This window comes from Roseivivax sp. CAU 1753 (assembly GCF_054482575.1).
Genome location: NZ_JBTLRF010000010.1, coordinates 1 through 92,648, shown reverse-complemented (window position 1 = coordinate 92,648; position 92,648 = coordinate 1). Strand labels below are relative to the sequence as shown.

General features: G+C 64.0%; 102 protein-coding genes, 3 tRNA genes, 1 pseudogene and 1 riboswitch. Of the genes and pseudogenes, 32 read left to right on the top strand and 74 right to left on the bottom strand.

Annotated elements, in window-relative coordinates:
* Positions 1-364, top strand: a 364-nt coding sequence (locus ACXYMN_RS17310) for an integrase core domain-containing protein (protein ID WP_459015001.1), incomplete at its 5' end; no start/stop codon positions are given.
* A gap of 98 nt (positions 365-462) precedes the next feature.
* A complete protein-coding gene (locus ACXYMN_RS17305; RefSeq protein ID WP_459015000.1) occupies positions 463-798 on the top strand; it encodes a hypothetical protein in 336 nt (111 codons plus the stop codon).
* A 470-nt stretch (positions 799-1,268) separates the two neighbouring features.
* Here the strand turns inward: ACXYMN_RS17305 and ACXYMN_RS17300 are convergent, their stop codons facing one another.
* The 7 genes and pseudogenes from ACXYMN_RS17300 to ACXYMN_RS17270 all read right to left on the bottom strand — a co-directional run bounded on the left by ACXYMN_RS17300 (position 1,269) and on the right by ACXYMN_RS17270 (position 6,310).
* Complete coding sequence (locus ACXYMN_RS17300; RefSeq protein ID WP_459015003.1) at positions 1,269-3,140, bottom strand: site-specific integrase; 1,872 nt, start codon at positions 3,138-3,140, stop codon at positions 1,269-1,271.
* Positions 3,141-3,167: 27 nt separating this feature from the next.
* Positions 3,168-3,446, bottom strand: a pseudogene (locus tag ACXYMN_RS17295) (DUF6538 domain-containing protein); the annotation flags it as partial.
* 86 nt (positions 3,447-3,532) lie between these two features.
* Positions 3,533-3,607 (bottom strand) — tRNA-Gln (locus ACXYMN_RS17290).
* Between the two features lie 35 nt (positions 3,608-3,642).
* Positions 3,643-4,662, bottom strand: a complete 1,020-nt coding sequence (locus ACXYMN_RS17285) for a GGDEF domain-containing protein (RefSeq protein ID WP_459014998.1) — start codon at positions 4,660-4,662, stop codon at positions 3,643-3,645.
* Positions 4,659-5,252 carry a heme NO-binding domain-containing protein gene (locus ACXYMN_RS17280; RefSeq protein WP_459014996.1) on the bottom strand — a complete coding sequence of 198 codons (594 nt, stop codon included), beginning with the start codon at positions 5,250-5,252 and terminating at the stop codon, positions 4,659-4,661. The genes ACXYMN_RS17285 and ACXYMN_RS17280 overlap by 4 nt, the downstream gene beginning before the upstream one ends.
* Before the next feature lie 69 nt (positions 5,253-5,321).
* Complete coding sequence (locus ACXYMN_RS17275) at positions 5,322-6,023, bottom strand: HAD family hydrolase (RefSeq protein WP_459014995.1); 702 nt, start codon at positions 6,021-6,023, stop codon at positions 5,322-5,324.
* A 2-nt stretch (positions 6,024-6,025) separates the two neighbouring features.
* On the bottom strand, positions 6,026-6,310 hold the full coding sequence (locus ACXYMN_RS17270; RefSeq protein WP_459014993.1) for a DUF3572 domain-containing protein: 285 nt from the start codon (positions 6,308-6,310) through the stop codon (positions 6,026-6,028).
* Between the two features lie 105 nt (positions 6,311-6,415).
* Between ACXYMN_RS17270 and ACXYMN_RS17265 the strand changes: the two genes are divergently transcribed.
* Positions 6,416-7,915, top strand: coding sequence for a diguanylate cyclase (locus ACXYMN_RS17265; RefSeq protein ID WP_459014991.1), 1,500 nt, complete (start codon positions 6,416-6,418; stop codon positions 7,913-7,915).
* Here the strand turns inward: ACXYMN_RS17265 and ACXYMN_RS17260 are convergent.
* The 4 genes from ACXYMN_RS17260 to ACXYMN_RS17245 all read right to left on the bottom strand — a co-directional run bounded on the left by ACXYMN_RS17260 (position 7,867) and on the right by ACXYMN_RS17245 (position 9,826).
* On the bottom strand, positions 7,867-8,331 hold the full coding sequence (locus tag ACXYMN_RS17260) for a periplasmic heavy metal sensor (RefSeq protein ID WP_459014989.1): 465 nt from the start codon (positions 8,329-8,331) through the stop codon (positions 7,867-7,869). The genes ACXYMN_RS17265 and ACXYMN_RS17260 overlap by 49 nt on opposite strands.
* Before the next feature lie 3 nt (positions 8,332-8,334).
* Entirely contained in the window at positions 8,335-8,721 is a 387-nt protein-coding gene (locus ACXYMN_RS17255; protein ID WP_459014987.1) for a hypothetical protein, read from the bottom strand.
* Positions 8,708-9,271 (bottom strand): sigma-70 family RNA polymerase sigma factor, encoded by a 564-nt coding sequence (locus tag ACXYMN_RS17250; RefSeq protein WP_459014985.1) that lies wholly within the window; start codon positions 9,269-9,271, stop codon positions 8,708-8,710. Before ACXYMN_RS17250 ends, ACXYMN_RS17255 begins: the two co-directional genes overlap by 14 nt.
* An 81-nt stretch (positions 9,272-9,352) precedes the next feature.
* Positions 9,353-9,826 carry an EF-hand domain-containing protein gene (locus ACXYMN_RS17245; RefSeq protein WP_459014983.1) on the bottom strand — a complete coding sequence of 158 codons (474 nt, stop codon included), beginning with the start codon at positions 9,824-9,826 and terminating at the stop codon, positions 9,353-9,355.
* 253 nt (positions 9,827-10,079) lie between these two features.
* On the opposite strand from ACXYMN_RS17245, the gene ACXYMN_RS17240 reads away from it, so the two are divergent.
* Both ACXYMN_RS17240 and ACXYMN_RS17235 read left to right on the top strand, forming a co-directional pair.
* Positions 10,080-10,493, top strand: a complete 414-nt coding sequence (locus ACXYMN_RS17240) for a DUF983 domain-containing protein (RefSeq protein WP_459014982.1) — start codon at positions 10,080-10,082, stop codon at positions 10,491-10,493.
* Positions 10,494-10,507: 14 nt separating this feature from the next.
* The gene (locus ACXYMN_RS17235) at positions 10,508-11,221 is read left to right on the top strand and encodes an NUDIX hydrolase (protein ID WP_459014980.1); all 714 of its coding nucleotides are present in this window, start codon (positions 10,508-10,510) and stop codon (positions 11,219-11,221) included.
* A gap of 119 nt (positions 11,222-11,340) precedes the next feature.
* Here the strand turns inward: ACXYMN_RS17235 and ACXYMN_RS17230 are convergent, their stop codons facing one another.
* From ACXYMN_RS17230 to ACXYMN_RS17190, 9 genes are read right to left on the bottom strand one after another with little or no spacing between them, the layout of a single operon-like run.
* The gene (locus ACXYMN_RS17230; protein WP_459014978.1) at positions 11,341-11,736 is read right to left on the bottom strand and encodes a CBS domain-containing protein; all 396 of its coding nucleotides are present in this window, start codon (positions 11,734-11,736) and stop codon (positions 11,341-11,343) included.
* Entirely contained in the window at positions 11,733-11,909 is a 177-nt protein-coding gene (locus ACXYMN_RS17225) for a hypothetical protein (RefSeq protein ID WP_459014976.1), read from the bottom strand. Before ACXYMN_RS17225 ends, ACXYMN_RS17230 begins: the two co-directional genes overlap by 4 nt.
* A 22-nt stretch (positions 11,910-11,931) precedes the next feature.
* Complete coding sequence (locus tag ACXYMN_RS17220; RefSeq protein ID WP_459014974.1) at positions 11,932-12,915, bottom strand: FAD:protein FMN transferase; 984 nt, start codon at positions 12,913-12,915, stop codon at positions 11,932-11,934.
* Between the two features lie 3 nt (positions 12,916-12,918).
* A complete protein-coding gene (gene nqrF / locus ACXYMN_RS17215) occupies positions 12,919-14,136 on the bottom strand; it encodes an NADH:ubiquinone reductase (Na(+)-transporting) subunit F (RefSeq protein ID WP_459014972.1) in 1,218 nt (405 codons plus the stop codon).
* A complete protein-coding gene (gene nqrE, locus ACXYMN_RS17210) occupies positions 14,133-14,744 on the bottom strand; it encodes an NADH:ubiquinone reductase (Na(+)-transporting) subunit E (protein ID WP_459014970.1) in 612 nt (203 codons plus the stop codon). The genes nqrF and nqrE overlap by 4 nt, the downstream gene beginning before the upstream one ends.
* Positions 14,741-15,406 carry an NADH:ubiquinone reductase (Na(+)-transporting) subunit D gene (locus ACXYMN_RS17205; RefSeq protein ID WP_459014969.1) on the bottom strand — a complete coding sequence of 222 codons (666 nt, stop codon included), beginning with the start codon at positions 15,404-15,406 and terminating at the stop codon, positions 14,741-14,743. The genes nqrE and ACXYMN_RS17205 overlap by 4 nt, the downstream gene beginning before the upstream one ends.
* A 3-nt stretch (positions 15,407-15,409) precedes the next feature.
* Positions 15,410-16,219 (bottom strand): FMN-binding protein, encoded by an 810-nt coding sequence (locus tag ACXYMN_RS17200; RefSeq protein WP_459014968.1) that lies wholly within the window; start codon positions 16,217-16,219, stop codon positions 15,410-15,412.
* A complete protein-coding gene (locus ACXYMN_RS17195; protein ID WP_459014966.1) occupies positions 16,206-16,988 on the bottom strand; it encodes an RnfABCDGE type electron transport complex subunit D in 783 nt (260 codons plus the stop codon). Before ACXYMN_RS17195 ends, ACXYMN_RS17200 begins: the two co-directional genes overlap by 14 nt.
* Positions 16,985-18,160: a Na(+)-translocating NADH-quinone reductase subunit A gene (locus ACXYMN_RS17190; RefSeq protein WP_459014964.1), complete on the bottom strand. Its 1,176-nt coding sequence runs from the start codon at positions 18,158-18,160 to the stop codon at positions 16,985-16,987. The genes ACXYMN_RS17195 and ACXYMN_RS17190 overlap by 4 nt, the downstream gene beginning before the upstream one ends.
* Before the next feature lie 212 nt (positions 18,161-18,372).
* On the opposite strand from ACXYMN_RS17190, the gene ACXYMN_RS17185 reads away from it, so the two are divergent.
* Together ACXYMN_RS17185 and ACXYMN_RS17180 are read left to right on the top strand one after the other, a co-directional pair.
* A complete protein-coding gene (locus ACXYMN_RS17185; RefSeq protein WP_459014962.1) occupies positions 18,373-19,572 on the top strand; it encodes a cytochrome C in 1,200 nt (399 codons plus the stop codon).
* Positions 19,573-19,724: 152 nt separating this feature from the next.
* Positions 19,725-20,048, top strand: coding sequence for a DUF3775 domain-containing protein (locus ACXYMN_RS17180; protein ID WP_459014960.1), 324 nt, complete (start codon positions 19,725-19,727; stop codon positions 20,046-20,048).
* A 107-nt stretch (positions 20,049-20,155) separates the two neighbouring features.
* On the opposite strand, the gene ACXYMN_RS17175 is transcribed toward ACXYMN_RS17180, so the two are convergent.
* From ACXYMN_RS17175 to ACXYMN_RS17165, 3 genes are read right to left on the bottom strand one after another with little or no spacing between them, the layout of a single operon-like run.
* A complete protein-coding gene (locus ACXYMN_RS17175) occupies positions 20,156-21,274 on the bottom strand; it encodes an ABC-2 transporter permease (protein ID WP_459014958.1) in 1,119 nt (372 codons plus the stop codon).
* Positions 21,271-22,206, bottom strand: a complete 936-nt coding sequence (locus ACXYMN_RS17170) for an ABC transporter ATP-binding protein (protein WP_459014956.1) — start codon at positions 22,204-22,206, stop codon at positions 21,271-21,273. Before ACXYMN_RS17170 ends, ACXYMN_RS17175 begins: the two co-directional genes overlap by 4 nt.
* Positions 22,193-23,164 (bottom strand): HlyD family secretion protein, encoded by a 972-nt coding sequence (locus tag ACXYMN_RS17165; protein WP_459014954.1) that lies wholly within the window; start codon positions 23,162-23,164, stop codon positions 22,193-22,195. Before ACXYMN_RS17165 ends, ACXYMN_RS17170 begins: the two co-directional genes overlap by 14 nt.
* 316 nt (positions 23,165-23,480) lie before the next feature.
* On the opposite strand from ACXYMN_RS17165, the gene ACXYMN_RS17160 reads away from it, so the two are divergent.
* Positions 23,481-24,341, top strand: a complete 861-nt coding sequence (locus ACXYMN_RS17160; RefSeq protein ID WP_459014953.1) for a 2-oxo acid dehydrogenase subunit E2 — start codon at positions 23,481-23,483, stop codon at positions 24,339-24,341.
* A 123-nt stretch (positions 24,342-24,464) separates the two neighbouring features.
* On the opposite strand, the gene metK is transcribed toward ACXYMN_RS17160, so the two are convergent.
* From metK to miaB, 8 genes are all read right to left on the bottom strand, one after another.
* Entirely contained in the window at positions 24,465-25,643 is a 1,179-nt protein-coding gene (gene metK, locus ACXYMN_RS17155; protein ID WP_459014951.1) for a methionine adenosyltransferase, read from the bottom strand.
* A gap of 6 nt (positions 25,644-25,649) precedes the next feature.
* A riboswitch (SAM-SAH riboswitch) is annotated at positions 25,650-25,697 on the bottom strand.
* A gap of 12 nt (positions 25,698-25,709) precedes the next feature.
* A complete protein-coding gene (gene lnt, locus ACXYMN_RS17150) occupies positions 25,710-27,227 on the bottom strand; it encodes an apolipoprotein N-acyltransferase (RefSeq protein WP_459014949.1) in 1,518 nt (505 codons plus the stop codon).
* A gap of 5 nt (positions 27,228-27,232) precedes the next feature.
* The gene (locus tag ACXYMN_RS17145; protein ID WP_459014948.1) at positions 27,233-28,177 is read right to left on the bottom strand and encodes a transporter associated domain-containing protein; all 945 of its coding nucleotides are present in this window, start codon (positions 28,175-28,177) and stop codon (positions 27,233-27,235) included.
* Positions 28,178-28,201: 24 nt separating this feature from the next.
* On the bottom strand, positions 28,202-28,714 hold the full coding sequence (gene ybeY / locus ACXYMN_RS17140) for an rRNA maturation RNase YbeY (RefSeq protein WP_459014946.1): 513 nt from the start codon (positions 28,712-28,714) through the stop codon (positions 28,202-28,204).
* Positions 28,715-28,730: 16 nt separating this feature from the next.
* Entirely contained in the window at positions 28,731-29,705 is a 975-nt protein-coding gene (locus ACXYMN_RS17135) for a PhoH family protein (protein WP_459014944.1), read from the bottom strand.
* A gap of 155 nt (positions 29,706-29,860) precedes the next feature.
* A complete protein-coding gene (locus tag ACXYMN_RS17130) occupies positions 29,861-30,172 on the bottom strand; it encodes a hypothetical protein (RefSeq protein WP_459014942.1) in 312 nt (103 codons plus the stop codon).
* Between the two features lie 13 nt (positions 30,173-30,185).
* Entirely contained in the window at positions 30,186-30,794 is a 609-nt protein-coding gene (locus tag ACXYMN_RS17125; RefSeq protein WP_459014940.1) for an OmpA family protein, read from the bottom strand.
* A 233-nt stretch (positions 30,795-31,027) separates the two neighbouring features.
* Complete coding sequence (gene miaB / locus ACXYMN_RS17120) at positions 31,028-32,350, bottom strand: tRNA (N6-isopentenyl adenosine(37)-C2)-methylthiotransferase MiaB (protein ID WP_459014939.1); 1,323 nt, start codon at positions 32,348-32,350, stop codon at positions 31,028-31,030.
* A gap of 108 nt (positions 32,351-32,458) precedes the next feature.
* On the opposite strand from miaB, the gene ACXYMN_RS17115 reads away from it, so the two are divergent.
* On the top strand, positions 32,459-33,328 hold the full coding sequence (locus tag ACXYMN_RS17115; RefSeq protein ID WP_459014937.1) for a hypothetical protein: 870 nt from the start codon (positions 32,459-32,461) through the stop codon (positions 33,326-33,328).
* A gap of 57 nt (positions 33,329-33,385) precedes the next feature.
* On the opposite strand, the gene ACXYMN_RS17110 is transcribed toward ACXYMN_RS17115, so the two are convergent.
* The 6 genes from ACXYMN_RS17110 to fabA form a co-directional block, all read right to left on the bottom strand.
* A complete protein-coding gene (locus ACXYMN_RS17110) occupies positions 33,386-34,060 on the bottom strand; it encodes an FAD-binding oxidoreductase (protein ID WP_459014936.1) in 675 nt (224 codons plus the stop codon).
* A gap of 59 nt (positions 34,061-34,119) precedes the next feature.
* Positions 34,120-34,515, bottom strand: coding sequence for a thermonuclease family protein (locus tag ACXYMN_RS17105; RefSeq protein WP_459014934.1), 396 nt, complete (start codon positions 34,513-34,515; stop codon positions 34,120-34,122).
* Positions 34,516-34,814: 299 nt separating this feature from the next.
* The gene (locus ACXYMN_RS17100; protein ID WP_459014932.1) at positions 34,815-35,606 is read right to left on the bottom strand and encodes an enoyl-ACP reductase FabI; all 792 of its coding nucleotides are present in this window, start codon (positions 35,604-35,606) and stop codon (positions 34,815-34,817) included.
* Positions 35,607-35,639: 33 nt separating this feature from the next.
* The gene (gene fabB, locus ACXYMN_RS17095; RefSeq protein WP_459014930.1) at positions 35,640-36,869 is read right to left on the bottom strand and encodes a beta-ketoacyl-ACP synthase I; all 1,230 of its coding nucleotides are present in this window, start codon (positions 36,867-36,869) and stop codon (positions 35,640-35,642) included.
* 110 nt (positions 36,870-36,979) lie between these two features.
* Positions 36,980-37,462: a GNAT family N-acetyltransferase gene (locus ACXYMN_RS17090; RefSeq protein WP_459014928.1), complete on the bottom strand. Its 483-nt coding sequence runs from the start codon at positions 37,460-37,462 to the stop codon at positions 36,980-36,982.
* Positions 37,463-37,491: 29 nt separating this feature from the next.
* Positions 37,492-38,001: a bifunctional 3-hydroxydecanoyl-ACP dehydratase/trans-2-decenoyl-ACP isomerase gene (fabA, locus tag ACXYMN_RS17085; protein ID WP_459014926.1), complete on the bottom strand. Its 510-nt coding sequence runs from the start codon at positions 37,999-38,001 to the stop codon at positions 37,492-37,494.
* Between the two features lie 179 nt (positions 38,002-38,180).
* On the opposite strand from fabA, the gene irrA reads away from it, so the two are divergent.
* From irrA to ACXYMN_RS17045, 8 genes are all read left to right on the top strand, one after another.
* Positions 38,181-38,603 carry an iron response transcriptional regulator IrrA gene (gene irrA, locus ACXYMN_RS17080; protein WP_459014924.1) on the top strand — a complete coding sequence of 141 codons (423 nt, stop codon included), beginning with the start codon at positions 38,181-38,183 and terminating at the stop codon, positions 38,601-38,603.
* A gap of 302 nt (positions 38,604-38,905) precedes the next feature.
* Positions 38,906-39,880 (top strand): phosphate/phosphite/phosphonate ABC transporter substrate-binding protein, encoded by a 975-nt coding sequence (gene phnD / locus ACXYMN_RS17075; protein ID WP_459014923.1) that lies wholly within the window; start codon positions 38,906-38,908, stop codon positions 39,878-39,880.
* A gap of 87 nt (positions 39,881-39,967) precedes the next feature.
* Positions 39,968-40,765 (top strand): phosphonate ABC transporter ATP-binding protein, encoded by a 798-nt coding sequence (gene phnC / locus ACXYMN_RS17070; protein ID WP_459014921.1) that lies wholly within the window; start codon positions 39,968-39,970, stop codon positions 40,763-40,765.
* Positions 40,765-41,583: a phosphonate ABC transporter, permease protein PhnE gene (gene phnE / locus ACXYMN_RS17065; RefSeq protein ID WP_459014919.1), complete on the top strand. Its 819-nt coding sequence runs from the start codon at positions 40,765-40,767 to the stop codon at positions 41,581-41,583. Before phnC ends, phnE (ACXYMN_RS17065) begins: the two co-directional genes overlap by 1 nt.
* Entirely contained in the window at positions 41,583-42,398 is an 816-nt protein-coding gene (gene phnE / locus ACXYMN_RS17060) for a phosphonate ABC transporter, permease protein PhnE (protein ID WP_459014918.1), read from the top strand. The genes phnE (ACXYMN_RS17065) and phnE (ACXYMN_RS17060) overlap by 1 nt, the downstream gene beginning before the upstream one ends.
* Positions 42,399-42,400: 2 nt before the next feature.
* Positions 42,401-43,288, top strand: coding sequence for an HAD-IIA family hydrolase (locus ACXYMN_RS17055; RefSeq protein ID WP_459014916.1), 888 nt, complete (start codon positions 42,401-42,403; stop codon positions 43,286-43,288).
* A gap of 204 nt (positions 43,289-43,492) precedes the next feature.
* Positions 43,493-44,683, top strand: coding sequence for a tyrosine-type recombinase/integrase (locus ACXYMN_RS17050; RefSeq protein WP_459014914.1), 1,191 nt, complete (start codon positions 43,493-43,495; stop codon positions 44,681-44,683).
* A 57-nt stretch (positions 44,684-44,740) separates the two neighbouring features.
* Positions 44,741-45,127, top strand: coding sequence for a hypothetical protein (locus ACXYMN_RS17045; RefSeq protein ID WP_459014912.1), 387 nt, complete (start codon positions 44,741-44,743; stop codon positions 45,125-45,127).
* A gap of 460 nt (positions 45,128-45,587) precedes the next feature.
* Here ACXYMN_RS17045 and ACXYMN_RS17040 read toward each other — a convergent pair whose 3' ends face one another.
* Positions 45,588-46,238 (bottom strand): hypothetical protein, encoded by a 651-nt coding sequence (locus ACXYMN_RS17040; RefSeq protein WP_459014911.1) that lies wholly within the window; start codon positions 46,236-46,238, stop codon positions 45,588-45,590.
* Between the two features lie 1,143 nt (positions 46,239-47,381).
* On the opposite strand from ACXYMN_RS17040, the gene ACXYMN_RS17035 reads away from it, so the two are divergent.
* On the top strand, positions 47,382-47,960 hold the full coding sequence (locus ACXYMN_RS17035) for a recombinase family protein (protein ID WP_459014909.1): 579 nt from the start codon (positions 47,382-47,384) through the stop codon (positions 47,958-47,960).
* 117 nt (positions 47,961-48,077) lie between these two features.
* Here the strand turns inward: ACXYMN_RS17035 and ACXYMN_RS17030 are convergent, their stop codons facing one another.
* From ACXYMN_RS17030 to ACXYMN_RS16995, 8 genes are all read right to left on the bottom strand, one after another.
* On the bottom strand, positions 48,078-48,863 hold the full coding sequence (locus ACXYMN_RS17030) for a VRR-NUC domain-containing protein (RefSeq protein ID WP_459014907.1): 786 nt from the start codon (positions 48,861-48,863) through the stop codon (positions 48,078-48,080).
* A 134-nt stretch (positions 48,864-48,997) separates the two neighbouring features.
* Positions 48,998-49,243, bottom strand: a complete 246-nt coding sequence (locus ACXYMN_RS17025; RefSeq protein WP_459014905.1) for a hypothetical protein — start codon at positions 49,241-49,243, stop codon at positions 48,998-49,000.
* A gap of 92 nt (positions 49,244-49,335) precedes the next feature.
* Positions 49,336-49,791, bottom strand: coding sequence for a YbjQ family protein (locus ACXYMN_RS17020; RefSeq protein ID WP_459014903.1), 456 nt, complete (start codon positions 49,789-49,791; stop codon positions 49,336-49,338).
* An 81-nt stretch (positions 49,792-49,872) separates the two neighbouring features.
* A complete protein-coding gene (locus ACXYMN_RS17015; RefSeq protein WP_459014901.1) occupies positions 49,873-50,241 on the bottom strand; it encodes a hypothetical protein in 369 nt (122 codons plus the stop codon).
* Entirely contained in the window at positions 50,219-50,458 is a 240-nt protein-coding gene (locus ACXYMN_RS17010) for a hypothetical protein (protein WP_459014899.1), read from the bottom strand. Before ACXYMN_RS17010 ends, ACXYMN_RS17015 begins: the two co-directional genes overlap by 23 nt.
* A 153-nt stretch (positions 50,459-50,611) precedes the next feature.
* Positions 50,612-50,697, bottom strand: a tRNA-Leu gene (locus ACXYMN_RS17005).
* Between the two features lie 42 nt (positions 50,698-50,739).
* On the bottom strand, positions 50,740-51,291 hold the full coding sequence (locus ACXYMN_RS17000) for a tetratricopeptide repeat protein (RefSeq protein ID WP_459014897.1): 552 nt from the start codon (positions 51,289-51,291) through the stop codon (positions 50,740-50,742).
* 31 nt (positions 51,292-51,322) lie between these two features.
* Entirely contained in the window at positions 51,323-51,799 is a 477-nt protein-coding gene (locus ACXYMN_RS16995) for an Lrp/AsnC family transcriptional regulator (protein WP_459014896.1), read from the bottom strand.
* A 242-nt stretch (positions 51,800-52,041) separates the two neighbouring features.
* Here ACXYMN_RS16995 and ACXYMN_RS16990 point away from each other — a divergent pair, with 242 nt between their 5' ends.
* On the top strand, positions 52,042-52,788 hold the full coding sequence (locus ACXYMN_RS16990) for a rhomboid family intramembrane serine protease (RefSeq protein WP_459014894.1): 747 nt from the start codon (positions 52,042-52,044) through the stop codon (positions 52,786-52,788).
* A gap of 51 nt (positions 52,789-52,839) precedes the next feature.
* Here the strand turns inward: ACXYMN_RS16990 and ACXYMN_RS16985 are convergent, their stop codons facing one another.
* The 5 genes from ACXYMN_RS16985 to thyX form a co-directional block, all read right to left on the bottom strand.
* Positions 52,840-53,631, bottom strand: a complete 792-nt coding sequence (locus ACXYMN_RS16985) for an inositol monophosphatase family protein (protein ID WP_459014893.1) — start codon at positions 53,629-53,631, stop codon at positions 52,840-52,842.
* A gap of 72 nt (positions 53,632-53,703) precedes the next feature.
* A complete protein-coding gene (locus ACXYMN_RS16980; protein ID WP_459014891.1) occupies positions 53,704-54,051 on the bottom strand; it encodes a hypothetical protein in 348 nt (115 codons plus the stop codon).
* 184 nt (positions 54,052-54,235) lie between these two features.
* Positions 54,236-54,838: an outer membrane protein gene (locus ACXYMN_RS16975; protein WP_459014889.1), complete on the bottom strand. Its 603-nt coding sequence runs from the start codon at positions 54,836-54,838 to the stop codon at positions 54,236-54,238.
* Positions 54,839-55,056: 218 nt separating this feature from the next.
* Positions 55,057-55,449 carry a DUF2177 family protein gene (locus ACXYMN_RS16970; protein ID WP_459014888.1) on the bottom strand — a complete coding sequence of 131 codons (393 nt, stop codon included), beginning with the start codon at positions 55,447-55,449 and terminating at the stop codon, positions 55,057-55,059.
* Between the two features lie 153 nt (positions 55,450-55,602).
* Positions 55,603-56,508 (bottom strand): FAD-dependent thymidylate synthase, encoded by a 906-nt coding sequence (gene thyX / locus ACXYMN_RS16965; protein WP_459014886.1) that lies wholly within the window; start codon positions 56,506-56,508, stop codon positions 55,603-55,605.
* Positions 56,509-56,708: 200 nt separating this feature from the next.
* Between thyX and ACXYMN_RS16960 the strand changes: the two genes are divergently transcribed.
* The 4 genes from ACXYMN_RS16960 to ACXYMN_RS16945 all read left to right on the top strand — a co-directional run bounded on the left by ACXYMN_RS16960 (position 56,709) and on the right by ACXYMN_RS16945 (position 60,343).
* Positions 56,709-57,707, top strand: coding sequence for a thymidylate synthase (locus ACXYMN_RS16960; protein ID WP_459014884.1), 999 nt, complete (start codon positions 56,709-56,711; stop codon positions 57,705-57,707).
* A gap of 100 nt (positions 57,708-57,807) precedes the next feature.
* Positions 57,808-59,106 carry a tetratricopeptide repeat protein gene (locus ACXYMN_RS16955; protein WP_459014882.1) on the top strand — a complete coding sequence of 433 codons (1,299 nt, stop codon included), beginning with the start codon at positions 57,808-57,810 and terminating at the stop codon, positions 59,104-59,106.
* Positions 59,107-59,192: 86 nt separating this feature from the next.
* Positions 59,193-59,627 (top strand): VOC family protein, encoded by a 435-nt coding sequence (locus ACXYMN_RS16950; protein ID WP_459014880.1) that lies wholly within the window; start codon positions 59,193-59,195, stop codon positions 59,625-59,627.
* A gap of 26 nt (positions 59,628-59,653) precedes the next feature.
* Positions 59,654-60,343: a DUF1194 domain-containing protein gene (locus tag ACXYMN_RS16945; protein WP_459014878.1), complete on the top strand. Its 690-nt coding sequence runs from the start codon at positions 59,654-59,656 to the stop codon at positions 60,341-60,343.
* Positions 60,344-60,430: 87 nt separating this feature from the next.
* Here ACXYMN_RS16945 and ACXYMN_RS16940 read toward each other — a convergent pair whose 3' ends face one another.
* The 3 genes from ACXYMN_RS16940 to ACXYMN_RS16930 form a co-directional block, all read right to left on the bottom strand.
* A complete protein-coding gene (locus tag ACXYMN_RS16940; protein WP_459014876.1) occupies positions 60,431-60,928 on the bottom strand; it encodes a MarR family winged helix-turn-helix transcriptional regulator in 498 nt (165 codons plus the stop codon).
* A 79-nt stretch (positions 60,929-61,007) separates the two neighbouring features.
* Positions 61,008-61,304 (bottom strand): succinate dehydrogenase assembly factor 2, encoded by a 297-nt coding sequence (locus tag ACXYMN_RS16935; protein ID WP_459014874.1) that lies wholly within the window; start codon positions 61,302-61,304, stop codon positions 61,008-61,010.
* A complete protein-coding gene (locus ACXYMN_RS16930; RefSeq protein ID WP_459014873.1) occupies positions 61,301-61,693 on the bottom strand; it encodes a helix-turn-helix domain-containing protein in 393 nt (130 codons plus the stop codon). Before ACXYMN_RS16930 ends, ACXYMN_RS16935 begins: the two co-directional genes overlap by 4 nt.
* Positions 61,694-61,799: 106 nt before the next feature.
* Between ACXYMN_RS16930 and ACXYMN_RS16925 the strand changes: the two genes are divergently transcribed.
* Both ACXYMN_RS16925 and ACXYMN_RS16920 read left to right on the top strand, forming a co-directional pair.
* Positions 61,800-63,002 carry a pyridoxal phosphate-dependent aminotransferase gene (locus ACXYMN_RS16925; protein ID WP_459014871.1) on the top strand — a complete coding sequence of 401 codons (1,203 nt, stop codon included), beginning with the start codon at positions 61,800-61,802 and terminating at the stop codon, positions 63,000-63,002.
* A gap of 11 nt (positions 63,003-63,013) precedes the next feature.
* Positions 63,014-63,415: a hypothetical protein gene (locus ACXYMN_RS16920; RefSeq protein WP_459014869.1), complete on the top strand. Its 402-nt coding sequence runs from the start codon at positions 63,014-63,016 to the stop codon at positions 63,413-63,415.
* 55 nt (positions 63,416-63,470) lie between these two features.
* On the opposite strand, the gene ACXYMN_RS16915 is transcribed toward ACXYMN_RS16920, so the two are convergent.
* The 12 genes from ACXYMN_RS16915 to secE form a co-directional block, all read right to left on the bottom strand.
* Entirely contained in the window at positions 63,471-63,704 is a 234-nt protein-coding gene (locus ACXYMN_RS16915) for a hypothetical protein (protein WP_459014867.1), read from the bottom strand.
* 277 nt (positions 63,705-63,981) lie between these two features.
* The gene (locus ACXYMN_RS16910) at positions 63,982-64,293 is read right to left on the bottom strand and encodes a hypothetical protein (protein ID WP_459014866.1); all 312 of its coding nucleotides are present in this window, start codon (positions 64,291-64,293) and stop codon (positions 63,982-63,984) included.
* Positions 64,294-64,418: 125 nt separating this feature from the next.
* Entirely contained in the window at positions 64,419-65,003 is a 585-nt protein-coding gene (locus tag ACXYMN_RS16905) for a YdeI/OmpD-associated family protein (protein ID WP_459014865.1), read from the bottom strand.
* A gap of 215 nt (positions 65,004-65,218) precedes the next feature.
* Positions 65,219-69,469, bottom strand: a complete 4,251-nt coding sequence (gene rpoC / locus ACXYMN_RS16900) for a DNA-directed RNA polymerase subunit beta' (protein ID WP_459014863.1) — start codon at positions 69,467-69,469, stop codon at positions 65,219-65,221.
* A gap of 101 nt (positions 69,470-69,570) precedes the next feature.
* Positions 69,571-73,710 carry a DNA-directed RNA polymerase subunit beta gene (rpoB, locus tag ACXYMN_RS16895; RefSeq protein ID WP_459014861.1) on the bottom strand — a complete coding sequence of 1,380 codons (4,140 nt, stop codon included), beginning with the start codon at positions 73,708-73,710 and terminating at the stop codon, positions 69,571-69,573.
* A 397-nt stretch (positions 73,711-74,107) separates the two neighbouring features.
* Positions 74,108-74,488: a 50S ribosomal protein L7/L12 gene (gene rplL / locus ACXYMN_RS16890; RefSeq protein ID WP_459014860.1), complete on the bottom strand. Its 381-nt coding sequence runs from the start codon at positions 74,486-74,488 to the stop codon at positions 74,108-74,110.
* 73 nt (positions 74,489-74,561) lie between these two features.
* Entirely contained in the window at positions 74,562-75,080 is a 519-nt protein-coding gene (gene rplJ / locus ACXYMN_RS16885; RefSeq protein ID WP_459014858.1) for a 50S ribosomal protein L10, read from the bottom strand.
* 587 nt (positions 75,081-75,667) lie between these two features.
* Positions 75,668-76,582 carry a glycosyltransferase family 2 protein gene (locus ACXYMN_RS16880; RefSeq protein WP_459014856.1) on the bottom strand — a complete coding sequence of 305 codons (915 nt, stop codon included), beginning with the start codon at positions 76,580-76,582 and terminating at the stop codon, positions 75,668-75,670.
* A 198-nt stretch (positions 76,583-76,780) separates the two neighbouring features.
* Complete coding sequence (gene rplA, locus ACXYMN_RS16875) at positions 76,781-77,479, bottom strand: 50S ribosomal protein L1 (protein WP_459014854.1); 699 nt, start codon at positions 77,477-77,479, stop codon at positions 76,781-76,783.
* Between the two features lies 1 nt (position 77,480).
* Positions 77,481-77,930, bottom strand: a complete 450-nt coding sequence (rplK, locus tag ACXYMN_RS16870) for a 50S ribosomal protein L11 (RefSeq protein ID WP_459014853.1) — start codon at positions 77,928-77,930, stop codon at positions 77,481-77,483.
* Between the two features lie 197 nt (positions 77,931-78,127).
* Entirely contained in the window at positions 78,128-78,661 is a 534-nt protein-coding gene (nusG, locus tag ACXYMN_RS16865; RefSeq protein WP_459014851.1) for a transcription termination/antitermination protein NusG, read from the bottom strand.
* 157 nt (positions 78,662-78,818) lie between these two features.
* Positions 78,819-79,019: a preprotein translocase subunit SecE gene (gene secE, locus ACXYMN_RS16860; protein ID WP_459014849.1), complete on the bottom strand. Its 201-nt coding sequence runs from the start codon at positions 79,017-79,019 to the stop codon at positions 78,819-78,821.
* 537 nt (positions 79,020-79,556) lie between these two features.
* Here secE and ACXYMN_RS16855 point away from each other — a divergent pair.
* A complete protein-coding gene (locus tag ACXYMN_RS16855) occupies positions 79,557-80,141 on the top strand; it encodes a hypothetical protein (protein ID WP_459014847.1) in 585 nt (194 codons plus the stop codon).
* Between the two features lie 186 nt (positions 80,142-80,327).
* Here the strand turns inward: ACXYMN_RS16855 and ACXYMN_RS16850 are convergent.
* A tRNA-Trp gene (locus ACXYMN_RS16850) sits at positions 80,328-80,403 on the bottom strand.
* A gap of 504 nt (positions 80,404-80,907) precedes the next feature.
* Between ACXYMN_RS16850 and ACXYMN_RS16845 the strand changes: the two genes are divergently transcribed.
* Complete coding sequence (locus ACXYMN_RS16845) at positions 80,908-81,135, top strand: hypothetical protein (protein ID WP_459014845.1); 228 nt, start codon at positions 80,908-80,910, stop codon at positions 81,133-81,135.
* Between the two features lie 92 nt (positions 81,136-81,227).
* Entirely contained in the window at positions 81,228-81,455 is a 228-nt protein-coding gene (locus ACXYMN_RS16840) for a hypothetical protein (RefSeq protein ID WP_459014843.1), read from the top strand.
* A 95-nt stretch (positions 81,456-81,550) separates the two neighbouring features.
* Here ACXYMN_RS16840 and ACXYMN_RS16835 read toward each other — a convergent pair whose 3' ends face one another.
* The 7 genes from ACXYMN_RS16835 to ACXYMN_RS16805 form a co-directional block, all read right to left on the bottom strand.
* A complete protein-coding gene (locus ACXYMN_RS16835; protein WP_459014841.1) occupies positions 81,551-82,438 on the bottom strand; it encodes an HTD2 family dehydratase in 888 nt (295 codons plus the stop codon).
* 286 nt (positions 82,439-82,724) lie between these two features.
* Positions 82,725-83,900 (bottom strand): elongation factor Tu, encoded by a 1,176-nt coding sequence (gene tuf / locus ACXYMN_RS16830; RefSeq protein WP_459013080.1) that lies wholly within the window; start codon positions 83,898-83,900, stop codon positions 82,725-82,727.
* A gap of 123 nt (positions 83,901-84,023) precedes the next feature.
* Positions 84,024-84,722 carry a hypothetical protein gene (locus tag ACXYMN_RS16825; RefSeq protein ID WP_459014839.1) on the bottom strand — a complete coding sequence of 233 codons (699 nt, stop codon included), beginning with the start codon at positions 84,720-84,722 and terminating at the stop codon, positions 84,024-84,026.
* Between the two features lie 355 nt (positions 84,723-85,077).
* Positions 85,078-85,650 (bottom strand): cob(I)yrinic acid a,c-diamide adenosyltransferase, encoded by a 573-nt coding sequence (locus ACXYMN_RS16820; RefSeq protein ID WP_459014837.1) that lies wholly within the window; start codon positions 85,648-85,650, stop codon positions 85,078-85,080.
* 4 nt (positions 85,651-85,654) lie between these two features.
* Positions 85,655-85,858, bottom strand: coding sequence for a twin transmembrane helix small protein (locus ACXYMN_RS16815; RefSeq protein ID WP_459014835.1), 204 nt, complete (start codon positions 85,856-85,858; stop codon positions 85,655-85,657).
* A 100-nt stretch (positions 85,859-85,958) separates the two neighbouring features.
* Positions 85,959-86,786 carry an SDR family NAD(P)-dependent oxidoreductase gene (locus ACXYMN_RS16810; RefSeq protein WP_459014833.1) on the bottom strand — a complete coding sequence of 276 codons (828 nt, stop codon included), beginning with the start codon at positions 86,784-86,786 and terminating at the stop codon, positions 85,959-85,961.
* A 35-nt stretch (positions 86,787-86,821) separates the two neighbouring features.
* On the bottom strand, positions 86,822-87,442 hold the full coding sequence (locus tag ACXYMN_RS16805; protein ID WP_459014831.1) for an SH3 domain-containing protein: 621 nt from the start codon (positions 87,440-87,442) through the stop codon (positions 86,822-86,824).
* 157 nt (positions 87,443-87,599) lie between these two features.
* On the opposite strand from ACXYMN_RS16805, the gene ACXYMN_RS16800 reads away from it, so the two are divergent.
* From ACXYMN_RS16800 to ACXYMN_RS16785, 4 genes are all read left to right on the top strand, one after another.
* Positions 87,600-89,921 (top strand): DNA topoisomerase IV subunit A, encoded by a 2,322-nt coding sequence (locus ACXYMN_RS16800; RefSeq protein WP_459014829.1) that lies wholly within the window; start codon positions 87,600-87,602, stop codon positions 89,919-89,921.
* Positions 89,922-89,976: 55 nt separating this feature from the next.
* Positions 89,977-91,104, top strand: coding sequence for a DUF898 family protein (locus ACXYMN_RS16795; protein ID WP_459014827.1), 1,128 nt, complete (start codon positions 89,977-89,979; stop codon positions 91,102-91,104).
* On the top strand, positions 91,101-92,225 hold the full coding sequence (locus ACXYMN_RS16790; RefSeq protein WP_459014825.1) for a M48 family metallopeptidase: 1,125 nt from the start codon (positions 91,101-91,103) through the stop codon (positions 92,223-92,225). The genes ACXYMN_RS16795 and ACXYMN_RS16790 overlap by 4 nt, the downstream gene beginning before the upstream one ends.
* A gap of 171 nt (positions 92,226-92,396) precedes the next feature.
* Positions 92,397-92,648, top strand: a 252-nt coding sequence (locus ACXYMN_RS16785; RefSeq protein WP_459012364.1) for an electron transfer flavoprotein subunit beta/FixA family protein, incomplete at its 3' end; no start/stop codon positions are given.

The following is a 92,648-nucleotide window of genomic DNA, read 5'->3' as shown; positions in this document are numbered from 1 at the left end:
CGAACAGGCCGTTCATCAGCGACAGCCAGGCTCTGGGCTGGTGCATCACTCGGATCGCGGGTCGCAATATCTGTCGATCAAATACAGCGAACGCCTCGCCGAGGCGGGCATTGAACCGTCGGTCGGCAGCGTCGGTGATAGCTACGACAATGCTTTGGCCGAGACGATCAACGGTCTGTTCAAGGCTGAGGTCATTCATCGCCGTGGGCCATGGCGCAGCTTCGACGCCGTGGAATATGCCACACTCGAATGGGTCGATTGGTTCAACAACCGCCGCCTGCTGGAACCCATTGGTAACATCCCGCCAGCAGAGGCCGAGGCAAACTTCTACGCAGCTCTGGAAACATCAGACATGGCCGCGTAGCTTAAACAATTCAGCCTCCGGCAAACCCGGCGCGGTTCAAGGAGACTGCGCTGACCGCGTATTTTGCAAGCCGCGGCAACGCATGCGCCGAACTGCCGATGGTCCTGGATCACTTCAAGGACAGTCCGGAGCTCTGTAAAAGCGCTTATCGCCTGCATGGCGCACTGCATTCCTGTTCGATGATGTCACGGCGCGAGGAGGTCGATCTATCCCGCCTCCTCCGGACCCTGGAGAGGGATATCGCCTCGGGAACGTCGCAGCGATACGTCGACGACGAATACTGTATGTCTGGTGGCGGCTATGAGACCTGCCTCACCGAGGAGGCGCGGCACCTGTCCAACATCTCATGCCCGCTCCGGGAGCTTCAAAGCGCCTGGGCCCGGGTGCAGCAAGCGATCGCCGTCGATCGGGAGCTGCTCCGTCTGCGCGGATAAAAAAGCAAGATCGCGCCGCTCATCCTGCGGTGCGATCTCGCAGATCCGGGTCCGCCGGACATAGGTAGAACGTCAGGAAAAGACAGGACACCGGCCGTACACAAATGAGTTGCCACGGCGAACACAGCCGTGGCACACACACTTACACACCAGAGTCAGTCTCGGTGTCAGAGCCGTTTTTTCTTTTGAATCCGTGTGTTGGGGGCGTTGAGTCCTGCCCCTACCGCCGGAGCCAACTACCCAGAAAGCCGCTGATTTCAAAAGCACAGCGGCCTTTCAGGGCTATTTTCTCGTCTCGGGTACCGGCACTGGCATACTCAGTCTGACACTCCCTAAACAGAGGAGACAGACATGGATCAGACCCAGTGCCGAAGCACCGCTAAACCGCCATGGCCATAGCGAATGCTGCGAACGACGAGACGGATTGAACATGGTCGACCGAAGGGCCAACTCAGTAAGCTTGGTGGATTTCATGCTGACGCAAGAAAACTCTCAAACGCGCGGCGCTTCATCGGGCTCTTGGGTAGCCGCACCTCATACTGCGCCACAATACGACGCGCCGTGCGCACGAGATCGCGATAGACCGCCTTTCTTTCTTTTTTGCCGTCCGGAAGCGTTTTCAGATCGACCAAAAGCATGGGAGACGTCTGGGTATCGGGCCGAAACGTCACGCGCTCGACGGCCTCGTCCGCACCGAGAACCACTTCGACCCCGACCTGCACGGCACCACCCAAACGGCAGTCGCGAATGATCGGGAAGCCATGACGCGGACTATGCGCAATCTCCAGCCCGAAATCCGCACGGTCCACGGCCTCTTTCATCTCGACCGTCCGGTGCGCGGTGTAGTGCTTGTTGATGATCGTGTGGCGATGGTGCCCGGCAATGGCCTGGCGCAGGCCGTCTTCGACGCCATGCTGGCTCAGCATGCTGAGGAAGGTCTTCCGGAGCGCATAGAAGTCCTCATCGAAGTCCTTCAAGCCGAGACGCGACAGGATACGCCCCAGGGACCGCGAGAAGTTTTCCGCGGCTTTGCCATTGACCGATCGTTTCGCCGCATCCGGGAAGAGCAAGGGCCCGTGGTCATCTGGCAGAGCGTGCACCCAGTCGATGAAGCCGAGGTCCAGAAGCACTTGGGGAATAGGCAGGAAACGGTCCCCGTCGTCCGTCTTGCTGTGCAGCAGGAGGCCGAAGACCCCGTTGCGCAACACCAGGGCCTTCCGCGGCGCAAGCACCAGCTCTTCGTGCCGGGTCCCAAGCGCCAGCCAGAAGAGCGGGATCCAGTAGGTACCGTCACGGGTGATGACCTGACCGCGTTTCCACCGGCGATGCGGAGAGGCCTGCCCTGTGAAAATCGGGCTTTTCAGAAAGGCCGAGAGCCGCTCCGCGCTCCAAGGCAGGCGGATCTTCGGCTGGGTAACCCGCATGTGCAGCGCGTCATCTGACACGCTGGCAGCCTTCACGATCCGATCGATGTCCTTGTACCCGACGACGGCCGGAACCTCGGCCCCCAGCTTCACGGCCGCCTTGAAGATCCGGGACAACCCGTCTCGGTTGCGCTGGATGGTCCTCTGTGTGAGACGCGGCGTCAGACGCTCTGCCAGGAGCGCGCGTTTTTCTGCGACCGAAAGGTCGAGGGCGCGGATCTCTGCAGTGATCTGGGCATCGGCGGCATCAGCCTCCGTGATCTGCGCATTCTTGTCGAGCACCTTACCGGTTTTCTCGAAGCGGTTTCGGCCGTGGGACCGGCCGTGCAGTTTCGGCAGTCGGGTCATCCAGGAGAAGAAGGCCTCTTGCTGCGCCTCGGTGATCGACGCCATGGCGCAATTGCCGAAATGGTACCGTGCCAGCTTCGCGATGGCGTCGATGTTCCCCTTCATGTCTTTGGACGGATATAGGCGATAGGTCTCGGCGATCGCGTCCTCGAGCAGGATCGAGGGGGCCACGAATCTGTCGACGGGCTTGTCCGAGAACCGTGCTACGACATCGCGGGCAAGGTGCCTCGGGTCCTCGAGCTCCAGCGACGCGGTCTCGATATCGAGAAGCTGGCGCTTCAGCGTCGCGCCCTGCAAGGCCAGACCGGTCGGCAGATCATCGGGGAGATCCAAGCCTGCCGCGCGTGCGGCGTCCTTGAGTCGCGGCGCGAGCGCGCTGAAATCCCGTGCTCGCGCGTTGGCTTTCAAGGCCTCCCGAGCCTCCTCAATGCGGCAGGCGTCGGTCTCCGCGAATAGAGCGCCCGAATCGTAGCGCTGCAGCAGGTCTGCCAGCTCGGAGCGCAGCAATTCCATCAGAACGCTGTTGGCCTGAGTGGGCGTGAGTGTCGTGATTTCGGCGAGTTGAGTCATCTGGGTCTCCGCGATTTCAAGGGCGGCGAGGACCCGTCCAACACGGATCATCGCCTCGGAGACCAAGTGGGTTCGCAAGGAAAAACAGATGAACGCGCGTTTGACTCGTTTTGCCAGGCGGTCCGGAAGGCGCTTTCGGAAATAGTAGATGCGGCCCCGGCGCTGCAGGTACGGGCCCGCGCTTTTCGCAGATCCCGGTGACTTGGGCCGGCGCGCAGATTGAACCACAGGTGCCCTCTGTGGCTCTGTCGGTACAACGTCGCGCGACGGGGCCTGTGTCACACCCTGTGTCAGGGTTTGTGTCATACCCCGGGGATTTCGAGCGGTACCGGTTTTGGAAACCGGCTCTGGGACCCTATTTTCTTGGGTCGTTTCGGTCTGGGACTGGAACATGGCTGGGGTGGTAGGATTCGAACCTACGATACACGGTACCAAAAACCGATGCCTTACCGCTTGGCTACACCCCAACTGCGCGGCTATCTACGGCTTCCCCGCGCGGGGATCAAGACCCGCTGGCCAAAATTCCCGCGCCGGTCACGGCATCGGTTTGCGCCACGGTCGTGGCGGCGTCGGAAACGCTGACACAGCCGCGACCGGCGCGCTTCGAGGCGTAGAGCGCCTGGTCCGCAAGATCGACCATCTGCGCGGGATCCGCACCCGGACCGCCGGGCCATATGGCAATGCCCGCACTGGCGGAAACATGGGCCCCCTCGGGCTTGCCGCGACCGGGCTGTTCGATCCGGGCGATGAGGCGTTCGCAGAGCGCGGCAATCTGCCCGGCGTCCGACAGGCTCGGAAAGATCAGCAGGAATTCGTCGCCGCCGATACGCGCGGCGATATCGTGCGGACGCACGGTGCCTGTCAGCGCCTCGGCCACATCGCAGAGCACCGCGTCCCCCGCGGCATGGCCCCATCGGTCGTTCACCTGCTTGAAGAAATCGAGGTCGAGATGCACGATGCCGAACGGCACTTCATCGGCTGCCAGCGCATCGAGCGTCAGTTCGACCGCCCGGCGATTGCCAAGGCCGGTCAGGGTGTCGGTCGCCGCCTCGGCCTCTGCCACGATGCGGGCCGAATGCAGACGCAGGTTGAGCATGCGGGACGCGTTCATCGCCGCTGACTGCGCCTCGATCAGGAACAGCATTTCCATCGTGAGGTCGGTGGGCGCGAATTCAGACCCGGTAAGCCCGTGCCGCCGCACCGCCTCCGCGACGCCGATACCGAACCCCAAGTTCAGAACCGCACCGCCATCGGGGGTGTCGATGGCGTGGCCGACCATCGGGGTATCGGGCGCACCCTTGGTGCGGATATGAAGTTTGCGCCCGGTCCGCGCCAACAGCGCCTGCATCGCCGCGATGCCGCGCGGCCGCTCGATCTGAAGGATGTCGAACAGCTTTTGACCGGACACCGGGCCGATGACCTTGGACAGCGTCGGGCCGACCCGCTGGACCGTCCCGGTGCGATCCACGGTCAGGTGCATGGGACACAGCCGGTCGACCAGATGCGGCGCCGCGCAGGTCATGTGGCCTGCCCCTGCGCCACCAGATCGAAGTCGCGTCCGGGGGTGAATGCCTCTTGCACCAGGGTCACGTCGAAGCGGTCGCAGCCATCGACCCCGGGATGGTGTTCAAGCGTGACGAGCGCGCCGTAATCGTCGGCCATCGCACGCAAGACCCCCATCAGGACGCAGCCCGCGCCGGGAAACGGGCTGCGGCAGGTGATGGTAAAGCAATCATCGCCCAAATCGGTGCAGGCGATGGCGGGCAGGGTCAGGTCGGGAACGGCCAGCCGCACCCGGTCGGGCAGATCGTCGAGCGCATACAGGAAGTCGCGGAAATCGCGCCCCGAGAAGCGCAACAATCGACGCAGCGCCTGCCGCTTGGGATGCGCCATGAGATAGTTGCCCACATCTTCGAGCACCGATTCAGGGGACCGCCCGAACGCGTTCGAGATGGCGGCCACGATGTCGACCGTCATGGCGTCGTCGTAACTGAGCATGGTTTCGAAAATCGCGGTCTTGAGACCCGCCGCGCGGACCACGGCCGCCCAGCGGTCGGTGCCGTAATTGTCTTCGACGAAGAACTGCAACGTCGCGTTTATCAAGCCATGCATCCGGACCCCCGGGAATAATCCCGTCCGACCTTAGCGCCCGTCCGTTAATTTTTTCGCAACGCCCATCGGTCAGGATGACAGCCACGCATCTAGGTGCCCGATATCGGGCAGCACGACGGCCGCATGGGCCGCAAGCGTGGCGCGGTCGGCAAGACCGGTCAGAACGCCCACGCCGGTCATGCCTGCGGCTTTGGCGGCAATCAGGTCATGGGTGCTGTCACCGACCATGACCACTTGGTCCGGGGCAAGGGACAGGTGGCGCGCGAAGGCCAACAGGGGGGCGGGGTCCGGTTTCGCCCCGTAACCGGAATCGAACCCGGCAACGAAGGAGAAATACTGTGTGATATCAGCAGACCGAAGGTGGCTCAGCGCCACGTCCTCGGCATCGTTTGTCATCACTCCTAGACGCAATCCGCGCCGGTTCAGGCCGGACAGGTACGCCGCCAGCGGCACTGCGGGCACCAAGGGCGCGCGCTGCGCTTCGCGGATCAGAAACGGCGCGATATCGGACGCCGCGAGTCCTGGCAATGCATCTGCAATCCGGGCCGCGACCTCGTCATTGGTGCCTGCGATCACCGGGCTGTCGGGGTGGAAATGGCCGGTGCCGAGATCGAACCGCACCGCGTCGCACAGCGCCGATTCGAGCCCGGGACAGCCGTCGGCCAGCGCCCTGATCACGGCGCTGGCCCAGCCCTCCCAGGTGGCGCGGAAATCGAACAGGGTGCCGTCCTTGTCAAACAGGATCGCCTTGATACCGACAGGTCCGCCCATGGTCACGTCCAGTGCACCTGGCTGCCCCCCGGAAGCACCGCGCGGGCCTCCATCGGGGCGGTGTAGGGCAGGTTTTCGGCGTCACAGAAGGCGGTGATCCAGGCATCGTCCATCAACAGGAAATCGAGGACCGACGCCTGAAATTCGGCATCCCCCAGACCGGCGCGGAACTGCGCCTCGTCGGCACCGGTCGCCCCGAGGAAGACCGGCAGCAAATCCTCGTTGCCGGCCAGCCAGCCGACCGCCTTCAGTCCGATGACGTCGGCATTTATGTGTGAAACGCCCATTTGCCCCCGATTGGAAAGAGTTTCTTAACCATCCTTCCTTAAACCTCTGTGTAACGTACGGACAAGACAGCCGTGCCGGTAAAGCCAACGGCGGAGTAGAAAAACATGCCGGGACGGATCATGATCGTCGACAGCCAGCCCACCACGCGGGCGCTGCTGCGCGTCAAGCTGACAGTGGCCTATTACGAGACCGAACAGGCGTCGAGCCTTGAGGAAGCCTTGCGCCTGGCGCGGGTTTTCCGCCCCGATATCGTGATCTTCGGCGACACCCTGCCCGGCGACGACCCGGCGCGATTCGCGGCGCGGATGACGACGCTGCTGCCGGGCGAGGAAATCCGGACCATCTATCTGCAATCGCGCGACGACGACGCCGCGCGCCGATTGGCGATCAGTTCCGGGGTCGAGGATGTGATCGGCCTGCCGCTTGATCACGCGTATCTTCTGGCCCGTCTGCGCAGCATCTTTCGCAAGCTCGACACCGATCGCGACGCGCGCTGGCGCGAGGATGCGGACCGCGCCCTGGGGCTGAACGAAGCCGCGCGGCCCTATGTTTCGCCCTGCGGTCTGACCCTGGTGCATCCCGACCCGTCGCGTCTGCCCGCCCCGATGGTTGCCGCGTTGCACAAGGCAGGACAGGGTCGTCTTTCGGTGATCACGCCCGAAGCGATCCTGCGCGACAATTCGACACCTGCGGATCTCTACCTGCTGTTCGACGACAGCGACACGCCCGGCCAGTCGCTGTCGTTGCTGAGCGAGTTGCGCGCGCACCGCCGCACCCGGCATGCGGCCATTCTTTACGGTGCGCCGCCCGATCAGGCCGCGTCGGCGGCAAGCGCGCTCGACCTCGGGGCTGACGACGTGATGCTGGGATGGTGCGGCGCGGAAGAACTGATTGCGCGGTGCGAACGGCTGATTGCCCGCCGCCGCGCCGTCGATGCGCACCGGTTGCGCATGCAGACCGGGCTGCGCGCCGCGCTGATCGATTCCCTGACCGGGCTCTGGAACCGCCGCTACGCCTTGCCCAACCTTGAACAGATGCTCGAGATGGCCTCTGCCACGGGGCGGCAATGCGCGGTGATGATCGCCGATCTCGACCACTTCAAGGCGGTCAACGACCGGTATGGCCACATGACCGGCGACGCGGTGCTGCGTGCCGTCGCAAAACGGCTGCAGGCGCAGATGCGGTCGGTCGATGTGATCGCGCGCCTTGGGGGCGAGGAATTCCTCATCGTGCTGCCCGACAGCGACCGCCAGACCGCGCAGGCCACGGCACAACGGCTGGTGAATGCCATCGCCGATGCGCCCGTCCTGCTGCCCAATCACACCGGCGAGATCGCCATTTCGGTCAGTATCGGCATCGCCGTCGGGCCGGGCTCGGCGGGCACCGCCCCAACAGGATCCACCGGATCCACCGGCGCAGACCTACTGGCCGCCGCCGATCGCGCGCTTTACCGGGCCAAGGAGGACGGCCGCGCGCGGGTCAGCTTCGATGACGGCAAGGCGCGGTCGAAACACCCCGACGCCGGGCGTTTGCGGGGTGTCGAGGCGCTGATCGATCAGCGCCGCTTCGACTTCCCGAAGACCGCCTCCAAGCGGTCCGCATAGGCCGCCCGCGCCGCTGCATCCATCCCGGCGATGCGCGCCACCAGCGCGCCTTGACCGACCTCGCGCACTGCTTGCCCGCGCTGCGCCTGCCTGGTCAGGAACGCGTCGAACCCGGCGGCATCGAAGGGATCGGTCCGCAACAGCCGCAGCGCCTGATGCGCCTCTCCGGTTCCCGCCCCGCGCGGTCGCCGATCCCGCATCTGCGCGCCGATCGCCTGCCGGTCGCCCGCATCGAGCGCACGGATATAGGCAAATCCCGCAGGCCCCGGATCGCGGCGCGGCGGGCCTTCGCTGATCCAAGTGCCCGCGATCAGCCCGACGATCAGCAGGTTCAGCGCCAACGAGGCAAACAGCGTCAGCTTGACCGCGCGCGGCGTCCCGGTCGACGGTGTCGCGTCAGGTGCGGGGTCGTGCATGGCTCAGCCCTCCGCCAGAAGCGTCTCGAACCCCGCCGACGGGTCCGGATAGGCGCTGAGCGCGGTATCGCCCGACCACAGCGTCGCAACCGAGGCCGCAATCCCGTCCGGTGGCGCGATCCCGATCCAGACCCCGGCACAGGCCGCAAACCCAAGCCCCGCAAGCGCGGGCCAGCCTCCGATCGCATCGCGCAGCACCGCCAGCGGCCCGCGCCCGGCAGACCGTCGCGCGGCGTGGCGGGCATCTCCATGCGCGCGCGCTTCCGCCTCGGCCTGTGCGCTGACGCGTGCGAGAAAACCCGGACCGGGTTCCGGCGGTTGCGCGCGGGCGGCGACGAAAAACGCCTCGAGACCCGCGTCATCGCTGCCGTTTCGATCAGTTTTCACCATATCCCAACTCCTCGCGTCGTCCCAGAAGCCGCGCCTCGAGGGCACGTTTGCCACGGGCGATCAGACTTTCGGCCGCCCGCGGCCCGATGTCCATGATGCGCGCCACATCGACGGTCGCGCATCCCTCCAGATGTCTCAGAACCACCGCTTGCCGTTGTCGCGCGGGCAGATCGCCAAGCGCCTCCTGCAGGGCTGCGGCGCGGTCCCGCGCGGTTATCGCCTCGACAACCGATGGCGAACGATCCGCCAGTTCCGGCGCCGCCTCGAGCCCGGTGGTGCGCCGTTTGCGCAAGCGGTCGATGCACAGGTTGGCGGTCACCCGATAGAGCCATGTCGTGATCTCGGCGCGGCCATTTTCCCAATCGGGGGCGATGCGCCAGAGCTTCAAAAGCGCGTCCTGCGTGACATCCTCCGCTTCGGCGCGATCGCCGAGCATCCGAAAGGCATGGGCAAACACGCGCGGGGCAAGCCGCGTCGTCAGCGCCCGGGCCGCGTCGGCCTCGCCCGCCGCCACACGCGCCAGAAGGCGCCCGTCGCTTTCGTTGTTCATCACATCCAGCGCCAAAGATGCCCACCATCGCCCTCTCGCCTAGCGCGCCCCTGCTGCCTGGACAAGGGCGCGCGCACAGGCTCAGTTGTTGCGGTGCTGGCCGCGCTGACCGTCCTGCCGTCCGCCCCGCAGCGTCTTCAACTGCGCGAACTCCTCTTCGGACAGCGCGCCATCCGAATTTGCATCGAGCCGCTCGAACATCTGCGCCGGGCCGCGGCCGGCGGACATCTCGGCATAGGAAAGCGCGCCGTCCTTGTTCGAATCCAGGCGGTCGATCATCCGGGCGGCCCCATCGGCGCGCCGACCGTCAGCCGCCGCCTTCATCTCGTTCGCCGTCAGCTTGCCGTCGCCGTTGCTGTCGGTGGCCTTGAACCGGGCCTCGCCCAGCGCCGCGAGTTCGGCGCGCGAAATCGTGCCGCTGCCATCCGCATCAAGCACCGAGAAGGCGGGCATCCGACCTTCGCCGCGCGGGCCCTGGCCCTGCGCCTGCGCGCTGGCAGCGCCAAGGACAAGCAGGCTGGTCAGGGCGGCGGAAATCATATGTGTCTTGGTCATCTTGGGTCTCCTGAGGTTGGTCTGTCGTTTGGTCTGTGGGTTGGTCTGGCTGGCAGAGTACTCGGTCATGCACGGCCGTTTCCGGCCTGGCGCACATCCCTTTCACGCACGTGCCACTCAAACCCGTCGAAATTATTTCCGGAAAGGCGAAAAACGCCGGTATTCTTGCGCGACATCCAGCCGCACGGGACCCTGGCACCTTTATCGGGCAGGCGAAGCAGGCCATATACCGCGCAACCACCAAGGAGAGACCATGCCGTCCGCCGAAGATACCGCCGCCCCCCGAGAGACCATGCCCGCCCTGATCAAGGGCTGGCGTCGGCGCTGTCCTAACTGCGGCACAGGACCGCTGCTGTCAGGCTATCTCAAGGTGCGCGACCGGTGCCAGGTCTGCCGCGAGGACCTGCATCATCACCGCGCCGATGACGGTCCGGCCTATCTCACGATCCTGATCGTCGGGCACCTGATGGCACCGCTCCTGCTGATCGTCTTCGAAACCTGGCGGCCCGAGCCGCTGACGCTGTTCACCATCTTCGCGGTTGGATGCATCGGCCTTTCGCTTTACCTTCTGCCGCGATTCAAGGGCGCGATCGTCGCGTTCCAATGGGCGCGCGGGATGCACGGGTTCGGTGGCGGAGCCGCCGACACCACCGATCCGCGGGCCTGACACAAAGGGACCACATGACCGCACGCACTCCCACGGGCGCACCTGCCGACAAGACCGCGTTGCGCGATGCCGCGACGGTGATCGTGCTGCGCGACCGGGCGACGCGTCCGCGCGTGCTGATGGGTCAGCGTGGCGCCAAGGCGGCCTTCATGCCGTCGAAATTCGTCTTTCCCGGCGGCGCGCGCGATACCGGCGATGCCGACGTGCCTCTGGCCCGCGCGTTGCCGGGGGTGTGCCGCGATCGCCTGCTCGAGGATGCGGCACACGCCGCCGCCCGCGCGTTGCCGCTCACCGCGATCCGCGAATTGTTCGAAGAGACCGGCCAGGTGCTCGGCACGCCGGGCCAGTGGCCCGATGCCCCCGCGGACTGGCGCGATTTTGCCGCCACGGGCCACCTGCCCTCGGCCGAGGCGCTGCAATTCGTGTTCCGCGCGATCACCCCTCCGGGCCGCCCCCGCCGGTTCGATGCGCGGTTCTTTCTGGCCGATGCCGATGCGCTGGCCTCGGACCCGGACGATTTCTCCGCCGCGTCGGACGAGCTGTCGCATCTGCGCTGGGTCGCTCTGGACGAGGTCCGCGCCCTCGACATGCCCTTCATAACCGAAGTCGTCCTGGCCGAGGTCGCCGCGCGCGCGTCGGATCCGACACCGCCCGTGTCGGTCCCGTTCTTCCGCAACGATGACGAAGAAAGCCTGTTCCTCAGGCTCAACGGCACGCGCCCCTTCTGACAGCCGCCGCGTCACCGAAACCGGGCTGCTGTCACGAACGGACCAGAAATACTCCGGGGGTGAATTCGGGCCTTCAGGCCCGAAGAGGGGGCAGCGCCCCCTGCCCGCACGGCCCCGTGTCAGCTACGCTGCAGAAGGGCGGCCATGACGGTCGACCGTTCCAGCATCCCCATCAGCTTGCCGCCCTCCAGAACGGGCAGCACGCGGTGCGGCAGCGACAGGAATGTCTCGGCGGCGCGCACCATGTCCTCGGCGGACTCGATGGTGACGACATCGGGCGAAAGATGCTCGGAAACCGTGCCGCGCCATTCCTGATAATAGCTGGCGTGAAGGACCGACCGGAAGCAGTCCTTTTCCGTCAGGATCCCGCAAAGCGCGCCATCCGCCTCGACGACCGGGGCGGCATGGGAGCCGCTTTTCACCAGCGCGGCGACGGCCTGCCGGATCGGGTCGCCCGGCGCAAGACGCAGGAAGTCGGTGACCATCCCGTCGCGGACCTGCAGGCTCCGGGTCATCCGTCTTTCCCTGTGTCGCGCCGGGCCTTTCTCGGGCAGGCACCGCAGGCGTCACCCGCGAGGCAGGACGGGCCACCGCAGCTGCCCCGTACCGGCCCGCGCCCAAGCGCGAGGCCCAGCCCGAGCCCCGCGGCGGCCAGCAGAAAGACGATGGGTGCGAAGATCAGTTCCACAGGCGCCCCCCTTTCAGACCCATCATAGCAGGATCTCCGTCATCGCGCCCGTCATCTCCTGGACGAGTTTGCCGTCCCGCTCGATCAGGAACAGGGCGGACAGCGCGCGCGACCGCGCGAGGGTCGGTCCCGCCTCTGCCCCCGCGGCGAAAAGCGCCGTGGCCCAGGCGTCGGCGGTCATCGCCTGCGCATGCGCCACCGAAACCGAACGCAACGCACCCGCCGCGGGCCGTGCCGTCGCCGGATCGACGATATGGCCGTAGGCGCGGCCTCCTATCGCGTAGGACTGCCAGGCAAGGCCCGATGTGGCGACGGCGACATCGCGCAGCGCGAGTGCGGCGATCATGTTGCCCGGCGCGCGGGGATCCTCGACACCGACCTGCCAGGATCGGCTGGACGACGCCGCCCCGATTCCCAGGATTTCGCCCCCGATATCGAGCAGCGCGTGCCGGTGCCCGGCCGCGGTCACGATGTCGGCCATCCGGTCCAGCGCCCATCCCTTCGCGATGCCGCAAAGATCGACGGTAAGCCCGTCGCTGGCCTTGTCGACCGCCTGGCCCGCGACCGAGAGGCCCCGCCACCCGCCGTCCGCATCGCCCTCGATCGGGCCGAAGCCCCATTGCGACACGAGCGGGCCGACGGTGGGGTCGAAGCATCCGCCGCTGGCCCCGGCGACCTCAAGCGCCGCCCGGCAGACCGTGGCGGTGGCCGCGGAAACCGCGTGGCGCCCGGCCCGCCCACGGTTCACGCCGGTGATCTCGCTGTCCGGGCGCCAGGGCGACATCTGGCGATCGACCAACGCCAGGAGGCGCAGGATCCGGGGGCGCAGCCGCGCCAGCCCGGTGCCAATGGGGGCCGTGATCGACCAGGTCGTCGCAAAGGCGCGGCCCCCGATCCGTTCCGTCGCGGGCGTCCCGGCCCGGGCGATGCCGGGCGGCACGAGCGCCGCGGCGGCTGTCATGCGCAGAAAGCCGCGCCTTTCGATCCCGTGTCGCGTCGCTGTCATGGATCAAACCCCAAAATCGTCGTTGAAGATGTTGCCCGGCTCGACCCCGAGGCGGGCAAGTGTCGCAAGCACGGCCGAGATCATCACCGGCGGCCCGCACAGGTAATAGTCGCAATCCTCCGGGGCCGGATGCTGCTGCATCTCCTGCCGCAGCGTTTCGTGGATAAAGCCGGTGGCGCCCCGCCAGCGGTCGCCCGGTGCCGGATCGGACAGCGCTTGCGTGAAGGTGAAGTTGGCGTGCCGGCTGACCAGTGCGTCGAATTCCCCGGTATAGAACAGGTCGACCGCCGAGCGCGCGCCATAGAAGTAGCGGATTCTGCGCCGCGAGCCCCGACCGAGTTCCTGGTGGATCATCGCCCGGAGCGGGGCCATCCCGACGCCGCCCCCCACAAAGACCATCTCGCGCCCGGTATCGCTGACGTGGAAATCGCCAAAGGGGCCCGACACCTCCACCGGGTCGCCCTCGGAGACGGAGAAAAGCCAGCTTGACACAACCCCGGGCGGGATCTCGGCCTCGCCGCCCGCCGGTGGCACCGCGAGACGGATGTTGAAGACGGCGACGCCGACATCCTCGGGCCGGTTGGCGAGCGAATAGGCCCGGGTCACGACGCTGTCCGAGGCGACGCGAAGCCGGTCCCAGCCCGACCGCGCCCAGACGTCGCGATACGCGTCCGGCAGTGTCAGCGCCGAAAACGCAAGCCGGTAGGGCGGTGCCGAGATCTGCAGGAAATCACCGGCGCGGAAGTCGAAGGACTGGTCGGCGGGAAGCTCCAGCACGATTTCGCGGATGAGGGGCGCAAGCATCCGGGCCGAACGCACGCGCGTCGTGAACCCGCCGCCCGCGGCCAGCACATCCTGCGGGATCGTCACCGCGCAGTCGTTGCGCAGGCTTGTCTGGCAGGCAAGCCGCACGTGATCGCGCCGTTCCCGCGCCGACAGGATGCCGCGCTCGGTCGCCTGCGGATCGCCCGCGCCGATCACCGTGACCCGGCAAAGCCCGCAGGTGCCCGACCCGCCGCAGGCCGCGGGAATGCCGATGCCGCCCCGGTGCAGTACGCCCAGCAACTTTTCGCCGCGCTCGGCCTTCAGGTGGGTCGTGCCGTTCACCGTCACGTCGATCACGCCGCCGGGCACCAGCCGCCGCTTCGCCATCAGAAGTCCGACCGTCAGGCCGGTGACGATCAGGGTCAGAAGCGCGCTGCCGACGAGGATTTCGGTCATTGCGCGGCCATCAGCGCGAATGAGGCAAAGCCGAGCGACATCAGCCCCGACAGGATGAAGGTGATGCCCAGCCCGCGCAGGCCATCGGGCAGGTCGGCATAGGCCAGGCGTGTGCGGATCGCGCTCAGCATCACCACCGCGACGGCAAACCCCACCCCAGAGCCGAGACCGAAGACCACCGATTGCGGCAGCGTGTAGCTGCGTTCGACCATGAAGAGACTGCCGCCAAGGATCGCGCATTGCACCGTCAGCAGGGGCAGGAACACACCGAAGGCGGCGTGGATCGCCGGGAAGAACCGGTCAAGCACCATCTCAAGAAGCTGCACCATTGCCGCGATCACGCCGATGAAGGCGATCAGCGACAGATAGGAGAGGTCGAGCTCGGGCATCCCTGCCCAGGTCCATGCGCCCGGTGACAGCACCGCGTCGTAGATGATCTGGTTGAGCGGAACGGTAACCCCCAGCACGCCGGTGATCGCCACGCCAAGCCCCAGCGCCGCCTCGGGCCGCCGCGAAAGCGCGATGAAGGTGCACAGGCCGAGAAACAGCGTCAGCGGCATGTTGGAGACGAAACTCGCCTCGAGAAAGAGTGTCCACAGATCCGTCATTCCGCGGGCCCCTGTGCCTTGGCGGGCGCGAATTCAGGTGCCTCGGCCTGCTCGGTCCGGACCGAGCGGATGGCCCAGACCAGGATACCAAGCAGGAAGAAGGCGCTGGGGGCGAGCAGCATGAGGCTGAGCGGCGTGAACCAGCCGCCGTCCTCGGCCAGCGGCAGCACCGTCGCGCCCATCAGTTCGCCCTTTCCGAACAGCTCGCGCGTGGCACCGATCACCACCAGGATCAGCGAATAGCCAAGCCCGTTGCCGAACGCGTCGACCATGGCGGGCACCGGCGGATTGTGCCGCGCGAAGGATTCCGTGCGCCCCAGCACAAGGCAGTTCGTGGTGATCAGCGCCACGTAGACCGAAAGCGCCTGACTGATCTCGAACAGGTAGGCCTGCAGGATCTGTTCCAGGACGATCACCAGAGAGGCCACGATGACGATCTGGACGATCAGCCGGATCGTGTCGGGGATGTACCGCCGGATCACGCTGATGATCCCCGCCGACAGCGTCAGCACCACGGTCAGCGCCGCCGACATCGTGAGCGCGGTGGGCAGCGACGTGGTGACCGCCAGCGCCGAGCACAGCCCGAGGATCTGAAGCGTCACGGGATTTTCCCGCACCAGGGGCGTGGTCAGGATCGTCCAGAGCTGCGGCGTGCGGGCCATGGCTCAGAACTCCCCGCGGCGGATAGCGTCAAGCAAGGGGCCATAACCTTCGGGACCAAGCCAGAAACGAATCATCCGCGTCATCGCATTGGACGTCCGCGTGGCGCCGGTAATGCCGTCCACCTCGTAGACGCTCGAGGCCTGACCCCGCGCCACCGAGAACCGCAGCGTCCCGGCGTCGTCGCGCGTGCGGGTGCCGGGGAAATCGGACAGCCAGGCGCTTTCTTCGATGCGCGCGCCAAGGCCGGGCGTTTCGGAATGCGCCGTGATCGCAAGACCCGCTATGGTGGTCATGTCGCCGCCCAGCGCCAGGACCGCGTCGATGCGGCCGTTATAGCCCGACCCCGAAATCGGCAGGAGGGCGACCGCCACGCGGTCGTCGTCGCGCAGCAGAAAGACCTGCGCGTAGTCGGGGCGCTGGCCAAGCCCGGCAAGATCCGCAGCCGGGTCCAGCGCGCTCCAGTTGGCGGGATCGGCCAGCGCGGCCTCCAGCGTGTCGGGGGTGACCGTCTGCGCCGCGCGCCCCCGCGCGAGATCGATCACCACGGTGCCGAGCGTGCCGCCAGAACGCTCCAGCAGCTCCGCCATGCCCGGGATACCGCGCACCAGGCTTTCGACCCGGGCCTGTTCCTCTGCGGCGCGGTTCGCGGCCTGGATCGGACGCAGATAGACCGTGGCTGTGCTGACGAGGATCGCACAGACCGCCGACACCGCGAAGGCCACGGCGATGGTCTTGGCGCGGCTGTCCCGTGGCTGGGCCAGAAACCGCCGCCAGGGGCCCTGGACCGGTGGTCTGTCTTCAGGGTCCGCCATGCCGTCTCCTTCTTCGCATCACCCACAGGCCGATCGCAATATCGTCGAGCAGCGGCGCGGCCAGCGAGGCCAGAAGCGCCGCCGCCACGCAGAGCTGGATCGGGGCCGCCCCGTTCCAGCCGGTCGCGAACAACAGGACAAGGGCCCCGTACAGCCCGCCATAGAGCCACCGGCCGACCGTCGTGGCCGCGCTTGTCACCGGATCGGCGACCAGAAGGACCAGCGCGATCGCCGCCGCAGGCAGGACATCCACGATCGCAAGCCCCGCAGCCCAGCAGAGCGCCGCAAAGAGCGTCGCGCTGGCGATCACCCCCAACGGCATGACGCCAAGCGCCACGCCAAGCGCCGCCGCGCCGATCGCCGCCCAGGCCACCGGCGCGATGAAGTCGGGCCAGGCGAAGGCGGGAAAACCGAAGCCCAGAAAGGCCAGCGTGACCGTGGCCGAGTTGACGACATTGCGCCCCCATCCGCCAAACACAAGCTCGCCGAAGACGACGCCGAAGCTGATGCCGAGCGCCAGCCGGAAAGCGCCGAGCTCCTCGGGGGCCAGCATGGCGACGGCAAGCGCCGTGATCGCGCCGGCGAATGACGGGGGTTGTGCGCGGGCCAGCATGAAGATCACGTGCCAGCCACCCGAGACGATCAGAGCGAAGGCAAGCCGCGCGACCGCGCCCGCGCCCTCTGACCAGAGCCATGCCAGCGCCACGGGCGCCAGCGCCGCGATCACCAGCAGCGCCACCGTCTCCCGGTCCCACAGCCCCCGGATCATTGCGCGGTCTCCGCACGCGCGCGGTCGAGGAAGCCGCGCAGAAGATCGCTTGCCCGGGGCGCGCCCCCAACAATGTAATCGACCAGGGCGAGGTCTTCCTCGACCAGCGACAGCGCGCCCAGCCGCGTCGCCGTCTCGTCGTCCCCGGTGCTGAGCGCGCGCAGCATCGCCATGGCGGGAAAGGCACCGCCGGTGGCCTGCGACAGGGCCGCCGTGGGAATGATCGGCCGGGGCCGCGAGGAACGGGTCAGCGCCGACAGGAACCAGTGCGGCGGCGCGGCCTTGGGCGTCTCGGGCAGCACGGTGACCTGACGGTCGCGCGGCCTGAGCCACTGCACGCGCCGACCCTCGAGAGGCGAGCCTGCCAGCACGACATGCGGACCGGGGCGGGTGGCGCCATAGCTCAGGCCACGGATGTCCGCGCCGATCTGGCAGCGCAGCAGCCGCGATCCGGTCAGCGCGGGCCCGGCCACCGAGACCACAAGCGTCTGCGGCAGCGCCCCGGTGTCCAGAAGGACACCGAGGTCCGCCACGTCGCCCGCGTGCAGGTCCCAGACCGGGCGCGCATCCGTGGCCGGACAAAGGTCGTGCAGGCGGATCCCGGCCAGCCCCTGCGGATGGTACCGACCGACCGGCACATGGGTGACGCGCGGACCGGTATCCTCTGGCCGCATCAGGGGGCGGGCGGCATCCTGGCACAGAAAGACCGGGCCGTCCGTCAACAGCGCAAGGGCCGCAAGACCGCGCCCGAGGGCCTCCGGGCGGTCTGCGACATCATGGCGCGGATCGGGCGCGAAGGGGCGCGTGTCGCAGGCCATCACGATGATCGCGCCGGGACGTTCGGCGGCGGCGGGCATGCCGCCATAGGGGCGCCGCCGCAGCCGGGGCCAGAAGCCCGCGTGCTGCATCAGCCGCACCAGCGCTTCCTGCGCGGTCCCGGCGGCCTGCGTCTCGTGCCGGACCGTGTCGCCCCCGGCCTCGCGGAACAGCACGATCTCGCCCAGCCTGTGGCCCGGAGCCAGCCGGATACGCGCCACGCGTGCGGCCATCGGCGCAACCAGACGGATATCCGGGGCGTGCCTGAGCCGTGCGACGGGCGCGCCTTCGGCGACCAGATCGTCCTCCGCCACCTCGAGATCGAGGCGCAGATCGCAGCCCGGGGGGGCGACCACGGCGGCCTCCTCTGTCAGGGACGGAACCGGCTGCGCGCTGTCGTATGGTGGCGTGTCCAACGGCAAAACGAGACCGCCCCTTCGTCCTCGAAGAGTGGCCATGCCGCCTGTCCACGTCCTGCCCATTCGCCACTTTCCGTTTTGTCAGAAATGCTTATCGCTATAGGCTACTTCACAGATGCGACGACACTCAAGCACTGGAACGAAAAGTCATGCGCCATTCCGCAATCACCGCCAGCTTCGCCCTTGTTTTGCTCACCGCAGGTCTCGCGCTGACCTCGGGCCATGTCGGCTTTGCGCAGACCGCGGAGGGGGATGTGAACGTGTCGGACATCCCCTTCGTCAGCGAGGATGCGGTGATCCCGTTCGTGATCCCGAAATCCGGTCCCTTCAACCCCGAGGAGATCGAGATCGAGAACAATTCGGCCATTGCGGACTGGTTCCGCTCTGCCCACGCGGACGCCGCCGCAGAAGCCTTTCGCCATTGGGACGAGGACGAAGAAATCCGGGCCGAATGTTCGGTGTGCCATTCGGGGGAGGGCTTCCGCAGCTTTCACGGCCTCGACGGCAGCAAACCGGGCATCCCCGAGACCCCGATCGACACCGGCGGCGTTGTGGACTGCGCGACCTGCCACAACCCCGGCCTGGCACAGATCACCGAGATACAGATGCCCAGCGGCGTGATGCATCCGGTGGACGGCGTCGAGGCCTCGTGCATGACCTGCCACCAGGGCCGGACCGCAGGTGCCACGGTCACCAAGGCCGTCGGCGATTTGCCGGATGACACGCCGGACGCGGGTCTGCGCTTTATCAATCCGCATTACGCGACCGCCGCGGCGACCTGGCTTGGCGGCTATGGCGGCGCGGGGTATCACTACGAGGGCCGCACGTACACCGGCCGGTTCTTCCACGCGCGACCGATCGACAGCTGCGTGTCCTGCCACCAGCCGCACACGCTGGAGGTTCAGGTGCAAAGTTGTTCCACCTGCCACGAGAACGGCGAGCCGGAAGCGATCCGCATTTCCCGCCAGAGCTATGACGGCAGCGGCAACACCCGTCAGGGCATCAGCGAGGACATCCGCAAGAACGCCGCGCGGCTGCTGGACATGGTGACACGCTACGGGGCCGAAGTTGCCGGAACGCCGATCCACCATGACAGCGGGCGGTATCCCTATTTCTTCGCGGACGCCAATGGCGACGGCGTAGCCGATACCGCGGACGGAAAAGCGGTCAGCTATGCCAGCTGGACACCGCGCATGCTGCGCGCGGTCTACAACTGGAAGCTCGTCACCGCCGACCCCGGCGCCTACGCGCACAACCCGCACTACGCCCTGCAGCTCCTGCACGATTCGATCGCGGATCTTGCCGGTCCTCTTGACGTCAAGATGGAAAGCCTCGGTCTGCTGCGCTGAGGGCAGGCGGCGCAGGGCCTTGCAAGCGTCGGTTGCCCGGTGCAAGGCGTCCCTGACGTCAGGCACCGGCGACCGCAAACCGTCTTGCCAAAGCCGGATCGGTGGCGTTTGACTTCGTGGCACCAGTTCAGATCGCAGGAAAGGCCGCCCATTTGCCAGAGATCAGCACCAACAAGGTCGTTCGGGTCATATTCCTCGCGCGGGAATACGGGCCGCAAAGCCACGCCCTCAGCGATTATATCTCGGGGCTGAACGAAGACGAGGCGGCGAACCTCGTCGCGCTCATGTGGGTTGGACGCGACAGTTTCGATGCCAGCGAATGGGACGAAGCGCTGGCGACCGCACGGGCCGAGGCGACGGCGCCGACGCAGGACTATCTGTCAGGCATTCCGGAACTGGCGGATCACCTCGAGGCAGGGCTTGAGGCCTTGGGAATCGACGTCTCCGATGCCGAAGATCACTTCCGCGACCGCTGAGGCCTGACAGCCTGCCGGGTTTTCCGGCGCGCGCCCACGGCGCCCCCGGGATGCCCCCTGCGCGCGTCAAATCATGCGCATCGCGGGATCGCAGACATCGCGTGACGCTAGTCGAGCGTGTGCCGGAAGCGCCAGATCGACAGCACCGCAAACAGCAGAACATATCCGCAAAGCCAGATGAGTTCGTCCGAGATTTCACCGAACCCCGCCCCCTTCAGCATGACCGAGCGGACGATGCGGATGAAGTGCGTCAGCGGCAGCGCTTCGCCGACCATCTGCGCCCATCCCGGCATGCCGAGAAACGGGAAGGTAAAGCCCGACAGCATGATCGACAGCGTCAGATAGAAGACGATCAGCTGCGCCGCCTGGATCTGGGTGTCGACGAAGCTCGAGATCGAGTAGCCGAAAAGCACCGCGCTGGTCACGAACACCAGACACGCGAGACCCAGAACCGCCCAGTCGCCGAGAAACGGCACTTCGAACAGGAAGAAGGCCAGGGTCAGGATGATCCCGGCTTCGACCATGCCGAGGATGATATAGGGCACGATCTTGCCCAGCATCAGCTCGCCCGCGTTGACCGGCGTCGCCAGCAGGTTCTCCATGGTGCCGCGTTCGCGTTCCCGGGTCAGCGCGTGGCCCGCGGCGACCATGACGGTGATCTCCAGAAGCAGACCGAGCAGGCCGGTCACGCTGACATAGTGGTTGATGCCTTCGGGATTGAACCGGCGATGCACGATCAGCGCGACGCCCGCCTCCTGCTGTGTCGCGCCGGATGATGCGGGACGCCCAAAATCGGCGGCCACGGCGCGGATCGCGGCGATGGCACCGCCATAGCCCGACGGGTCCGACATATCGACCTCGACAAGAACCGGCGCTGCGTCGGCACGCAGAACGCGGCGTCCGAAATCCGAAGGGATGGTCAGAACGAACACGTAATCCCCGGCCAAGACCGCGCGATTGGCGGCTTCGGGGGCGGGGTTGATCCGGTCGATGCGGACATATTCCGTCAGCTCGACCGCGGCGATGAAGTCCCGCGACTGGGCGGTTTGCGACAGATCGATCACCGCGGCGGGCAGGTTCCGCGCGTCGATCTCGATCGCATAGCCATAGAGCAGCAGAAGCAGCGCGGGCAGCGCGCTCAGGATGCCGAAGGTCAGCCGGTCGCGGCGGAACTGCAGGAATTCCTTTTCCAGGACGGCGACGAAGCGGTGGCTGCGAAAGATCATGCCGACACCCCGCTCTTGCCGGTCCTGGCGCGCCCGCCGCCGGTATGCTCGATGAAGATGTCCTCGATCCCCGGCAGGGTGCGGGCGATGGCGGCGGTGCCTGCCTGAGGCAGATCCGCCAGCAGCCTCTCGATCTGCGCTGCATCCCGGCCCAGAATGCGCAGGTGATCGCCGAAGCGCGCCAGCTGCGCGATGCCGGGCATTTCCCGGAGCGCGGCCTCAAGCGCGTCGATGTCGGGACCGGTGGCCTGGAACGCGACGAGTCCCGACCGCGCCGCCAGTTCCGGCGCGGTGCCGATCGCCGCCAGACGGCCGTCGGAGACGATGGCGATGCGGTCGCAGCGCTCTGCCTCGTCCATGTAGTGGGTCGAGACCATGACCGTGACGTCGCGCGCCGCGATGCGTTGGATATATGCCCAGAACGCGCGCCGGGCGGTCGGATCGACCCCTGCCGTCGGCTCGTCCAGCAGCAGGATTCGCGGGGCGTGCAACAGGCAGGCCTCAAGCGCGAGGCGCTGCTTCCAGCCGCCCGACAAGGTCCCGGCAAGCTGGTCGGGCCGAACCGCGCTGCCCAGATGGCCAAGCGCTTCGTCGATCCGCGCCCTGCGGGACGGAATGCCGTGGATGCGCGCCATGAAACTCAGATTTTCGCGGATCGTCAGATCCTCATAAAGCGAAAAGCGCTGCGCCATGTAGCCCACCTGCGTGCGCAGCCATGCCTGATCCGCAAGAATGTCCCGACCGAGCACCTGGCCCTGCCCCGCGCTGGGGGTCAGCAGGCCGCAGATCATCCGCAGAAGCGTTGTCTTTCCCGACCCGTTCGGCCCCAGCACGCCCAGGATTTCCCTGGCATGCGCGGTCAGCGACACCTCGGACACGACGGTCCGCGACCCGAAGGTCTTGCTGAGACCGGTGACGTCAATCGACGGCATCGGAAAGCGTCACACTGACGATTTGGCCGGGCTTGAGGCGGTTCGGTTGGCGCGTCGGGATGGCCTTGACACGATAGGTTAGTTTCTGCGCGCGGCTTTCGGAAAAGATCACCGGCGGGGTAAATTCCGGCCCACCGGCGATATAGACCACCCGGGCGGTCTGGCCCGCGCCGCAGCCCTCGCAGGCGATGCCGACCTCGCGTCCGGGCTGCAAGGTGCCGCGCTCGACCTCCGAGACGAAGAAGATCACGAAGACCGCGTCTTCGGGAAGCATCGTGAGGACCGGGGCCAGTGGCGCGGCCTGTTCGCCCGGATGCCGGATCAGCGTCTCGATGGTCCCGGCGGCGGGCGAGGACACGCTGCGCTCGGCCAGTTGCCATTCCGCGAGGTCCCGTTGCGCCCGCGCCAGCGACATGCGCTGGCGCTGCGCCTCGATCAACTCGCTGCGCGATGGTCCGGTGGCAAGGTCGAGATTGGCGCGGGCTTCCTCCAGACGCGCCGCTCCGCGCTCCATGCCGGACCGCGCGGCGTTGAACTGCGCCTCCGAAATGATGCCGCGATCGAACAGCGTCCGGGCCCGGTCGAGATCGCTTTTCGCCTGATTGTACTCTGCCTCGAGCGCCGCAATCGCCGCCTCGAGCGGATGGATTTCCTCGGGGCGTCCCCCGCTGGTGAGATTGGCAAGCATGGCGTCGGCCTCGGCGACCTGCGCACGCGCCTGCGCGAGGTTGAGCTTGGCCTCGGTCAGATCGAGCCGGAACAAAAGCTGGCCTGCGCGCACCGTGTCGCCCTCGGACACCGCGATCTGGACGATCCGACCGGGAACGCGCGGCGCAATGGTGACGAAATCGCCCTCGACATAGCCCGGCAGGCCATCGTCCTCGCCGGGCAGGCAGCCCGAGAGGCCAGCCACCCCCGCAAGCAGCAGCAGTCGCGCCAACGCGCCGGATCGGATCATGGCCGCCTTGCCATCGACACGTCCGTGACGCCGTTGTCGTCCGCCCTGTGCATTTCGGTCTCCGCAATTGTCCAAATCATGCGCACCTTATGGCGACGACCGCGCCGTCAGCCTTGACCTAGATCACGGAGCATCTTCCCCGATTGCCGTAGGCGTGTCATCACCGCGCGCCCGGATCACGGTTTCGGGGCGTGACCCAGATGAAAAGAGACCCGTACGCGTGATGTCCAGCCTTTCGCCCTGCCCGCAGACGACCCACCGCGCCGACGCCCGCACAGGACACCGCCCTTGCCCCGACGCCGAGGCGGAGCGGTAGATGCTTTTCGGAGACCGTGCCGACGGAAAACGGGTACGAAACGCCCCGCGGCTTCGGCAGTTCATGCCCTATCTGATGCCGTCCCGCGTGGGCTCTTCGGTCTATTTCAAGCAGCACATCGACGTCGGCGAGACGCTTGGCTACATCGAACGCTGGAACGACGGAACGCGCCCGGAGCTGCGGCCCTTTCACGTCTATATGGCCGCGATCGTGCGGGTGCTGGGCGAACGACCGGAGATGAACCGCTTTATCGCGGGCGCCCGGCTTTATCAGCGCGACGATGTTGCGATGTCGATTGCTGTCATCAAGACGAAGTCCGACGACACGCAACTGACCGTGGTCAAGCAGATCTTCCAGAACGAAGATGGCATCCGCAAGGTGCGCGATCTGACCGAACAGGCCATCGGGGAAGGACGGTCGAGAACCCGACTGACCCGATCCGAAAACGAATTGAAGCAGATTTTCAAGCTTCCGCGCATCCTTTTTCCGGTGCTTCCGAAGCTGCAGAAGTTCACCGACTGGCTGAATGTCACGCCCAAGGCCCTGGCCGGAAACGACCCGCTTTATGCCTCGGTCATGATCTCGCATCTGGGGTCGATCGGGCTCGACAGCGCCTATCACCACCTGTTCGAGCATGGCACGCTGCCGATCTTCGCGGTGATCGGAAAGGTCCATCCGCGCATGGTCATCGGCGAAGACGGCACGTCGCAAATCCGCCCCATGGTCACGATCCGCTACACCTTCGACGAACGCGTCGCGGACGGGTTTTACGCGGCACGCTCTCTCGACCGGTTGAAGGATCTGATGGAGAAACCCTGGCTGCTCGAACGGTCCGAGGACGATGGCCCCGGCGCGCCATGACCGGGAAGTGTGACCGGTCTTCGGGCGAGGCCGGACACCGCCGCTGCGGTTCCGGCCCCTGCGAAGTCCACATGATGCCCGACCGGCGCCCCCGCACCGGTCACGGACCCGATCGGCCAGGCCTCAGAGCGCGGCTTTCAACGCGTCGACCAGATCCGTGCGTTCCCAGCTGAAGCCGCCATCGGCGTCGGGTTCGCGGCCGAAGTGGCCGTAGGCGGCCGTGCGTTCATAGATCGGCTTGTTCAGATCCAGATGCGTGCGGATGCCCCGCGGCGTCAGGTCCATCACGTTGCCGATCGCCCGTTCGATGGCCTCCGCGTCATGCTCGCTGGTGCCCAGCGTGTCGCAATAGATCGACAAGGGCTTGGCCACACCGATGGCGTAGGACAGCTGGATGGTGCAGCGCTCGGCCAGACCCGCCGCGACCACGTTCTTGGCCAGGTAGCGCGCCACATAGGCGGCGGACCGGTCCACCTTGGACGGATCCTTGCCCGAGAACGCGCCGCCGCCGTGGGGGGCCGCACCGCCATAGGTGTCGACGATGATCTTGCGCCCGGTCAGACCGGCATCGCCGTCGGGGCCACCGATCACGAAGGTGCCGGTGGGGTTCACCCACCATTCGGTCGCGGGTGTGATCCAGCCCTCGGGCAGAACCTCGCGGATATAGGGCTCGACGATGGCGCGGATATCGGCCGAGCTCTGGCTGTCGTCCGCGTGCTGCGTCGACAGCACGATCTGGGTGACCCCGACCGGCTTGCCGTCGACGTAGCGCACCGAAAGCTGGGTCTTGGCGTCGGGGCGCAAGAGCGGCTCGGCCCCGGATTTGCGCGCTTCGGCAAGCCGCCGCAGGATGGCGTGGGAATAGAGGATCGGCGCGGGCATGAGCGCGTCTGTCTCGTTGGTGGCATAGCCGAACATGATGCCCTGATCGCCCGCCCCCTCGTCGCCGCGTTCGCCGGTCACGCCTTGCGCGATATGAGCGGATTGTTCGTGCAGCAGGTTGGTGATCTCGCAGGTGGCGTGGTGGAACGCGTCCTGCTCGTAGCCGATATCCTTGATGCAGGCGCGCACGATCTCGGGGATGCGGCCCATGTATTCGGTCAACTTGGCCTGATCGGTCAGACCGATCTCGCCGCCGATAACGACACGGTTGGTGGTGGCGAAGGTCTCGCAGGCGACGCGGGCCAGCGGGTCTTCGGCCAGCAGCGCGTCGAGAATGGCATCGGAAATGCGGTCGCACACCTTGTCGGGGTGCCCTTCCGAGACGGACTCGGAGGTGAAGATGTAGTCGCTTCGGGACATGGGAAGTGCTCCATTGAGGTCTGCTGTCACGCCAGGAAGCCGTTGTGACAGGGAATGCGCTATCCGTTATCCGGCGCGCCCGGGGGCGTCAATGCGATTGCCACGGGGCCGCAACGCGGCGACGCCCGCGAGTCCCAGAAGCCACAGCAGGACCGGCCAGTCGCCGGTGCGGCTGTAAAGCGTCGGCGGCAAGGGCGGCGGCACCGCCGCGTCCACATGCCCTGCCATCCCGAGACCCAGACTGGCGCGTACCCGGCCCTGCGCATCGATCACCGCGGACACGCCGGTATTGGCCGCGCGCATCACCGGCAGCCCCTGTTCGATCGCCCGCATACGCGCCTGCATGAGATGCTGGTAGGGACCGGACCATTCGCCGAACCAGGCATCGTTGGTCATTTGCAGGATCATGTCGGCGCGGGCCTCCGCACCGCCGATATCCTGCGGAAATACCGCTTCGTAGCAGATGACGGGCAGCGCCTTGCCCAGCGCGCCCAGGTCCAGCAGTCGCGGCCCGGGCCCGGCGGAATAGCCGTACTCCGCCCTCTGCGCGAGGCCCGAGACGTTGATGTGGCGGAACAGCCAGGCCGCGGGCATGTATTCCCCGAAGGGCACGAGGTGATGCTTGTCATAGATGTCGCGCACCTGCCCGTCGGCACCCAGAAGCACCGAGGAGTTGTAGTAGCGGCCCGCGTCCTCGCGCTGGACGCCCAGCAGCACCGGCACCGGCCCGGCCGCGTCCGAGATCACGCGCAGTGCCTCGGTGGCGTGGTTCAGCAGCGACGGCACCGCCGTCTCGGGCCAGAGGATGAAGTCGGGCGTGGGGGCCGCGGCGGTGGCGCGCACCTGCCGTTCGAAGAACACCTGCGCCTTGCCCGGCAGCCACTTTTCGTCCTGCGGCGCGTTGGGCTGCACGAGGCGGATCACGGGGCGGCCTGTATCGGCTGCCGGGTCCTGCAACAGCGCCTGCCCGCCCCCGAACAGCGCCGCGCTACCGACCAGCGCCAGCGCCCCGGCACCGATGCTGCGCCGCGCGATCGCGGTAACGCACAGCACCGCGAGTGCCAGGACCAGGAATGTCAGCCCATGCGGGCCGATGAAGGCCCCCCATTGCGCGGCGGGCGTCGGGGCCAGCACGTATCCCACCAGACCCCAGGGAAAGCCCGTCAGCACATAGGCCCGGGCGAGTTCCGACAGCGACCAGAACGGCACGATCAGCCAGCGTCGCCCGAGCCGCGCCGCCGCCCAGGCGGGCCAGGCCCAGAACAGGGCGAAGCCGCCTGCGGCCAGCACCAGCGCAAACGGAGCCATCCAGCCGGTCACCGCCGCCTCGACGAGGAACGGCTCTACCAGCCAACTCATCGAGAAGCCGAAATACCCCGCACCGAAGGCCCAGGCTGTCCATGCGGCCCGCCGCGCTGTGCTGGCGGCAAAGATCAGCCAGAGCGCGCCGCCCAGCGCTGGAAGCGCCAGATACCACAGATCGAAGGGGGCCTGTCCGGTGGCATAGATCAGCCCCAGGAACAGCGCTGCCCCCATCAGCCGGGTCAGCGTCCGGGGGAACGCCGCACGAGGCAGTTCAGCCATCGCGCTCAGCCATTCGGGCCTGCCTGCGACCCCTGTGCCTGTTGTGTCTGTGAACGGGCGGTCGCGGCGGCGGCGGTGCCCTGCGCCCCCGGCAGCCGCACGCGCAGCCGCTTGATCCGGCGCGGGTCGGCGTCCACCACCTCGAACTCGAGACCGGCGGGATGCGCCACCACCTCGCCGCGCGCGGGCACATGCCCGGCCAGCACGAAGATCAGCCCGCCCAGGGTCTCGATCTCTTCGCCGTCGATCTCTTCGTCCCGGGTCAGGTCGACGCCGATCTCGGCCTCGAATTCCTCAAGCGGGGTCTTGGCGAGCGCAAGATAGCAGCCCGGCTTCTCGATCCGCCAGTTCTTGTCCTCTTCGGTGTCATGCTCGTCCTCGATCTCACCGATGACCTGTTCGATCAGGTCCTCGATGGTCACCAGCCCGTCGACACCACCATATTCGTCGATCACCAGCGCCATGTGCCGCCGTTCGGTCTGCATCTTGGTCAGCAGCACACCGATCGGCATCGAGGGCGGCACGAACAGCAGGGGCCGCAGCATCTTCTTGAGATTGAACCGCGTGCCCGAGCCGTTGAAGCCGTGCATCAGCGCGAAGTCCTTCAGATGCGCCATGCCCACGGGTGTATCAAGCGTGCCGGAATAGACCGGCAGGCGCGTCATCCCGGTATCGCGGAACACCGTGACCAGTTCATCCTTGGTGATCGTGTCGGCGACCGCCACGATGTCGGCCTTGGGGATCGACACATCATCGACCCGCATGCGCCGCAGGTTTGCCAGCCCGACGCTCTGCCGGGAGGTCTGCGGTGCCATGTCGTCGTCTGCCACGTCGTCGGTGCCGGAATAGCCCATCCCGTCAAACAGGCGCCGGAAGAACCCCGGCCTCTCTTCTGCGTCGTCCCCCTGCGCGCCCTGCGCTGCGTCAGACGATGCGTCACTGTCGGCCATTCCCTTGTCCGTTCTCCTGCAGCCTCAATCGGCCCGATTGTCTGAATATGGGTCCGTGATCCCCATATTTCCAAGTATCCGCGTTTCGAGCGACTCCATCAATGTGGCGTCTTCGTCACGGATATGGTCATATCCCAACAGATGCAGCACGCCATGAACGATCAGATGCGTGACGTGATCATCGGCAGATATCCGCTGTTCGTCGGCCTCGCGCAGGCAGGTTTCACGGGCGATGGCGATGTCGCCGAGGAAATGCGCCCCGCTGCCGTCCGGTTCCGGCGCGTGGGGGGCCATGCCCGCTGTTTCGGGTGACAGGTCTTCCTCGGGCCAGCTCAGCACGTTGGTCGGCTGCGGCTTGCCGCGGAAATCGGCGTTAAGCGTGGCGATGCGGGCATCGTCGCAGCCCAGCACCGCGATCTCGAAGGCGTCGGGATCGAGGCCCAGCGCCTGCAAAGCCGCGCGCGCGCTCGCCTCGGCCCGCGCGGCCAGGTCGTGTGTCGCCCAGCCCTCATCCTCGAGGATGGTTTCGGTCAGCATGATCGCGCGGCCCGGCTCACCCGACAGCTTCGTCCTTGTCGTAGGCCTTGATGATCGCCGCCACCAGCGGGTGCCGCACCACGTCGGCCGCCGTGAAATAGTTGAACGAAATCCGGTCTATGTCGGTCAGGATGCGTTCCGCGTCGCGCAGGCCGGACTGGACGCCGCGCGGCAGGTCGACCTGACTGCGGTCGCCGGTGATCACCATGCGCGAGCCTTCGCCAAGCCGCGTCAGGAACATCTTCATCTGCATCGAGGTGGCGTTCTGCGCCTCGTCGAGCACGACAAAGGCATTGGCCAGCGTGCGCCCGCGCATGAAGGCCAAGGGCGCGATCTCGACGGTCTTTTCCTCCATCATCTTGGCCAGCATCTTGCCCGGAAGGAAATCGTTCAGCGCGTCATAGAGCGGCTGCATGTAGGGGTCGATCTTTTCCTTCATGTCGCCCGGCAGAAATCCCAGCCGTTCGCCCGCCTCGACCGCTGGGCGCGAGAGGATGATCTTGTCGACCTGCCCGTTGATGAACATGTTCACCCCCACCGCGACGGCGAGGTAGGTCTTGCCGGTGCCCGCCGGGCCGATGCCGAAGGCAAGCTCGTTCTCGTAGAGCGACCGGACATAGGCCTTCTGCGCTTCGGTGCGCGGCTCGACCAGCTTCTTGCGGGTCTTGATCTCGATGGTGCCGCCCGAGAACATCTCAAGCTGGTCCTCGGCCTCGGTGTCCGGCGACATGCGAAACTCGCGGTCGATATCGCCCTGCTCGACGCCCTTGCCCTGTTCGAGCCGGTTGTAGAGGCTGGTCAGGACCTCGACCGCCTCATCCCGGGCGTCGGCATCGCCATGCACCGCCAGATGGTTGCCGCGCCGCAAGATCTGCACGCCCAGACGACCCTCGATGTCGGTCAGATTGCGATCGAATTCGCCACAAAGCTCGATGAGCAGGCGATTGTCGGGAAATTCGATAGAGGCGTCGGTCAGGGTCCCTGTCGTCACGCAGCTCTCCGTGTTTGCGAGTCTGTGGTCATTGTCCCAAGGGCGGGGCCGGGTGGCAAGGTGCGAAACCGTTCACCGGGGTCGTTTCATACAAAATCGCCGCGCAAGGGGTACGACCCTTGCGCGGCGCGATATCGCGGCGGTGGGGCACCCGATCAGAGCGGGTCGCCGATGATGCTGGTCGATCCCTGCTTGAAATCGCCGGTGGCGACGGTCGGCGGGGCGGAACCGGAGCAGACCGGATGGCCGTACTTGTCGATCCGCGCCGAAAGATATCCCTCGACGCCGTCGTCGATGATCCAGTGATCGCAGCCATTGGGATCGACCCAGATGCCCGCCCGCATGGTCGACAGGTCGTCGCGGTCGAAGGTGTTGACGTCCTGGCTCTTGTCGGGACCGACGGGCATGTCGCAGGCGGACAAAGCCGCCGCCGCGACGCCGAGAAGCACGAGTTTGGTGATTTTCATGTGTCTCGTCCCCTTAGCGGATGCAGATGATTTCAACGCGACGGTTCTTCGCCATGCCGGTGGTGGTGCCGTTCGAGGCGATGGGCATCCGTTCGCCGTAGCCGCGCACATCGACGATGCGGGCACCGACGGACTTGCCGACCGCCGCGACCGAGTTGGCCCGGTTGTAGCTCAGGCGCATGTTGTACTGGTCGCTGGCACGGCTGTCGGTGTGCCCGGTGATGACATAGGCCGTGGCCGAGGCCTTCTGGAAGAACTCTGCCAGTCGGGCCTTGCCTGCAGGGCTGATGCGGTAGCTGTCGGTGGCAAAGAACTGGTCGGAGTTCATCACGCCGCAGACATTGCCCCGGCGGCAGACCGGGATGCCCTTGCGATTGACGTGTGGGCTCATGTAGCCCTCGACGCCGTCGTCCATGACCCAGTGCTCGCAGCCGTCCGGATCGACCCAGATACCGGGGATGTAGCGCTCGCCCAAGATGGTCGTCGTGTTTTGCGTCGAAATTACCGGGACCCGCGCGTTTGCGGTTTCAGCGGCGACCGCACCGGGAAGTGCCGACGCGGCCACCACCGCGCTGATCAGCACCGCCTTGGCGGACTTGAATACGGAATGCGCCACAGCCATCGTTCCTTCAATCTTTTTCGTTTCCCCCAAACGATGCGCAGGGCTTTTGCAGCCCTTTGCGCAAAGTCACTATAATCAACACTTTAGCAATAAAATGGCCGCTGTGAAGGAAAATCCACAAGATATTGTGTCGGAAGGTGAAACAATACCCACGCCGCCACAATCCTGCCATAAAGGCAAAATTGCCAAACGTTTACAAATAATTAACTGTCAAAACGTGCAGTGGAACCGCGCTACAGTAGCGTCCCCGACAGCGAGTTCGGCCCACTTTCGGTGATCCGGACACGGCGCAGATCGCCCGGGGCGACGGTGTCGGTCGCCACATGCACCGCGTGCAGATACTCGGACTTGCCGCCCATCTGCCCCGGCATGCGCCCGGTCTTCTCGAACAGCACCGAAACATCGCGGCCCACCATCGCGTCCTGCAGCGCGCGCTGCTGGCGCGTCAACAGCGCCTGAAGCCGCTGAAGGCGGTCGTTCTTTTCGTCTTCGGGCACCTGCGGGCGTTCCGCCGCCGGGGTCCCCGGTCGGGTCGAATACTTGAACGAGAAGGCCGAGCCGTAGCCGACCGCCGCGACCAGATCGAGCGTGGCCTGGAAATCGGCCTCGGTCTCTTCGGGAAAGCCGACGATGAAGTCGCCCGACAGGTGCAGGTCGGGCCGCGCCGCGCGCAGCCGCTCGATCAGCGCCAGGTAGGCCTCGGCGGTGTGCTGGCGGTTCATCCGCTTGAGAATCCTGTCGGATCCCGACTGCACCGGCAGATGCAGATACGGCATCAGCTTGTCGCAATCGCCATGCGCCGCGATCAGATCCTCGCCCATGTCGTTCGGGTGCGAGGTGGTGAAGCGGATCCGCGCCAGCCCGTCGATCGTGGCCAGTTCGCGGATCAATTGCGCAAGGCTGCGGTCTGTTCCGTCGGGCCCGGCACCGTGATAGGCATTCACGTTTTGGCCCAGAAGCGTGATCTCGCGCACACCCCGCGCCACCAGATCGCGCGCCTCGGTCAGGATGCGGTCGACCGGGCGCGACACTTCGGCACCGCGCGTATAGGGCACCACGCAGAAGGCGCAGAACTTGTCGCAACCTTCCTGCACGGTCAGAAACGCCGACGGCGCGCGCCGCGCCCTGGGCCGGGCGGCCAGATGCTCGAACTTGTCCTCGTCGGGGAAATCGGTGTCGAGCGCGCGCCCCCCGCCCCCCGTCCGCGCCAGAAGGTCGGGCAGCCGGTGATAGCTTTGCGGACCGACCACCAGATCGACAAGCGGCTGGCGACGCACGATTTCCGCGCCCTCGGCCTGCGCCACGCACCCGGCCACCCCGATCTTGAGGTCCGGATTGGCAAGCTTCAGCGGCTTGTAGCGTCCAAGCTCGGAATAAACCTTCTCGGCGGCCTTTTCGCGGATATGACAGGTGTTGAGCAGGATCATGTCCGCATCGTCCGGCGTGTCCGTGGCCACATAGCCCTCGCCCGCCAGCGCCTCTGACATGCGCTCGCTGTCATAGACGTTCATCTGACAGCCATAGGTCTTGATGAAAAGCTTCTTGGGCGCGGACATGGGGGCAACACTCCGGTCTCGGGATAAGCCGCGCACTTAACGCAGAAGCGGGGCCTCTTGCAATGCACACGAAATTTCAGGACTCTGGTGGCAAACCCCGGAGTGATCATGCAGTACAGCTCTCTCGATGCCTTCCTCGCCGATCCCGGCCCGACCCTTGCGAAAGGGCCGGTGGCGATGATCTTTGCCGAGGACATGGCCGAGCTGGATACCACGATCCGGCATCACCAGAATCTCGGGTTCCGGGCGGTTCTGGTCTTCATGTCGAAAATCTTCGCGCTGGCCCCCGATCTTGACGGGCAGGTCGTGCGGATCGACTACGACCTGACCCGCGAGGGTGCGGCGCAGGACGCGGTCAACAGGATCATCGCGGCCGGGCCCAAGCTCTGGATGTATTACTGCTACAACGCGGAATACCTGTTCTATCCGTTCTGCGAGACGCGCAACGTCTCCGAAATGCTGTCGTTCCACGCCGAGGAACGGCGCGATGCGATGCTGACCTATGTGGTCGATCTTTATACCGCGGACCTTGACGGGGCACCGGACGCGGTATCGCTCGACGATGCCTGCCTTGATCGGTCGGGGTATTACGCGCTGGCGCGCACCGATCCCGACAACCACGATTACCCGAAAGAGCGGCAGCTCGATTTCTACGGCGGGTTGCGCTGGCGCTACGAGGAACACGTCCCCCAGTCCCGCCGCAAGATCGACCGCATCGCGTTGTTCCGCGCCAAGCCGGGGCTGACCCTGCGCGACGATCACACTTTTTCGGACGAGGAATACAACACCTATGCCTGTCCGTGGCACAACAACCTGACCGCCGCGATCGTATCGTTCCGCACCGCCAAGGCGTTGAAAAAGAACCCCGGATCGACCTTCGACATCCACGGCTTCACCTGGCACAACTCGACCCCGTTCGAGTGGCATTCACGCCAGCTGCTGGACCTCGGCCTGATGGAGCCGGGCCAGTGGTTCTAGACCGGTGGTTCCAGGCCGGTGGCTCCGGCACCCCGCGCGCGGGCAGCCCGACCCGCGTCAGTCGAAGTCTTCGGTGACGATGTCGGCATCCTGCACGCCGATGTCCTTCAGCGCCGCAGAGATATCGTCCAGCATCGCGTCGGGGCCGCAGACATAGCAGACCCCTTCCCCCGGGGTGACATGCTGCGCCAGCATTTCGCGACCGATCTTGCCCATGCAGAGCGGGCTGTCGCTTTGCTCGGTGACGGTGAAGACGCAGGTCAGCCCGGTCATCTGCTCGAACGTGTCGCGCAGGATGATGTCGCGTTCGGCCTTGTTGGAAAAGATCAGCGTCGATCCCTCCAGCGTGCCATTGTCGCGCAGGCGCTGCTTCAGAATGGCGATGAAGGGCGTGACCCCTGCCCCGCCGGCGATGAACCAGCCCGCCCCCTGGTCCGAGATCGCGCCCCAGGGATCGTCGATGATCACCCTGTCGCCCGCCTGCATCCGACCGATCTGTTCGGTCACGCCGTCATGGTCCGGATAGGACTTGATGACGAACTCCAGGGTGTCGTCGTCGGGCAGGCTGGTGAAGGTGAAGGGGCGCTGCTTGTCGCGCCAGCCATCGCGGTCCAGGGCCAGGTCCACCGCCTGCCCCGGTTCGAAGTCAAATCCCTCGGGCCGGTCGAAGACAAGATGGTGGGTGTCGTGGGTGACGGGGTCAATCGATTTCAACGTGAGCGTATGGGACATGGGTCGCGCGCCTCCTCTGGGGTCAGGGGAACAACGACGCCAGCGCCCCGAGGTTCCGCTCAGTCGCGACAGACACCCCGTGCGCGCATCGCATCGCGCAACCGCGTGCCATCGTCCAGACGGCAGATCCCGATGACCCGGTCATAGGATGTCTCGCCGTTGAGCGTGCAGGACATCTCGCGCCCGCGCACCACGTCGCGCAAGGCGCGCTTGGCCGCCGCGCCCCGTTCGGTGCCGAGTTCGGCACAGTCGAAGTCGGAAAACCGCACCGCGACGCCGCCGATCTCGAAGGTGTCGCCATCGCGCACATGACTGACCGGACCGACCAGCGCGCCCCGGCCCCTTGCGCCAAAGCTACCCCGGTTGATCTTGACCGACGCGGACCTGGCCGATGCCCAATCACCGCCATTCGGGAAATCTTCCCACAGCGCCACCCCGGCAAGGATCGCCGCCATCGCAAATAGGGGCGTCAGGCTTCGCCAGATCCTGCCGGAAAGCCAGCGCCGCTTTCTCTGATAAATCCGGAAATGACGGCGACGACGCGCCTGCCTGAAATCGTATAGTCTGGCCATTCCCGATGTCTGGCAAACCATATGGGCAGAAAAATGTCCCCGGGCTTCATCTTTCCGAAAAACCGCCGGGGAGTCTGCCGCCCCGCGGCAGACGGGGCAGCGCCCCAACGCCCGATGATCCAACGGATCAGCGGGCCAGACATGCGCGGGCGGCTTGCCGCCCGCTCAATCGGGTCAGGCACTCACAGGTTGTCGTATTGCGGCATGCCCAGAACGTGGAATCCGCCGTCGATATGCACGATCTCGCCGGTGGTGCACGCCCCGCCATCCGAGGCCAGCCAGACCGCCGTGCCGCCCACCGCCTCGAGCGTGGCGTTGGCCCCCAGCGGCGCGTTCTGGTCGGTATGCTTGAAGGTGCGGCGCGCGCCGCCGATGGCCGCCCCGGCCAGCGTCTTCATCGGTCCCGGCGACAGCGCGTTCACCCGGATGCCGTCACGGCCCAGATCGTTGGCCAGATACCGCACCGAGGATTCCAGCGCCGCCTTGGCCACGCCCATCACGTTGTAATTCGGCACGACCCGGTTCGATCCCTGGTAAGTCAGGGTCAGCAGCGTGCCGCCATTCTCGACCATCATCGGATGCGCCCGGCGCGCCACCTCGATGAAGGAATAGCACGAGATATCGAGCGAGTTCTTGAAGTTGGCGCGGCTGGTGTTCATGAACCGGCCCTGCAATTCGGACTTGTCCGAAAAGGCGATGGCATGGACCAGGAAGTCGAGGCTGTCCCAGCGCGCGGCCAGCTCCACAAAGGCGCGATCGAGCGAGGCATCGTCGGTCACGTCCACATCGACCATGACATCCGACCCGACGCTTTCGGCCAGCGGCTTCAGCCGTGACCCGAAGGCCTCGCCCTGGTAGGTGAAGGCCAGGTCCGCCCCGGCCCCCGCCATGGCGCGGGCGATGCCCCACGCGATGGAGCGTTCGTTGGCAACGCCCATGATCAGGCCGCGCTTGCCGTCCAGAAGTCCGCTCATGTCATCGCCCCCGTCGCTCTGCAAGAAACACCGTCAATCCAGATACCTGGACAGCAGCATAGACCCGTTGGTGCCGCCAAAGCCAAAGGAATTGGTCATCACCGTATCGAGCCCCGCGTTCTCGACCAGTGTCGTCGCGATCTCCGCGGGCTTGAGCGCCGGGTCGAGAGTTTCGACATTGATCGAGGGCGTGATGAAGTCGTGTTGCAGCATCAGCAGGCAATAGACCGCCTCCTGCGCGCCGGTGGCCCCCTGGCTGTGCCCGGTCATCGACTTGGTGGACGACACCGGCGGCGTCTGGCCGTCGCCGAAGACGCGGCGCACCGCCTCGATCTCGCCGACATCGCCGACGGGAGTCGAGGTGCCATGCGCGTTGATATAGCCGACGCGGCGGCCCTCGGGCAGCGATTGCAGCGCCAGTCGCATCGCGCGTTCGCCGCCCTCGCCCGAGGGGGCGACCATGTCGTGCCCGTCGGACGTCGCGGCATAGCCGGTCACTTCCGCGTAGATCTTCGCGCCGCGGGCTTTCGCATGGGACAGTTCTTCCAGCACCAGGATGCCGCCGCCGCCGCCGATGACAAAACCGTCGCGGTCCGCGTCGAAGGCGCGCGACGCCTTTTCCGGTGTGTCGTTGTACTTCGACGACATCGCGCCCATCGCGTCGAAGAGGCACGACAGCGTCCAGTCAAGCTCTTCGCCGCCGCCGGCGAACATCACGTCCTGCTTGCCCATCATGATCTGCTCGGCGGCGTTGCCGATGCAATGCAGCGAGGTCGAGCAGGCCGAGGTGATCGAATAGTTGATGCCCTTGATCTTGAACGCCGTCGACAGGTTCGCCGAGATCGTCGACGACATGCATTTGGGCACCGCGAAGGGACCGATGCGCTTCGGGCTGCCCTTTTCGAGAACCGTCTGGTGCGCGGCGAACATCGACGAGGTCGATGGCCCGCCCGACCCTGCCACAAGCCCGGTGCGCGGGTTCGAGATGTCGCTCTCTGAAAGCCCGGCATCGGCGATGGCCTGCTGCATGGCGATATGGGCATAGGCGGCACCCGGCCCCATGAAGCGCAGCGTCCGCTTGTCCACATGCTCGGTCACGTCGATCTTGACGTTGCCCGCAATCTGCGACCGGAAGCCGTGTTCCTTCATGTCCGCGTTGGCGGTGATGCCCGAGCGGCCCGCCTTCAGCGCGGACAGGACCTCTTGGGCGTTGTTTCCGATGGATGAGACGATGCCCAGTCCCGTGACGACGACGCGGCGCATGGCGCTCTCCCCTTTTGCATTGCCGTCTGTGTAAGACGGCCAGGGCGCGCGGCGCAACCCGTTACCGCCCCGGGCCTTTCCGCGATTGTCCGCGCGTGCGGGCGTGTTTTTCAGGTGCCGGTGCGCAGGACGAGTTCGATCTCGCCATCGATGCGCCGTCCGGTGGGCGCAAAGCCTAGCCGCTCGTAGAAGGCCAGCGCATTGCCCGCCGCGGACTCCATGGTGGTCAGCGATACCCCGTCGAGCCCGATGGTCCGCGCGTACTGCGTGGCCAGCGCAACCGCCCCGCGACCAAAGGACTTGCCGCGCTGTGTGCGGTCGATCATCAGCCGCCAGACATAAAGACACCCCGGCTGGAAATCTTCGCGATGGTCCTCGGGGATCAGGCGCGGGTCGATCACCGAAACAAGGCCGACCGCGATGCCGCCGTGGTACAATCCGAAGCTGACGGCATAGTCCTTGTGCGCGGCTTGGGCCAGCCAATCCGCGACGGGCGCGATCAGCGTCTCTTCGCCATCGCGCACCCGAAGGTCCAGAAGCGGACCCAGCGTGCCTTCGGTCACCAAAAGCGCATCGAGCCTGGGGGCTTCCATCCCGGATTGTCCGGATACGGCCAAGTGCCTCAGCTTTCCGAGAGCGCGACCTTCATGTCCTTGACCAGATAGATCGTCTCTCCATCGGCCTCGACGCGGCCGTCGGCGACACCCATGGTCAGGCGGCGGGTCTGCATGGCCTTGGTGAAATCGACGTGGTAGGTCAACAGCTTGCGGTCGGGGCGCACCATGCCGGTCAGCTTGACCTCACCGACGCCCAGCGCATAGCCCCGCCCTTTCCAGCCGCGCCAGCCGAGGTTGAAGCCGGTCAGCTGCCACAGCCCGTCAAGCCCAAGGCAGCCCGGCATGATCGGGTTGCCGGGGAAATGGCACGCGAAGAACCACAGATCCGGGGTGATATCGAACTCGGCGCGCACATGGCCTTTGCCGTTCGGCCCGCCATCGCCCGAGATATCGGTGATCCGATCCATCATCAGCATCGGCGGTTCGGGCAGTTGCGCATTGCCTTCGCCGAACAATTCGCCGCGGGCGCATTTCAGCAGGTCGTCCTTGTCGAAACTGGTCGGATAGTCGGCCATTCGCGGGCCACCCCTCGTGTTTTTGCGTCGCTTTTGCCCGGTCTAGCACCCGGGCCTCGCGGGGTGCAAGCCTGCCGCAGAAGGCCCGGGGGCGGCGTGACATGGCGATTCCGTTTGAAATTCGGGGGGGCGCGCACCTATATTATGGGCACAGGGATGAGCAAGGACACGGATCTTCGATGGGTTCCACGGCAATCGATCGCGGCACGAACTGGCTGAGCAAGGCGGGCCTGCGCCCGACCCGGCAGCGCGTGGCGCTGGCCGCGCTTTTGATCGGCGACGGACATCATCGCCATGTCACCGCCGAGAGCCTGTTTGCCGATGTTGAAAGCCAGGGTCAGAAGGTGTCGCTTGCGACCGTCTACAACACCTTGCGCGCGTTTTGCGATGCGGGGCTGGTGCAGGAAGTGATGGTCGACGGGTCGAAAAGCTATTTCGACACCAACGTGCATGATCATCCGCATTTCTTCTGGGAAGATGAAGGTCGCCTGACCGACGCCCCCGCCGAAGAGCTTGAGATCGCGCGCCTGCCCAACGCCCCCGACGGGGCCGAGATCGCGTCGGTCGACGTGATCATCCGCCTGCGCCGCCGCACGGGCTGACGCACGACACCGACCCGGGAGGGCCCCGCCGAACGGGCAAGAGCCTGCCGGTCGTGTGCCCTGCGCCCGGCACCTCGCTGCCACCCTGGCCCGCATTCCGGCACGGCCCCGACGCTTGCCCCCTGCGCCGTGCGCGGGCCGCCGCGTACTTGCGCTCCGGCGCGATCGACCGTGTGGGGCGCGGCGCGCACCCATACCGGATCAGGCATCGACGGTCCCGTCGGGCGGCGATCCCGCCGGGTGCCCCGGACTTGTTTTATCCGGACATGCGGCCTAGCGTCTTGCGCAGGGAGGATACCATAATGAAACTGTTGACGACTCTTCTATCCGGTGCCGCGCTGACGGTGACCATGACAATCGCGGGCGCCGCGTCCGCGCAGGATTGCCCGCGTGGCGATCTGGATGAACGCTTCTGCGATGCCGATGGCGACCTGATCGCCGACATCCCCAGCGACCCGGCACAACACATCGACCCCGATACGCTGATCTTTGCCTTCACCCCGGTCGAGGATCCGGCGGTCTACAAGACCGCTTGGACGGATTTCCTCGACTACCTCGGCGAAACAACCGGCAAGGAGATCCAGTTCTTCCCTGTGCAGAACAACGCCGCCCAGATCGAGGCGATGCGTTCGGGCCGCCTGCACATCGCGGGCTTCAACACCGGGTCGAACCCGCTGGCGGTGAACTGTGCGGGCTTCCGCCCCTTCACCATCATGGCGGGAGAGGACGGAACTTTCGGCTATGAGATGGAGATCATCACCTATCCCGGTTCGGGCATCGAGAAGGTCGAGGACATCAAGGGCAAGCAACTGGCCTTTACCTCGCCCACGTCAAACTCCGGCTACAAGGCCCCCTCGGCGATCCTGAAGGCCGATTACGACATGCTGCCGGAGCGGGATTTCGAGCCGGCGTTCTCGGGCAAGCACGACAACTCGATCCTCGGCGTCGCGAACAAGGATTACCCGGCGGCCTCGATCGCCAACTCCGTCATGCAGCGGATGATAGAGCGGGACGTGGTCAGCGAGGACCAGATCGTCAGCCTCTACAAGTCGCAGACCTTTCCGACCACCGGTTACGGCGTCGTCTACAACCTCAAGCCAGAATTGCAGCAGGCCATTCAGGACGCGTTCATGAGCTTCGAATGGGAAGGCACCAGCCTCGAGGAAGAGTTTTCGAAGAACGGAGAAGCGCAGTTCATTCCGATCACCTACAAGGAATTCTGGGACGTGATCCGCAAGATCGACACCGCGAACGGTGTCAGCTACGCCTGCGAATAATCCCGGACGACACTTCGGGCGGGTGGGGCCGATGCGCCCTGCCCGCGCCGACAAGAATACGAAAAGAACGACGACAGGGGGGACGGCATGCTCAGGCTTGAGAAACTGGTGAAGACCTACAAGACCGGCGATCAGGCGCTCAAGGCGGTCAGTCTCGAGATTCCCGAGGGGCAGGTCGTGGCGCTGATCGGCCCGTCCGGGGCAGGCAAGTCGACCCTGATCCGCTGCATCAACCGGCTGGTCGAGCCGACATCGGGCAAGGTCTATCTGGACGGCACCGAACTGACCGGCCTTTCGTCCGGGGCGTTGCGCCGCGAACGCCGCCGCATGGGCATGATCTTTCAGGAATACGCGCTGGTCGAGCGTCTGACCGTGATGGAGAACGTCCTGTCTGGGCGGCTGGGCTATGTCGGCTTCTGGCGCTCGTTCCTGCGCCGCTTTCCGCAATCCGATATCGACGAGGCGTTCCGCCTGCTTGACCGGGTGGGCCTTCTGCACATGGCCGACAAGCGCGCCGACGAATTGTCGGGCGGACAGCGCCAGCGTGTCGGCATTTGCCGCGCGCTGATCCAGGACCCCGCGCTGTTGCTGGTGGACGAGCCGACCGCGTCGCTCGATCCGAAAACCTCGCGGCAGATCATGCGGCTGATCTGCGAGTTGTGCCTCGAACGCGGTCTGGCCGCGATCATCAACATTCACGACGTGGCGCTGGCGCAGATGTTCGTGCAACGCGTCATCGGTCTGCGCGTCGGCGCGATCGAGTTCGACGGTCCGCCCGATGCCCTGACCCCGGACGTGCTGACCACGATCTACGGCGAGGAAGACTGGGAAGCGACCATCAAGCCGGTCGAGGACGACGACGACGACGAAATCGAGGCCGCCTGATGAGCACCCATCGCGAACTGGACGACATGCTCGGCACCGGCTGGCGCAAACCGCCCTTCGTCAAGCGCCCCGGGTTGCGCTGGGCGCTCGTGGCGGGATTTGTCGCCTACCTGATCGCCGCCTTCCTGACCATCGAGATCAACTGGAGTCGGGTCTATGAGGGGCTCGAACGCGGCAAGCAGTTCGTCCTTGCCTTCACCAGCCCGGACTTCACGTCGCGGTCGGGAGACATCTGGGAAGGCATGATCGAAAGCATCATCATGACCGTCGCCGCCTCGGTCGTGGGCATCGCCATCTCGATCCCCATCGCGCTGGGCGCGGCACGCAACGTGGCCCCTCTGCCGGTCTACCTGATCTGCCGGTCGATCATCGCCGTCAGCCGCGCGCTGCAGGAAATCATCGTCGCGATCCTGCTGGTGGCGATCTTCGGCTTCGGCCCGCTGGCGGGCTTTCTGACACTCAGCTTCGCGACCATCGGCTTTCTGTCGAAACTTCTGGCCGAGGACATCGAAAGCATGGACCGCGTGCAGGCCGAGGCGATCCGGGCGTCGGGCGCACGCTGGACGCAATGGATCAACTACGGCGTGCAGCCACAGGTCATGCCCCGGCTGATCGGCCTGTCGATGTACCGCATCGACATCAACTTCCGCGAAAGCGCCATTCTGGGGCTGGTTGGCGCGGGCGGCATCGGGGCGACGCTCAACACCTCGTTCGACCGCTACGAATACGACACCGCGGCGGCGATCCTGCTGCTGATCATCGGCATCGTGATGGCGCTTGAATACCTGTCGGGCATCATTCGCGCGCGGGTGCAATAATGCCGGTCCGGGACGCAAGCGGCACCAGGCTTTGGCAGCGCCGCACCGGGCGCGAAAGCCTGGCGCACTGGATCATGTGGCTGATCGGGGTGGCGGTCTTTGCCTATTGCTGGCAGCAGATATCAGAGGCGACGACATGGTTCTTCGTCTGGGACGCACCGCGCATCGCAGGTGACATCTGGACCCGCGCCACGCCACCGAAATGGGACTACATCACCCAGCTGGGCAAGCCGATCTGGGACACGCTGAACATCGCCACGCTGGGCACCATCATCGCGCTGATCTTCGCCGTGCCGGTGGCGTTTCTGGCAGCGCGCAATACCACGCCGTCGCGCTTCATCGTCCGCCCCATCGCCCTCTTGATCATCGTGTCGACCCGGTCGATCAATTCGCTGATCTGGGCCCTGCTGCTGATCGCGATCATCGGCCCCGGCGTTTTTGCCGGTGTTGTCGCCATCGCGATCCGGTCGATCGGGTTCTGCGCCAAGCTGCTTTACGAGGCGATCGAGGAGATCGACGAAAGCCAGGTCGAGGCGATCTCGGCCACCGGGGCGTCGCGCTGGCAGGTGATGGTCTACGGGATCGTGCCGCAGATCATGCCGGCCTTTGCCGGTGTCGCGGTGTTCCGCTGGGACATCAACATCCGCGAATCGACGGTGCTGGGGCTTGTCGGCGCTGGCGGCATCGGGCTGCAACTGTCCTCGTCGCTGAACGTGCTGGCCTGGCCGCAGGTGGCGCTGATCCTGCTGGTGATCCTGGCGGCCGTGGTGATCTCGGAATGGGTGTCGGCCAAGGTGCGCGGAGCCATCATTTGACCATGGACGAAGCGTTCGCCGCCTATGAGGCGGTGCGGCACCGGCTGCCGGTGCCCACCCGCGATGCCGGTTGTGCGCGGCTGCCCGATCTCGATGCGCTGGCGGATGATTTCGACGTCTTCCTGCTCGATGCGTTCGGGGTGCTGAACATCGGCGAGACCGCCATCGACGGCGTGCCCGAACGTGTCGCGGGGCTTCAGGCGCGGGGCAAGCGGGTTCTGGTGGTGTCGAACGCGGCAGGTTTTCCCCATGCCAGGCTGATGGAGAAATACACCCGGCTCGGCTATGATTTTGCCCCCGACGACGTGATCACCAGTCGCAAGACGCTGCTGCACGCGGTGCGCGGGGAGGCGGCGCGACACTGGGGTCTTATGGCGACCGAAACCCTGGGCCGCGCCGATCTCGAGGGGCTGAACATCACCTACCTGGCCGAGGATCCCGCCGCCTATGACGCCGCAGAGGCGTTTCTGCTGCTCGGCAGCGCGGTCTGGACCGAGACGCGGCAGGCGCTGCTCGAGGCTGCCATCACCGCCAATCCCCGGCCCGTCTACGTGGGCAACCCAGATATCGTTGCGCCGCGCGAAACCGGGTTCTCCGTCGAGCCGGGCAGCTTCGCGCATCGACTGGCCGACGCCACGGGGACCGCGCCCAGGTTTTTCGGCAAGCCGTTCCAGAACATCTACGATCTGGCGCAGGGTCAGCTCGGCGCCCCCGCGCCCGACCGCGTCCTGATGGTGGGCGACAGCCTGCACACCGACATTCTGGGGGGGCAGGCCGCCGGGTTCCGGACCGCGCTGATCGCCGAATACGGCTTTTTCGGCGGACAGGATGTGGACGGCCCCATCGCCCGGTCGGGCATCGTGCCGGATTTCATCCTCGACCGACCCTGAGCCGCCCTTTCGGTGGTACCCGCGGCCGGATTCGAACCGGCACGGCTTTTACGCCTAGGGATTTTAAGTCCCCTGTTCCACCCCAAAAGCATGCGCAAAGGCAAAGCAAATATGAAATAAATATTGCCCGAAGACTCCAGATGACTCAATAAGCGTCTACCAAACGCCTACCAAAGCTAAACGGGGGATTCAGGCTTGCCGACCGTGGACAAGATAACGCAACGCACCATCGCCAGCCTGACATCAACGGGAACACGCACTTTCGTGAGGGATGGCAGCCTCACCGGGTTTGGCATCGAAGTGACCGCGAAGGGCAAAGCCACCTACATTGTCGAAACCCGAGTGAAGGGACTGAACAAGACAGTCCGAAAACACCTTGGTCCAGTAGACCTCCAGCCACTAGCAGAGGCACAGCAAGAGGCCCGCGCCCTGCTGCTTGAAGCCAAACGGGGAGTGGATATTCGCTTCTTAGATGATGACGACGACGATGTGGTGCCCGACACCCTCGGAGAGGCCTTAGAGGAGCACCTGAAGCGCAAGAGCAATAGCTTGGCGGCGTCTACCGTCTCAGACTACCGGAAGACGTTCAAGAACGCGCTGGGCGACTGGAAAGACCTCCCGACAAAGCAGCTTACCCGTGGCATGGTTCTCAGGCGTTATACAGAGCTTTTGGGCCAACACTCCGGAGCCTACGTCGATAAGACATTCAGGAATCTCTCGGCCACCCTCTCCTTCCACGGTGTGCACCCAAACCCCTGCAAGGTCATAGCTGAAAAAGGGCTGAAGCCTGCCGCCGTTGCCCGTGAACGCGCCCTCACCCCTAGGGAGATACACATCGTCTGGCAGGAATATACGACATTCAAGAAGCGCGTGGCGCGTGTGCTTCTGTTCTTCATGCTTACAGGCCTAAGGCGAAACGAAGTGCTGAGCCTTACTTGGGCAGATATACACAGTGGGCACGCCCACATCAGGCAGACCAAAAACAAGAAGCCACACATTATCCCATTGCACGGCAAACTTGAGGAACTGGCTGGAAAGTGTAAGCAGCCACACGAGAGGGTGTTCGGTTATACTGACAATCAGCTGCGAACAGCCTTTAACAAGTTCAAAGCTGAGGTGAATTTCCACGAGGATTGGACCATCCACGACCTGCGCAGGACATTCGCTGCCGACCTACAGCTTTTAGGCTACACTGTAGGCGAGATAGGAATAGCGACGAACCACAGCCCTGCGGGTGTTACGGCGAAGCACTACCTTGGAGGTTCTCGCAACAAGACTGCAATCCTAAATCGGATGTACAAAGACCTACAGGAACAGCACATGTTCTACCTGTATAACGATGGTGACTTTGTGGTACGCCAAATGCCTGAGAACTGGGAGCCTATACCATTGTGATTTGGTAAATCATGTGGTGCGCTCCATGCTAGCTTAACGAAATATGGAAATTCTAAGATGGTTAGATTTTTCGCCTATGTTGCACTTTTAGGTGCTGTTGCCGCCGGTCTGACTGCGGTTGCCCTAGAGGACTTCAGCCTACTTTATGTAGCAATCGCCAACTTGCTCAGCTTCGCCCTTCTCAATGGGTTTGCGGAACTTATAGATAATTCTAATGATATGCAGAGCTCACTAGACAAGCTAGTAAGGCTCCAAGAGGAGTCTCAGAAGAGGCCAACAAACTCCACACCCCCCGCTTCACCGTCGCAAAATTCAGAAGACGCATTAGTTATAGCTGAGCGAAATGGTATAAAGCTGCTCAAGAAGAACGGCAAGCTCACAGCAAAAGGCTTGGCATTCAAGGACGCTGCAGAGTTCGAAAGCTGGGCGAAAGAACAAGCCTGAGCCGACACGCTTAGCGTACAGCGGGCCATGCTATCTGAGAGCCTCAATAAGTGGCCCTTTCTCTTTAAGCGGAGCACCCCCTGGCGGGATACCTCAGGGCCACTCAGTAGACCGCTGTGAGTTTCTATGGGGGCAATTTTCAATGGAAGCCTATACACGAACGCAAGACAACACTATGAACCTACAATTTACAGGCTTACTCTCTATAACTGAACAATGTATAGAGGAGCTTCTTTAGCAGATAACTCTAGTGTGGAGAGCTAGAATAGAAATGTGACCATTCAAACAACTACAGAATTCACTATAACCACTTATTCTTAACCTATAAATTATATATTGCACTAGCAAATCCTACTCAGGATATTACTATAGTATATAGAATATGTACTATTGCAAACTCCGTAATTATTTTTCAGCTATCAGATATAATAATATTCTTCAGCTGTAACCTTGAGGTCCTTTATAGTGGGGGAGACGGTTTTTCTGGCCAGTCGTCTACTGAGCCATCTTCCATTACCTCACCAGTTGGTGGCGTAGCTACTTTGTTATGAACCACCTCCCAAACATTAGCCCGCCAAAACCTTTTACAATAAGCCTGCGCTGCGCCCGCTATTGTGCTGTACTGCGGATTACCAAAAGGATAGCGTTCCGGCTCTCGGTAAGGGTCCGGCCTGCGCATATGAGGCTTGCTCAGTATATCACGAATTTGCGCGTCGCCTGCTCTCGCCTGCTGAATAAGCTGTTCCATAAATTCTAAACGCTCCAATGGTGGCCTTCCGTCCAAGCTATCTTGCCTAGGGTCTTGCAGCTTCCCAAACTTATAGAAATGAAGTCCTGTCTTATGGCGATAAAGCAGCTCTCCAAGCAATAAGGCCCGATCAAACAACTCAAGCTGCTCACGAGCCTTACTCCTACTTTCATGACTATTTCTACGAGGTCGATTATCAGCTTTGCGACACCTATCTGAGCAATATTTCTTGTTACTACGGTATCGAAATTTTTGATCACAGCTTTTGCGGAGGCAGGCTGCAAGGCCCACCTCCTTCTGCCCAACACTAGTATTCCTCGATGCCTCGACTGTATCTAACAAATCTTGGATACGCTTTACCATCACTTCTCACCCCGCTTCAGCATTAATGCTTGAGCGACCTGAGACGCACTGTCAGCGCACTTGTTAGGCCAATCCGGAATATCCTCTATGGAGGGCTTAAATGGCCCTAACTGAAGCTTCTGAAGATGACTGTGACATAGACTGAAGTAGGTACTGCCATCCCAATAAACTGAGGCCTTGCAGTCTTTCTGGAGACATTTGCGGTTATATGGCTTGGACCAAGGATGAAGGCTAAACCTAGGCGCATTTCGGGTGCCCCCCCGAAGCCCCCTCACGGCTCGTGACGTCATAATATTCTCGCTTGCTTAAAAAAAGAAAAGCCGCCAGCCCCGTAGCTGACGTAAAAACAGCCCTAAGCGCGGGAATGATCCACCCACTCAAGGCTGAGGCTTAGGTTTTGTGTTGATCGTTCTCGTGGATCAGTCCGCGAAAGTAACGCTACAGATGCTAGCTTGCGCTACTGGCGAGACGCTTTGGGTCAATGCATTAAGGACCAGACGTAATTGCACAACCTGCAAAGACACCCGTAACTACATGTAATTCGAAAGACTTTTTCAGCTCCACCTCTCCTCTCAAGGTTACGATTTTAATATGCCCTCATTCATAACCACGTCTTTTTTCGTACTCCATCATGGCGACTTACCGAATTTTCTTGTAAGTCGCTGATAATATTATATTATTTTTGTGAGGCTGTGTTTTTCACTCGCTCGGCCTTAATTTCCACTTGGGGAGGCCTGCAGACGTCAATGAAAGCTGGCTTTGAAAGCTCTTGGAGCTCTATGCAATCAGCCTTCCAAAAGGCTATTTCTCGCTTCAAATGATCCAATGAGCAGCGGATGCTCGGGCTTCACACATTCTGGCTACTACTGGCCTCAAGTCTTCCGTGGCAACGGCCCGATGGATGCTAGCTCACGGCTTAAGTAGGAGGCTGCGCTTCGGGCGGCTTGCTGAGCGCCTGTTCCCCAAGCAGACTGAAGCGGCCTCCTACATCCAGCTCACATATCAAGTTTCTAACCATCAAGCGTCTCAATAGACCTTGCCCTACGGGAATGTGAGAAAACTGTCTCAAAACTATTGAGTTCCGGCCCTATTGGTGCAATTATCAAAATATACTAAGACCCATATGAGAAAACAGGTGCTGAAATGCTGGTAGGCTACTCAAGAACATCGACACTCGAACAAGGTGCTGGCCTTGATGCTCAGGTGAGAGACTTGAAGGCATACTCCTGTGAGGAACTGTATCAGGAACAGGTTTCCTCTGTTGGTGAACGTGAGCAGCTAGAGGCAGCTATCAAGTCCCTCCGCAAAGGCGACAAGCTGGTGGTCACTAAGTTAGACCGCCTAGCCCGGTCAGTGCGTCACCTAGGCGAACTACTTGAACGTCTTGAGGATAAGGGCTGTGGCTTGGTTATCCTTTCTATGGGCGGTCAGCAGGTGGATACCACTACTGCCACAGGCAAGATGATGCTGAATGTCATGGCCTCTGTAGCTCAGTTCGAGCGCGAGATGATGCTGGAGCGCCAGAAAGAGGGCATTGCCAAGGCTAAGGCCGAAGGGAAGTACACGGGCAGAAAGCCTACCGCTATGGCTAAGGCAGACAGTGTGAAGGCCCTCCTGGCATCCGGCATGAGCAAGACCAAAGTTTGCGAGCAGGTGGGTATTTCTCGGGCTAGCCTCTACCGTATCCTTGAGCGCCATAGCCCATCTAAATCGGCCACCTGAACACGATGGGACCCTCTGGATTCTCACCAGAGGGAAACCCTGCCCAGCGCAACCGCTTCGAAATCCATAAAAAGAAAAATTTCTTAGATTAATGACGGGATAACAGCCACGCCTTCTTCAATTCTCATCTATAGTTAAGACTCTAGTGGACCATCCTTTCGCCTTTGCCAAAGGTAGCCATTTCTTCTGATTACCTGTCAGGCGGTCGCCGGGGGCTTTAACTTCTACCATCTCACGCCTTCCGTCCTGCCCAAACAAATGCAGATCGATCCATCCATGTGCGTCACTATTGACAAAATGCATTGGATCAAGCCACCAATCGGCATCAGTGTGCTCTATGGACCTTTTGATCGAAAGTTGTTCGTCAGGCGGTAGGCGCTCAGCATTGCGCCAGCAAGCGGACCGTGTAGCAATTCGTGTTGGCTCAAGTGTGTAGTCCGCCATATCGCCTAGTCGATCTCTGAAGTGCAGCCATGTTGCCCGAAGTTCGAACACAAACTTTTCTGGTGGCGCCTCCATTGTTCGATGCTCAGGGAACCGAAGGCTAAAAGGAAAACGAGACTTTGCAATCTTTGAGGCTCCGTATACCGCTGACAGAACTCTTTCTACATGCTCCCAGTCCTGTGCTCTGTTGCGGATCAGGCCGCTAACCGAGGACGCCCATTCTTGTGACGCAAACTGCACGTATCTGAACTTGTTAGTTGTGTCATACAGCATTGAACGCGGACAAATGCCACCCTTCCGCTTCAGATCGATATCAGCGTCAAGGATCGTCGCCAGGATGGACCTGCGATCCAGAATAAGTTGTTCTTCGCATTCAAGATATCGCAGTGCTGCAGTTTCCACGTCCGACCATGGATCATTTCCTGAATGACGCCATTGCCTTGCAGATTTTTTGGTCAAATTTATAGTCTGTATTGGAATGTCATGCTCTGAGAGCAGCGACCTGTCCGAAGAAGGCAAGGATGCCATCAATGCTCCAGTATATCTTGTCATCTTAGCTATAGAATATAGTATGTTGTTAGAGAACCAAGCGCCTAAAAATAACCGTTCAAGACTGCAACTACTGCAAGACCAACAACAAATACAACTATGTAAACTCCTGTCAGTAGTCCGTGATATTCCTTTGGTGCGAGATCATCCCAAATACTACTCTCTCGCCTTCGAACCTGGCGGCGCTTACGAGACTGAGCCTTCTGCATTTGCTCCTTGCCACCAAAGCCTTGGTATTCTGATATTTCCCAATCTTCTACTTTACGGGGACGTTTTCGATTATTTGCCATCTTTAATTTCTCTGACTATTCAATACAGCACTACTGACTGCGACCTCGTTCAGTTACTCACGTTGGTTTTTACTGTACTAAAACCCTCTTCATTATTCAATCCGCACAGCTGTACCACTAGCCACCAGCAACACCATATTCCCTGCTCCACTAAGCTCCACATAATCCAAGTCGATGCCCACCACAGCGTTAGCACCGACTGCATGAGCCTCCTTCTTGAGTTCGTAGAGGGCAGTCCGCCTAGAGTCCCTTAGCGTCTTCTGGACAGCTTCTGAACGCCCTCCGAACACATCTCTGACCCCCGCAAACAGGTCTTTGAATATGTTCATGCCGAAGGCGCATTCGGCGGTGATTACCTCAATACGTTCCTCTATGCTTAGCCCTTCAGGGTAGGCTTCGGTTGTCAGCAGCACTTGAGAGATTTCCTCGTACAGGATGTTTGCTTCTTCTATGTCCACCTGCCACTTAACGGCATCGTTGTCCGGGACAGCATTTGTATATGAACAAACAGAGCAGTAACCACCTGAGCCTGCTTCCAACAAACCCATCTTTTTACCGCAGCCTTTACATACAGCCAATTTATTCCCCCACCTAAATTGATATTTCACTTTATCGCGCGGGCTAGATATTCACAAAACATGTGAGAGCAAACCAACGGCACCAATCAATAAGATCAGGATAAAAATTCCATAAACCCACAGATTATCATCAGCATTGGGCGCATCTTGATCATTGTTATTTTCAGCTACCGCCACCCTTTTCTCGTGTGAAGAAAGGCTTTCATCTCTTGAGGCTCGGCCCGGAGGCTTTTCCCAAGCGGAAGGAGAGGCGGCAACAGCTGCAAGAGCGAAAAAGCCGAAAAAGATGCCGCTCAAAAACCAACTAATTCCGTCTCGACCTTTCTCATTTGCTACAAAAGCGGTTGTGCCTGCGCATCCAACCCAAAACGCAGCGAAGATAATCAAAGGTACGATCTCAATCTCCTTGCTTTGCCCCAAGCAGCGCCTCACCTGAGCCACCCACATAGGTGATAACAAACGTAGCCTGCCCTTTGACGTGGCACTTGCTGCACCTGAGCTTCGGAACAACCTCCTGCACGTCAGTCTCTCGGCCAACCGTATCAATCAGATACTTCACTGCAACCATTGAGGTGTGCCCGCACAGGCTGCAAGTGAGCGCGAGGTGGTTTTTGGTGATGCTGTCGAGGCGGGTCATCAGGCTGCACATACCTCGCAGGCGAATCTAAAGTGTCAGCGCGCCCGGTTGGTGGAATGATAGATGAACTAAAGCGCCTACCAAACGTCTACCAATGCTTAGATGAGAGCTCACCAGTCCCAGAAAATTTTCACGCAACTATCTGATTTTTCGTGGTACCCGCGGCCGGACTCGAACCGGCACGGCTTTTACGCCTAGGGATTTTAAGTCCCCTGTGTCTACCATTCCACCACGCGGGCCCTGGCCTTGTCTAACGGGGCCTTGGCGCGAGGAAAAGCCGGTCAGATGTCTTTGCCGCGCAGTTCTTTCAGAAGATGCCGTTCGGACAGCCACGGGTTCAGCGCCAGCGCCGCACGCAGCACGGTCTGGGCCTCGGCATCGCGCCCCAGCCCCATCAGCGTCAGCGCCTTGCCGGCCAGCGCCGCTACATGGTCGGGGTTGATGCCGATGGCGGTATCGAGGTCGGGCAAGGCCGCCGCGAAATCCTGCCGCAGGAAGGCCACGAAGGCGCGCTGGTTGTAGCCCTCGGCGTAGTCCGGGCAATAGGCGACCAGCCGGTCGAAGGCGTCTTTCGCGCGCAGGTAGTCATAGCTTTCGCGCGCCCGCATCCCGGTATCGAGCAGTTCCTGCGCCACCTCGTCCGGGGCGTCCGACCAGTATTCCCAAAGCTCGTTGGCCAGCGGCCGGGCATCCATTTCCCGTTCGGCGGACTGGATCCGCGACAGGGTCCGGTCGATGGCGTCGGAATGGTCCGGGGCGGCGGGACAGGCGGCCAGGGCGGCACCGGGCGCGATGGCAAGGGCAATGAGGGCGGCGAAGGCGCATGTTTTCATGGCGCAAAGGGTCGCAGGAACGCCGCGCCGGTCAAGTCACATCGGCGAGACCGCCTTCCTTGACCGCCTCCATCGCCACATAGGTCGAGGTCGAGGCGATGTGCGGCAGTTTCGAGATCTGATCCGCCAGCACCCGCCGATAGGCCCCCAGATCGGTGGTCCGCACTTTCAGAAGATAGTCGTAATGGCCCGCGATCAGATGCGCCTGTTCGATCTCGGGGATGCGCGCGACCTTTTCGTTGAACAACGCCAGCGCCTCTTCGCCGGTGTCGCGCAGCCGCACCTCGACGAAGGCCACATGATTGAGCCCCAGCCGGATCGGGTTCAGGATGGCGCGATATCCGGTGATCGCGCCGGTCGACTCGAGCCGTTTCAGGCGGGCTTGCGTCGGCGATTTCGACAGGCCGATCCGGCGCGACAGTTCGGTCACCGACAGGCGGCCTTCCGACGCCAGCACCGCCAGTATCGCCTGATCGAACCCATCCAGTTCGAGAATATCGCCTTGCATCGGGATCTTGCCTTTCTGAAGTCGATCGGACCGCACCTGCGACCAAGATCGGGCCACCTTCCTGACAAACCGCGGCTATCGTAGCGCAATTCCCGCAGGATGACACGGCAAGATCGGGGCGTCGCGCATGCATCGCCCGACCGGCGGTCACGGCGGCCCGCGCGGATTGCGGGACGATTATATTTGAGACTGTTCGGCGCGGGGTTCTTGACCTTCGCGTCCGGCGGGCCAAGCTTGGCTGCATGTTCCCGATCCGCGATCATAACCCGTCTGGCAGCACGCCCTTCATCACCTATGGGCTGATCACGGCCAATTGCCTGATATTCATAAGCTATTACGGGCTGTTCTCGGATCCGCAATCGCTGAACGCTCTGTTCTGGGACTGGGCGCTGATCCCGGCGCGGGTGACGCAGGGCCATGCGTTCAGCGGTTTTGTCAGTTCGATCTTCCTGCATGGCGGGATCTTGCACCTCGCGGGAAACATGCTGTTCCTGTTCATCTTCGGCGACAATGTCGAGGACGAGATGGGGCATGTGGGGTTCCTGGGCTTCTACCTCGCGTCGGGCGTCGCGGCGGGACTGGCGCAATACGTCGCCGCGCCGTTCAGCCCGGTGCCCATGGTCGGTGCCTCAGGGGCCATCGCCGGGGTGATGGGGGCCTACCTGCTGCTCTTTCCCAAGGCCAAGGTCGATATCCTTGTCATCCTGATCATCATCTTCCGCATCATCACGATACCCGCGTGGATCATGCTGGTGCTGTGGCTTGGAATGCAGGTGATGGGCGGCTACGGCACCGCTGCGGATGGCGGCGGCGTGGCCTATTGGGCGCATGCGGGGGGCTTTGTGATCGGGGCGCTGCTGGCGCTGCCGCTCTGGCTGAAACGCGGCGGCCCGGCCTTCTGGCGGCGCACCCACGGCCACCCGCCGCACGCGCATGCGCAGTACAGGCTGCAGCAGACGAACGTTCCCCGGGTCCGCAGACGACGGTAATGGGCCGCGCCGCTTCGGGCGGCCGGGGTCGGTCAGCTTTCGGACGGGTGATCAGACCTCGCGGATGATCCGTGCGAACTGGTCGTAGACATTGCCGTTGCCGCAGAGGATCGAGCCTGAGCTGAGCGGATCCTGCTCTTCGCGGATCCCGCCGACCAGCGCGCCGCCTTCCAGCGCGATGAGCGAGCCGGCCGCGATGCTCCAGATCTGCAACTCGCGTTCCCAGTAGCCATCGATGCGCCCCGCGGCCACATAGGCCAGATCGAGCGACGGACAGCCCCAGTGCCGCATGCCCGCGGTGGCAGGCATCAACCGGGCGAGGTCTTTCAGTGTTGCGGGCAGCGTGTGTTTCGCCCCAGAGGGCACGCCGGTGGCAAAGATCGCCTCGTGCAGGCGACTGCGGCCAGAGACGCGCATCCGCTTGTTGTCATTGAGCCAGGCGCCCGCGCCTTTTTCGGAATAGAACAATTCGTCCTTGGCCGGATCGAAGACCACGGCCGCGACGATCTTGCCCTTGTGCTCGAGCGCGATGGAGATGGCGAAATGCGGCAGGCCATGCTGGAAGTTGGTCTCTCCTTCCAGCGGATCGACGATCCAGCGGCGGGTCGGATCTTCGCCAGCGACCTCATCGGCGCCTTTCGTGAGGTACCCGTAGGTGGTGCGCGCCGTGGTCAGTTCCTCGCGCAGGATCTTGCCCGAGGCAAGTACGGCCCGGGCGACGAAATCCGCCGCGCCCTTCATCGACACCTGAAGGTTCTCGACCTCGCGGAAGTCCTTCACGAGAGAGCGGCCCGCCTTGCGCGCCGCCTTGATCATGATGTTGATATTCGCGCTGCCCTGCATGGAACACCCGGCCTTCCGTCGTGGATCAGGCCGGGGCTATACGCGGGCATGCGCGGGATGTGAAGAGGCGCTTTACTGTCGGACCACGCCCTTCACGCCCTCGGGTGTGAAATAGGTCCCCTTGATGCCCGCATGGGTCACCGGGCGCGGTGCCCGCTTGTAGACCGTCTTGGCCTTGCGATGCCCGCCGGCGCGGTCGATATAGGGCCCGGCATTGGGCACGCCGCAGCAGATCTCGCCGCCGATCTGAACCGGCTGCAGGCCTGCAGGGCAATAGTTCGCGACGCCCGGAACGGTGTTGTAGCGGAAATTCGAGTTCGGATCGTTGTAGGTGCCCTTGTAGGCATCGTCCCAGGCCAAGGCGGCCCCGCTCGACATGATTAGCGCGGCAAAGCTCAGCGCGGCGGTTGTCTTGAACATGATCTCCAGCCCCTTGGGTCAATACACAGGAAGTAATGTCGAAAATTCTGACCTGTGACGGGCGCTTAGTCAAATTCAATCCGCCGAAAACCTGTGTTTCCGAATTGCGGACAATCCCGGGCGAGATCGGAAACGACAACGCCCGACCGCCGGGGCCGGGCGTTGAGGCGTATGCGAGATCGCCCTAGAAGCGGTAGTTCACCGACACGTTTGCGGTTGTTGCCCTGGCCTCGACGCTGGCGTCGAAGTCGTCAAATTCGTGGTACAGCACCTCGGTGCCCACGGTCAGGTTGTCCTGCACGAAGACCTCGTAGCCGACACCTGCGAAATAGCCGTCCGAGCCGCCCGGATCGATGGCGTCCGCTTCGGTGGTGGCATGGGCGTAACCGCCTGTTCCGTAGAAGAAGTTCCGCCCTGAATCGAGGCCGAGACGGCCCCCGACGCGCAGGATGTTGTCAAGCTCGGCGGCGCCGTCGAGATCGATGTTCGCCTCGTCGTATTGCAGGCCGACGCCGCCGATCAGGTTGCCGCCCAGGCGGGCGTCATAGTTGGCCCGGACACCCAGGCTGCCGCCGTCGGTCTCGATACCGCCGTCGTTCACGTCAAGGCCGGTATAGCCAAGCTGTACGCCGACGGAGGGACCGGCGAAGTCGTAGACCGGGGCGGCAGGTGCGGGCACGGCGGCCATGGGCGCGGGCGCGGCGGGCGGCGGCGTGGGTCCACCTGCGAGGCCTGCGGTGGCGGTTGCGGCGATCAGCGCCGCGGCGGTTGTCAGGGTCTTGGTCATCAGTTCTGCTCCGTTCTTTTGGTTCGGAATGTCTGCCGCCCGTGATGAGGCGACAGGGCAGAAATGGGGATGCGGGCGGGGTTGTTCCCGGATTTACCGGTCACGATAAAGTGCCGGTGCCGCATCGCAACACAGGCTGGAATATGCTGACTGGCCAATGGCTTGCGGCAGAATTTCGCGCACCCTGCCGTGGTGGCGGGAACCTGCGCGGGGGGCTCTCAGCCCTGCAGGCGCAGCATGACCGCGACCCCGGCCCAGGCGCAGAATCCGGTCAGGACCGCGCCCCAGACCGTGTCCGCCGCGACCATCTGCCAGGACCAGTCGCGCATGATCGACATCGAGGTGAACTCGTAAGTGCCATAGGCCATTGCGCCGATGATGGCGCCATGCAGCGCCGCGCGGCCCGGGTCCGCATCGCGCAGCGCAGGCATCGACACCAGAAAGACCAACCCCGCCACGTAAAGCAGGTAGAACCCCGCCGCCGCGCCCAGCATCGGGCTGTCGCGCATCAGATCGCCCAGATGCCGGGTAAAGAGCGGCTTCATGATGAAGGTCAGCATCAGGGCATCGATGACAAGGAAAAGGGCGGCGGTAATGAGGTAAAGGATCATGGGCGGGGCTCCGGCGCGGGCTTTGATGCCCGACAGATAGCCCAGGGCGGCGGCGAGGGAAGACCCCGCCGCACGATTGGTGTGCTGATCCCGTGGAACCCGCGGGGGCGATCGCCGAGGCCCCGGCGCGACGGCCGGGGCCGCGCCCCCTTGTCAGGAAATCACGCCCATGAATTCGCGCCATTCGCCCTTGGACATGCCGGAATTTTCCTGGCTGACCTCTTCGCCCTTGACCATCCGCCGCACGCAATCGAGCGCCGAGGCGGACAGGGTCGCGCCGCCCATGCGGTAATCCTCGAACGCCTTGTAGGCGAAGGGCACCCAGTCGCGGACCACGTCGCAGATCGCTTCGGCGTAAACCCTTATTTCATATTGCGCGTGCATATCTGCCCTCAGGCGCAGAAAATGCAGGAGGTTGTGCAAGTCCACCTTCCAGTACCACTGGGTATAGATGTTCGCGGGCAGGTTCATGCGGGCAAGTTCGCGTGCGAGGCCCTGTTGCCCCTCGTCCGAGATCATCTCGGCGTAGTGGTCGTAGGCGCGGGTCGAGTCGTCGCGCAGGTAGCGCAGGACGCGCTCTGCCTCTTCGCCGGTCAGTGCCGCGCCGCGACCCTGGTTGTTGACCTCGGATTGCGCCGCCAGCTGATCGGGTGCCGGGATATAGAATTCCCGGTCTAGGATCGAGTAGCGGGCGGAATATTCGTTCACGTTGGCGGTCCGGTGCCGGATCCATTGGCGCGCGACGAAGACCGGCAGTTTGACGTGCAGCTTGATCTCGCACATCTCGAAGGGGGTCGAGTGCCAGTGCCGCATGAGATAGCGGATCAGCCCTTCGTCGTTGGACACCGACTTGGTGCCCTTGCCGTAGGACACCCGCGCGGCCTGGGTGATGGCGCTGTCGTCGCCCATGTAGTCGATGACGCGGACAAAGCCGTGGTCGAGCACGGGAATGGCCTTGTAGAGATGCGCCTCCATCCCAGGGGCGGTCGCCCGAAGGGTGGGCACCGGTGTCTGGCGCAGCGCGTCGATCTCGGCCTGCTGGTCTGGGGTCAGGGTCATGGAATCGGGCCTCGCCGCTAGATGAATCGGGTATGACTATATGTTGCAGAAAGAAAGGACGAAAACCACCATATCCAGTCATGCAAATCCGCCTCAGTCTGTCAGACTTCTTCCGCACCCGGTCGCGCAAGTGTTGACTTGACGGCGTGCAGACGGAACCCTTTGCCTCAAAACAATAAACATAGTTCGAGGCAGGACACATGAACCGCATTCTGGCAATGCTCATCGCGCTCGCGATGCTTTCCGCCTGTGGCGAGGGCGGAAGTGGTGACAATCCGATCTCCCGTGGCGCGGAAGAAGAAGACGCCGATCCCGGCGGCGGCGGAGACACCGGCAACGAGGACACGGCGCGTATCCCGGTGGATATCGCCAAGAACCTGGCATCCGTCAGTTTCGACCAGGACACCGGCACGTTGCTGGTCGAGGGGATCTACCTCGACGACACGCCCTACGAGGCCGTCTATACCCGCGCGCCCGCGCTCGATCGCAACGGGTTCCAGGCCTATACCAAGCAGGACGATGCGCTGGACCGGCACGCAACGGCCTATACCGCGACCACCGCAACCGGTGCCCGCAGCACCGTCGCGGCGACAGGCGGCCCCTACAATGAGTACTTCACTGGTGTCTACTACGAGACATCCGGGACTTACAGTGCGCCAGAGGTTTCCGACACGACCGGGTTGGTGGCCTATGTCGGTCGCTATGTCGGCCTTCTGAACGGCAGCGGGTCGGGCGAGGATCTGATCCCCGTGGCCCCCGGCACCCCCAACGAAATCACGCCGAGCCAGTCCGCCGAGGTCACCGGCACGGTCTACATGAATGCGGATTTCGCCGACAACCGCGTCGAAGGCAGCATCTACGACCGCGAGATTGTCGATACCGGGCAAAGCCTGCCGTCGGTCGTGCTGGTCAACACCGAGATCACCGAGGCCGGTGCCTTTACCGGCAGCGTGGAATATTCGCTGCAGCAGACCGATCCGACCTGGCAGGGCATCAGCGACGATACCGTCGGGACATATGCCGGCGAGTTCGACGGCGAGGACGCCCAATCCATCGTGGGTGGCGTCCAGCTGAACCAGATCGACGGGCCATCGAACCAGCTGGGGTTCGAAAACGAGCTGGAATTCGGCGCCTTCACGCTTGAGCAATGCGGCACGGCGGGGGCGAACGACGCACTTTGCAATCAGGTCAACCCGTAGGCCGATGCGCCTTGCCGGGCCCCTGATGATCGCACTGGCTTGCGGCGTCCCCTTCTGGGGCGCCGTTGCCGCGCCCGACGGCCCGAAAAAGGCGCTTGCCATGTCACTGCCCGAAGCGCGGTCGATGGCGCTCGAACTGATCCGCTTTGGCCATGTCGAGGGCGCGGAAAAGATCATCGCGGGGCTGCTCAAGGCCGACCCGGACGACGTCGAGGCGCATTACCTGATCGCCAAGCTTGCCGAGGCGAAGGGCGATCCGAAAGCCGCGCGTCAGGCGGCGGGGCGCATGTTCCGCCTGGCCGATGCCCCCGATGCGCGCTTTGCAGCGTCCAGCATCGCGGCCCGGGCCGCCCTTGCCGAAGACCACTACACGACCTCGCAATTCTGGCTTCGGCGCGCGTATCAGTCGGCCCCGGACGACCGCGCCGAAGCGGTGGTGGCGCGGGATTACGCGCGGGTGCGGGCTGCCAACCCGTTCCGCTTTTCGCTGAAGGCCTCGGTCACGCCGTCCTCGAACGTCAATGACGGGTCGTCGGACGAATACAACACCATCGCCGGGCAGGATGCGGTGGGCATCCTGTCGGGTTCCGCCCAGGCGCTTGACGGGGTCGAGACGCGGGCGGAGCTGGACCTGTCCTACCGGATCGCGCAAGGCGACCTCTGGCGCACCACGGCGCTTTACCAACATACCGAACGGCGCGTCGCGCTGAGCGAGGATGCAAGGGACCAGGCCCCCGACCTGTCCAACGAGGATTTCGCCCAGACCACGCTGGAGGCCGGGCTGCGCCACGAAGCGATTCTGCCCGGCGGACGCGTCGGCGGCCGACTGAACTGGACCGGCGGGCGAACCTGGTACGGCGGCGAGGAACTGCACGATTTCCAGGTCCAGGAGGTCGAAGGGTGGCTTCGCCTGACCGAACGGTTGCGCCTGTCGACGCTGTTCGCCCGCGAAATACGGATGCCGACGGTCGATCCCGATGACCTTGAACGATACGACACCGTGTTGCTGGGGTTGAGTTTTGCGCTGCCCGGCGGCGGAAAGATCGGCGGCACCGTCACCGCGCAGACAAGTGATCCCAGTTCGGATTTCCAGGACGGCACGGCCCACAGCGTGAGCGTGACCTACGCCCATGGTCGCCCGGTGCTGGGCATGGGTCTGTCGGGATATGTCAGCCTGCGCGAAGAGGAGTATCCCGATTACATCGTGGGCGTGCTCGACGTGCCCGGCGGGCGTCAGGATCAGGCCTGGACAGCGGGTCTGTCGATGGCGTTCACCACCTTCGACTACGCCGGGTTCATCCCGGAAGTCAGCATCACCGCGCAGACCCGCGACTCGAATGTCAGCCGGTTCGACACCGAAGAACTGAGCGTCAGCTTCGGGATCAAATCCGCGTTCTGAGCCGCGCGATTGGCCAGAGGTGCTAGACAGCGGCCCCGATCCCCCTACCCTGTCCAGCAACGCAACCGATCAACGGAGGGACGCGCATGTCCATCGAGTATCTTCACACCATGGTTCGGGTGAAGGACCTGGAAAAGTCCATCGCATTTTACGAGCTTCTGGGCCTCAAGGAACGGCGGCGGGTGGATCACGAAGGCGGGCGCTTCACGCTGGTCTTCATGTGCCCGCCGGATCAGGACGATGGCCGCGCCGATGTGGAGCTGACCTACAACTGGGATGGCGACGAAGGGCTGCCGTCGGACAGCCGCCACTTTGGCCATCTCGCCTACCGGGTCGATGACATTTACGCCCTGTGCCAGCAGCTGATGGACGCAGGCGTGACGATCAACCGTCCCCCGCGCGACGGGCATATGGCGTTTGTGCGGTCTCCCGACCACGTTTCGGTCGAGCTGCTGCAAAGGGGCGAGGCAAAGCCCCCGCAAGAGCCATGGGCATCGATGGAGAACACGGGCCATTGGTGAGGGGCTTGCGCAAGCGGGCGGCCGCTTTGGCGGTCGCTGCCCTCTGGAGCGGAGCGGCAGTGGCGCAGGACGCGCCTTGCCGTCTGAAGCTTCTGCTTGCGCTCGATGTCTCGAGCTCGGTCGACGACGCGGAATACATCCTGCAACGCGACGGTGCCGCCGCGGCGCTGGGCGATCCGGACATCCGTCGCGCGATCCTGTCCGGTCCGGGGGCGGTGTCGCTTTCGGTTTACGAGTGGAGCGGACGGCGGCAGAACGCGCTGGTGCTGGACTGGATGCGCCTTGGCAGCGATGCCGATATCGACCGGGCCATCGCCACCCTGCGCGCCTTTCCCCGCAGCCAGACCCGCTATCCCACGGCGATGGGCTATGCGCTGGGATACGGGGCGACGCTGTTGCGCCGGGGGCCGGACTGCACGCGGCAGGTGATCGACATCTCGGGCGACGGCATCACCAATGACGGGTTCGGCCCCGAGATCGCCTACAAGCATTTTCCCTTTCAGAACGTCACGGTGAATGGACTGGCGATCCTGGGCGCGGATCCGATGGTTGCGGACTACTACGAGTTCAACGTGCTGCACGGGCCGGGGGCGTTTGTGGAGCTGTCCGAAGGCTATGCGGGATATCGCCGTGCGATGACGCGCAAGCTGTTTCGCGAAATCAGCAATGCCGTTGTCGGACAGATCGAGGACCGCGTGTCGCCACCGCCGGGATGACGTGCGGAACCGCCATGCAGGCGATCCAGGCCGCGGCAGCGCGCGCCGGGTCTGGCAGGGTTGCCAACCGGATGCGCCAGGGCGCGGCTAGTAGATATACCTGATCTGATCCGTCCAGTACCGCTCTACCCGGCGCAGGGCGTGGGTGATTTCCTCGAGCCCGTCTGGCCCCAGCACGCCTTTCGATTCCAGCCCTTCGGCATGGCGCGCGAAAAGCTGTTCGACGAGATCGCGAATTTCGCGACCCTGATCGGTCAGACTGACCCGCACAGCGCGACGGTCGATTTCGCAGCGCTGATGATGCATGTACCCCGCCTCGACCAGTTTCTTGAGGTTATAACTGACGTTTGAGCCCTGATAGTAACCGCGGGTCTTCAGTTCGCCCGCCGTCACCTCGTTGTCGCCGATGTTGAACAGCAGCAGCGCCTGCACGGCGTTGATCTGCAAAACTCCGACGCGCTCGAACTCGTCCTTGATGACGTCGAGCAGTAGCCTGTGCAATCGCTCTACCAGAGAGAGCGCGTCGAGATAGGTTTTCATAAAGCTGGGTTGGCCTGCCCGCCCCAGCGAGGAATGGATGCTCATGCGCTGTCTCCGCTGATCCCTTGATCGCGTGCAGCATTCGTCAAAAAACCGAAGAATACGTTAAGTCGCGACAGCCATCTTACGACCCGTCGGCCACCACCCCGGTCGAGGCGGCGGCAATTTTGCGCACGAGGCCTGCAAAGCGGTCGGGCGGCGCCACCTGGCCGGTGATCCACTGATACAGATCCTGATCGTTTTCCGACAGCAACGCATCGTATTCCGTCAGCCCCGAATCATCCATCGCGTCCAGGTTGGCGTCCGAGAAATGGATGAGGATCAGGTCCATTTCCTTGATGCCGCGCCGCATCGACCGCATCTTCAGACGCCGGATGCGGGTATCGCGCGGTTCGCCATGACGGGGCTGTTCCGAGATCATGTGAGTTCCACCGACGCGACCGTGCGCAGCCGTTTCTCAAGCTGTCCGGCGCGTTCCGCAAGCGCTTTCATGTCGGTCCGGATGGCGCGCAGTTCGTTGATCGCATCGCGCAGGTCCATCGGGGCGGCGCTGTCGGACTCCTGAACGCTGACGCCTTCGCCCTCGCCGGTGAGCAGCCAGATCATCGACACATTCAGCAGCCCCGACATCATCGACAGCTTGTTGGCGCGCGGCTCGGACAGATCGTTTTCCCAGTTCTGCAGGGTCTTCAGCTTCACGCCCAGACGCCGCGCAAGTGAGTCCGCGGTCATGCCCGCGGCTTCGCGGGCGGCGGACACGCGGTCACCGAACGTGGCGGCCTCGGGGCCATACCAATCGATATCGCTCATCATTTCGTTCAATCTCCTTGCGGTGGGCGCGCTGCGCTTGCACCAGCCCGTCACGCCCCATACACCTTCGCAATACTGTGCGCACTCGAATGCCGGACCGATCAACATGCCGTTTCTGTCAAACACGCTGGCCCGGGTGAAACCCTCACCGACCGTGGCCGTCACGCAACTTGCCCGGGACCTTGCGGCAGAGGGGCGGGACGTGATCGGGCTTGGTGCCGGTGAGCCGGACTTTGACACACCCGATAACATAAAAGCCGCGGCGATTGCGGCGATTCATGCCGGAAAAACGAAATATACCGCACCGGACGGAATTCCAGAGCTGAAGGCCGCGATCTGCGAAAAGTTCAAGCGCGAGAACGGGTTGGACTACGTTCCCGCGCAGATTTCGGTGTCGGCAGGCGGCAAGCAGGTGCTGTTCAACGCGCTGATGGCCACGCTCAACCCGGGCGACGAGGTGGTGATTCCCGCGCCCTACTGGGTCAGCTATCCCGATATCGTCCGCATGGGCGGGGCGGAGCCGGTGATCGTCGACGCGGGGATGGAGACCGGTTTCAAGCTGACGCCGGACGCGCTCGAGGCGGCGATAACCGAGCGCACCAAGTGGTTCATCTTCAACTCGCCATCGAACCCCACGGGCGCGGCCTATTCGCACGACGAACTCAAGGCGCTGACCGACGTGCTGGAGCGGCATCCGCATGTCTGGATCATGTCCGACGACATATATGAGCACCTGGCCTATGACGGGTTTACCTTCTGCACCCCGGCCCAGGTGGCGCCCGCCCTTTACGCCCGCACACTGACGGTGAACGGTGTGTCCAAGGCCTATGCGATGACCGGCTGGCGGATCGGGTACGCGGCGGGGCCGGAGGTCCTGATTGCCGCGATGCGCAAGGTTCAGTCGCAATCCACGACGAACCCCTGCTCGATCAGCCAATGGGCCGCGGTCGAGGCGCTTACCGGGCCGCAGGACTTTCTGGCCGAGCGATTAAAGGCCTTTGCCCGGCGACGCGATCTGGTGGTTGCGGCACTCGACGCCACGCCGCATTTGACCTGCCCGACCCCGGAAGGCGCATTCTACGTCTATCCGTCCTGCGCCGGCGCAATCGGGCTGACCAGCGCGGGCGGCACGCGGATCACCGATGACGAGGTTTTCGCCCGCGCGCTGCTGGAAGAGGAAGGCGTCGCCGTCGTCTTCGGGGCGGCGTTTGGCCTGTCCCCGCATTTCCGCATCAGCTACGCCACCTCGGACGCCGCGCTGGAAGACGCCTGCGCCCGCATCCGGCGTTTCTGCGAGGCTTTGAGCTAAGGAGCGCCGCGATGTCCGACGACCTTCCCGACTATTACTTCCGTATCCGCGAAAACGGTGCGCTGGTCTTTCGGCTCGATACCGAGAACCGCCAACGCCGCATCGAGATGGACCCGATCGCCGTGGCCAATATCCGCAACGGAGACATCAAGCCGCAGGGCGACAGGGCGCTGACCGACGACGATATCGCCGAAATCCAGGCCTGGATCGAAGCCCGCCGCGCGCTTCTGGCGCAACGGGACGTCGATGACATCCACCGGACGGTGGATCACCTGAACCTGACGACGCAATGGGCGCAGTCCAAGGCGACGCCCGAGCAGCTCGACGACGTGACGGACGCGCTGTTGCTGGCGATGCACGACCTCAGGACGATGCTGGTGCGCAAGAAGGCCGACCGGCTCGCCAAGGACTAGCTCCGGCCCGATCGGGGACCGGGGTCCTTTTTGGGCACGCGCGGTGCCATGTCCGTCAGGCCCAGGCCAGCGCGGTGCCCAGGACGACCAGCCCGATACCTGCGATTTCGCGCGACGTGAAGGATTCGCCGAACAGCAGGATCGACACCGTGCCGATGATGATGACCTCTGCGCCCAGGATGCCGACATAGACGATGCCGAGACGTTCCTGCCGCAGGGCCAGAACCTCGAAGACCCCGGCGGACAAGAGCGCGGCGGCGATCAGCACGATGGTCCAGGAACTGGGCACCGACCATCATCGCGATGCAGTAAAGGCTCGCCGAGGCGAGGACGACAAGGGATGAAATACCCATTTTGAAACGCCTGAATTAAAGACCGCAAAATAGCACGATTCCGGTGATCCGGGTAGTCTGGAATACCTTCCCCGGGGTATCGACGCGTCCGGCGCGACGCCGCATCCAGACCGGTCGGTCCGACCCGGCGGGGCCAATTCGACAGACCGCACGGGCCCCGCATGCGCCGCGTCAGGCCCGCAAGCGGCATGGGGTGCACGTGGGTCGGGGGCGTTACTTGCAGTTGTTGGTATTCGGCGCATAGCAATAGGCGGGGCCGCCATTGCTTGGCTTGCAGGCCACGGTGCCGCCGGTGCAGACGAGGCCCGCGGTGCATGTGCCAAAGCCCGGCTTGTAGCATCCGCCCGGCCCGTAGCTGCCCGGCGAGCAGACGTTCATGCCCGCAGGACAGGTGTTCTGCGACAGCTGGGTCATCGGCGACAGGCGCGGCGCGGGGTCACTCGCCCGCTGCTGGTCCGCGAGGGCGGGGGCCGCGATCAGGGCAAGGGCAAGCCCCGCCACCAGGTTCAGATTTCGTACCATCATGTCTTGTCCCACGTTGCGAATATTGCGGGACGACATCAACACGCGGCCTTGGGAGACTCGTTGATAAAAATCAAACGGTTGGCATTGCCGCTGCGTCACCCGCGACCGCCGCCACCAGGGCCGCCTCAGCGATCGTTCAATCCTTTTCCCGCAATGATCCGGGGCCTGCTTTTCGCGACCCGCGCGCGCCGTGTCTCGGATTTTGCAGCGTTGGAGAAATGCAGGACATAGCCGCGGCGGCGACCGGGGGTCAGGGCCTCGAACGCCTTGGAAAACGCCGCATCCGCGTCGAGGACGTCCTGCAATTCGACGGGATGGTCCAGGCTGTCGCGCGCGGCGAAGTCGACCGACAGGCCCGCCTTCTCGGCATCGATCGCCTTTGTCACATAGGCCCGGATCTGATCTGCGCGGGCGGTGATGTCGTCAAGCCCGGCAAAGCGCAACTGCCGCATGGCCTGCGAATGCGCGCCCGGCGCCACCAGCGCGTTGTCGTCATCCTCAAGAAGAGCACCCTTGAAAAACCCAAGGGCGCAGTAGCCTTTCAGCCCGTAGATGATGACGACATTGCGCGCGTCGTGAAGATAGCAGAGTTTTCCCCATTTCACCCGCTCTTCGAGACCGCATTCCAGCATCAGGGCGCGCAGCGCCAGGCGTTCCTGTTGCCATCTCGGGGTGTTCAACAGGCGCGCGACCTCTGGCGTCTCGGTCATCGGGGATCCTTTGCTGGTCGTGTGGAGGCCCGCGCGTCAGGGGTCCGATGCAGGGGCCGCCGCGCCATCATGCCGCCGCCCACCGCGATCCGACAAGCCCATACGCGCCGCCGCCGATGACCAACGCTGCGCCGGACCGGATCAAGCGCGCGCGGAACGGAAAAGGCCCCGCGCGGTGCGGGGCCTTTCCGTCGGGTGTCAAAGGACAGGCGCGATTACTCGCGGCTCTCGGAGGTGTCCTCGATGACCGTGTTGAAGACGTCGCCGCCGACCACATCGGCAGCTGGCTCTGCCGGTGCCGCGAGGCGCGCGGCCTCTTCGGCTTCGGCACGGCGCGCCTCGATCACGATGTTGTCGCGATCGGTGGCGATCTTCTGCACGTTCGTGGTGGCCCCACCGGTGCCCGCCGGGATCAGGCGGCCCACGATGACGTTCTCCTTGAGGCCCACGAGAGTGTCGACCTTGCCCTGCACCGAAGCCTCGGTCAGGACGCGGGTCGTTTCCTGGAAGGACGCGGCCGAGATGAACGACCGGGTCTGCAGCGACGCCTTGGTGATGCCGAGCAGGATCGGTTCGCCCTTCGCGGGACGCCCGCCCTTCTTCTCGGCCTTGGCGTTTGCCTCTTCGAACTCGACCTTGTCCACATGTTCGCCCTTGAGCAGCGTGGTGTCGCCACTGTGCAGGATTTCCCACTTCTGGAGCATCTGGCGGACGATCACCTCGACGTGCTTGTCGTTGATCTTCACGCCCTGCAGTCGATAGACGTCCTGGACCTCGTCGATCATGTAGTTCGCCAGCGCTTCGACACCCATGATGGACAGGATGTCATGCGGCGCGGGGTTGCCGTCCATGATGTAGTCGCCCTTCTGGACATAGTCGCCTTCGGCCACGGGAATGTGCTTGCCCTTGGGGATCATGTATTCCTTGGCTTCGAGCGTATCGTCGGCAGGCTCGATCGAGACCCGGCGCTTGTTCTTGTAGTCCTTGCCGTAGCGCACATAGCCGTCGATTTCGGCGATGATGGCGTGGTCCTTGGGACGACGTGCCTCGAACAGTTCGGCCACACGCGGCAGACCGCCGGTGATGTCCTTGGTCTTGGCACCCTCGCGCGGAATGCGCGCGACGACGTCACCGGCCTTGACCGGGTCGCCTTCTTCGACCGAGAGGATCGCATCGACCGACATCGGATAGGTGATCGGGTTGCCCTGATCGTTGCGCAGAGGCTCACCGTTGTCATCCTGCAGGATGATCTCGGGCTTGAGCTCGTTGCCCTTCGGGGCGGCGCGCCAGTCCGTGACGATCTTCTGCGACATGCCGGTGGCATCGTCGGTCTCTTCGCGCACGGCAACACCGTTGACGAGGTCGACCAGACGGGCCGTGCCGTCTTTCTCGGCGATGATCGGCAGCGTGTAGGGATCCCATTCGAAAAGCTTGTCCCCGCGCGCGACCTCCTGGCCTTCCTTGACGAAGATCTTGGTGCCGTAGCCGACCTTGTGGCTGGCGCGTTCCGCACCATGCTCGTCGACGATGCGGATCTTCATGTTCCGCCCCATGACAAGCAGTTCGCCCGACGCGTTCACCAGCGTGTTCGGGTTGTCGTACTCGACCTTGCCCGATTGCGACGCTTCGAGGAACGACTGCTGGCCACCCTGCGCCACGCCGCCGATGTGGAAGGTCCGCATCGTCAGCTGTGTGCCCGGCTCGCCGATCGACTGCGCCGCGATGATACCGACGGCTTCGCCGGTGTTCACCATCGTGCCACGCGCGAGGTCACGCCCGTAGCACATGGCGCAGACGCCCTCTTCGGCCTCGCAGGTCAAGGGCGAGCGGATGCGCACGGACTGAACCGCCGATTCTTCGATCAGGTCCGACATGCGCTCGTCGATGAGATGACCTTCCTTGCAGAGCACCTCCTCGGTGCCCGGCTTCAGGACATCCTCGGCGGTGACGCGCCCGAGAAGACGCTCGGCGATGGAGGCGACCACTTCGCCGTCGTTGATCGCCGCTTCGCAGGTGATCGAGTTGTCGGTGCCGCAATCGCGCATCCGCACGATGCAGTCCTGCGCCACGTCCACGAGACGACGGGTCAGATAGCCCGAGTTCGCGGTCTTGAGCGCGGTGTCCGACAGACCCTTCCGGGCGCCGTGCGTCGAGTTGAAGTATTCAAGAACGGTCAGACCTTCCTTGAAGTTCGAGATGATCGGCGTCTCGATGATGTCGCCGTTGGGCTTTGCCATCAGGCCGCGCATGCCGCCCAGCTGCTTCATCTGGGTGACCGAGCCACGGGCACCGGAGTGGGCCATCATGTAGACCGAGTTCGGTTCTTCCTCGGAGCCGTTCTCGTCGTACTTGGCCGACGAGATGGTGGACATCATCGCCTCGGTGACCTTGTCGTTACACTTCGACCAGGCATCGACGACCTTGTTGTACTTTTCGCCCTGGGTGATCAGGCCGTCCATGTACTGCTGTTCGAAATCCTTCACCTGGTCGCGCGTCTCTTCGACGATCGGCCACTTGGCGTCGGGGATGACCATGTCGTCCTTGCCGAACGAGATGCCCGCCTTGAACGCCTCCTTGAAGCCCATCGTCATGATCTGGTCGCAGAAGATGACCGATTCCTTCTGGCCGCAATAGCGGTAGACGGTGTCGATGACCTTCTGGACGTCCTTCTTGCGCAACAGCGTGTTGACGAGGTCGAAGGGCGCCTTGGCGTTCATCGGCAGAAGCGCCCCCAGACGGGCACGGCCCGGCGTGGTCTCGTAGCGCTTGATGACTTCCTGACCTTCGTCGTCGATCTGGGTGATCCGGCACTGGATGCTGGCGTGCAGATGCACCTCGCCCGCGTTCAGCGCATGCTCGACCTCTTCGGTGGACGAGAAGATCATGCCTTCGCCCTTCATGCCCTTCCGCATGATCGTGGTGTAGTAGAGACCCAGGATCATATCCTGCGACGGCACGATGATCGGTGCGCCGTTGGCCGGCGACAGAACGTTGTTCGTCGACATCATCAGGACGCGCGCCTCAAGCTGCGCCTCGAGCGACAGCGGCACGTGCACGGCCATCTGGTCGCCGTCGAAGTCGGCGTTGAAGGCCGAGCAGACCAGCGGGTGCAGCTGGATCGCCTTGCCCTCGATCAGTACCGGCTCGAACGCCTGGATGCCCAGACGGTGCAGCGTGGGTGCGCGGTTCAGCAGCACCGGATGCTCGCGGATGACCTCGTCGAGGATGTCCCAGACCTCGGGACGCTCTTTTTCGACCAGCTTCTTGGCTTGCTTGACGGTCGAACTGAGACCCTTGGCCTCAAGCCGCGAATAGATGAACGGCTTGAACAGTTCGAGCGCCATCTTTTTCGGCAGACCGCACTGGTGCAGCTTCAGTTCCGGCCCGGTCACGATGACCGAGCGGCCCGAAAAGTCGACGCGCTTGCCCAGAAGGTTCTGACGGAAGCGGCCCTGCTTGCCCTTGAGCATGTCCGAGAGCGACTTCAGCGGGCGCTTGTTGGCCCCGGTGATGACGCGGCCGCGACGGCCGTTGTCAAACAGCGCATCGACGGATTCCTGCAACATCCGCTTTTCGTTGCGCACGATGATGTCGGGCGCGCGCAGCTCGATCAGACGCTTGAGGCGGTTGTTCCGGTTGATCACCCGACGATAGAGATCGTTGAGATCCGAGGTCGCGAAACGGCCACCATCGAGCGGCACCAGCGGGCGCAGCTCGGGCGGAATGACCGGGATCACGGTCATGATCATCCACTCCGGACGGTTGCCCGACTCGAGGAAGTTCTCGACCACTTTCAGACGCTTGATGATCTTCTTGGGCTTGAGCTCACCGGTGGCTTCCTTGAGCTCTTCGCGCAGGCGGTCGGCCTCGGATTCGAGGTCGATCTGGGCCAGCATCTCGCGGATCGCCTCGGCGCCGATATTGGCGGTGAAGGCGTCCATGCCGTACTGGTCCTGCGCGTCGAGAAACTCATCCTCGGTCAGCATCTGGCCGTAGATCAGGTCCGTGAGGCCGGGCTCGATCACCACGTAATTCTCGAAGTAGAGAACCCGCTCCAGATCGCGCAGGGTCATGTCGAGCATGAGGCCGATGCGCGAGGGCAGCGACTTCAGGAACCAGATATGGGCGCAGGGGGCGGCCAGTTCGATATGGCCCATCCGCTCGCGGCGGACCTTCTGCAGGGTGACCTCGACGCCGCATTTTTCGCAGACGACGCCGCGATACTTCATGCGCTTGTACTTGCCGCAGAGGCATTCGTAGTCCTTGATCGGACCGAAGATGCGCGCGCAGAACAGGCCGTCACGCTCGGGCTTGAACGTGCGGTAGTTGATCGTCTCGGGCTTCTTGATCTCGCCGAAGGACCACGAGAGGATCCGTTCCGGCGACGCCAGCGACACCTTGATCTCGTCGAAGACCTTGGGCGGGGTCAGGGGATTGAACGGGTTGTTCGTGATTTCCTGGTTCATGTCTTTTCCTCAGAGTTCAGAGGGTGCGGGGGAGAAGAGCGCGCAACCCACAGATTTTTATATAAAAATCGGTGGGTTGCTTTGGTCTGACAGGGACCGCGTTACTCTTCGGCCTCCTCCGCATCCAGGAGTTCCATGTTGAGGCCCAGACCCCGGACCTCCTTGACGAGCACGTTGAACGATTCCGGCACGCCGGCCTCGAAGTTGTCCTCGCCCTTGACGATGCTTTCGTAGACCTTGGTGCGGCCCGCCACGTCGTCGGACTTCACCGTCAGCATTTCCTGCAGGGTGTAGGCCGCGCCGTAGGCTTCCAGCGCCCAGACTTCCATCTCGCCGAAGCGCTGGCCGCCGAACTGCGCCTTGCCGCCGAGCGGCTGCTGGGTGACGAGGCTGTAGGGGCCGGTCGAGCGCGCGTGGATCTTGTCGTCCACCAGGTGATGCAGCTTGAGCAGGTACTTCACGCCGACCGTGACCGGACGGGTGAACTGCTCGCCCGAGCGACCGTCGAACAGGATCGACTGACCGCTCTGGTCAAAGCCCGCACGCTTGAGCGCATCGTTGACGTCGTTCTCTTTCGCGCCGTCGAAGACCGGCGTCGCGATCGGAACACCTCGGATGACGTTGCCCGCCGCCTCGACCAGCGCATCTTCGGACATGTCCTTGATGCCTTCCTCGAAGACGTCGTCGCCGTAGGCCGTGTGCATGGCGTCGCGTACAGGTGTCAGATCGCCGGTGCGGCGATAGTCCTGCAGCGCCTCGTCGATCTTGATCCCCAGACCGCGCGCGGCCCAGCCCATGTGGGTTTCCAGGATCTGACCGACATTCATGCGCGACGGCACGCCCAGCGGGTTGAGGCAGAAATCGACGGGTGTACCATCGGCCAGGAACGGCATGTCCTCGATCGGCACGACCTTCGAAATGACGCCCTTGTTGCCGTGACGGCCGGCCATCTTGTCGCCCGGCTGCAGCTTGCGCTTCACCGCGACGAAGACCTTGACCATCTTCATCACACCCGGCGGCAGATCGTCGCCGCGACGGACCTTTTCGACCTTGTCGTCGAAACGGGCATCGAGGGCGCGCTTCTGCGCCTCGTATTGCTCGTTCAGGGCCTCGACGTTCTTGGCGTCCTGCTCTTCTCCGAGCGCCAGTTGCCACCACTGACCGCGGGACAGCGTGCCGAGCAACTCTTCGGTGATCTCGGCGTTCGGCTTGACGCCCCTGGGGCCTTTGACGGCCGTCTTGCCGAGGATCATCGACGTCAGGCGCGCGTAGATGTTGCGGTCCAGGATCGCCAGCTCGTCGTCGCGGTCGCGCGCCAGCTGCTCGATCTCTTCACGCTCGATCTGCAGCGCCCGTTCGTCCTTTTCGACGCCGTGACGGTTGAAGACCCGCACCTCGACAACGGTGCCGTAATCGCCGGGCTTGACCCTGAGCGAGGTGTCGCGGACGTCCGATGCCTTTTCGCCGAAGATGGCGCGCAGCAGCTTTTCTTCCGGCGTCATCGGGCTTTCGCCCTTGGGGGTGATCTTGCCCACAAGGATGTCGCCCGGCTCCACATCGGCACCGATATAGACGATGCCGGCCTCATCGAGGTTGCGCAGCGCCTCTTCCCCGACGTTCGGGATGTCGCGGGTAATCTCCTCGGGCCCGAGCTTGGTGTCACGGGCGGCGACTTCGAATTCCTCGATATGGACCGAGGTGAAGACGTCGTCCTGCGAGATCCGCTCGGAGATCAGGATGGAGTCCTCGTAGTTGTAGCCGTTCCACGGCATGAAGGCGACGATGACGTTCTTGCCGAGCGCCAGTTCCCCCATGTCGGTCGACGGGCCGTCGGCGATGACCTCGCCCTTCGAGACTTCCATGCCCACGGTGACCAGCGGACGCTGGTTGATGCAGGTGTTCTGGTTCGACCGCTGGAACTTGCGCAGACGGTAGATGTCGACGCCCGGATCGCCCGGCTCAAGGTCCTGCGTCGCGCGCACGACGATCCGTGTCGCATCGACCTGGTCGATGACGCCGGACCGCTTGGCCATGATCGACGCGCCGGAGTCGCGGGCGACGATACCCTCGATGCCGGTGCCCACCAGCGGCGCCTCGGAACGCAGCGTCGGCACCGCCTGGCGCTGCATGTTCGAACCCATGAGGGCGCGGTTGGCGTCGTCGTTTTCCAGGAACGGAATGAGCGAAGCCGCGACCGACACCAACTGCTTGGGCGACACGTCGATCAGATCGACGCTGTCGGCGGGGGCCAGCGTATAGTCGCCCGACTGGCGGGTATTGACCAGATCGTTGACGAAACGGCCATTTTCATCGAGCGAGGCGTTGGCCTGCGCGATGGTGTGGCGCATTTCTTCGGTGGCGGACATGTAGTGCACTTCATCCGAGACGGTCGCGTCCTTGACGACGCGGTAGGGTGTCTCGATGAAGCCGTACTTGTTCACCCGTGCGAAGGTCGCGAGCGAGTTGATCAGGCCGATGTTCGGGCCTTCCGGCGTCTCGATCGGGCACATCCGGCCATAGTGCGTCGGGTGCACGTCGCGCACTTCGAAGCCGGCGCGTTCGCGGGTCAGACCGCCCGGCCCGAGGGCCGACAGACGCCGCTTGTGCGTCACTTCCGACAGCGGGTTGGTCTGGTCCATGAATTGCGACAGCTGCGAGGAGCCGAAGAATTCACGCACCGCCGCCGCCGCGGGCTTGGCGTTGATCAGGTCCTGCGGCATCACGGTGTCGATCTCGACCGAGGACATGCGCTCCTTGATGGCGCGTTCCATCCGCAAGAGGCCGACGCGGTACTGGTTCTCCATCAATTCGCCGACCGACCGCACGCGGCGGTTGCCCAGGTGGTCGATGTCGTCGATGTCGCCACGCCCGTCGCGCAGGTCCACCAGCGCCTTGATGCAGGCGACGATATCTTCGCGGTCCAGCGTGCGCTGGGTGTCGGGCTTGTCGAGCGCCAGGCGCATGTTCATCTTGACGCGGCCAACGGCGGAGAGGTCGTAGCGCTCGCCGTCGAAGAACAGCGTCTCGAACAGCGCCGAGGCGGCTTCGACGGTGGGCGGCTCGCCCGGGCGCATGACGCGGTAGATATCCATGAGCGCGGTGTCGCGGTTCATGTTCTTGTCCGCCGCCATGGTGTTCCGCATGTACGGACCCACGGTGATGTTATCGATGTCGAGGACCGGGATCTCGGTCACCTCGGCGTCGATCAGGTCCTTGAGCGTGCCGCCCGTAACCTCGCCGTCCTTGTCCAGCGTCCAGGTCAGCTCATCCCCGGCCTCGGCATAGATCGCGCCGGTTTCCTCGTTGATGATGTCCTTGGCGACAAAGCGGCCGATGATGTCGTCGAAGGGCACGAGCAGGTTCTCGACCTTGGCCTCGTCCTTGATCTTCTTGACCGCGCGGGGCGTGATCTTCTTGCCGGCCTCGGCGATGACTTCGCCGGTGTCCGCATCGATCAGGTCGTGGGTCGGACGGGTGCCGCGCACGCGGTCGGGGAAGAATTTCGTCTTCCAGCCCTTGCCCTTTTCGTAGTGGAAGTCGACCGTGTCGTAATACGCATCCATGATCGCTTCCTGGTCGAGACCGAGCGAATAGAGAAGCGTCGTCACCGGCAACTTGCGGCGACGGTCGATGCGGGCGAACACCAGATCCTTGGCGTCAAACTCGAAATCGAGCCAGGAGCCGCGATAGGGAATGATGCGGCAGGCAAAGAGCAGCTTGCCCGAGCTGTGCGTCTTGCCCTTGTCATGGTCGAAGAACACACCGGGCGACCGGTGCATCTGGCTGACGATCACGCGCTCGGTGCCGTTGACGATGAAGGTGCCGTTCGGGGTCATCAGGGGCATGTCGCCCATGAAGACGTCCTGTTCCTTGATGTCCTTGACCGATTTCGCGCCGGTATCCTCATCGACATCGAAGACGATCAGACGCAGCGTCACCTTCAAGGGTGCCGCATAGGTCATGTCGCGCTGCTGGCATTCATCGACGTCGTATTTCGGCTTCTCCAGCTCGTAGGACACGAACTCGAGGATCGAGGTCTCGTTGAAGTCCTTGATCGGGAAGACCGACTGGAACACGCCCTTGATCCCCTCGCCATCGGCGGGGTCGGACTGGTCACCGGACTTCAGGAACAGGTCGTAGGAGCTTTTCTGCACCTCGATCAGGTTCGGCATCTCCTGGACTTCGCGAATTTTACCGTAATATTTGCGAAGGCGTTTTTGGCCAAGGTAGGATTGCGCCATGGTAGATTGTCACCTTTCAGTGTCTCTTCCGAGGGCGCGTCCGTCGGGCTCCGGGCGCGCGCTCAACCGAGAAGGAGGGCTCCGATCCATTCATGGCCCCTGTCCCACCAGAGGCCTCCCGATCGAAGGAGCCCTGCCTGAGAAAAGCCCCGTGACGTCGAGGTCCCGGATCACGTCCGGGACCTGAGGTCCCCCCTTGCCTTGTCCCGGACCTGATCCGGGACCTCAAGGGGCGTTCAGAGGGCTTCTCTGAGACAGGCTCGGCTGGACCCGGGTGCGCCCGGATCCAGCCTGAATGCGTTTCGTCCCACCGTTCATCCGCCGGACAGGATCCGGCAAAGAACGGGGCAGACGGGAGGTTCCGGGACAGGCCCGGGGCACACCCGCCGCTGCGGGATTACTTGAGCTCGACCTCGGCGCCAGCCGCCTCGAGCTTCTTCTTGACTTCCTCGGCTTCGTCCTTGGAGACCTGCTCCTTGACGGCCTTGCCGCCCGCTTCGACGAGTTCCTTGGCTTCCTTGAGGCCAAGACCTGTCAGCGCGCGCACTTCCTTGATCACGTTGATCTTGGAGGCGCCTGCCGATTTCAGGATAACGTCGAATTCGGTCTGCTCTTCGGCGGACGCGCCGGCGTCGCCGCCTGCGGGACCGGCCATCATGACCGCGCCGCCGGCTGCGGGCTCGATGCCGTACTCGTCCTTGAGGATGGTCTTGAGTTCCTGAGCTTCGAGAAGCGTCAGGTTGACGATGTCTTCTGCAAGTTTCTTCAGATCAGCCATTGTGACTTCTTTCCGTATCTAGATGTGTTCCAACGTGCGGCATACAACCCCACGAAGGCCCCGTTGGGATGCCTTAGGCCGCCTCGGCCCGCTCTTCGATGGTCGAAAGGATGGAGGCGATGTTCGAAGCAGGTGCGCCAATCGCGCCGGCAATGTTCGAAGCAGGTGCGCCGAGACAGCTTGCGATCTGAGCGATAAGCTCGTCCCGCGAAGGCATCTTCGACACGGCTTCGACACCGGCCCGGTCAAGAGCGTCGCCACCCATTGCACCGCCGAGGACAACAAGCTTCTTGTTTTCCTTGGCGAAGTCCTCGACCACCTTGGCAGCTGCCACGGGGTCTTCGGAATAGGTGAGAACGGTCATGCCATCGAGGTAGGTCTTGATGCTTTCGCAAGGCTTTCCCTCGAGGGCGATCTTGGCGAGCCTGTTCTTGGCGACGCGTACGGACGCCCCGGCATCGCGTGCGCGACCCCGAAGATCCTGCATCTCGGCAACCGTGAGACCTTCGTAATGGGCAACCACCACGACGCCAGAGCTTTCGAAGATCTGGCCGAGTTCCTCGACCACTTTCTCTTTCTGGGCTCTATCCACAGTTCTACTCCAAGTGTTGGAGGGTTTCCCCTCCGGCTCTTTTTGCTGGGCCTGTTCAAGGGCCCGGCGATCAGGTCCGAACGGGGTGTCGCAATCGCGGATCCGACGCTTCTGAAAGCGAAGGAATGAAATGCTCTTCCCGTCTCAGGCAGGAATTACGGGGCCACATCAGGGGCGGACCCACCCACCGTCTCGGACGAAACGAGGGCAATCGCGAATCACACGAGTGCCCTCATGGGTTGCGTCTAAGAGATTTGGGAATTGTTGCCAAGGGGGCACGGGCGCAAAAGCGCCTCTGCTGCCTGCAATTGCAGGCGGGTTATGCGATCATGCCGAAAATCGCGGGCCGAGGCAAGAATTCTTGTGCAATCCTATGCAAAGTCCTGTGCGGCGGATGTGGTCTGTCTGGCGCATCCTTGGCGGGCGTCCGCCGGGCGCGTGCTGCGCGTGCGGTCTTGCTGCGGGTGCGGTCTTTCGAGGCATGCGGTACGGGCGCGCGTGTGAGGCGGACGTGCGATCACCGGCGCCTGCCCGCGCGCGGGCGACGCCCCCGCCCCGCCCCGCCGAGGCGTCAGGCCGTCAGGCCGTCAGGCGGCCCGGCTCAGCCCGGCGGCCTCCGCCCCGAGCTGGTCGATCGGCAACGACACCAGCCGCCCGGCATCCTCCAGCACCTTCAGCCGTTCGGGGCCGAAGACATGCAACTCCGCATAGAGTTTCCACAGCTCCGCCTCGGGGGCATCGGCCGCCATGGCCGCCAGGATCAGGGTCTTCATGCGGTCAACGTACCCGCGCGAGGCGATGCGCCAGTCAAGCTTCGCGCGCCAGTTGCCATAGCCGCGGTCGACGAAGTGCAGCAGGTGCGCGCCATCCTCGTGGGTCAGCACGCGGGCATGGACCGGATCGCGTCCCTCGACCGTGGCCCAGTGCTGGCGGATGCGGACGCGCGACCCCAGACCGACCCGGGTGCAGGACTTGCCCTCTGTATGGCCGGCAAAGCCTTCGCGGGTGCGCAGATGCCCGGCCACGTTGGGATACAGCTGCTGGCGCAGCCAGCGCGGTTGCGGCAGGCGGAAATGGTAGCGCGCGGGGTCCTGCGGGGTCTGGACATGTTCTGCGGTGCGGATGCTGACCGCGACGGTTTCGGGGTCTTGCGCGTCCAGCTCATCGGCCAGTGTGCGCCCGTCGAGATGGAAATACTCGTCGCCATCGAGGGCCGCGAACCAGCCTGCGGGGGCCGCCCGATAGGCATGGGTCAGAAAATGGTTCTGCCGCATCGGAAAGGCCTTGCCCGCGTCGATGCCGCAGCGATCCCAGAAGGCGGGCGTGCCGCGTTCGACGACGATATCCGGCGCGCCCTCTAATGCGTCCGCCGCCGGATCGCCCGGGTCGTCGAAACACAGATGGAACCCCGTCACCCCCTGCGCGCGATGCCAGTCCACGAAGCTGACCACCGTGGAGAGCGGTTCCTTCAGGATTGCGGCCATCGTGAGGTTCTGGGCCATGTCTGCCTCTGGTGCTGGATCGGGCGGGTTGGCCCCACCCGTTTTGCCTGTCGGCACCAGAGTAATGCCGCCAAAGGGTTCAGAAAAGGAAAACGGGCGATCCCGAAGGACCGCCCGCGTGATATTCCGTCAGGTGATGCGGCAGGGACTCAGCCCCCGGCCCGCGCACACCGATCAGTAATCTGATCGGTTCCCCGATCAGTTCCCTGTGGCGTTGGTCACATCGACGGTGACGCCCGGGCCCATGGTCGAGGACAGCGACACCTTCTTCATGTAGGTGCCCTTGGAGCCCGACGGCTTGGCCTTGGAGACCGCGTCGACGAAGGCGCGGATGTTCTCGACCAGCTTGGCCTCGTCGAAGGAAACCTTGCCGACGCCTGCATGCACGACGCCTGCCTTCTCGGCCTTGAACTGGACCTGACCGCCCTTGGCGGCCTCGACCGCTTCCTTGACGTCCATGGTGACGGTGCCGACCTTGGGGTTCGGCATCAGGTTGCGCGGGCCGAGGACCTTGCCGAGGCGACCGACGATCGGCATCATGTCGGGCGTCGCGATGCAGCGGTCGAAGTCGATCTTGCCGGACTGGATGGTCTCCATCAGGTCTTCCGCGCCGACGATGTCCGCACCGGCGGCCTCGGCCTCTTCGGCCTTGGGGCCACGGGCGAAGACGGCGACGCGCACGGTCTTGCCGGTGCCGTTGGGCAGACCGACGACGCCGCGCACCATCTGGTCGGCGTGACGCGGGTCGACGCCGAGGCACATGGCGATTTCCACGGTCTCGTCGAACTTCGTCTTCGCGTTCGCCTTGATCAGCGACACGGCCTCCTCGACGGTGACATTGTCCTTGCCTTCGAAGGCTTCGCGGGCGGAGCGGGTGCGTTTTCCGAGTTTCGCCATCTTATTTCACCTCAATGCCCATGGACTTCGCGGAGCCCAGAACGATCTTCATTGCGCTTTCGATATCGTTGGCCGACAGGTCCGCCATCTTGGCTTCCGCGATCTCGCGCACCTGCTTGCGGGTCACGCTCGCGATGGTCTCGCGGCCGGGATTCTCGGCACCGCGGGGGCGGTTGCGCTTGCCAACGGGCTTCAGGCCGGCCGCCTTCTTGAGGTAATAAGACGCGGGCGGCGTCTTGATTTCCATGGTGAAGGACTTGTCCTGATAATAGGAAATCTCGGTCGGGCAAGGCGCACCCTGCTCCATGTCCTGCGTCTTGGCGTTGAACGCCTTGCAGAATTCCATGATATTGATGCCACGCTGACCGAGGGCGGGGCCCACGGGCGGGCTCGGGTTGGCGGCACCCGCAGGGATCTGCAGCTTCATCTTGCCAACAAGCTTCTTCGCCATCTGGCGTTTCCTTTCTTCAACATCCGCGAAACGCGTTCCGGCGGATTTTGCGTTGCGTGGTCAGGTCCGCACGACGCGTCGCGCTCGCCTCCCACAATGGCTGGACGGTCTGTCTCCGTCCTGCCCCGGACCTGATCCGGGGCCTTATCCCCCGAGGTCCCGGATCAAGTCCGGGACACGGGGAAAATCCGTTTCGCTCAGGTCTGCTTGGTGACCTGGGTAAATTCCAGTTCGACCGGCGTTTCCCGACCGAAGATCGACACCGCCACGCGCAGGCGCTGGGTGTCTTCGTCGACGCCCTCGACCAGACCGTCGAAATCCTCGAACGGGCCGTCGTTGACCTTGACCTTTTCGCCCACCTCGAAGTGGATCAGCGTCCGCGGCGCATCCTCGCCTTCCTGGACGCGGCCCAGGATCGCCTGCACCTCGGCGTCGCGCATCGGCATCGGCCGACCCTGCGGCCCGAGGAACCCGGTAACGCGGTTGATCGAGTTGATCAGGTGATAGCCCTGGTCCGACATCTCCATCCGCACCAGCACGTAGCCGGGCATGAAGCGCCGTTCCGTCGTGACCTTCTTGCCGCGACGCACCTCGATCACCTCTTCGGTCGGGACGAGTACCTCTTCGATCTGGTCCTCAAGCCCCTGCTCCGCGACCGATGTCCGGATCTGCTCGGCCACTTTCTTCTCGAAGTTCGAGAGAACGCTCACCGAATACCACCGCTTCGCCATCTGGCCCTGTCCTCATGTCATGTCGGGCCCGCAGGCCGTCTTGCGTCAATAGAAAATGGCGTGCAACGCGACTCATTGCACGCCCGATATCCGAACTGGCCGTGCCTTACCGTCCTGCCCGGTCGAATTCAAGCCTAGAGCGGCCCCGGGCGCTGGGTCAGCTTCCGAATATGCTCAGTATGCCCTGCAATCCGCCGCGAATGCCCAGATCGACCAGCGCAAAGAAGATCGCGGTCAGGGTGGCCATGATGAACACCATGATCGTGGTCAGCACGACCTCGCGGCGAGTCGGCCACACGACCTTGCTCACCTCGGAGCGAACCTGCTGGACGAACTGCATGGGATTGGTCTTGGCCATTGCGGGGACCTTCGGATTGTGAATTGCGTCTCGGGGCAGATACGGCGTTGTCCCGCATCTTTCAAGCGATCTCGGACAATCGCCCGGGGTGGGGGCGATTTCGTGGATGCGCACGGTGCCCGACCCGGCCCGGTCCGGCTCGCCGTGCGCCCCGCGTGGCGGGATCATGCCGGGTTGTCACCGGGCGCGCATGTCCCCCTGTCCCGCAGCCCAGACCGGCCGGAAACGTCCGCGCCGGGCACGGCCCAGCGCATGACCGTCCGGCGCATGGCGACGCCCACGGATGTAACCCTGAGGCCAAGGTTGGCACCGGTCTGCCGCGCGGTATCGGCGCTGCATGTATAATGTGTGTTTCCGCTGACGTGTCATCACGGACCGATCAAGCGGCTGTGATAATTGCGGTTTTCCCACCTTTCTGCGGAACGCAATCGCCAGCGGGCGGTTAGTTGCCCAGACCAACGCGGCATTGTCCGCACCCCCGGGACGCCAGACGCGGACGATCGGGGAAACTGGAAACGACTTGAAGGAAAAACACACATGAAACGCTTTTTGACCTCGACCGCCCTGACCATTGCTCTTGCCGGTTCGGCCTATGCCGCCACCGAAGGCGAGATGCAGGCCATCACCTCCTACCTGCCGGAAGCCGACATCTCGGGCTGGAGCGACACGGAAGTCGCCACCGCGATGAACATCATCCAGTCGAACGACAGCCGCTCGGCCATCGTGACGCGCCTGAACGCGCTTTACAGCGGTGAAGAGTACATGCCGATGTCGGCCACGATCTCGGAAGCCGAGATGCTTCTGCTCGACTCCTATGTCGAGGGTGTCGACTATTCGATGCTGCCGCAGCAGACCGTGGATGCAGCCATTTCTGCCGCACAGAGCGGTATGGTCGAGAGCGAGAAGGCCGGAACGATCCGCGCTCTGCTTACCGATGACCGTCAGGTCGTCAGCGAGATGAACACCGCGACCACGGGCGAAGTTGCCCTGATCACCAGCTATGCGCCGAACCTTGACGTGTCGTCGCTGAGCGACCAGCAGGTCAACTCGGCCCTGGCGATCATCTACTCGAACGACAGCGCCAGCGACATCTCGGGCAAGCTGTCCGCCCTGTTCAACTAAGCGCGTCCGGGGCTGACCAGCCCCACGACCGAAGACTGCCAGATGGGGTCCGCATTGCGGGCCCCATTTGCCGTTCGGCCGCCGGATTGCACGGCCACGCGTCTTGACGGCTTGAGACGCATCCTGGCCCGGCGCAATCAACGCAGTGGTCGCCTTCGCGGCAGGCCTTCATTGTCCTGTGGAACCTGGCAGGGGCATGGAGACTCGAACTCCAGACCTACGGTTTTGGAGACCGTCGCTCTACCAACTGAGCTATACCCCTGTGCGGGCTTTCGGATACAATCAGCCACGACGGGTTTCAAGAGGCGATTTTAGCTCTCGTGCCCGAGTGCGCGGCAGACCGCGGCGTCATGCGGTGCGCTTCAAATTCGTTACATCGCGATCGCGAAGCGACACAATCGCTCTCACCTGCGTGATCGCACGATAGCCTGGGCGTCAGCCGTGTTTCAGTGCGCAATCGCACAGAACTTGTGAGCATCCCAAGAACCGCCGTTTCTTCCGTTTTTTCATCATGTTATCGCATTCGCGCGGCAGTTCGCCTCGGTATAACCATTTGTTTTTAAATGGCTTTATCTCCGGCAAGGAGCCGAGGGAATTCAAGCCCGTGCGCAGGCAGTTTTGCGTGAACTTGCGTGACCGCTTCTGTGATTGGCGCAGCGGACCGATCCGCCCCATCTGTCACTCATCGGATGGCAACATCCACTCACCCAAACGCCGGACCGGGCGGTTGATGCCCACCGGACCCACACGACAAAGGAACCCAGTCATGAAATCTTTCGCAACAGCAGCCGCCCTCATCCTCGCCACCACAACCGGCTCCGCCGCGCTTGCCGCAACGTCCGGCCAAATCGCCACCATCGAGGGCTTCGCCAATGTCGACGTCTCCGGCCTGTCAAACTCCGAGGTCGCCACGATCCTGAACGTGATGAACTCGGGCGACAGCGCATCCGAGAAGCGCGCCCTGATCGGCGACCTGGTCGGCAAGTACCAGTAACCACCCACACCCCCAGGGTCACCCGGCCTCCTCCCCCGGGGACCCACCCCACCTGACCCAGCCCCGCGGGGCACATCTCAAGGAACCCAGTCATGAAATCTTTCGCAACAGCAGCCGCCCTCATCCTCGCCACCACAACCGGCTCCGCCGCGCTTGCCGCAACGTCCGGCCAGATCGCCACCATCGAGGGCTTCGCCAATGTCGACGTCTCCGGCCTGTCAAACTCCGAGGTCGCCACGATCCTGAACGTGATGAACTCGGGCGACAGCGCATCCGAGAAGCGCGCCCTGATCGACGACCTGGTCGGCAAGTACCAGTAAGCCTGGTCCCGAAGACACCCGACAGGGCCGGTCCACAGGGCCGGCCTTGTCACTTGCGGGCGGGCCTGTCGCGTCGCCACATCGACGGGGCGCATTCAGTCCGTCGCGCGCCCCCACAGCGCCGTGGCCGTCATGCCCTGATGCGCATCCCCGCGCGCCGTGCACAGAGCGAGACAGTCGTCCGCGCCCTGCATCGCCAGAACCCGCAACGGCGCATCCGGAAACATCGGGTGCACACCGCGATAGCGAAACCGCATCGGCGCCCTGCCGCGCACGTCCGTCGCAAGCTGGGCCATCAGTAGCGCCTGCAGCGGGCCGTGGACGACGAGGTCGGGGTATTTCTCGACGGTGCGCACATAGTCGAGATCGATATGGATGCGGTGCGCGTTGAACGTGCAGGCCGAAAACCGGAACAACAAGGAGTTGCTCATCGGGACGGTGCGTTCGGCGATGACATCAGCGGGCGGTGCCACGGGTTCGGGCGGCGCATAGCGGGTTGGCAGTTCGAGATAGACGATGTTGTGCAGTTCGCGCAGCGCGAGCCCGTCCCTGCCCGACACGTCATGGCGCACGGTGACAAAGACCATGGGTCCGGCCTTGCCGGACTTGGTAACGACATTTTCGACCACGGACCTGCGCGACAGGGGTTCACCGACATGGATCGGCTTGACGAAGGTGACGTCACCCCCCGCCCACATCCGGCGCGGCAGACCGACCGGCGGCAGGAAGCCCCCGAGCTTCGGATGCCCGTCGTGGCCCAGCGCGGACATCGGATCGGTCGGTGGAAACCCCGTCCAGTGCCAGAGCGGCGGCAGAACGTCGCCCGTGACCCCGGCCACCACCCCGGTGTCCGACAGGGTCGCCGCCATCATGCGCGCCATGGTGTCGCTGACACCGCCCTCGGCGGTCTCTTCGCGTCCGATCCAGTCCGTGATCCGGTCTTCGCCCATCTGGCCCTCCTGCGTCGCCTGCAGAAAGACCATGCGCGTTCACGCGGTGCCATCAAGGGGTTTTACCGGATGAAGACGGGACCGCGTGGCACGTCATCCCGTTGGTGACAGCGCGCGGCCACGACAACGCAAGGCACCGGACAGCAAAAAACCGCCCCGAAGGGCGGCTTTGGCAGGCGAGATCCCGGATCACGTCCGGGACCTGCCGACATCCGGCCTAACCGACGATCTTCGACACCCCTTCGTCGGCGCGTCTCGGGATCGTCGATTACTCGACGATCTTCGACACCCCTTCGTGGGCGCGTCTCGGGACCGTCGATTACTCGACGATCTTCGACACGACGCCGGAGCCGACGGTACGACCGCCTTCACGGATGGCGAAGCGCAGGCCGTCTTCCATCGCGATCGGCGCGATCAGCTCGACGCCGAACTTCAGGTTGTCGCCGGGCATGACCATCTCGGTGCCCTCGGGCAGGGTCACGGTGCCGGTGACGTCCGTCGTGCGGAAGTAGAACTGGGGACGGTAGTTGGCGAAGAACGGCGTGTGACGGCCACCTTCTTCCTTGGTCAGGATGTAGACCTCGGCCTCGAACTTGGTGTGCGGGTTCACCGACTTGGGCTTGCACAGCACCTGGCCGCGCTCGACGCCTTCACGGTCGATGCCGCGCAGCAGCACGCCGACATTGTCGCCCGCCTCGCCGCGATCGAGCAGCTTGCGGAACATCTCGACGCCCGTGCAGGTCGTCTTCTTGGTGTCGCGGATGCCGACGATCTCAAGCTCGTCGCCGACATTGACCACGCCACGCTCGATCCGGCCGGTCACAACCGTGCCGCGACCGGAGATCGAGAACACGTCCTCGATCGGCATCAGGAACGGCTGGTCCACGGCGCGCGCGGGCTGCGGGATGTACGCGTCCACCGCCGCCATCAGTTCGCGGATCTTGTTCTCGCCGATCTCGGGATCGCGGCCTTCCATCGCCGCAAGCGCCGAGCCCGCGATGATCGGAATGTCGTCGCCCGGGTAGTCGTAGGCGCTCAGCAGTTCGCGGATTTCCATCTCGACCAGCTCGAGCAGCTCTTCGTCGTCGACCTGGTCGACCTTGTTCATGAACACAACCATGGCGGGAATGCCGACCTGACGACCGAGCAGGATGTGCTCGCGCGTCTGGGGCATCGGGCCGTCGGCGGCGTTCACCACGAGGATCGCGCCGTCCATCTGCGCCGCACCGGTGATCATGTTCTTGACGTAGTCGGCGTGGCCGGGGCAGTCGACGTGGGCGTAGTGGCGCGCGTCGGTCTCGTATTCCACATGCGCGGTCGAGATGGTGATGCCGCGGGCCTTCTCCTCGGGCGCGCCGTCGATCTGGTCATACGCCTGGAAGTCGCCGAAATACTTGGTGATCGCCGCCGTCAGCGTGGTCTTGCCGTGGTCGACGTGACCGATCGTGCCGATGTTGCAATGCGGCTTCGAGCGATCAAACTTTTCCTTTGCCATCGTGTCAGACGCCTCGTGTTTCTAAGGGGCCGCGCGTGGCCCGGTTCATGTCGCGGGCGACATATTGAACCGGCGCACGGAAATCAAGCCGGACTTGCGCTGTTCCGGTGCCGTCAGGCGCGCTTATTGCACGGGCGCGCTGAGTTCGGGTTCTTGTTGGGCCGCCATCACCACAGCGGCGGGCGATTCCGCGCTGACCGGGGCGGCGGCGGCGGCATCCGCAGGCGTTTCGGCCACCGGCGCGACCGTCGGTTCGGGCGCGATCGGACGCCCGGCGTCCGGTCCTCCGAACCAGCCCGCGTCACGCTGCTGCTTGCGCATCCATGTCTCGATGGAGAAGGCGATGTTATTGGCCAGGTTCACCATCTGCTCTTCCTTGGACTGGGTCACCCCCGACCCGACCAGCGTATCTGCCGAGGGCGCCTCGAGCGCGGTCAGTTGTTCGGCCTCGTCGTTGAGCTTCTGCCCGGTGGCGTCGTCGAACACCGTCACGTTCACGATCAGCACCGATTTCGGCGAGAACACCAGCGGAATGCCGGGCTGCGCCAGCACGTAGCCCTCGATCGAGACACCGATATGGTAGAATTTGTCGCCTTCGTAGCGGCGGAAACGCTCTTCCATGGCGGCGTCCACCGCGGCGATCCATTCCGCGTCGCTGGCACCGCGCGATGTCGGGCCCTTGACGATGTTGGGCGCGATCACGATGCCATGGCCCATCTTGAAATCGCCGAGCGGCTCGACGGGTTTTTGCAGGTTGCGCGCGCCGTCGGCACAGGCGGCAAGCAGGGTCAGGCAGGCAAGAAGCGGGAACAAGCGGCGCATATGGGGCGGACCTTCGCGTCAGGCGGACATTGGTGGGGATGTCTAAAGGGTCAGGGCACGGGGCGCAATCACCGGAGCCCGCGCCGATCGCCTGGGTCGCGGCGGCCCCTTTGCGCGGGCCTGCGCAGCAGGCCTTCGCCGCCGCCTTCCGGGCCGGGGCTTCACCCTTCCGGTCCGCTGGACGCCCCGCCGCTTTCAGCGGTTCGCGCCCGCCCTCCGGGCCGGGGCTTCGCCCTTCCGGTCGCCGGTGCGTCCGCTGGACGCCCCGCCGCTTGTCACGCGGTTCGCGCCCGCCCTCCGGGCCGGGGCTTCGCCCTTCCGGTCGCCGGTGCGTCCGCTGGACGCCCCGCCGCTTTCAGCGGTTCGCGCCCGGAACCCACAAGACGTCGGCGCGACCATCTTCATTGGCGATGCGTGCGGCGACGAAGAACCAGTCGGACAACCGGTTGAGGTATCTCAGTGCCGCCTCGTTGACCGGCTCCTGCGCGGCAAGCTCGATGGTCTTGCGTTCGGCGCGGCGCGATACCGTGCGGCACTGGTGCAGATGCGCGGCAAGCGCCGACCCGCCGGGCAGGATGAAGCTGCGCAACGGCGCGAGCCGCTTGTTCATTGCGTCGATCTCGGACTCGAGCCGGTCGACCTGCTGCGGCACCATGCGCAGCACCGGGTATTCCTGCTCGTCGTCCTTGTGCATGTCGGGACGGCACAGGTCTGCCCCCAGATCGAAGAGGTCGTTCTGGATCCGCGCGAGCTGTTCGTCGAGCGTGCCCGATGCATGCAGTCGCGCGATGCCCAGCACGGAATTCAGCTCGTCCGTGGTGCCATAGGCCGCCACACGCGGCGATGTCTTGGGCACCCGGGTGCCATCGCCGAGGGCGGTTTCGCCGCCATCGCCGGTGCGGGTATAGATGCGGTTGAGAACCACCATGATGTCAGCCTCCCTTGCGGACCCAGACGAACAGCAGAATCAGCAGCACCGCCAGGAACTGCGCGCCGATCCGCCAGCGCATGACCTTGTTGGCATGCTTGCGATTGAACTCTCCGCCTTTGGCGAAGCCGCCGATGCCGATGAGCAGGATGACGACAACGGCCAGCATGACCGCCGCCATCAGAATAAACAGGGGATCGTTCATCATGGGCGTGACCCTAACTCCTTCCAAATTCATGCGTCGCGGCGTTCCGGTCGCCACTTAGCGGACCCTGCCGGATTATCGAGGCACCAAAACGTCGCGCCGGTTATCCCTTGTCCAGGACCCAGTCCAGCGCGCGCGTGGGCAAAATGCGTTTCAGCGCCCCCATCGCATGGGTCGGACGCGTGACGTAGTAGCGCGGCCTGGGGTGCTTCGCCTCAAGCGCATGGATCAATTTTTCGGTCACCGCCGATGCCGGCAACTCGAAACGGTTGCCTTTCGAGCCCTTGTACAGGGCATCCAGAAGCTGTGCACGGTATTGTTCGACGCGCGGGCTCGACTCCCAGTCGATCCAGCGTTCGAAGGCGCGTATCGCGTTCTGGCGGAAGGCAGTGTCGATGGGGCCGGGCTCGATCAGGCTGACGGCGATGTTTTCGGTGGCCATCTCAAGGCGCAGAACGTCGGCCCAGCCTTCGACGGCAAACTTCGTCGCGCAATAGGCCCCGCGCCACTTGACGCCGACAAGTCCCAACACCGAAGAGTTGAGCACGATCCGCCCCCGCCCCTGTGCCCGCATCATCGGCAGGATCTGCAGGGTCAGCGCGTGCCAGCCAAGGAAGTTCGCCGAAAAGATCGCCTGCATCGCCGCTTCGGGTACATCCTCAAGCGGTGCGGGGATCGCAAAAGCGCCGTTGTGAAACACTGCATCCAGCGTACCGCCGGTCTGCGTAAGGATGGTGTCGAGGGCGGGGGCGAAGGTCGCGCTGTCGGCGTAGTCGATCAGCGGGGCGCTCAGGCCGTCCTGTTCAAGCCGCGCGCAGTCTTCGGACTTGCGGCAGGCGGCAAAGACTTGCCACCCGCGCGCTTTCAACTGGTAGGCGGCGTCGCGGCCAATGCCGCTTGAACAGCCGGTGATCAGGATGCTTTTCGTCATGCAAGCCTTGTGCCGGGCGGCTGCGGGATTGGCAATTACTCTGCCGCCGCCGTCACCAGGTATTCGGCCATCCAGCCCACACGGTTCGAATCGCGGACCCTCAGCTTGAGCCAGTCGCCTTCCTTGCGCAGCACTTCCACCGCGTCGCCACGACCAAGCTGGGTCACGACAGAGTGACGCGTGCCCGGTCCCTGGCGCAGATTGACACGGCTGCCCGCGACCTTGCGCAGGTCGGTCTTGGTGTCGGGATCCGAGGCGACCGAAGTGGTGGTCACGGAAACATCGACCGGGTCCCTGCGGGTCAGCAGCACGCCCTTGATCCGGCGATCCTCGAAGATCTGCACCGCAGGGGTCGCGGACGGCGTGCTGGCCGAGGTGAACACCGCATTGGTAACCGGCACGGCGCGCGACGATGCGGGCGCCGATACGCGGGTGAGTTCCGCCGCACCGGTTGCGGCACGCGACACCATCTCGGGCGCGGGCTGGAAATCGGGACGGGCGGTGGATCGGGCAGCGGGCTGGCGCTCGGGCGCGACGGATGCCTGCAGTTCGGATGCGTTCTTCGTGTATGAGCCGGGCTCGAAGTCGGCACCGCCGCTCATCTCGTAGTAGGTAAACCCAAGAACGCCGAAGGTCAGCAGGATGAAACGGGTCATGGTATCCCCCATGGTATTGTTTTTGTCAGAATGAAGCGCCGGGGCAAGTCGGCAACTTCTTGCTTATCTCACACCCAACTCACCACAGAGCGAAAAGGTCCCGACTTTTATCTACGTCGCTTGCCGCGTCACCGCTGCCCGGCTATCACCGGTTTTTATGGATGAAGACGCGCTCGACCCCAAGATGAACCCCAGGGACGTGGCAGAGCCACTGCGCCGCGCCATTGGCGAGCGCTACCTGACCTACGCCCTTTCGACGATCATGAACCGGGCCTTGCCCGATGCGCGCGATGGGCTGAAGCCGGTGCACCGGCGGATTCTCTATGCCATGCGGCGACTGCGGCTCAGTTCGACCGGGGGGTTTCTGAAGTCGGCGAAGATTTCGGGCGACACCATGGGCGATTTCCATCCCCACGGCGACGCCGCGATCTACGACGCCATGGCGCGTCTCGCGCAGGATTTCGCGGTGCGCTATCCGCTGGTCGACGGTCAGGGCAACTTCGGCAACATCGACGGCGACAACCCCGCGGCCTCGCGCTACACCGAGGCGCGCATGACCGTGATGTCAGAGGCGCTGCTGGTCGGACTGGACGAAGACGCGGTCGATTTCCGGCCCAATTACGACGGACGCCTGGAAGAACCGGTGGTGCTGCCCGCCACCTATCCGAACCTGCTGGCCAACGGGTCGAGCGGTATCGCCGTGGGCATGGCGACCAACATCCCGCCGCACAACATCGTCGAGTTGATCGAGGCCTGCCTGCACCTGATCCGCACGCCCGACGCGCGCGACGAGACCCTGCTGAACTACATTCCCGGCCCGGATTTCCCCACCGGCGGCACCATCGTCGAGCCGCGCGAAAACATCGCCGAGGCGTATCGCACCGGGCGCGGGTCGTTCCGTCTGCGGGCGAAATGGCATGTGGAAAAGCTGGATCGCGGCACCTGGCAGATCATCGTCACCGAGATCCCGTACCAGGTGCAGAAGTCCAAGCTGGTCGAACGTCTGGCCGAGGTGATCCAGACCAAGAAGGTCCCGATCCTTGCCGACATACGCGACGAAAGCGCGGAAGACATTCGCATGGTTCTGGAGCCGCGGTCGAAGAACGTGGACCCGGAGGTGCTGATGGGGATGCTGTTCCGGAGCACCGATCTGGAGGTCAGGTTCAGCCTCAACATGAACGTGCTGATCGACGGGGTGACGCCGCAGGTCTGTTCGCTGAAAGAGGTGCTGCGCGCATTCCTCGACTTCCGCCGCGACGTGCTGATGCGCCGCTCGCGCTTCCGGATGGAGAAGATCGACCACCGGCTCGAGGTGCTCGAAGGGCTGATCGTGGCGTTCCTGAACCTCAACCGGGTGATCGACATCATCCGCTACGACGACGACCCCAAGGCGGCGCTGTGCCGCGAGGATTGGGGCCGCGATCATGTCCGCGCCACCGACCAGCACGACTACGTGCCGCCGCCGCCGGTGGCATCCGAGGACGGGCTGGGCCTGACCGACGTGCAGGCCGAGGCGATCCTCAACATGCGCCTGCGGTCGCTGCGGCGGCTCGAAGAGATGGAGCTTGTCGCCGAGCGCGACCGCCTGATGGAGGAGCGCGCCGGGCTCGAGGACCTGCTTGACAGCGAGGCGCTGCAATGGGCGCAGATCTCGGGGCAGTTGAAGGACGCCCGCAAGACCTTCGGCAAGGATTACGCAGGCGGCGCGCGCCGCACCGATTTCGCCGAGGCCGGCACCATCGAAGAGGTGCCCCTCGAAGCGATGATCGAGCGCGAACCGATCACCGTTGTCTGTTCGCAGATGGGCTGGATCCGCGCCATGAACGGCCATATCGACCTTGGCCGCGAACTGAAGTTCAAGGACGGCGATGCCGCGCGCTTCACCTTCCACGCCGAAACGACGGACCGGCTGCTGGTCTTTGCCTCGAACGGGCGGTTTTACACCCTGTCGGCGTCCACCCTGCCCGGCGGGCGCGGCATGGGTGAACCCTTGCGCCTGCAGGTGGACCTGCCGAACGAGGCGGAGATCCTCGATATCCTGATCTACAAGCCGGGGCAGAAACTGCTGGTGGCGTCCTCGGCGGGGGATGGTTTTGTCGTGCCCGAGGACGAGGTCGTGGCCCAGACCCGCGCGGGCAAGCAGGTGCTGAACGTGCGCGGTGACGTGAAGGCGCGGATCGTCAGACCGGTGACCGGCGATGCGGTCGCCGTGGTCGGCGAGAACCGCAAGGTGCTGGTCTTTGCGCTGGACGAATTGCCCGAGATGGGGCGCGGCAAGGGCGTGCGCCTGCAGAAATACAAGGATGGGGGGCTCTCGGATGCCACCACGTTCACCCTGGGGGACGGCCTCTCCTGGCACGACCCCGCCGGACGCACCCGCACCGTCGAGCGACCCGAGCTTGACGAGTGGATCGCCAAGCGCGCCTCCTCGGGACGCATGGCACCGCGCGGTTTCCCACGCGACAACAGCTTTACCTGAGGGCGCGCTGACGACGGAGTTTTCGGGGCGGCGCGGGCCGCTTCTGTCGCTTGCGGTGCGCACCGGCATCCTGACGGTACTGACGCTGGGGTTTTACCGCTTCTGGATGAAGACGCGCCTGCGCCGCTGGTATTGGTCGGCGATCCGGCCCGGCGGGCACCCGCTGGAATATGTCGGCGACCCCTGGGAGAAGCTGCTGGGCTTCCTGATCGCGGTGGTGATCCTCGCCTTTTATATCGGCGTGGTGAACCTTGTGTTGATGTTCCTCAGTTTCTCGCTGTTCCAGGGCAATGTCGCGGCCTATGCGCTGAGCTTGCTGGGCGTCGTTCCCCTGTGGTTCTATGCCCAGTACCGTGCCCGCCGCTACGTGCTGGCGCGCACCCGATGGCGGGGCCTGAGGTTCGGGCTTGCGCCGGGGGCCTGGGGCTATGCCTTCCGGGCGCTTGGGCACTGGATCGTCACGATCCTCAGCCTTGGCCTGCTCTGGCCGCGGATGACCTTCTGGCTTGAGAAATACAAGACCGACCGGACCTTCTATGGCGATGCGCGCATGGTGCAGGGGGGGCGCTGGACGATGCTCTATCCCTCGGCGCGCTGGATCTTCGTCGCGCTGGCGCTCGCCGCGCTGTCGGCGCTTGCCTATTGGAACGGTCAGCCCGCGACCGGAAGCAGCGTCGCCATCCTTGCGTTCGGTGCGGGCCTCTTCGGGCTTGTCTATTATCGCGTCGATACCCTGAAGCGGCTGACCGAGGCCAAGCGCCTCGGCGATGTCAGGCTGCATTTCGCGCCCAATGCCGCGCGCGTGCTGTTGATCCAGGCCGTCGGCTACCTGGCCACGCTGCTGATCCTGGCGGTGCCGTCGGTGATCCTTGGCGTCGCGATCATCGGTGTGCAGGCGGCCGATGTGCTGGTCGAGATGGGTGCGGGCGACGCCCTGCCCTGGCTCGACGCGATGCCACGCCTGGCCCTGGTGATGCTGTCCATCGGGCTGTATTTCAGCATTTTCCTGATGTGGTCGGCCTTGACCCATGTCTTCGTCACCATGCCCGTGATGCGGCACTACGCCGTCCGGTTGGCGGTGGGCGCACCCGAAGGGTTGGCCGCGATCCGGCAACGCCCGCGCGACCACGCCCGACAGGCCGAAGGCTTCGCCGAGGCGCTGGATGTGGGAGCGGCGATTTGACCGGCACGATCATCCATGTGGGCCCCCGTCCCGCCACGTTCAGCAGGCGCGCCACCTTCTTCGACGGGCTGACCCCGACCCCGCATGCGGTTGCCCTGGGCATCGACGAGGTCGCGGGTTGCCTTGTCTTCGAGGCCGCGGACGACGTTTATGGCTGGCCTCTCGAGGACGTGCGCGAGGTGCCGGATCAGGCGGGCGGCGACCTTCTGGTGCTGCGCCTGAAGGACGACCCGTTGGCCCGGCTGGTGCTGACTGATCGCGATCTTGCCCCGCGACTGAGCGCGCGACGACGCGGGTTGCCGGTCGCGAACCGGGGCCGGATCGCCCGCTGGGCAGCGGCGGCGCTGGGGTCGGTCGCGCTGATCATCTTCGTGCTGGTGCCGATCATGGCGGACCAGATGGCGCGCTTCATTCCGCCCGAGGGCGAACGCGCACTGGGCGAGGCGACGCTCGACCAGATCCGCGCGGCGCTTGGGCCCGGCAGCGTCGCGCCGGTGGCGTTCTGCGGCAATCCGGCGGGCACCGCCGCGCTGGACGCGATCCGCGACAGGCTGGCAGCGGGCACGGACCTGCCGCACGCGCTGTCGGTGCACGTGCTCGACCACGAGATGGTCAACGCCTTCGCCTTGCCGGGGGGCTATATCGTGTTTTTCCGTGGCCTGATCGACGCCGCCGAAAGCCCCGAGGAGATTGCCGCCGTCTTCGCCCACGAGGTCGGCCACGTGGTCAGCCGCGACCCGACGCGGCACGCCTTGCGCTCGGCCGGGTCCATCGGTGTGCTGGGGCTCCTGCTGGGTGATTTCGCGGGCGGGGCCGCGGTGCTCTTTCTGACCGAACGGCTGATCGAGGCGCGCTATTCGCAAGGGGCCGAGACCCGCGCCGACACCTTCGCCCATGGCATGCTGGAACGCGCGGACCTGTCGCCCGCGGCCTTGGGCGCGATGTTCGAACGCTTCCGCGACATGGGCGGCGAAGTGCCGTCGATCATGGCCCATTTCATGAGCCACCCCGAGCTTTCGGCCCGCATCGCAGCCGCGCAGGACGCCACCCCGGCAGGATTTGCGCCGGTGCCCCTGCTCGCCCCCGACGCCTTCAGCGATCTCAAGACGATCTGCGACTGATGCACGGAACCGGCGCAGGGCCCGAACATGCCGGACCGGAAAACGCGACGTTCGCGCGCCACGTTTCGTCGATTTCCCCCTGTCGGAACCCGGATCATCGCGCTATCTAAGGCCTGAAATTCATCAGGGATGGGGCATCTCGCGTCATCCGGACCAAGGGAGAGCATACCGATGAAGGTACTCGTGCCTGTCAAACGGGTGATCGACTACAACGTGAAAGTCCGCGTCAAGGCGGATGGCAGCGGCGTCGATCTGGCCAATGTCAAGATGTCCATGAACCCGTTCGACGAGATCGCGGTCGAGGAGGCCATTCGCCTCAAGGAAGCCGGCAAGGCGGACGAGGTCATCGTCGTCTCGATCGGCGTCAAGCAGGCGCAGGAAACGCTGCGCACCGGTCTTGCCATGGGGGCCGACCGGGCGATC

Excerpts from the sequence above, each read along its gene's own strand:
- ACXYMN_RS17175 (WP_459014958.1), bottom strand. The coding sequence starts at position 21,274 with ATGATCTTTCGCAGCCACCGCTTCGTCGCCGTCCTGGAAAAGGAATTC.
- ACXYMN_RS17255 (WP_459014987.1), bottom strand. The coding sequence starts at position 8,721 with ATGGTGAAAACTGATCGAAACGGCAGCGATGACGCGGGTCTCGAGGCG.
- ACXYMN_RS17160 (WP_459014953.1), top strand. The coding sequence starts at position 23,481 with ATGCTTTTCGGAGACCGTGCCGACGGAAAACGGGTACGAAACGCCCCG.
- ACXYMN_RS16995 (WP_459014896.1), bottom strand. The coding sequence starts at position 51,799 with ATGCAAGGCGATATTCTCGAACTGGATGGGTTCGATCAGGCGATACTG.
- rplL (WP_459014860.1), bottom strand. The coding sequence starts at position 74,488 with ATGGCTGATCTGAAGAAACTTGCAGAAGACATCGTCAACCTGACGCTT.
- ACXYMN_RS17110 (WP_459014936.1), bottom strand. The coding sequence starts at position 34,060 with ATGTCCCATACGCTCACGTTGAAATCGATTGACCCCGTCACCCACGAC.
- ACXYMN_RS17305 (WP_459015000.1), top strand. The coding sequence starts at position 463 with ATGGTCCTGGATCACTTCAAGGACAGTCCGGAGCTCTGTAAAAGCGCT.
- ACXYMN_RS17145 (WP_459014948.1), bottom strand. The coding sequence starts at position 28,177 with ATGGCCGACAGTGACGCATCGTCTGACGCAGCGCAGGGCGCGCAGGGG.
- rpoB (WP_459014861.1), bottom strand. The coding sequence starts at position 73,710 with ATGGCGCAATCCTACCTTGGCCAAAAACGCCTTCGCAAATATTACGGT.
- ACXYMN_RS16990 (WP_459014894.1), top strand. The coding sequence starts at position 52,042 with ATGTTCCCGATCCGCGATCATAACCCGTCTGGCAGCACGCCCTTCATC.
- ACXYMN_RS16810 (WP_459014833.1), bottom strand. The coding sequence starts at position 86,786 with ATGACGAAAAGCATCCTGATCACCGGCTGTTCAAGCGGCATTGGCCGC.
- ACXYMN_RS17230 (WP_459014978.1), bottom strand. The coding sequence starts at position 11,736 with ATGACCCGGAGCCTGCAGGTCCGCGACGGGATGGTCACCGACTTCCTG.
- ACXYMN_RS17170 (WP_459014956.1), bottom strand. The coding sequence starts at position 22,206 with ATGCCGTCGATTGACGTCACCGGTCTCAGCAAGACCTTCGGGTCGCGG.
- ACXYMN_RS16800 (WP_459014829.1), top strand. The coding sequence starts at position 87,600 with ATGGATGAAGACGCGCTCGACCCCAAGATGAACCCCAGGGACGTGGCA.
- ACXYMN_RS17235 (WP_459014980.1), top strand. The coding sequence starts at position 10,508 with ATGACCGCACGCACTCCCACGGGCGCACCTGCCGACAAGACCGCGTTG.
- ACXYMN_RS17040 (WP_459014911.1), bottom strand. The coding sequence starts at position 46,238 with ATGGTAAAGCGTATCCAAGATTTGTTAGATACAGTCGAGGCATCGAGG.
- ACXYMN_RS16950 (WP_459014880.1), top strand. The coding sequence starts at position 59,193 with ATGTCCATCGAGTATCTTCACACCATGGTTCGGGTGAAGGACCTGGAA.
- ACXYMN_RS16920 (WP_459014869.1), top strand. The coding sequence starts at position 63,014 with ATGTCCGACGACCTTCCCGACTATTACTTCCGTATCCGCGAAAACGGT.
- fabA (WP_459014926.1), bottom strand. The coding sequence starts at position 38,001 with ATGGCCGACTATCCGACCAGTTTCGACAAGGACGACCTGCTGAAATGC.
- ACXYMN_RS17125 (WP_459014940.1), bottom strand. The coding sequence starts at position 30,794 with ATGGCTGTGGCGCATTCCGTATTCAAGTCCGCCAAGGCGGTGCTGATC.
- ACXYMN_RS17285 (WP_459014998.1), bottom strand. The coding sequence starts at position 4,662 with ATGACCTGCGCGGCGCCGCATCTGGTCGACCGGCTGTGTCCCATGCAC.
- ACXYMN_RS17275 (WP_459014995.1), bottom strand. The coding sequence starts at position 6,023 with ATGGGCGGACCTGTCGGTATCAAGGCGATCCTGTTTGACAAGGACGGC.
- ACXYMN_RS17115 (WP_459014937.1), top strand. The coding sequence starts at position 32,459 with ATGCAGTACAGCTCTCTCGATGCCTTCCTCGCCGATCCCGGCCCGACC.
- phnE (WP_459014918.1), top strand. The coding sequence starts at position 41,583 with ATGCCGGTCCGGGACGCAAGCGGCACCAGGCTTTGGCAGCGCCGCACC.
- ACXYMN_RS17270 (WP_459014993.1), bottom strand. The coding sequence starts at position 6,310 with ATGGGCGTTTCACACATAAATGCCGACGTCATCGGACTGAAGGCGGTC.
- ACXYMN_RS17245 (WP_459014983.1), bottom strand. The coding sequence starts at position 9,826 with ATGACCAAGACACATATGATTTCCGCCGCCCTGACCAGCCTGCTTGTC.
- ACXYMN_RS17185 (WP_459014962.1), top strand. The coding sequence starts at position 18,373 with ATGCGCCATTCCGCAATCACCGCCAGCTTCGCCCTTGTTTTGCTCACC.
- ACXYMN_RS16880 (WP_459014856.1), bottom strand. The coding sequence starts at position 76,582 with ATGGCCCAGAACCTCACGATGGCCGCAATCCTGAAGGAACCGCTCTCC.
- ACXYMN_RS16905 (WP_459014865.1), bottom strand. The coding sequence starts at position 65,003 with ATGACCGAGACGCCAGAGGTCGCGCGCCTGTTGAACACCCCGAGATGG.
- ACXYMN_RS17280 (WP_459014996.1), bottom strand. The coding sequence starts at position 5,252 with ATGCATGGCTTGATAAACGCGACGTTGCAGTTCTTCGTCGAAGACAAT.
- phnD (WP_459014923.1), top strand. The coding sequence starts at position 38,906 with ATGAAACTGTTGACGACTCTTCTATCCGGTGCCGCGCTGACGGTGACC.
- ACXYMN_RS16940 (WP_459014876.1), bottom strand. The coding sequence starts at position 60,928 with ATGAGCATCCATTCCTCGCTGGGGCGGGCAGGCCAACCCAGCTTTATG.
- ACXYMN_RS17035 (WP_459014909.1), top strand. The coding sequence starts at position 47,382 with ATGCTGGTAGGCTACTCAAGAACATCGACACTCGAACAAGGTGCTGGC.
- nusG (WP_459014851.1), bottom strand. The coding sequence starts at position 78,661 with ATGGCGAAGCGGTGGTATTCGGTGAGCGTTCTCTCGAACTTCGAGAAG.
- metK (WP_459014951.1), bottom strand. The coding sequence starts at position 25,643 with ATGTCCCGAAGCGACTACATCTTCACCTCCGAGTCCGTCTCGGAAGGG.
- ACXYMN_RS16835 (WP_459014841.1), bottom strand. The coding sequence starts at position 82,438 with ATGGTCTTTCTGCAGGCGACGCAGGAGGGCCAGATGGGCGAAGACCGG.
- rpoC (WP_459014863.1), bottom strand. The coding sequence starts at position 69,469 with ATGAACCAGGAAATCACGAACAACCCGTTCAATCCCCTGACCCCGCCC.
- ACXYMN_RS17105 (WP_459014934.1), bottom strand. The coding sequence starts at position 34,515 with ATGGCGGCGATCCTTGCCGGGGTGGCGCTGTGGGAAGATTTCCCGAAT.
- ACXYMN_RS16910 (WP_459014866.1), bottom strand. The coding sequence starts at position 64,293 with ATGATGGTACGAAATCTGAACCTGGTGGCGGGGCTTGCCCTTGCCCTG.
- ACXYMN_RS17055 (WP_459014916.1), top strand. The coding sequence starts at position 42,401 with ATGGACGAAGCGTTCGCCGCCTATGAGGCGGTGCGGCACCGGCTGCCG.
- phnE (WP_459014919.1), top strand. The coding sequence starts at position 40,765 with ATGAGCACCCATCGCGAACTGGACGACATGCTCGGCACCGGCTGGCGC.
- ybeY (WP_459014946.1), bottom strand. The coding sequence starts at position 28,714 with ATGCTGACCGAAACCATCCTCGAGGATGAGGGCTGGGCGACACACGAC.
- nqrE (WP_459014970.1), bottom strand. The coding sequence starts at position 14,744 with ATGACGGATCTGTGGACACTCTTTCTCGAGGCGAGTTTCGTCTCCAAC.
- ACXYMN_RS17300 (WP_459015003.1), bottom strand. The coding sequence starts at position 3,140 with ATGACTCAACTCGCCGAAATCACGACACTCACGCCCACTCAGGCCAAC.
- ACXYMN_RS17205 (WP_459014969.1), bottom strand. The coding sequence starts at position 15,406 with ATGGCCCGCACGCCGCAGCTCTGGACGATCCTGACCACGCCCCTGGTG.
- secE (WP_459014849.1), bottom strand. The coding sequence starts at position 79,019 with ATGGCCAAGACCAATCCCATGCAGTTCGTCCAGCAGGTTCGCTCCGAG.
- ACXYMN_RS16975 (WP_459014889.1), bottom strand. The coding sequence starts at position 54,838 with ATGACCAAGACCCTGACAACCGCCGCGGCGCTGATCGCCGCAACCGCC.
- ACXYMN_RS17130 (WP_459014942.1), bottom strand. The coding sequence starts at position 30,172 with ATGAAAATCACCAAACTCGTGCTTCTCGGCGTCGCGGCGGCGGCTTTG.
- ACXYMN_RS17240 (WP_459014982.1), top strand. The coding sequence starts at position 10,080 with ATGCCGTCCGCCGAAGATACCGCCGCCCCCCGAGAGACCATGCCCGCC.
- ACXYMN_RS16970 (WP_459014888.1), bottom strand. The coding sequence starts at position 55,449 with ATGATCCTTTACCTCATTACCGCCGCCCTTTTCCTTGTCATCGATGCC.
- ACXYMN_RS17165 (WP_459014954.1), bottom strand. The coding sequence starts at position 23,164 with ATGATCCGATCCGGCGCGTTGGCGCGACTGCTGCTGCTTGCGGGGGTG.
- ACXYMN_RS17195 (WP_459014966.1), bottom strand. The coding sequence starts at position 16,988 with ATGATCCGGGGGCTGTGGGACCGGGAGACGGTGGCGCTGCTGGTGATC.
- tuf (WP_459013080.1), bottom strand. The coding sequence starts at position 83,900 with ATGGCAAAGGAAAAGTTTGATCGCTCGAAGCCGCATTGCAACATCGGC.
- ACXYMN_RS16825 (WP_459014839.1), bottom strand. The coding sequence starts at position 84,722 with ATGCGCCGCTTGTTCCCGCTTCTTGCCTGCCTGACCCTGCTTGCCGCC.
- ACXYMN_RS16805 (WP_459014831.1), bottom strand. The coding sequence starts at position 87,442 with ATGACCCGTTTCATCCTGCTGACCTTCGGCGTTCTTGGGTTTACCTAC.
- ACXYMN_RS17010 (WP_459014899.1), bottom strand. The coding sequence starts at position 50,458 with ATGACCCGCCTCGACAGCATCACCAAAAACCACCTCGCGCTCACTTGC.
- ACXYMN_RS16855 (WP_459014847.1), top strand. The coding sequence starts at position 79,557 with ATGAAACGCTTTTTGACCTCGACCGCCCTGACCATTGCTCTTGCCGGT.
- ACXYMN_RS16845 (WP_459014845.1), top strand. The coding sequence starts at position 80,908 with ATGAAATCTTTCGCAACAGCAGCCGCCCTCATCCTCGCCACCACAACC.
- ACXYMN_RS17100 (WP_459014932.1), bottom strand. The coding sequence starts at position 35,606 with ATGAGCGGACTTCTGGACGGCAAGCGCGGCCTGATCATGGGCGTTGCC.
- ACXYMN_RS17000 (WP_459014897.1), bottom strand. The coding sequence starts at position 51,291 with ATGAAAACATGCGCCTTCGCCGCCCTCATTGCCCTTGCCATCGCGCCC.
- ACXYMN_RS16935 (WP_459014874.1), bottom strand. The coding sequence starts at position 61,304 with ATGATCTCGGAACAGCCCCGTCATGGCGAACCGCGCGATACCCGCATC.
- ACXYMN_RS17025 (WP_459014905.1), bottom strand. The coding sequence starts at position 49,243 with ATGGCAAATAATCGAAAACGTCCCCGTAAAGTAGAAGATTGGGAAATA.
- thyX (WP_459014886.1), bottom strand. The coding sequence starts at position 56,508 with ATGACCCTGACCCCAGACCAGCAGGCCGAGATCGACGCGCTGCGCCAG.
- ACXYMN_RS16820 (WP_459014837.1), bottom strand. The coding sequence starts at position 85,650 with ATGGTGGTTCTCAACCGCATCTATACCCGCACCGGCGATGGCGGCGAA.
- ACXYMN_RS16955 (WP_459014882.1), top strand. The coding sequence starts at position 57,808 with ATGTCACTGCCCGAAGCGCGGTCGATGGCGCTCGAACTGATCCGCTTT.
- ACXYMN_RS16840 (WP_459014843.1), top strand. The coding sequence starts at position 81,228 with ATGAAATCTTTCGCAACAGCAGCCGCCCTCATCCTCGCCACCACAACC.
- ACXYMN_RS16960 (WP_459014884.1), top strand. The coding sequence starts at position 56,709 with ATGAACCGCATTCTGGCAATGCTCATCGCGCTCGCGATGCTTTCCGCC.
- ACXYMN_RS17265 (WP_459014991.1), top strand. The coding sequence starts at position 6,416 with ATGCCGGGACGGATCATGATCGTCGACAGCCAGCCCACCACGCGGGCG.
- ACXYMN_RS17220 (WP_459014974.1), bottom strand. The coding sequence starts at position 12,915 with ATGACAGCGACGCGACACGGGATCGAAAGGCGCGGCTTTCTGCGCATG.
- rplK (WP_459014853.1), bottom strand. The coding sequence starts at position 77,930 with ATGGCGAAGAAGCTTGTTGGCAAGATGAAGCTGCAGATCCCTGCGGGT.
- ACXYMN_RS16815 (WP_459014835.1), bottom strand. The coding sequence starts at position 85,858 with ATGATGAACGATCCCCTGTTTATTCTGATGGCGGCGGTCATGCTGGCC.
- ACXYMN_RS16985 (WP_459014893.1), bottom strand. The coding sequence starts at position 53,631 with ATGCAGGGCAGCGCGAATATCAACATCATGATCAAGGCGGCGCGCAAG.
- ACXYMN_RS17250 (WP_459014985.1), bottom strand. The coding sequence starts at position 9,271 with ATGAACAACGAAAGCGACGGGCGCCTTCTGGCGCGTGTGGCGGCGGGC.
- ACXYMN_RS17045 (WP_459014912.1), top strand. The coding sequence starts at position 44,741 with ATGGTTAGATTTTTCGCCTATGTTGCACTTTTAGGTGCTGTTGCCGCC.
- ACXYMN_RS17200 (WP_459014968.1), bottom strand. The coding sequence starts at position 16,219 with ATGGCGGACCCTGAAGACAGACCACCGGTCCAGGGCCCCTGGCGGCGG.
- ACXYMN_RS16930 (WP_459014873.1), bottom strand. The coding sequence starts at position 61,693 with ATGAGCGATATCGATTGGTATGGCCCCGAGGCCGCCACGTTCGGTGAC.
- ACXYMN_RS17260 (WP_459014989.1), bottom strand. The coding sequence starts at position 8,331 with ATGCACGACCCCGCACCTGACGCGACACCGTCGACCGGGACGCCGCGC.
- phnC (WP_459014921.1), top strand. The coding sequence starts at position 39,968 with ATGCTCAGGCTTGAGAAACTGGTGAAGACCTACAAGACCGGCGATCAG.
- nqrF (WP_459014972.1), bottom strand. The coding sequence starts at position 14,136 with ATGACCGAAATCCTCGTCGGCAGCGCGCTTCTGACCCTGATCGTCACC.
- ACXYMN_RS17020 (WP_459014903.1), bottom strand. The coding sequence starts at position 49,791 with ATGGGTTTGTTGGAAGCAGGCTCAGGTGGTTACTGCTCTGTTTGTTCA.
- miaB (WP_459014939.1), bottom strand. The coding sequence starts at position 32,350 with ATGTCCGCGCCCAAGAAGCTTTTCATCAAGACCTATGGCTGTCAGATG.
- rplA (WP_459014854.1), bottom strand. The coding sequence starts at position 77,479 with ATGGCGAAACTCGGAAAACGCACCCGCTCCGCCCGCGAAGCCTTCGAA.
- ACXYMN_RS17090 (WP_459014928.1), bottom strand. The coding sequence starts at position 37,462 with ATGGAAGCCCCCAGGCTCGATGCGCTTTTGGTGACCGAAGGCACGCTG.
- ACXYMN_RS16925 (WP_459014871.1), top strand. The coding sequence starts at position 61,800 with ATGCCGTTTCTGTCAAACACGCTGGCCCGGGTGAAACCCTCACCGACC.
- irrA (WP_459014924.1), top strand. The coding sequence starts at position 38,181 with ATGGGTTCCACGGCAATCGATCGCGGCACGAACTGGCTGAGCAAGGCG.
- lnt (WP_459014949.1), bottom strand. The coding sequence starts at position 27,227 with ATGGCTGAACTGCCTCGTGCGGCGTTCCCCCGGACGCTGACCCGGCTG.
- ACXYMN_RS16980 (WP_459014891.1), bottom strand. The coding sequence starts at position 54,051 with ATGTTCAAGACAACCGCCGCGCTGAGCTTTGCCGCGCTAATCATGTCG.
- fabB (WP_459014930.1), bottom strand. The coding sequence starts at position 36,869 with ATGCGCCGCGTCGTCGTCACGGGACTGGGCATCGTCTCATCCATCGGA.